Raw genomic sequence first — 114,104 nt, 5'->3', positions numbered from 1 at the left:
GGCGGGCGAGGAAGATCCCGAGATTGCGATCCTGCGCATCGGAAGTCGGCGAGCGCGACAGCAGCTGACCGGGCAGATAAGTCACCAGCCGGACGATGCGCGGTGCCGATCCACCAACACTGGCCGTAAATTGCGCTTCGCCCTCAAGGCTTTTGCGCACCGAGGGAACCGGCAAGGTGGGGTCGACTGCAAGGATGTGGTCGAGCGCCTTGTTCTGGAAGTCGGTGAAGCCGGCCTCTTCCGCCGGATGGGAAACCTTGAGGACGAACTCGCCCTCGCCGTCGGTCTGGATGTGGAAGTTATGGTCGCGTTCGCCAGGCAATGGACGCGCGGTGCCGGTCAGCCCGTAGTGCCGGCGCACGATGGCAAGCGCGTCGGTCGTCGAGACATGGGGCGCGTCCTCGGCGAGCGTTTCGCCGAAAGCATCGGGGACGGCTGCATTCATGGCTTGGCCTCGATAGGTTCGAGGCCGCACCAGTCGGCGATGAACAGCGCGATCGTCTGGGTGACCTTGCGCACCGAGTCGAGATCGACGGCCTCGTCATAGCCGTGCGGCATGCGGCAGATCGGGCCGTAGACGATCGCCGGCGTTTCAGCATAGAGGCCGAAGAAGCGCGCATCAGTGGTCGCCGAGGTGACGTGCTCCGTCAGCGGCTCGCCCCACACGGCGGTGTGGCTGCGGCGCAGCACCGCTTCCATCTCGTCGGCGCCTTCCAGCACATAGCCCTCGGCCATGAAGCCGTTGTAGGTCATCATCGGTGGGCGATTGGCCAGGAACGGATCGGCACGCGCCGCTTCGGCGATACAGGCCTCAAGCTCGGCCCTGGCGTCTTCGAGCCTCTGGCCGGGATAGGTGGCGACGCGCATCTCGAAGACACAGCGCGCCGGAACGCTCGATGTCCATTCGCCCCCTTCGATCTTGCCGAGATTGAAGCGGATCGGGTGCGGGTGATCATGGAAATGCTTGTCGTCGACCTTGCGCGCGTTCCAGACGATTTCGAGCTGCTTCAGCGCCTGGATGATGACAAATGCCTTTTCGATGGCATTGGCCCCGGCAGAAAATGCACCCGACGCATGCTGGGGATCGCCGTCGACCTCGACCCGGAACCAGATCGGCCCGACCTGCGCCCGCATCAGCCTCGGCTCCAGCGGTTCGGGAATGAAGGCGGCGTCGGCGCGGTAGCCGCGCTGCAGACAGGCAAGCGCGCCATTGCCGGTGCATTCTTCCTCGACCACCGACTGGAGATACAAGTTCGCGGCCGGCTGATAGCCAAGGCTGCGCAATGCGGCCAGCGCATAGAGGCAGGCGGACAGGCCGGCCTTCATGTCGCCGGCGCCGCGGCCATGCATCCAGCCGTCCTCGATCACCGGATCGTAGGGATCGCGCACCCAGCGGTCGAGTGGCCCTGTCGGCACGACATCGATATGGCCGTTGAGGATCAGCGAGCGGCCGGTCGCGTTTCGCGGCGTATGCGTGGCAACGACATTGAAGGCGTCGTCATAAGAAACTGCCACGGGTGAAAAACCCGGCAGGTCGCGAATCGCATCGACATCGACGCGCCACATGTCGACGGCATAGCCGTCAGCCTCAAAGGCAGCCGCCATGAACGATTGTGCGGCATGTTCCTCACCACGCTGCGAAGGAAAACGCACGAGGTCTTGCAGAAACGCTACCTGCCGCGCGAAGCCGCCATCGACCGCGCTGAGAATGGCCTCGTCCGCAATCCGCTCAGGCATTATGTTTCACTTTCATCTGAATGGTGTATCATATCTCATATGCCATTTCTGTGAAATGCAAGAGGCATACGCGCCAAACTTTCAGTCCAGGACTTGCCGTTCAATGCTGCCATGGTCTGGGGAGTTGGCATCGGATGCAGCAAGCCGATACTGCTATCTCTGGAAGACATGACGAGGAATGCGTTGATCACCGAAGACACGATGCCGGCCGAAATCACCGATCTCGCCATTGGCTACCATCGCCTGCCGGCGGGCAAGCTTGCCAATGCGGTGACGTGGATGGAGGCGCGCTCGCCGCAGCCCGATCTCGCGCACCCCTTGGCCATGACACGGATCACGCCCCCCGACTGCGCTTCCTACCGGGCGATTTTCCTAGAGATCGGCGCGCCCTGGCTTTGGGACCGTGTTTCCGAAATGTCCGATGCCGAAATCACCGAGCATTTCGCCGACCCGCGCCAGCATCTCTACTACGGCCATGACGAGACCGGCGCGCATCTCGGTATGGTCGAATTCTTCGTCGCCGACAGCAGCGAGATCGAGATCACCTATTTTGGCCTGTTCCCGTCCCTGACCGGCAGGGGTTTCGGCAAACGGCTGATGGCCGGGGCACTGGACCTCGCATGGCGTCTCAACCCGAGCCGCATCTGGCTGCATACAAGCAGCTTCGATCATCACAGTGTCATCGGGTTCTACAGTGCCTGCGGGTTCGTCCCCTTCGCGACCGGATTTGAGATCATCGACGATCCCCGGATCAAGGGAACCTTGCCGCGCGATGCCGCACCGCAGATTCCGCTGATCGAAACGGAGTGGAGCAATGGCAAGGGAGCCGCGCTTTCGCGGAAAAGCGGCAGGTTGCACGGACCTAGATGAGAACAGCTCCGCAATCCGTCAGCCAAGCGTCGCCGCACCATCGCCGATGGGTGCGCCGCGAGACCATCCTGTCGACGCTGGAGCGCCACATCGACACGCGGATCGTGCTGTTCGCCGCGCCCGCCGGCTTCGGCAAATCGACGACAATGGCGCAATGGGCCACGGAGGTCGCGCGCCACGGTCGGCTGACCGCATGGCTATCCTGCGAGGCAACCGACAATGACGAGGGCGCCTTCCTGTCGCATCTGGTGGGCGCGCTCCGCCATCTCGTCCAGAGCCCAGCGGAACTCGACCTTGCCTTCCAGTCCAGCCCGATCCCCCAGCTCGATGTCATGCTCGCGGCACTGGTCACGGGCCTTGCAGCGCGCGAAGCTGACATCACGCTGTTCTTCGACGACTACCACGCTGTCGAGGCGACGGCGGTGAAGCGGTTCATGGAGCGCCTGACCCGGCAGGCGCCGGCAAACGTCGCCTTCGTCATCGGCTCGCGCAGCCTGCCCGATCTGCAACTCGGCAAGCTCAGGGTGCTGGGCGACATCTTCGAAATCGGCCCCGACGATCTGCGTTTCGCCTCGTCCGAGGCCGAGGCTTTCTTCAACGAGAAGCTGGGCCTGAGCGTCAGCAGCGGCACAGTGGAGACCTTGTGCTCGCGTACCGAAGGATGGGCCGCCGGCCTGCAGCTCGCCTCGCTCTCGCTGAGTGCCGCACACGCACCCGAAACCTTCATCGGCAATTTTACCGGCGCCAACCGCAACGTCGCCGACTTCCTGATGGGCGAAGTGTTTCTGGAGCTGCCGCCGGCAATCGCAAAATTCCTGCTCTACAGTTCGATCTTCGAACGCTTCAGCGCCGAAGCCTGCCGGGCGGTGATGCGCGCGGCGGATGCCGAGGCGGCGATTACCGAGATCGAGACGCGCAACCTGTTCCTGGTGCCGCTCGATGAAGAGCGACGCTGGTTCCGCTACCATCATCTGTTCCGCGATTTCCTCAGCCGCGAAATGGAACGGCGCGAACCGGAGATGATCGCGCCGCTGCATCTGGCGGCCGCCGAATGGTTCGGCGAACGCAAGATGCTGACCGAGGCGATCGGGTACGCGCTGGCCGCCGGCGACCAGGCACGCGCGGCGGTATTCGTCGAAAACAACGCGCTCGACCTCATCGCCCAGTGCCAGCTTCTCTACGTGCGCCAGCTGCTCGCGCTGCTGCCTAGGAAACTGATCGACCAGCGCATCCGGCTGCAACTGGTGGTGCTTTGGCTGGCGGTGCACAGCAGCCAACCCGAGATTGCCCAGCAGACGCTGAGCAATGCGCGCAAGCTGGTCGAGACCGGACCGACTGACAGCAATGACCCAGGCACCATGACCGGCACAACGATCGAGGCCGAACTGGTGGTTCTCGCCGCTGCCGTCCACAGCACGCTGGAGCAGTTCGATCAGGCGCGCGACACAGCACTTGCGGCCCTGCGCGTCATCTCACCCGATGCCTGGTTCATGGAAGGCGCGACCGCCAATGTCATCGGCTACAACCTCTATGCGCTGGGTGACCTCGAAGGTGCCCGCGCCGCGATCGATGCGGCGCGACGGGCGCATGAGCGAAGCGGCAGCCTGCTCGGCGTCACCATTGCCAATTGCTACATGGCCGTTGTCGAGCGTTCGGCGGGCCGCTTGCCCGCCGCCGAGCGGCTGCTGCGCAACGCCATCATCGAGGCCAGGGCGCGGATCGGTGCTAATTCCTATGCCGAGGCCTTGGCCGGAACGCTGCTAGCCGAGCTCGCCTACGAGACCAATGCGTCGGGCGAAGCGCTGACCCTGGTCGAGAATCTCGGCCCGCAGATCGAGGGCGCGGCGGTCATCGTCTATCCCCTTGCCAGCGTGCCGACCTATGCCCGTGTGCTGCAGCTGACCGGTCGCACCGAAGCCGCACTGGACATGCTGGAGCGCGTCTATCAACGCGTGCGCGGCACGGTGTATCGCCGCCTGGCATCGATGATCATGCATGACCGCGTACGTGTGCTGCTCGACCAGAACCGCAATGCCGAGGCGCGCGCGCTGCTGGCCGAGCATCGCGGCGAAGAGACCGAGACTTCGACGGTCATCACCACCGCAAACGAGTTCGAGTTCTTTGCCGAGGGCCGTTTGCTGACGGCGGAAAAATCCTATGCCAATGCAGCGGGGGTTTTCGACGCGCTTCTGGAGCGCACGAGAACCAGCGGGCGCATGCGTCGCCATATATTGGCGCTGATCCTGCGAGCCAAAGCGGCCAGCGCTGCCCACGACCAACGCGAGGCAGACCGCAATCTCCTCGATGCGTTGCGTCTCGCCCAACCTTCCGGCTTCATCCGTTCCTTCGTCGACGAGGGAAGGTCTGTCGTCGAAGGGTTGATGCGGCTGCGTGCTGCCCAGGCGAAGACCGACCCCGCGCTGTCAGCCTATGCCACGCGCATCATCGATGCAGCGCAGGCGATGCCCGTGGCGGCGCGCAAGCTGGCCGCACCAGCCGCTGAGAAGGAACAGCTCACCCAGCGCGAGGCCGAACTGCTGCGCTATCTCACTGAGGGCATGTCCAATCGCGATATCGCCTTGGCGCTGTCGGTGAGCGAAACCACGGTGAAATGGCACCTGAAGAACATTTTCGGCAAGCTTGCGGTATCCAACCGGGTGCAGGCGGTGCGCGCCGCGCAAGGGTCAGCAGGCGCCTATACCCCTCCGAAAGGAGGGGCATAGATACAGGCGCAGCCCCTCTTTCGGGTCGGGCCACATGATCGTTAGCCTGCTAGCGTCACCTGGTTTTTAGAGGACGCTGCGAATGGCGACAGGCTACGTTTTTCACGAACAGCTGATGTGGCATGACACCGGCTCCAGCGCCGACATGATGCCTCCCGGCCGTTTCGTGGAACCCGGCCGCCATCTGGAATCCCCTGGCTCGAAGCGGCGGCTGAACAACCTCATCCAGGTCAGCGGCCTGTCGCGCCATCTCGTCCCGATTATCCCCGAGCCGGTCTCGGTCGAGGACCTGTTGCGCGTCCACACGCAACGTCACGTTGACGACATCAGGATGCTCAGCGAGCGCGGCTCCGGTTTCGCCGGGCCGCAGGCGCCAATCGGCCTCAACAGCTTCGACATCGCGCTGCTGTCTGCCGGCACCACCTATGCCGCGATGCGCGCCGTGCTGACCGGACGCGTCGACAATGCCTATGCGCTGGCGCGGCCGCCGGGTCACCATGCCGAGCCTGATCAGGCGATGGGCAACTGCCTGTTCTCCAACATCGGCGTCGCTGTCCGCCGGCTGCAGCATGAAGGCCTGCTTGGCCGCGCCGCAGTGGTCGACTGGGATGTGCACCACGGCAACGGCACCGAGACGGTGTTCTATTCCGACCCGTCGGTGCTGACCATTTCCTTGCATCAGGACAATCTCTACCCGACCGGGCGCGGTGCGCTGGCCGACAACGGCAAAGATGCCGGCGAAGGCTACAACATAAACATACCGCTGCCGGCGGGCAGCGGCACCGGCGCCTATGAAGCGACTTTCGACCGTGTCGTCGCGCCGGCGCTGCGTGCCTACAGACCGGACCTCGTCATCGTCGCGTCCGGCTTCGATGCGTCCGGCTTTGATCCGCTCGGCCGCATGATGCTCAACAGCGAATGCTTCAGGCGGCTCGCCGCGCGCATGGTGGCGCTGGCCGCCGAAACTTCGCAAGGGCGCCTGATGATGACCCATGAGGGCGGCTACTCCGAGGGCTATGTGCCGTTCTGCGGCCATGCCGTCATCGAGACTCTGGCCAACCATCGCACCGAAGTGGTCGACCCGTTGTCGGAGCATATCGACGAATGGGCGGGGCAGGATCTGCAGTCGCATCAGGCCGCGGCGATCGATGCCGCCGAAGGCCTGCTCGCCGGCCTGCGCCAACGTCTCGCCAGTGCGGCCTGACGCGATGGATTTTCTCATCACCACGCTGCTCAATGCGCTGACGCTGATCAGTATCCTGATGCTGGTCGGGCTCGGGCTGGCGATCAGCTTCGGGCTGATGAACGTGACCAATTTGGCGCATGGCGAGTTCGTCACCGTCGGCGCTTTCGCGGTTTATTTCGTCCAGAGCGTGGGCGGCTCGTTCTGGCTGGGCCTGGCGGCGGCGCCCGTTGCCGGCGCGGTGGTCGGCTGTATCCTCGAGTTCGCCATCATCCGCCATCTCTATTCCAGGCCGGTCTCGACCGTGCTTGCCACCTGGGGCGTCAGCCTGATCCTGCAGCAAGGGCTGGAACTGATCTTCGGGCTCGGCGCCAAGCCGGTGACGCCGCCGATCGAGGGCACGCTCGATCTTTTCTTTACCGTCTATCCGGCCTACCGGCTGATCCTGATCGGCATTGCCATGCTGACCTTGCTCGGCGTCATCCTGTTGATCAGCCGGACGCCCTTCGGTCTCGACATCCGCACCGTCATCCAGAACCGCGAGATGGCCGAAGGCGTCGGCATCAATACCCGGCGCACCTACGCCATCGCCTTCACCTTCGGCGCGGCAATCGCCGGCCTTGCCGGCGGACTGGTCGCACCGCTGGCAATCGTGCTGCCGCAGATGGGGGTGAACTATCTCGCCAACGCCTTCTTCGTCGTCATCGTCGGTGGTGTCGGCTCGATCGGCGGCCTTGTCGCCGGCAGCGTCTTCGTCGGCGGACTGACCAGCATCCTCAATTATCAGATTTCGCCGTCGCTGGCGCAGGCGATCGTGCTGCTGGCTGCCATCGTCGCTGTCCGTCTGCGGCCCAACGGCCTGTTCAACGGAGCGTCGCGATGATCGCCCGCGACCGCAACTGGCTGATGATCTTTGCCGTCTGCGTGGCGCTCGCGATCATCTATCCGTTCTTTGCCGGCGGCTATCAGTTGACGGTGATCCGCGACGCGCTGATCTTCGGCCTGTTCGCGGCGAGCCTCGACTTCTTCTGGGGCCGCACCGGAATCCTGTGTTTCGGCCACGCCGCCTTCTTCGGCATCGGCGGCTACATCATGGCGCTGGTTACGCTCAATGATGCCATCCCCTTCGGAAGCCTGCTTGGCATCATCGGTGCGGTGGCGGGTGCGGCCTTCGTCGCCGCCATCATCGGCTACTTCCTGTTCTTCGGCGGCATTCGTGGCAGCTATTTCACCATCGTCACGCTGGCCATGGGCGTCATCTGCCAGCAGGCCGCGGTTTCCTGGAGTTCGGTCACCGGCGGCGACAGCGGCCTGATCGGCATTCCGCCGATCGAGTTCGATCTTGGCGGCCTGCATGTCGATCTGAGCCAGGATCTGCCCTCCTATATCTTCGTCTCGGCTATCGTCGCCGTGACGGTGCTGGCGCTGTGGTCGATCAGCCGCGGCCGCTGGGGCACGGTGCTGACCGCAATCCAGGACAATGAAGTCCGGGCGGCCGCGCTCGGCCACAATGCGCCGTTGCGGCTGCTCGTTACTTTCGTCTTGTCGGCGGCGATCGCCGGACTTGCCGGCGCGCTCTATGTCTGCATGGCAGGACTGGTGGCGCCCGACCTGTCCGGACTGCTCCTGTCGACGGAGGTGATCGTCTGGGTGGCGGTCGGCGGGCGCGGCACGCTGCTTGGGCCAGTACTGGGCGCCATCTTCATTCAGCGCGCGCAGCAGACGATCAGCAGCTTCAACCCGAGCCTGTGGCCCCTTCTGCTCGGCTGTGTCTTCGTCATCATCGTCTTCGTCCTGCCGGATGGCATCCTGTCGATCTACGCGCGGCTGAAAGGCCTGTTCAAGGGCGGGAGGCGCGCGCAATGAGCGACATCCTGCTGCAGGCCGAGAACGTCGGTATCCGCTTTGGCGGGCTGCAGGCGCTGGAGGCTCTGAACCTCACGGTGCGCGACAAGGAACTCTGCTGCATCATCGGGCCGAACGGCGCTGGCAAGAGCACCTTCCTCAACGTGCTGACCGGCACGCTGCGTCCGACCAGCGGCAGCGTGCGCTTCCTCGGCCACGACATAGCCGGCTTGCCGCTGCATCGCATCGCCCGGCTCGGCATTGCCCGCAAGTTCCAGATCCCCTCTGTCTTCCCGAGCCTCTCGGTGGAGGATAATCTCAAGGTCGCGCGCTGGGGGGCGCCTTCGCCTGCGCGCCCGGTTGGCGAACTCTTGGAGCTGGTCGCGCTGACCAACCGCGCCGCCACGTTGGCCGGCGAACTCGCGCATGGCCAGAAGCAATGGCTGGAGATCGGCATGGCGTTGGCGATAGAGCCGCGCCTGCTGTTGCTCGATGAACCCACTGCCGGCATGACGCCGCAGGAGACGCTGGCGACGGCGCAGATGCTGCTGCGACTCAAAGGTGAATTCTCGATCGTTGCCGTCGAGCACGACATCCGCTTCGTGCGGGCGCTGAACTGCGAGACGTTGGTGCTGCATCAGGGACGCCGGCTGCGCAGCGGTCCTTTCCATGACATCGAGACCGACGAGATGGTCCGCGATGTCTATCTGGGGAGGCGCTGATCATGCTGCGAACAATGGCGGTGTCGGCCGGCTACGGTCTGCTCCCCGTGCTGAACGGCATCGACCTCAGCGTCGCGCTGGGCGAAGTCGTGGGCTTGCTCGGCCGTAACGGCGCAGGCAAGACAACGCTGCTGCGCGTCATCTCCGGCGGCTTGCGGGCAAGCGGCGGGGCGGTGGTTCTCGGAGACAAGGATCTCACCAACGCGCCGGCTTTCCGCCGTGCGCGCGCAGGCATCGCGCATGTGCCGCAGGGGCGCGGGATCTTTAACCAGCTGACGGTGCGGCAAAACCTGGAGGTCGGCACCCGCGCTGCCAAGGACCGTGGCGACGGCGGCATTCCGGCCGACATCTTCGGCTATTTTCCAATCCTGCGCGAACGCGAAGCGCAGGTCGCCGGCACGCTTTCGGGCGGCCAGCAGCAAATGCTGGCGATCGGCCGCGCGCTCTGCGGCCTGCCCTCGGTGCTGCTGCTCGACGAGCCCTCGGAAGGCATCCAGCCGAACATCGTGCAGTCGATCGCCGAACTGGTGCCGCGCATCGCCCGCGAGCGCGGCATCGCGATCATTCTTGTCGAGCAGAATCTCGATCTCGTTCTCAAGGCATCGGACCGCTGCCTGGTGATGGAGAAGGGCAGGATCGTCCACGAAGGTGCGCCTGAGACCTTCGCCGACGAGACCCTGCTGAAGGACCTGTTGGCTTTGTAAGGCGTGCATGGGGCGCGCCTGGGACTGGAAGGGAACACAACAATGATAAGCAGAAGAACTGTCTTGAAATCGGGCGGCGCTGCCGCCGCCTTCGCCATAGTCGGCGCGCCGTCGATCCTGCGCGCCGCCGACACCGTCAAGGTCGGCCTGTCGATCCCGATCACCGGACTGCAGGCGATCCTCGGCGAGACGTTGCTCAATTGCTACAAGCTCGCCGCCGCCGAACTCAACGCCGCCAACGGCATTGGCGGGCGCCAGGTCGAACTCATCATCGAGGACAACCAGACCACGACCAAGGGCTCCATCGACAAGGCGCGCAAGCTCATCAACGAAGACAAGGTCGACGTGATCATGGGCACGATCATTTCGCCTGAGCGCAGCGCCACGCTGTCGGTCACCTCGAAGGCCAAGAAGCTGTTCTTCTACCCGACCAATTTCGAAGGCGGCGAATGCAACCGCTACTTCGTCGCCACCGGCCCGATCCCGATGCAGCAGGTCGACCCGATGATGCCATGGGTGGCAGAGAACCTCGGCAAGACGATCTATGTCATGGCTTCGGACTATGCCTGGCCGCAGAAGATGACCGAGGCGATCACGGCGGCCTATGAGAAGGCCGGCGGCAAGATCATCGGCGCCGATTACTATCCGTTCGGGACCACAGATTTCGGCCCGGCCTTCCAGAAGATCAAGTCGCTGAAGCCCGATGTCGTCTGGTCGATGGTGGTCGGCAACGACGCCGTCACCCAGCTCAAGCAGTATCGCAGCTTCGACATCAAGCAGCCGCTGATCGCCCCGCTCGACGAGGTCTTCAACAAGGACGCGCTGCCGCCCGGCGTTGCGGCCGGCACCTATGCGCCGCAGCCCTACTGGATGGCGCTGGACAATCCGGTCAACAAAAAGTTCATCTCCAGCTTCCGTGAGAAATTCGGCCAGGAGAAGATGGTCAACGGCATCGGGGAGGCCGGCTACAACGGCCTGCATCTCTACGCGCTGGCCGCGGAGAAGGCGGGATCGCTGAAGGACGACGATGTATTGGCCGCGCTGCCGTCGATCGAGTTCGACGCACCGCAAGGCAAGATCCGCGTCGACGCCACCAACAACCACACACTCTGCCATTCCTATGTAGGCAAGGCGGCGGCCGACGGCATCGGCTACGAGATCGCTAAGGATTTCGGCACCATCGCGCCGGTAACGCCTTACTGCAAGGTGTAGGGTCTTCCGCCCAAGCAATCCTGACGGCGGCTTTGTCGCTGCCGTCAGGGCGTCTGCGGCGCAGGCAGACGCTCGCGCAATTCGTCGACGAGCACCCTGGTGTTTTCGGAATAGTCGATAGGCACAACGACGAGATGCACGCCGCCGCCGGTGAAGGCCTGTTCCAGCGCCGGCCGCAAGTCGGCGATCTCTGCAACCCTGGTTCCCTTGGCGCCATAAGCCTCGGCATACTTGACGAAATCGGGATTTCCGAAGGTCATGCCGAAATCCGGAAATTCGTCAACCGCCTGCTTCCAGCGGATCATGCCATAGGCATGGTCCTCGAGCAGCAGGACGACGAGGTTGAGCTTGAGCCTGACGGCGGTCTCCAATTCCTGGCTGTTCATCATGAAGCCGCCATCGCCGCAGATGGCCATGACACGGCGCTGCGGATAGAGCAGTGCCGCCATCATCGCCGACGGCAAGCCCGCGCCCATGGTGGCCAGCGCATTGTCGAGCAGGATCGTGTTTGCCATGCGCGTCCGGTAGTTGCGCGCGAACCAGATCTTGTACATGCCGTTGTCGAGGGCGAGGATCCCGTCGGCCGGCATCACGGCGCGCACGTCGTGCACGATGCGCTGCGGCGTGAAGCGATCTTCGGTGGCCCGCGCGGCGATCCGGCTCAGAATGCCTTCCCGCAGCGGCAGCAGGACCTGCGCGTTGGGGATCTTGCCCTCGATGCGGTCGGCCAGCAGCGCCAGCGAAGGGCCGAGGTCGCCGACGATTTCGGCTTGCGGGAAATAGACCTGCTCGACATCGGCTGATTGGTAGCCGACATGAATGACCTTCGGCCCCTTCGCCCCCATGATGAAGGGCGGCTTCTCCACGGTGTCGTGACCGATGGTGATGATCAGATCGGCCTGCTCGATGGCCTCGTGCACGTAGTCGCGCTCCGAAAGGGCTGCCGTTCCCATATAGAGCTCCGTGCCGCCGGGCACGGTGCCCTTGCCCATCTGCGTGGTGAAATAGGGAATTTGCGTCCGCAGCACGAACTGCGCGACGTCGGGGGTCACGCGCGGTCGCGACGCCGCCGCGCCGAACATCAGCAGCGGGCGCCTGGCTTCCAGGATCATACGGGCGGCGCGATCAAGCGCGCCTGGACTGGCCAGCGGCAGTTCGACCGGGTGCGTCGGCACCAGCGCGATCGGTTCGCACTCGGCCGCCGCAATGTCTTCCGGCAGTTCCAGATGTACGGGACCGGGACGCTCTTCCTGGGCGACACGGAAAGCTTCGCGCACCAGCGAGGGGATCATCTTCGGCGAGACGATCTGGCGCGACAGCTTGGTCAGCGGCTTCATCGCCGCGACGATGTCGACGATCTGAAAGCGCGCCTGCCGGGATGACAGGATGCCCTTCTGGCCGGTGATCATGATCATCGGCATCGCGCCGAGCAGCGCATAGGCCGAACCGGTCGAAAGGTTGAGCGCGCCTGGGCCAAGCGTGGTGATACACACACCCGGCTTGCCGGTAAGCCTGCCATAGGTGGCGGCCATGAAAGCGGCTGCCTGCTCGTGACGGGTCAGGATCAACTGGATCGAGGAGCGGCGGATGGATTCGACGATATCGAGATTTTCTTCGCCCGGAATGCCGAAAATCCGTTCGACCCCTTCGTTCTCGAGGGCCGCGACGAACAGATCCGAACCTTTGGTCATAAACTGTCTCTCCCGCAACATTCCGTCGGCCCCCCTTCATATGGCATCGGAATGCGACGCCTCAAAGAGGCATCTTCGGCCGCGGGTCAGAGGCGCGTGTTGCAACTCGCCGCTTTCGGCGAAGCGAAAAGTTCCTTCGGCGCAGACCATTGGCTGACGGTCGCGCCGCGCGTGCCGGTGATCAGCGAGCGCAGTTCCGACAGATAGGTCTGCACGAAGAACGAGGTCTGGCTTTCCAGCGGCGTATAGGGCCCCGGCCGGTAGGCGCGCGACATGATGCCGTCGGCATTGTCTTCGGTGATCTTCTTGTCCTGCACCGTGGTGATGTCCCACATCCAGCTGATCGCATCGGCGTCGACGTCGTTATCGGCATCCTTGTCGACGAGCCAAGTCAGGATGACGTCTGTTTCCATGGCGTTGCGCGGTATCATCTGGAACAGCGTGACATAGTCATTGGCAGCACTTGCAAACGACAGGCGTCCGAGGCGAAAGCCGCTTTCGCCGCCATCATAGGCACGACGACCACCCATCAGGCACGAGACCCCCTCGCCCGTATTGGACAGCGTGTTACGGCCGGAGCCGATCGGCTTGCGGTGCATGGCGAACGGCATCGTGTCCAGGTCGCCAGCCTGCCACGCGCCCTTGTGGAACTCGGCATCGCCGATGACGCTGTGCCAGGCCTCGATTTCGTTCTGCCACTCGACCGCCTTGTCGGCATCGCGGGTCGCGGTCACTTTGACATGACCGTTGACGCGGTAATATTCGGGGTGAGCCGGACGGCAGTGATAGCATTCAAGGAAGTTCTCGAGCACCAGCTTCCAGTTCGCCTTGGTCAGGTAATTCCTGCGCGCAACGATGCGTGCGCGGTCGAGGCCGTTCTCGCGCAAGCCACCGGTCAGCCCGTCCGCGACAGGCTGGATGTCGGGCAACGACTTGGCATCGAGGCCGCAGAATACCAGGCCGCCGAAACTCTTGCAGGGCACCCGGTGCAGGCCGAGCGTTTCCGGATCGGCGCTTGTAGGAAGGTCCTGCCGCGACTGCAATTTGCCGGTCAGCCTGAACGACCAGGCATGATATGGGCAGACCAGAAGCTTGCCGCGACCATCCTTGGCGCAGAGCCGCGAGCCGCGATGGGTGCAGACATTGTAGTAGGCCGCGATGTCCTCCTCGCCATCGCCGAAGCGCACGACGATGATCTCTTCGTCGAACAGCTGGCGCACGATGTAGCGGCCCTTTTCAGGGACCTCGCTGGCATGGGCGACAAGCATCCATTGGCGCGGAAACCACAAGTCACGTTCCAGCGCGAAGATCGTAGGGTCGGCATAAAAGGCCTGTTCCAGCGACCAGTCCGGACGTTGCCGGTCGATCAGCCTGACGGTCTCGCTTCTGTCGATAGGCTGGCTGTTCGGTGTATAGGCCTGCACTGCAACACCTTTCTGCTCGCTGGCGTTAGGATGACGTTTCGATAGGAATGTGCGATGCGGAAAGGCTTGCGGCAAACACAGAAATGATAGACCTTCATATCGAAAAGGCATGAAGGCAGGTTTGGATTGTGAAAACCCTCAAGACATCGCTTCCCCTGCTGAACGCCATGGTCGTCTTCGAGGCTGCCGCCAGGCATGGCGGGCTGACGTTGGCCGCTCAGGAGCTGAACATCGCCCAATCGGCGGTCAGCAGGCACGTCGCCAATCTCGAGCGCCAGCTGTCGGTCGAGCTGTTCGCGCGCAAAGGCAACCGCGTCGCCGTCACCGGGGCCGGCAACACGCTAGCCGAAGCGATCCGCGAGGGTCTCGGCACCATCAGGCAAGCGGTCGAGGATTTGACCGCGCACGACAGCGATACATTCGTGGTCGGCTGCAGCCACGACTTCGCGCAGGCATGGCTGATGCCGCGCTTCGGCCTCATCACATCGCAGGTTGCCGATGGCCGGGTGCTGCTGCAGACATCCACCGACTACAGGGATTTCGACCAGCCTGAAGTGGCGCTGTCGATCCGCTTCGGCGAAGCCGGGCAATGGTCCGAATTCGTGACCGAAAAACTGCTCGACGGTGAATGGTTCCCGGTCTGCGCACCGGCGTTCCTGGCGCGTTATCCGGCGCTCGCCTCGGAAGACCCAGAGGCTTTCATAGCAGTGCCGCTGCTGCATCAGGTGACGCCGCCGGGCGCGATCGACAGCTGGCAATCGTGGATCGGAACCGACCGGAAACTCGATGGACCTCGGTTCACGGGCTACATGTCGATGATCCACGAAACCATCGCCGGGCGCGGCGCCGCGCTCGCCTGGGCCGGGTTTGCCGACGAGCATCTGCGCCGCGGCCAGCTCGTCCGGCTGACGAAGACCTCGCGTCGTCACGCCGGCTCCTTCCACATCGTCACGAGGAAGAATGCCGGCCCGGTGGTCAGGGCGGTGGCGCAGGCGCTGCTCGGCAGCGTCGACGACTGCTGACATCAAGCCTCGCGGCCAAATCGCGACGCCTCATGACGCGCGCCCCAGGCCGGCATGGCGGCCTCGATCTCTGCTTCCGACTTGAAGGCATCGGAGGCGTAGCGATCGACACGGAACCGCTCCGCGGAAACGAATGGGGTCTGCCCGAGGACCAGTTCGCAGGAGAGCCGGCCAAGACCCGGCCCATGGGTGACGCCGCTCTCATTATCGCCGCCGACGACCACGATATTGTCGCTGCCGGGGACCTTGCCGACGATAAGACCGTTGTCGGGCGTGTAGCACGGCACACCTTGCGCCCAACTCGCGATCGTCGAACCGCGCAGCGGCGGGAACACCGTCTGCAGCTCGGCAAGCTCCTGCTCGAATGTCTCCTGCATCAGTTCGAGATTGTGCGGTTGGCCGGGTTCGATTTCGCTGTCATTTGTTTTGTACAGGGGTTTGTAGTGCCGGCCGGTTCCCCACATGACGGCCCCGAATGTCTCGCGCAGCCACAGCCGCAATTCGCGGCACTGGACGGTGGGGATGGTCGACGGCAGCCCGCGATCATCGGTGACGATGCGTGTCGCGACGACCCGCAGCAGCGGCAACTTCCAGCCGAGGCCCGATATGATCTGGTTGTCCCATGCGCCAGCGGCAACGATCACGCCGTCAGCCTCAAGGCTGCCCTGATCGGTCTCGATCGCCACCCGGTCGTCGGCATCATGGACGGCCGTCACGCGTGTGTTGCTGCGGAATACGCCGCCCAGCTCGCTGATCTGGCCGGTCAGCACACCCATTGCCAGCTTGGTGTCGAGCTGGATGCCATGCGGATTGTAGGCCGCCGAATGGACCCGCGCCGGATCGATGAGACCTTGCATCTTCTGGCCGATCTGCGCGGCGTTCAGATCCTGCATTTCCGTCGGGGCATAGGAAGAGTCCAGCACCGGGCGGACAAAACGCTCGCGCCCGTCCTCGGTCAGCGCCATGATCAAGGTGCCGTTCGGCCGATAGCCGATCTCGACGCCGACCTCGTGCAGCCGGCGATAGAAATCGAGGCCATATTGCTGCAGCTGAAGACCCTCTTCGCCAAGCGGAATCATGCCGGCGGACCAATGCGAGACAAATCCCGCGCCGGCGCTGGTGGTCGCGGCACCCGGCTGACCCGCATCGATGACCGTCACCCGGCGCACGCCGGACCGCAGCAGATGGAAAGCCGCGCTGCAGCCGATGATGCCGCCGCCGATTACCGCGATGTGCCTGCTATCGCTCCCGCCATGGCTTCCGTTTGAACTCATCTTTGTTCTCCCTTTTGCCGATGGTCCGATCGGAGCGACATGCAGCGACGGCGACCATACAGGCCCGTTCGGAGCTGTATAGACACATGTGTCTGTGGCCTGATACTTGATGCGTACTGCATCTGGATCACACGTCCGGAACGCCGCTTGATCCGGCCTTCCGTCGTGTTGGCGTTGCCAAGAGAGTGAGAAAAAAGTGAGCGTTTCGACTGCCGCCAAGGCCATTTTCGACAGTGAAATCATATGGGACGCGCATTCCGGCTTCATGCCGGACCCGGCTGCGGACCTGAACAATCTGCAGATCTGGCGCGACGCCGGCATCGACTATCTGTCGATTGATGTCGGCTTCGACCTGTTGCCCTGGGAGCAGACAGTGCGGACGCTCGCAAATTTCCGCCACTGGATCCTTGCCAATCCCGAGCACTACACGCTGGTCTCCTCGGTAGAGGAAATCCGCAAGGCAAAGCTTGAGGGCAAACTGGCAATCACCTTCGACGTCGAGGGCATGAACGCGCTCGACGGCCGCATCGAAATGGTGGAGTTCTATCACCATCTGGGTGTGCGCCAGATCTTGTTTGCCTACAACAGGAACAACCTCGCCGGCGGCGGTTGCCACGATGTCGAGACCAGCCTGACGGCGTTCGGCCGCCAGGTCATCGACGAGATGAACCGTCTCGGCATGTTCGTCGACGTCACCCACACCGGCTATCGCACCTCGATGGAGGTGATGGAATATTCCAACCGGCCGGTGATCTTCTCGCACTCCAACGCCAAGGCCTTGTGCGGCCATGGCCGCAACATCACCGACGAGCAGATAAAGGCCTGCGCGCGCACCGGCGGCATCGTCGCGATCGTCGGGCTCAATCGTTTCCTGGGAGAGGGACGCACGGACTCGGACAGGTTGGCCGACCACATCGAATATCTTGTCGATCTGGCTGGCCCAGATCATGTCGGCATCGGGCTGGACTACGCCTTCCCCGTCGACATCAAAGGCATCGACCGTATCATTTCCGACAACCCGCAATTCTGGCCCAGGAGCGAGTATCCGGAAGGGGCGACGACCTACGCGGCTCCCGGCCAGATGAGCGAACTGACCGATGTGCTTCTGCGCCGCGGCCAGTCCGAGCAGACCGTGCGCAACGTCCTGGGCGGCAATTTCGTGCGCCTGGCGGCCGAAATCTGGAAGTGATCGGCCGCGGAGAGGCGCATGTCCGCTACAGCTCTTGATCCAGGCCCCACCGAATGGCGGGCCAAGCCGCGCCGTGTGGGCGATCACATTTAGCCCGCGTAGGGCCCAAGCCGACGCGCTGGCGCGGTCGGAACAGATGTCGATATTTCCCGCAAGATCGTCCGTATTCAAGATTCGGACATGCCGGCAAAATTTTCGCTAGACATACATGTCTATTATTAGCAGTTTTAGCTGACAGACACATTCGGCCCGGCTTGGAGAATGGCCAACGGCCGGAAACAAGACAACGAAAACAGCAGAGGGGTAGAGCATGTCCATTCTAGCCGACACCAGGGTTTCGCGCCGCAGCCTGCTCGCCGGAGCCGGCGCTTTCGGCCTCGCCTCAATGGTCAATCCAAAAGTTTCCTGGTCGAGCGACGGGCCGATCCTCAAGGTGCGCTCCTACGCCGACATCCAGACGCTCGACCCTTGCTTCCGGCTGGCGGCACCCGAAGGCGACATCACCAGCGTCATCTTCGCCGGCCTCGTCGTCACCACGCCGGGCGACAGCTGGGGCTGGCGGCCGATGGCGGCGGAGACGATCAAGCAGCTCGATCCGCTGACCGTCGCCTTCCAGCTGCGCGACAATATCGGCTTCACCGATGGCTACGGCCAGATGACGGCCGAAGACGTCAAGTTTTCGATCGAACGCATCGCCGATCCCGCCAACAAGAGCCCCTACTCCGGCGACTGGGCGACGCTCAAAGAGGTCGAAGTCAAGGACAAGCTGTCGGGGCTGATCCACCTGAAGCAGGCCTTCGCGCCGCTGTGGACGTCGACCTTGCCGACGCCTTCCGGCACCATCCTGTCGAAGCGCGCCATCACCGAGCTCGGTGGCAAGATGGGTGTCAAGCCGGTGGCCCAGTCGGGGCCCTACATCCTGAAGGAATGGCTGCCCAAGCAGCGCACGGTGCTGGTGCGCAATCCCGACTGGAAGTACGAGCAAGGTGCCTTCGCGGAGATCCACATCCATCCGATCGAGGATGAGAAGACCGCCGAACTCGGCTATGAGGCCGGCGACCTAGATTACACCTGGACCGCGGTCTCCTCGATCTCGCGCCTGAAGCAGACACCGCCGCCAAAGACGACCGTGGTCGAGAAGCCGTCGCTGGCCTTTGTCTGGCTTGGCATGAACCAGGATGTCGCGCCTTTCAACAATCCGAACATGCGCCGCGCGGTTCAGTACGCCGTGGACCGCAAGGCGGTGGTCGATGCCGCCTATTTCGGCGCCGCCGCCACCGCCACCGGCATCATCGCGCCCGGCCTGCCCGGCCATCGCGAGAAGAACCTGTTCGATTTCGATCCGGACCGCGCCCGCGACATGATCGCCAAGGAAGGACTGGCCGGCGCGACGATCACGCTCGACATCCTCAACAAGACCGAGCGCCTGACCGCGGCGCAGGTCGTGCAGTCGAACCTGCAGGATGTCGGCCTCACTGTGGAGATCAAGCAGAACGACAGCGGCACCTTCTGGACGCTGGGCGCCAAGGAAGGCGACTACTACAAAAAGCTGCAGATGATCATCAGCCGCTTCTCCATGCAGCCGGATCCGAGCTGGGCCACTGCCTGGTTTACCCGCGACCAGATCGGTGTCTGGAACTGGGAGCGGTTTTCCAGCGAGGAATTCGACAAGCTCAATGCCGAAGGCATGGTCGAGCTCGACCCGGCAAAACGCGATGTCATCTACAAGAAGCTGCAGGACCTGATGGAGGAGAACGGCAACTACGTTTTCCTGACGCATGAGGTCACCGGCATCATGAATCGAGATACGCTTGTGGCCGGCCTGAAGCCGAACGGCGAACCCGTGTTCACCGACTTCAAACCCGCATGATATCGGCGGGCGGGGCTCGTCCCCGCCAAAGACCGTCCGACAGGTACTGGAAATGATCCGCTACGCCCTCAAGCGTCTGTGGCTTGGCGCCATCATCATCAGCGTGGCCATGATGATGATGTTCGCCATGGTTTACCTCATTCCCGGCGACCCGGCCTCCGTTGCGCTGGGGCCGCGCGCGACGCCGGAGATGATGGAGGCGCTGCGCGTACGCATGGGCCTCGATCAGCCGGTGTGGCGGCAGTTCCTACATTTCTACGGATCGGTCCTGCGCGGCGATCTCGGCACAGAGGTGCTGTCAGATCGGCCAGTTCTGGACGTGGTGATGGAACAGCTTCCGTTCACGCTGGCGCTGGTGGTCGGCGGCATCACGTGGTCGGTGGCGCTCGGCATTCCGCTTGGCTGCATCGCGGCGGTGCGGCGCGGCGGCTTTGTCGATCAGGTGATCGGGGTGCTGTCGGTGGCGATGATCGCCGTGCCGTCCTTCGTCGTCGCCATCTATTCGCTGCTGGTGTTTGCGGTCGCCCTGCAATGGCTGCCGGCGATCGGCGCCGGCGAACCGGGCGACCTCGCCAGCCGGCTCCAGCACCTCATCTTGCCGTCGCTGGCGGTTGGCCTTGGCTGGATCGGCTATATCTCGCGCATGGTGCGCGCCTCGATGCTGGAGACGCTGGAAGCCAGCCATATCCGCACGGCGCGCGCCTTCGGCCTGACCGAGCACAGGATCGTCTACACCTACGCCCTCCGCATCGCCGTGCTGCCGACGATCACCTTGCTCGGCGTCGGCATCGGCCACATGCTGTCGTCTTCCGTCTTCGCCGAAATCGTCTTTGCCCGTCCCGGCATCGGCAAGCTGGTCTATGAGGCGATCTCGGTGCGCAACTATCCCATCGTCTCCGGAGCCGTGCTGGTCACCACGGTCTTCTTCGTTCTCGTCAACGTAGCAGCCGACATCCTCGTCGGTATCTTGGATCCCCGTGTCAGATCAAGTTTCAACTGAGCTGCCATCCCGCAGCTTCCGTCTCGGCATGATATGGCGCACCTTGCGCCGCATCATGCGCGAGCCGCTCGGCGCGATCGGCCTGACGCTGGTGACGGTCGTGGTGCTGTCGGCGGTCTTCGCCAGCCTCCTGACCAGCTATGCGCCGAGCAAGATATCGCCGGCCGAACGCTTCGCTTCGCCGAGCCTCCTGCATCTGCTCGGCACCGACCATCTCGGCCGCGATCTTCTCACCCGGGTGCTCTATGGCGGACGCGTCGCGCTTTTGATCGCGCTGGGCGCGACAGCGGTGTCGCTGGTTGTCGGCGTCGTGCTAGGGCTGATCGCAGGCTATGGGCCGCGCTGGCTCGACAATGTGCTGCTGCTGATCTTCGACGCCGTGAAGAGCTTTCCCACCGTTATGCTGGCGCTGACGCTGGTCACCCTGTTCGGCCCCTCGCTCTACGCGGTGGTGCTGGTGGTGATGCTGGTCAATGTGCCGGGTTATGCGCGCATCATCCGAACCCAGACGCTGGTGCTCAAATCGGCCGAACACGTCATGGCGGCGCGCTCGATGGGGGCAAGCGCCGGCCGCATCCTGCGTGTCCATATCCTGCCCAACATCATCGGCCCGATCCTGATCCTGATCTCGATGGACATTCCCGTGGTGGTGGCGATCGAGGCGGGCATGAGCTTCCTCGGGCTCGGCGTGCGGCCGCCGACGCCGAGCTGGGGTGCGATCCTCAATGACGGCTTCGCCAACATCCGCGATTCCTACTGGATCGTGATTACCGGCGGCCTGCCGATCGTGCTGACCACGCTCGGCTTCACCTTCTTCGGCGAGACGCTACGCGACCTCTTCGATCCCAGGCTGAAGGGACGCTCATGACGGTTCTCGAGGTCAAGGATCTGAGCGTCGCCTTCCACACCGAGGCCGGGCGACTGGAGGCGCTGAAGCAGGTGAGTTTTTGCGTGCCGGCCAACCGCAGCGTCGGCGTGGTCGGCGAATCCGGCTGCGGGAAATCGACGCTCATCAACGCCATTCTCGGCCTGCTCGCCGACAATGGTGAAATCACATCGGGCGAGATCATCTTCGAGGGCGACAAGGACCTTGCCCGGCTCGACCCGACCGCGATGCGCGGCCTGCGTGGCCTCAGGATCGCCACTGTGTTCCAGGATCCGATGGGCGCGCTCAACCCGGTGCTGTCGGTGGGGCGGCAGATGCGCGACATTCAGTATCGCTCGGGTCTGTCGAAGCGGGACAAGGATGCACGCTCCGTCGCCATGCTGCGCAAGGTTCGCATTCCCGATCCGGGAAGCCGGCTGACGCAGTTTCCACACGAGTTCTCCGGCGGCATGAAGCAGCGCATCGCCATTGCGATGGCGCTGATGATGGAGCCGGCGCTGCTGATCGCCGACGAGCCGACGACGGCACTCGATGCGACGCTGGAGGTGGCCACCATCGAACTGCTCAAGGATCTGCAGCGCGACATCGGCTGCTCGGTGCTGTTCATCTCGCATCATCTGGGCGTGATTGCCGAACTCTGCGACGAGATGATCGTGATGTATGCCGGCGAAGTAGTGGAGAGCGGCACGACCCGCGAGATATTCCACGATGCGCGTCATCCCTACACGCAGAAGCTTTTGGCTTGCGATCCCGCCCGGCTGTCGCAGCGGGTTGCTCGCCTGCCGACCATTGCCGGGACCTTGCCGGATTTGCGCCGCCGGCCGAGCGGCTGCGTCTTCCAGCCGCGCTGCGATCGCGCCGACGCCCAATGCCTGACGACGCCTCCCAGCGCAGTCCTCGGTGGGTCTCACATCGCCCACTGCTGGCATGCGGACATTCCCTTGGGAGCGATGAACGCATGAGCTCCGAAGACCTGCTCAGCGTCAATGATTTGCGCGTCGCGTTCCGCGCTGGCGGCCTGTCCGCCAGGCTCGCGGGGCGGGCCACCGAGATCGAAGCGGTCTCCGGCGTCAGCTTCACGCTTCAACGAGGCAGCACCTTCGCGCTGGTCGGCGAATCCGGCTCGGGCAAGACGACGCTGGCGCGCACGCTCAACGGTCTTCAGCCGGTGAAGGCGGGCACGATCCTGTTTGAAGGGCAGGAACTGCAAGGCCTGTCTAACACCGCCATGAAACCGGTGCGGCGGCGCATGCCGATGATGTTCCAGGATCCTGTGGGATCGCTGTCACCACGGCTCAGCGTGCGCTCGCTGCTGTCTGAGCCTTTCGTCATTCACGGCTTGTCCGATCGCGATCTCAACGCCGAAGTCACACGGCTTCTTGCGCTGGTCGGGCTGCCGCGCGATTTCGCCGACCGCTACCCGCACCAGCTTTCCGGCGGCCAAGCGCGCCGCGTCGGTGTGGCGCGGGCGATCGCTCTGGACCCGGTGCTGGTCGTCGCCGACGAGCCGACCGCCGGCCTCGACGTCTCCGTGCAGGGAGAGGTGCTGAACCTGCTCAACGACCTGCGCGACCGAATGGGCCTGTCGATGCTGATCATCACCCACAATCTGCATGTCGTGCGCCAGATCGCCGACCGCATGGCGGTGATGTATCTCGGGCGCTTCGTCGAGCAGGGTGAAACCGAAGCGATCTTCCGCGCGCCGCATCATCCCTATACGGCGGCCCTTCTGTCCGCCAATCCCGAGCCGGACCCAGATCGGGTGCACCAGCGCATCACGCTGCCGGCCGACGTTCCCTCCCTGCTGGCGCGCCCTTCGGGCTGCGAATTTCACACACGCTGTCCGCAGGCCCAGCGCTGCTGCGCGGTGGATGTCCCCATCCCGGTCGCGGTCGGAAACGGCCGCCTGACCTGCCATTTCCCGCTGAACACATAAGGATCGCCACCGGCGCAAGTTGTCGGCCGGGGCGTCGAGAGGAGCCGCCATGCAAGATATCCGCGTCGTCACCGATTTCCCGCGCAAAATCCGCGAGATCGAGAATTTGTGGATTCCGATGCCTGACGGCGTCAAGCTGGCGGCGCGTGTCTGGCTGCCGGAAGACGCGGAGGCCGATCCGGTGCCGGCGATCCTCGAATATTTGCCCTACCGCAAGCGCGACGGAACGGTGGAGCGCGATGCGCTGACGCATCCCTATTTTGCCGGTCACGGCTATGCCGGCGTGCGGGTCGACATGCGCGGCTCAGGCGACAGCGAGGGATTGTGCAAGGGTGAGTATCTGAAGCAGGAGCAGGATGACTGTCTGGCGGTCATCGAATGGCTGGCCCGGCAATCCTGGTGCTCGGGTAGTGTCGGCATGATCGGCATCAGCTGGGGCGGCTTCAACGGGCTTCAGGTCGCCGCGCGGCGACCGCCAGCATTGAAAGCGGTTGTCTCGCTGTGCTCCACGGATGATCGCTACAATGATGACGTGCATTATCTCGGCGGCGCCATGATGTGCGACAATCTGATGTGGGGAACCACCGCCTGGGCCATCGCCATGACCCCGCCCGACCCGTTCATTGTCGGCGATCGCTGGCGCGATCTTTGGGAGCAACGGCTGAACGGCAACGGCATCTGGATGCAGGACTGGTTCGAACACCAGCGCCGCGACGATTTCTACAAGCACGGCTCGATCTGCGAGGACTATTCCGATGTCGAAATCCCGGTCTATGCCGTCGGCGGCTGGGCCGACGGCTATCCCAATCCGATCTTCCGGATGCTGGAAAAACTGAGCGGTCCTCGCAAGGGCCTGATCGGACCCTGGGGCCACAAATATCCGCACTTCGCCATGCCCGGCCCGCGTATCGGCTTCCTGCAGGAGTGCCTGCGCTGGTGGGATCAATATCTCAAGGGCATCGACACCGGCATTGCCGACGAGCCGATGCTGCGCGCCTGGATTCAGGACCCCGCACGGCCGGCGGCGATCTATGACGAGCGGCCCGGCCGCTGGGTCGCCGAGCCGGCGTGGCCGGGGCCGGGTGTCGGCGAAAAAGTGCTAAACCTTGCGCCGCGTGTGCTGAGCGAAGCCAAGGGCGAAGACGCGATCCTGGAGATTTCATCGCCGCAGACGGCCGGCCTGTCGTCCGGCGCCTGGTGCGGTTATGGCGTCATGCCGACCTTGCCGGTCGACCAGCGCACGGAGGAAGGCAATGCCCTGATCTTCGAGACCGCGCCGTTGACCGAAGCCATCGAGATCCTTGGTTTCCCCGAATTCGAGGTCAGGCTCTCCTCTGACAAGCCCGTCGCCCTTCTGTCCGCCACGCTGTCGCAAGTGTTCCCTGAAGGTGCTGCCTCGCGCATCAGCTACGGCATCCTCAACCTGAGCCATCGCAACGATGATCTGGACATCGCACCCATGGTGCCGGGCCAGGCGGAAACGGTGCGCATCAAGCTGCGCTGCTGCGGGCAGCGTTTCGAGGTTGGCGAGCGTATCCGGCTGGCACTGGCGACATCGCATTGGCCGATCGTCTTCCCGACCGCCGAGCAGGCGACGTTGTCGATCCATTGCGGCGACAGCCGGCTGATCCTGCCGGTGCGCCCAACGCAGAAGCTGGACGATACGCTGGGGGCCTTCCTGGCTCCGGAAAGCGCCGCGCCGATGGAGCAGGAGGTTCTGGCCAAGGGCGACGGTTTCCAGCGCTCGGTGTCGACGGACCAGGTCACCGGCGAGACCGTCTACGAGGTCGTCAATGACGGCGGCACGGTGCTGCATCCACATACACAGATGATTGTCGCGGCGAAGCATGCCGACCGGTTCATCATCCACCCCGACGACCCGAACTCGGCGGTCGGCACCTGCACCTGGGACAAGTCCTATGGTCGCGGCGACTGGCAGGCGCGGCTTTCGGTAAAGGCGACGGTAAGGGCGCTGCGCGATGTCTGGCGGATCGAGACCCACATCACTGCCCATGAGGGAGATGAAGTGGTCGTCGACCGCAGTGAGGTCAAGGAGTATCCGCGCGACCTCAACTGAAAGCGGCTGCGATTGGCAATCAGGCCATCGATCTCGGCAAGGCGGCCGCCAGTGCATCGACGGCCAGCCGCACCTTTAGTGGCAGATGCGGTGTCTGCAGCCAAAGGGCGTAGCAGTCGTAGAGATATCGTGGCTGGTCCGGCAACAGCGCCACCAGCGCACCGGCTTCAATGCGCTCGCGCACCAGCCACCAGGGCAGCCAGGCAAGCCCCATGCTCTCAACAGCCGCATCGGCGATGGCATCGAGATCGTCGAGCCGCAGCCGCCCGGTTGGCGTAATCTCCTGTACGGATTGCCCCTCGCGCGCAAACAGCCACGGCTGAACGACCTGGCCGAGCCGGCGGTAGACAATCGCCTGATGATCAGCGAGATCCTCGATACGCTGCGGCTCGTCATGAATTCTGAGATAGGAGGGTGCGGCGCAGACGACCATGTCCTGGCGCGCGACGCGGCGTGCGATCAACCCCGCCTTGTCGCCCAGAGCACCGGTCCGAATGGCGAGATCGTATCCGTCTTCGGCAAGATCGGCGAAGCGGTCGGTGAGCGACAGGTCGAGCTCCAGCATCGGATATTGCCGCGCCAGCCGCAGCAGCACGGGTGCAACGCAATGGCGGCCGAAATGCGCCGGCATGGTGACCCGCAGTTTTCCACGTGGTTCGGAGAACTGGTCGGCGGCGAGCGCATCGGCGGCTTCGGCCTCGGCCAGCACCACCCGGCAGCGTTCATAGTAGGCGCGCCCGAAGTCGGTCAGGCTCTGCCGCCGCGTGGTCCGGTTGAGCAGCCGCACGCCCAGCCGCTCCTCGAGGAACCGCACATGCTTGCCAACCATTGGTCCGGACAGATCGAGTGCGACTGCGGCGGCTGCGAACGAGCCGAGGTCGACGGCCCTGACGAACACGGCCATGCTCTCAAGCCGATCCATATTCAAAACTCCTGGTTTCTACTGTTCTTCCCTTACAGCCATTTATCCCCGGCAAGCCTAGCTGCATAGCTCATTCGGTTCAGATGATTTGGAGTATCCCGAATGACACGCGTAGTTCGCTTTCACCAGCATGGTGGCCCGGAGGTTCTGCGCATCGAGGATGTCGCGCTTCCCCCACCGGGGCCGGGCGAAGTTCAAATCCGGGTCAAGGCACTCGGCCTCAATCGCGCCGAGGCGCTGCTACGCGCGGGCGCCTATATCGAGACGCCGACGCTCCCCTCGGGGCTTGGTCTTGAAGCGGCGGGTGTCGTCGAGACTATTGGCGACGGCGTGAAGGATTTCGCGCCAGGTGACAGCGTCAGTGTCATCCCGCCGCAATCGATGATCCGCTGGCCGGCCTATGGCGATCTTGCCACCTACCCGGCCCGACTTGTCGTCAAGCATCCGCCGTCGCTTGACTGGCAAACGGCAGCGGCGGTCTGGATGCAATACCTCACCGCCTACGGCGCGCTGATCGACATCGCCGGGCTGCACAGCGGAGACGCCGTCGTCATCACAGCAGCATCGAGCAGTGTCGGGCTTGCGGCGATCCAGATCGCCAACAAGGTCGGCGCGACCGCGATCGCGGTGACGCGGACATCGGCGAAGATGCGGGCGCTGCTCGAGGCCGGCGCGGCCGACGTCGTGGCCTCGACGGAGGAGGATCTGGCGGCGCGATTGAACCAGATCGCCGGGCCGCGAGGCGTGCGCGTCGTGTTTGATGCGGTCGGCGGCCCGATCTTCGAGCCGCTGACGGCGGCCATGTCGCATAGCGGCATCCTCATCGAATATGGCGGACTGAGCCACGCGCCGACGCCATTCCCGCTGCCAGCGGTGCTGAGCAAGACGCTGACACTGCGCGGCTACCTCGTGCACCAGATCACCGGTAACCCGGTAAAGCTGGAGGCCGCCAAGGCGTTCATCGTCGAAGGCCTGCAGAGTGGGGCACTAAGACCGATCATCGACCGGACCTTTGCGTTCGACCAGATCGTCGAAGCGCATCGGTATCTGGAATCAAACGAGCAGTTCGGCAAAATCGTGGTGATGATTTGAGCGGAGTTGACAAACAAATCGTTCCTGGGGGCGATATCGCTCTTGAAGGCGCCGAGTTGCATTCCTAACTGTCTCACGCGGGCCGGGCCCCTCTGACTATCGCTTTTGGCGATCGTGATGTCGGACCGCTTTAACGGGCCCGTTTCCATGTTTTCGGTCAAGCGGGCTCAATCTTTTTCGGTTTGGAGCCCCGTATGACATCTTCTCTTCTTGGCATGACTTGCCCCTCCTGCCGCGTTGCGCTCGTGATGAGCGAACGCCAGGGTATCGAAATCGACTACTGTCCGCAGTGCCGCGGCGTCTGGCTTGATCGGGGAGAACTCGACAAAATCATCGAGCGTTCCGGCAGGGAAGCGGCGCCCGCGCCGCAGCCACAGCCGGCAGCATTCTCCCAGCCGCAACACGGCCAGGGCCGCGACGACGATTATTCCCGCTCCCACGGCCACCGCTATCCGAAGCGGAAGAAATCATTTTTCGAAGAGTTGTTCGATTGACCGCATGACGCCGGCACCCGGCGGCGGCTGAAAACTTCCGAAACCGCAGAGACAAAGGTTCATCTCCGATGACTTCCCGTACAAGCCGATTTGCAGCCCTCTTTGCAGGACTGTTCCTGGCGTTTTCGATGGTTGCGATAGACCATGCCGAGGCGCGCCGCGGCGGCAGTTTCGGCAGTCGTGGCATGCGCACGTTCCAATCGGCACCGCCGACCAGGACCGCACCGGCCCCGACCGCTCCAGTCGAGCGTTCGATGACGCCCAACACCGGTGCGAACAACGCGGCCCGGCAGCCGCAGGCCGGCCCGCAGAGGCCCGGCTTCATGAGCGGTTTCGGTGGAACGATGATGCGCAGCCTGCTGCTCGGCGGCCTGCTCGGCCTGCTCGTCGGCCAAGGCTTCGGCGGCCTGGCCGGCGTGTTCGGTTTCCTGCTTCAGGCCCTGCTCATCGGTGGCGCGATCATGCTGGCTATCCGCTTCTTCCGCTCGCAATCGGCGCGTGGTCCTGCGCCAGCGCTCGCCGGTGTCGGCAATGCCCAGGCTTCGAGATTTGAGAACCGCGCAACGGCAGGGCAGCAGACTGCAGGCTCCTTCACAATTCCTGGCTTTGGCGGTGTTTCGGGCGGAAGCTCTCCGGCCATCGGTTCTGATGAGATCACGCTGGCTCAGACCGACCTCGACGCATTCCAGCAGCTGTTGACCGATGTCCAGGAAGCATTCGGGCGCGAAGACCATGCCGCTCTGCGCCGGGCTGTTACCCCCGAAATGGTGTCCTATCTGTCGGAAGAGCTGGCCGACAATGCCCAGAAAGGTCTCAGGAACGAGGTAACGGACGTCACGTTGCTGCAGGCCGACGTCGCTGAAAGCTGGCGTGAGGATGACCGCGACTACGCCACGGCCGCATTGCGCTACGAGTCTCGTGACGTGACGCGCGAACGGGCCAGCGGCAAGGTCGTCGCGGGCGACGATGATCATCCGACAGAGACGACCGAGCTGTGGACATTCGTGCGTGAGAATGGCTCGAACTGGAAGCTCTCGGCAATACAACAGGCTTGAGCCCAGGGCGATTTTGTCCAGGGCTTCACAGTTGTGGGCGTTCAGCGCACGATCTTGATGCACATCGGCGTGCCGATCTCGATGGCGCGCCCGGTGTCGCTGAGCATGCCGGTCTCGGCGTCGCGAGCGAAAATCGAGATGCGGTCGGCATTCTGGTTAGCCGAGAACAGATGGCCGCCTGAAGGCGTCAGCGCCAGGTTGCGCGGCGTCGCACCGCCGCAAGGGACATAGCCGACGAGGGCCAGCGAACCTGTCTGCTGATCGACCGCCATGATGACGACGCTGTCGTGGCCACGGTTGGAGCCGTAGACAAAACGGCCATCCGGCGAAATCTGGATATCGGCGCAATGGTTGCTGTCGCGCGCCTCGGCCGGCACCGCCGGCTTTGCGTCGATGATGGACAGCTTGCCTGATGCCTCGTCCAGCGCCATCGAGACAATGGTCGAATCCAGCTCGTTCATGACAAAGACAAAGCGTCCGTTCGGATGCAACGCAAGATGGCGCGGACCGGCGCCCGGCGGCAGAGCGGATTCAGCGAGCTTGCTGAGCTCGCCATCTCGCCCGATGCGGTAGGACACCAGCCGGTCGATGCCGAGGTCGGCGACGATAGCCATGCCACCACCGGCAATGGTTTCGGTGACGCTGTGGGCATGCGAGCGTTCCTGCCGCGCCGCATTCGGGCCGGTGCCGGAATGCGATACGCTGGCCAGCGGCGCCGACAGCGCGCCGTCCTTTTCGAAACCATAAACCGCCACGGCACAATCCGGACCGCCCTCGCCCATGCCATAGTTGGCGACCAGCAGCCTCGTCCCGTCGCGGGTGATGGTGTTGTGGGCGGTGATGCTGCCGAGCGACGGCTGCTTGTTCAGATAAATGAGCGTACCAGAAGCTCGATCGAAGCTGTAGGCGGAGACGGTGCCCTCGCGCCAGGTGAAGACTTCCGAATTGGCATAGATGTGCGAGCCGTCTGGCGTCACCGACAGGAATGTCGGATTGTCGACATCGTTGGTCTCGGCCAGTTTTCGTGTTTCCAGCGTCGTCTCGTCAAAGCTGTAGACGCCGAGACCGACGCCCCGAGCGCCCTGAAAATACGGCGCCTCGCGGTTCAGGCTGCCGACAAAGACCAGACAATCCTTGCGCATGATTTCCTCCCCTGCCCGCCTGCGCTTCGGCGCGCGGGAGCAACCAAAATTTCGCCTGTTCACGCTTGCAACGCAACCCCATATGTGAAAATACTATTTACAAAAGAAGATTGACGGGAGGAGACGTCTTGCATTTCGACGCCTTGATGCGTTTTCCGACAGCTGAGACGTGCTCCAGGCAGGGCTGGTGGAGCCGACCATGAACGATTTTGCGCCCACCGTCGGCGTCGCCTCGACGCACCCAAAAAATATGCCCGAGGAGCACGCCGCGCTGCCGGTGTGGAACGCCGAAAACTGGTTCTATGAGGATTGGCCGGTCGGGCAGAAGATCCGCTCGTTGCGACGGACCATGGCCGAAGGCGATAGCCATTTGTTCAACACGCTGGTGCTCGACATCCACCCCTATGTGCAGGACCAGATATTTGCCGAGAGCGAAGGCATTTTCGGCAAGCGGCTGATCGCCGGCGCCTTTGTCTTCTCGGCTGGCCTCGGCCTGGTCGCCACCAATTGCGTCAATGCCTTTTCCTATGGCTACGACAAGCTCCGTTTCATAAAGCCTGTCTTCATTGGCGACACGATCTATTCGATCCGCTCCAACCTCGACAAGAAGCCCCGCTACAAGGAGATGGGGCTGATCCGCGCCAGCTATGAGGTTTTCAAGGGCGAAGGCGAGCTCGTTCTCTATTGCGAGCATCTGCAGACGGTGAAGTACCGCAACCCGGCCGACTTCGTCGGCAAGACGGAGAAATAGCATGCCGGCAGCAGCCGAATTGCCGCTCGCCGGTCTCGTCGTCGTCGACATGAGCCAGTTCCTGTCGGGCCCGTACTGCTCACTCAGGCTGCTCGATCTCGGTGCCCGCGTGATCAAGATCGAGCGTCCGGATGGCGGCGACCTGTCGCGCCGGCTCTATCTCAGCGACACCGAGATCGGCGGCGATTCCACCATCTTCCACGCCATCAACCGGGCCAAGGAAAGTCTTGCCATCGACCTCAAGAACGAGGCCGATCTCGAAGCGTTGCGCGGCCTCCTGGCCAGGGCTGACGTGCTGATCCAGAATTTCCGGCCGGGCGTCATCGAACGGCTCGGCCTGGACTATGAAGCGGTCCGCAAGATCAACCCGCGGCTGGTCTATGCTTCGATCAGCGGCTATGGCGAGGATGGGCCATGGGTCAAACGGCCCGGCCAGGATCTCTTGGCGCAGGCGCGTTCCGGCGTGATGTGGCTGAACGGCGACGAGGATCAGGGACCGGTGCCGTTCGGCCTCGCCATCGGCGACATGCTGGCTGGTGCCGCCTGTGCGCAGGGCATTCTGGCCGCACTGGTGCGGCGCGGCATCACCGGTCAGGGCAGCCATATCGAAACCAGCCTGCTGGAAGCGCTGGTCGATTTCCAGTTCGAGGTGCTGACGACGCATCTCAATGACGGCCGCCGGCTGCCCAGGCGCTCCAGCTTCCGCAGCGCGCATGCCTATCTGTCGGCGCCTTACGGTGTCTACCCGGCCAAGGACGGCTACCTCGCCATCGCTATGACGCCGATCCCCAAGCTGGCCGACCTCTTGTCGCTCAGCGAGTTGGCACCCTATCGCGACAAGCCTGCATCGTGGTTCACCGCGCGCGACGACATCAAGGCGATCATCGCGCAGCGGATCGCCACCAAAACCATCGACGAATGGCTTGATATCCTCGAGCCGGCCGACATCTGGTGCGCCAAGGTACTGACCTGGCCCGAGATGCTGGCAAGCGAGGGGTTTCAATCGCTCGATATGCTGCAGACGGTGACGCGCGAGGATGACGTCTCGATCCTCACGACGAGTTCGCCGCTCCGGGTCGATGGCATCAGGGCCAAGGTCGATCGGGCGGCGCCGCGCATCGGCGAGCACAGTGCCGCCATCCGCGCGGAGTTCGGCCTGTGAGCGTGCCCAAGCTCAAGGGCATGACCTGGAGCCATCCGCGTGGCTACGATCCGATGGTCGCCTGCTCGGCGCTGTGGCAGCAGAAGACCGGTATTGCCATCGAATGGGACAAGCGCTCGCTGCAGGATTTCGAATCCTTCCCGGTCGAGGAACTGGCGCGCGCCTATGATCTCATCGTCATCGACCATCCGCATGTCGGCCAGATCACGGCCGAAGGCTGCCTGGAGCCGCTGGATGTCGCCGGACGCGAGGCGGAACGCACGGCCCTTGCGTCGGGCAGCGTCGGCCAGTCCTATCCGAGCTACAACTGGCAAGGACGGCAATGGGCTTTCCCGATCGATGCGGCAACCCAGGTCCAGGCATGGCGGCCGGATGCGATCGAGGCGCCACCGGCGCGCTGGAGCGAGGTGCTCGATCTCGCCCGGCAAGGCCGTGTGCTGCTGCCGCTGCGGCCGCCTCACGTGTTGATGGTGTTTTACACATTCGCAGGCAATCTCGGCCGTCCTTGCACCACCGATCCATCCCACGATCTCATCGATGTTGACGCCGGTAGCGAAGTGTTTGAAGCAATGCGCGAGATTGCAGCGCTCGTTGATCCGGCTTGCTTGGAGATGGATCCGATTGCCGTCTCGGAGCGCATGGCGGAGGCCGGTTCCAGGTTCGTCTGCGCGCCACTGATCTATGGCTATGTTTCCTATGCGACGACTGGCTTTCGGGCGAACCGGCTGGCCTTTGCCGATGTTCCGGTCATCGGTTCCGGCGGCCCGATCGGTTCGGCGCTCGGCGGCACCGGCATAGCCGTATCAGCCTTTTCCAAAGCCAGGGATGCCGCGATCGACTTTGCCTATTGGGTCTCGAGCGGCGATGTCCAGCGCGGCGCCTATGCCGCCGCCGGCGGCCAGCCCGGCCATGCAGCGGCTTGGGAAGATCAGGCCGTCAATGAAGCGACCGGCAATTTCTACCGGGACACGCGCGCGACGCTGGAGGGTGCATGGGTGCGGCCGCGCCATGACGGCTACATGGCGTTCCAGCAGGCCGCGTCCGAACGCATCCTTTCCGGCATGACCTTCCGGCATCAAGCCCGACAGGTCGTTGCCGATCTCAATCGCCTGTTTCGGGAGAGTTCCCCGGTGCAGGTGTCCGGCGCTGCCGGTGGAGGAGCCTGAACCAAACCGAACGGAGGAGAACAAGAATGACAGGAATGATCCGCGGCCTGCTGGCCGCAACGGCGCTTGCCTCGCTTGCAACGGCCGCCTTTGCACAGGATGTGCAAGGCGTCATCGGTGGACTGCCGACCGAACTCAAGGCGCAGTATGACGGAGCGCCCCAGAAGGTATTGCCTTCGGCCTGGGAGAATTTCAACGCGCCGCCAAAGCCGTGGAAATGGTGCCACTCGGAATCCTACCAGGGCAACCCGTGGCGGGTCACGGTGACCAAGGAGTTGAAGCGTCTTGTCGACGGGCTGATCGCCGACGGCACCGTCTCCAGCTTCGAGGTGTCGGATTCCAACAACGACGCCAGCCAGCAGATCAACCAGATCCGCGCCTTCATCGACAAGAAATGCTCTATCATCACGTCGGTGCCGGGCTCGGCGACGGCGCTCGACGATGCAATCGACGCTGCCGCCAAGTCCGGCATTCCGTTCATCACAGCGGCCGGCTCGGTGACGAGCCCCAACGCGATCAATGTCGATTCCAACTATGCGCGCTGGGGCTATGACATGATGACGGCGATCGCCAAGGCGCAGCCGGACGGCGCCAGCATCCTTCTGGTCGAAGGCATCGCCGGACACCCGATCGTGGTGCAGGAGCGCCAGGGCGCGGACAAGGCGCTGGCCGAAAATCCGAAGCTGAAGATTTCGCGCAACGTCAACGGCAACTGGACAGCCAACGTCACCAAGACCGTGGTGCTGCAGGCGATCGCCACCAACCCGGCGCCGATCGATGCGGTGTGGACGACAGGCAGCGAAAGCCGTGTCGTTGCCGAAGCCTTCGCGGAAGCCGGCCGGCCGGCGCCATTGATCACCGGCTCGATCACCGGGGACGCGCTGGGCTACTGGAAGGCCAACCCCGACAAGTACCGCTTCGAAGGCCATGCGGTGCTGCCGCACTGGACCGCGCAAACACTGTTCCGCGTCGGCGAGCGCATGCTCGACGGACAGAAGCCGAAGCTGAACACGCTGCTGATCCCGATCCCGCCTGTCCACACCGCCGATCTCGGTGCCTGGTACAAGGACTGCATGACGACGGATGCCGTGTCGATCTTCCCGATCCCGCCGAAAGATCCGATGCCGGAGGAATGGCTCGACGCCTATTTCTCGAACCCGGCGCCGACCAAGGGCTGGGATTATTCGAAGGTGCCCGATGCCTGTGCAAAGTGACGCCTGCTAGTCTCTCAGCAGGCCGGCTCCTTTCAGGGAGCCGGCCTGCCAGCATCGAAACGCGACATGCTTGAAATCAAAACCATATCCAAACGCTATGGCGAGACGATCGCGCTCGCGGACGCATCGATAGCGTTTCGGGCGGGAACCATCCACACCATCCTGGGCGAGAACGGTTCGGGCAAGAGCACGATGGTCAAGCTGCTGTCCGGCATCGTCCAGCCGGACAATGGCGCGATCCTGCTGCAAGGCAAGCCGTTTTCGGGTGCCAAGCCCTCGGCCTTCCAGGCGCAAGGTTTTGCCACGGTGTTCCAGGAGGTGCTGATCGCGCCGGACTGCAGCGTCATCGATAACATCCTGCTCGGCCTCGACGGGCTGGTCCGGCGCGCTGTTCCCCGCAACGAGCGCCGTGACCGGGCGAAAGCCGCGCTGAAGCGCTTCGCGGTTACCGACGTCCCCCTCGACAAGCCAGCCGGCCTGCTGCCGCTTGCCGCGCAGCAATTGGTCGTTCTCGCCCGCGCGATCGTGCGCAACCCAAAGATCCTGATCCTCGACGAGGTCACCGCCGCGCTCGACTTCGCCGATCGCGAATCCGTCTTTTCCCTGATGCGCGCGCTGGCCGGCGAAGGCTGCCTGATCCTGTTCATCACCCACCGCATGGACGAGGTGATGTCGCTGTCGGATCGCATCTCGATCCTGCGCGGCGGCAGCGTCGTGCGCACCGAGGAGCGCGGCGCTTCGACGCCGGCTGAACTTCTCAAGGCGATGGCGCCACGCACGGCGGCGGAGCTGCAGCATGGCTGATCGCGCCGCCCTCGATTTTGGTGGTCTTGCCGTTCGGGACCTTGTCATCGCGCCCGGCGCCAGCCCGATCACGCAGGCAATCGCTCCGGGTGAGATCGTCGGGCTTGCCGGTCTCGATGGTCATGGCCAGGAGCTGTTTCTCAAGATGCTTGCCGGCCTGGAACCGCCCCATGGCGGCTCGATCGAACTCGGTTCATCGGATGCCTCCCGAAAGATTACCGGGTTTCGCAAGGCTGTCGCCAGCGGCATCGCCTATTTGCCGCGCGACCGACGCGCCAACGGCATTTTCCCGACACAGTCGGTGCTCGACAATTTCGCCGTCTCGACCTTGTCGCGCGACACGCGGCTCGGGCTAATCAGCCCGTCGGCACGCAAGGCGCGCTACGACTTCTATCGCGAAAAACTCTCGATAGTGGCGCCCCGGCCCGATGCGCCGATCACCACTCTTTCGGGCGGCAACCAGCAGAAGGTGCTGTTGGCGCGTGCCTTGGCGCTGGAGCCCGCGATCCTGCTCCTCAACGATCCGACGCGTGGCGTCGACGTGGCGACGCGGCATGTGCTCTACGACGTGTTTCGCGGGCTGGCGTCCGACGGCATGGGGCTCGTCATCCTATCCAGTGAAATCGAGGAGATTCTTTTCCTGTGCCAGCGCGTGCTGGTGTTCCGTGAGAATGAAGTCGCGGCCGAGATCTCTGGCGACGCGCTCACCACCGACAGCGTGATATCAGCCATGTTCGGACGTGCGGCATGAACCCTGTTGCGCGCCTCCTGTCCCTTGGGCGAAATTTCGGCTTCGCGGTGGTGCTGCTGGTCGTGCTGCTTGCGATCAATCTTATCCTCAGCCCCGGGCGGTTCCAGCCGGGTTCCTGGGGCGCGCTGGTCGGATTGGCGGCGCCCTTGATCGGTGCGGCCATTGCGTCCACGCCTGTCATCCTCGCCGGGCGTGGCGGAATCGACATCTCGGTCGGGCCATTGATGGGCTTCGTCAACGCTTTGACGATCCAGGTGCTGTTCCTCGGCACCGGCATCTCATCGCCCCTGGTGCTCGTTCCGGCTGCATTGCTCGTCGGGGCGCTGGTGGGTGCTGCGAACGGCTTTCTGGCGACAATCGTGCGCATTCAGCCGATCGTCGCGACGCTCGGCACCTATCTGATCCTCACCGGCGTGACGTTAACAATCCTGCCGGCGCCGATCGGTCCCGCACCGGCCTGGCTCAAGGCACTGTCCGGTCCGCTGTCGATGCTGCCGCTGGCGGCGATGTTCATCGTCTGGTGGCTGGTGCGGCGCACCCCTTACTACGACCAGCTTATGGCGGTGGGCAGCGACGACCGTGCCGCCTACACCGCCGGCGTCGATGTCACGCGCGTGCGCTTCATCGCCTATATCATGACCGGCATCCTTGGCGGCTGCGCCGGATTGATGCTTACCGCGCTGATCGGCTCCGCCGATCCGAACATCGGGCCAACTTACACACTGATCGCCATCGCCGCGGTAGCGCTCGGCGGCGTCAGCCTTGCAGGCGGCCGTGGTGGGGTGGCGGGTGCCGCCATCGGCGCCATCGACATCTTCCTGCTGCAAAGCGTGCTGACGACGTTCAATGTCTCGACCTTCGTGCTGCAGATCGCCTACGGCGCGATCCTGGTGCTGGCCGTGATGCTGACAGCGCTGCAGGAACGTCTTGCTATGGGGAGACGCTGACATGGTTTTGCGCCAAAACCTCTTCGCCACAACCAACGCTCGCGTCGTCGGCGCCTTCTGCGTCGCCGCCCTTCTGCATCTCGCCGGCACGATCCTCATTCCTGGCTACTCCGCGCCGTTTGCCATACGCGCCATGCTGGTGCTCGCCTCGCTGCTCGCCGTGGCCTCGATCGGGCAGACGCTGGTCGTCATCATGGGCGGCATCGACCTGTCGATCCCTTTCGTCATTGGCTTTGCCAATGTCGTGGCGGCGCAGCTTTATGGCGATGGCTGGCATTTTGTCCTGGTCTGCGGCCTCGTCGGCGTACTGGCGATCATCATCGGCGGGCTGAACGGGCTGATCTCGCGCAGCCTCGACATCCAGCCGCTCATCGTCACGCTCGGCATCGGCATGGTCGTGCAAGGGCTGGTGCTGTTGTGGACGGCGGGTTTCCCGTCAGGCTCCGCACCGCAAGCGGTATCCAGCTTCGTCTCGATCGGCGGATCGGCCGGACCGCTGCCGGTGCCGTGGCTGGTGCCGAGCCTTGTCGTGCTGGCGGCACTCGTCGTCCTGGTGCTGGAGCGAACGCCCTATGGCCGCCGGCTTTACGCGCTGGGCAGCAATCCGGGCGCGGCGCCGCTGGCGCTGATTGACCCGGTTCGCATGTGGGTCGTCACCTATGCGGCAAGCGCTTTCTTCGCCGCCGTGGCAGGAGTGCTGCTGCTCGGCTTCACCGGTTCGGCCTATGGCGATGTCGGCCAGCCCTATCTGTTCCAGACCATCGCAGCCGTTGTCGTAGGAGGTGCAGCACTTGTCGGCGGCCGGGGAAGCTATCTCGGCACGATCGCCGGCGTGCTGGTGCTGACCGAGATCAACACGCTGCTGATCGGCCTCGGCTTCCAGCCCGCAGCGGTGCAGGCCGCGCTCGGCTTCGTCATCGTGCTGCTGGTTTCGCTCTATGGCCGCGAACGGCACGTCTCGACAACCATCTGAAATAACCAGTCAGTCGAGCCGCCACAGCTTGCGGGCATTGTCGGACAACAGCCTGTCGCGCTCGGCAATGCTGCAGCCCGAGAGCAATGCATGGGTCGCCGCCACCCAGGTCGACAGGCCGCCGCCTAGCGTGCAGACCGGCCAGTCGCTGCCCCAGACGACGCGGTCCCAGCCGAATGAACTGATAGTGTGCTCGACGTACGGCCGCAGCGTCTCGACCGTCCAGCTGCCGGCATCGGCATAGGCGACGACGCCGGATATCTTGGCCATGACATTCGGGCGCCGCGCGATCTCGCTCATATGCTCGCGCCATGGATGTTCGGCTCCGCCCTTGATGTCGGGTACGCCGCAGTGATCGAGGACGAACGTCACATCGGGCGCCGGGTCGGCCAGCGCAATCGCCTTGGGGATCTGGTGCGGCAGCACGACGAGATCGAAGGTCAGGCCGGTGCCGCCAAGCCGCTTGATGCTGGCGCGAAACACCGCACCTTCCGAGAGCTCGTCGGGCACGACGTGGAGGACGCGGCGAAAGCCTTTTACGAACGGGTTTGCCCGCTGCCGTTCGAGATAGGCCGCGAAGTCCCCTTCCTCAGGACGGCAGGACGCGATCACCCCGGCCAGCATGCTGCCGGACTGCCGTGACAGTCCTTCCACACGAGCGGTCTCGGCTTCGATGTCGGCCGCATCGACATCGACCTCCATATGCAGCACACGCCCTACGCCGACACGCTGCGCCTCCACGGCGTATTCCTCATAGGAGAAATCGCGGTTGAGCGCCGGCACGCCGGCGAGCCAGGGATAGCGCAGGGCCGAGCGATCGATCAGGTGAAGATGGGTATCGATGATCATGGTGAGGCTCCTCCCTCTGGCTTTTCAAATCATCTCACGGGGGAATTCTTCATTCAAATAAGAATTCACACCGATGAGCCGACTGCTGATCCAGCAAGGTGCGACAGCTTTTCACACGTTGCCAGCAACAGTTCGATCGTCCTGGTGATGTCGGGCGCGGAAGGCGCGTTGACCACCGTGATGTAGGGAATCGACAGCGCGGCGATCGCCTTGCCGTCGGAACTGCGCACCGGGGCGGACAGGTTGAAGACGCCGGCTGTCTGCATCGAGGCCATCATCTCGTAGCCACGGTCGCGGATCTGGTCGAGACGGGTGAAGAACTCGGTCGATTGCGCCGTCTTGTCGGTGCTGCGGACGTGTTCGGAAATCATCATCTGGCGCTCTTCCGGTGAGCGGAAAGCGAGCAGCACATGTCCCGAGCCGGTGTCGAACAGACTGATATGGGAGCCGACCCGGATCGATATGCCCCAGTAGTTCGGTGCTTCTTGCTGGCCGATGACGACGGCAGAACCGCGATCAAAAACAACGAGTTGGTTGGCCTGCTGCGATGTCTCGGCAAGCTCACGCATCAGCGGCGTCGCATAGGAGACCAGCCGCCGAACCGGCGCGTGCAACTGTGCCAGACCGAACAGCTTGAGCGTCAGCGAATAGCGGTCGCCGTCGAGCCTGGTGACATAGCCGCGCCGCACCAGCCGGTCGAGCATACGGTAGAATTCGTTGGGGCTGCGGTCGAGTTTCTTGGCGATTTCTGCCTGGGTCAGGCCGCCGTCGACGCCCGCCAGCAGTTCAAGGATATCGAGCCCCTTGTCGAGCGCCGGCGCGCGATAGCGCTCGTCTTCGCTGTCGTCCATGGGCTCATCCTCCAGTGAATTTCACCCTTCATATACGCAGGAACTTGCGCGGCGGAAACAAATTTCGCCTTGACGTGTCTATGAATGTTTTGTTTGTATATGAATGTAGCACTTCTTGTCATCAGACGAGTTGCGGTCGCCGCGGAGGCGGCACCAAGGGAGGATACCAATGAACAGACTGCTGTCCGGCGTGTGCGCCGGTGCATTGTTGCTCGCGTCAGGTGCGGGCGCTGCCCTTGCCGGCGACCTGCCCGGCAAGTTCGAAGGCGTGACCGTCGACGTGAAGCTGATCGGCGGCCAGCAATATGAAAAGCTCTACGAGCGCATTCCCGAATGGGAGAAGGCGACCGGCGCCAAGGTCAACATCCTGACCAAGAAGAACGGCTTCGACATCGACAAGGAGCTCAAGTCCGACATCGCCTCGGGCAGCACCAACTGGTGCGTCGGCTGGAACCATTCGTCCTTTGCGCCGCAATATACGGGCCTTTACACCGACCTCAGCAAATTGCTGCCCAAGGAAGAGATCGACGCTTTCGTGCCGTCGACGATCACGTCCGCAACCATCGACGGCAAGCTGGAGATGCTGCCGCGTGCGCAGTTCGACGTTTCGGCGCTCTACTACCAGAAGAGCCTGTACGAGAACGCCGACAACAAGACCAAGTTCAAGGCGAAGTACGGCTATGATTTGGTGCCGCCGGACACCTGGAAGGAAGTGACCGACCAGGCCCAGTTCTTCGCCAACCCACCCAATTTCTACGGCACGCAGTTCGCCGGCAAGGAAGAGGCGATCAACGGCCGCTTCTACGAGATGGTTGTCGCTGAAGGCGGCGAGTATCTCGACAAGGACGGCAAGCCGGTCTTCAATTCCGAGGCCGGCATCCGGGCGCTCGACTGGTTCGTCAACCTCTACAAGGCCAAGGCCGTACCGGCCGGAACCACCAACTATCTCTGGGACGATCTCGGCCAGGGCTTTGCGTCCGGCACCGTCGCCATCAACCTGGACTGGCCGGGCTGGGCTGGCTTCTTCAACGATCCGAAGTCGTCGAAGGTCGCCGGCAATGTCGGCGTGAAAGTCGCGCCGAAGGGCTCGTCCGGCAAACGCACCGGCTGGTCAGGTTTCCATGGCTTCTCGGTGACCGAGAATTGCCCCAACAAGGAGGCCGCGGCTTCCCTGGTGTGGTGGCTGACCAACGAAGACAGCCAGAAGCTCGAGGCCGCCGCAGGCCCGCTGCCGACCCGCAGCGCGGTGTGGGACTGGGATTTGAAGCAGGCCGAAAACGATCCTTACAAGAAGGAGGTTCTTACCGCCTTCCAGGAAGAGGCCAAGCACGCGTTTGCCGTGCCGCAGACGCCTGAATGGATCGAGATCTCGAACGCCGTCTATCCCGAATTGCAGGCGGCGATCCTCGGTGACAAGACCTCCAAGCAGGCACTGGACGATGCGGCCGCCAAGGCGACGCAAATCCTCCAGGACGCCGGCAAGCTCTAGAAACGGGCTCCCAAGGCTGCCTCCCCCTTCGGAAATGGGGGAGGCGATCGTGTTTCGCGGCCAGCGATTTACGCTAACCCATCGCCCCCGGCCCACTCACGGCCGTCCAAATGCAAACACCTCAAGGATTCTGATGAAGGGCTTCAAGCCATCCGCGCCATTCCTGCTGCTGCTTCCGGCCATGATCGTGCTGGCGGCGGTTGTCGTTGTGCCGTTGCTGTTGTCCCTTTACTCCAGCTTCACGCCGTTCCGCCTGACGCGGCCCGAAACGTTCTACGTCTTCATCGGCATCCGGAACTATCTTTCGATCCTGTCCAACACTGATTTCTGGTGGGCGTTCGGTCGCACGGTGCTGCTGCTGACCATCGCGCTCAATCTCGAAATGCTGCTTGGCCTTGGGCTTGCCATGCTGGTCGAGAAAGCGACACGCGGCCAGCGCATCCTGCGCACGCTGATGATGTTTCCGATGATGTTTTCGCCGATCCTGGTCGGCTTTCAGTTCAAGTTTATGTTCAACGACAATATCGGACTGGTGAACAATGCGCTGCAGTCGCTCGGCATCACGCAAGACGCCATACCGTGGCTGATCGAGGGCCATCTCGCCTTCATCGCCATCTCGATCGCCGAGATCTGGTCGTCGACGGCGATCTTCGCCATCCTGATCCTCGCCGGCCTGCTCGCCATGCCCAAGGAGCCGATCGAGGCGGCGCGGGTCGACGGCTGCACGCCGTGGCAGACATTCCGCTATGTGACGTGGCCGTTCGTCATGCCTTTCGCGTACATCGCCATGACCATTCGCTCGCTCGACGTCGCGCGCGCCTATGACATCGTCAAGATCATGACCGATGGCGGACCGGCGGGCCGCACCGAACTGCTATGGACCCTGGTGGCCCGCACCGCCTACAGCGACGGGCGCATGGGCATGGCCAACGCCATGGCCTATTTCTCGATCCTGCTGTCGATCGCCTTCACCGTCTACTTCTTCAACAAGCTCGCCGCGGCGCGCACGCAGATCGGTGCGGAGTGGTGATGGACGAGAATTCTTCCGCCCGCCTGAAGCGCCGGCTGCTGGGCGTCGTCTATCGCATCGGCCTGTTCCTGGCGATGCTGACCATCTGCCTGCCGGGCCTGTGGATCGTCATCTCGTCGCTACGGCCGACGGTCGAGATCATGGCCAAGCCACCTGTCTGGATCCCGCAGGAGATTTCATTCGACGCCTATGTCGCCATGTTCTCAGGCATCGGCAAGGGCGGCATCCCTGTCATCGAGTACTTCCGCAACTCACTGATCATCTCGGTGACCTCGACGGTCATTGCGGTGGCCATCGGCATGGCCGGCGGCTATGCGTTCGCCCGCTATCGTTTTCGCGGCAAATCGAGCGTCTTCCTCGGCCTGATGCTGACGCGCACCGTGCCGGGCATTGCGCTCTCGCTGCCACTGTTCTTCCTTTATGTGCGGCTCGGCATCATCGATACGCATTTCGGGCTGATCCTTGCCTATGTCGCCCTCAACGTGCCATTCACGATCTGGCTGATCGACGGCTTCTTCCGCCAGGTGCCCAAGGACCTCGCGGAGGCGGCACAGATCGACGGCTGCACGCGCTGGCAGGCGTTCTGGCAGGTCGAGTTCCCGCTTGCCGGGCCGGGCATCGCGTCGGCCGCGATCTTCGCCTTCCTGACCTGCTGGAACGAGTTCGCGCTGGCCTCGCAGCTGACCCGCTCGGTGAGCGCCAAGACGCTGCCGGTCGGCCTGCTCGATTACACGGCCGAGTTCACCATCGATTGGCGCGGCATGTGCGCGCTGGCCGTGGTGATGATCATCCCGGCGCTCACCCTCACCTACGTCGTCCAGAAACACCTTGTCGGCGGCCTGACCTCCGGCGCGGTGAAAGGCTGATACCATGGCAACCGTTACCCTCACCAAGCTGACCAAGCGCTACGGCAACATCGGGATCGTGCACGGCATCGATCTCGATATCGCCGACCGCGAATTCATCGCGCTGGTCGGCCCGTCCGGCTGCGGCAAGTCGACGACGCTGCGCATGATCGCAGGGCTGGAAGAGATCAGCGCCGGCTCGATCGAGATTGGCGGACGCGTCGTCAACGACCTGCCGCCACGCTCGCGCAACATCTCGATGGTGTTCCAGTCCTACGCGCTCTATCCGCACATGACGGTGCGCGAGAATCTCGGCTTCTCGCTGAAGATCGCCGGTGCCGCCAAGGAAGACATGGACCGCCGTGTCGCCGAAGCCTCGGCCATCCTCGGCCTCGACACGTTGCTTGATCGCCGCCCCTCACAACTGTCCGGCGGCCAGCGCCAGCGCGTCGCCATGGGCCGCGCCATCGTGCGCGATCCTGACGTCTTCCTGTTCGACGAGCCGCTTTCCAATCTCGACGCCAAATTGCGCACGCAGATGCGCACCGAGATCAAGAAGCTGCATGCCAAGGTGCAGTCGACGGTGATCTACGTCACCCACGACCAGGTCGAAGCGATGACGCTGGCCGACCGCATCGTCATCATGCGCGACGGCCATATCGAACAGGTGGGCACGCCCGACGAAGTGTTCCGGCGGCCGGCAACCCGCTTCGTTGCCGGCTTCATCGGCTCACCGCCGATGAACCTGCATGAGGCGACGATCGATGACGGCCAGATGGTTTTTGCCAGCGGCGAGAAGTTGCCCTTGCCCGGCCAGTTCAAGGCCAATGTCGCCACCGGCGACAAGGTGGTGTTCGGGCTGCGGCCGGACGACATTTATCCGACCGGCCATGGCATCAGTTCCGGTAGCGCGGCCGACGTCCACCAGATCGAACTGCCGATCACGGTGACCGAACCGCTCGGCAACGAGACGCTGGTGTTCGTCGAATTCAACGGTACGGACTGGGTGTCGCGCATGCTGAACCCGAGGCCATTGAGGCCGGGCGAGCGGGTCGCCATGAGCCTCGACATGTCGCAGGCGCACCTGTTTGCAACCGAGACCGGAAAGACATTGCGGAGCTGATCGGCATGGCCAAAATTGAGAAAGTCGACCTTCGGATGGTGGACCTTGTGCCCAAGGTCAAGCGCACCGACGCCATCCAGAGCTTCGTCAGCCAGGAAACGCCTATCGTCACCATCACCGATTCCGACGGTGCGGTCGGCACTGGCTACAGCTACACGATCGGCACCGGCGGCTCGTCGGTGATGCGGCTTTTGTCCGACCATCTGGTGCCGCGCCTGATCGGCCGCGACCCCGATATGATCGAGGCGATCTGGCACGATCTCGAATTCGCCACCCATGCCACCACGATCGGAGCGATCACGGCCATCGCGATTGCGGCCATCGATACCGCACTGTGGGATCTGCGGGCCAAGAAGCAGAACCTGCCTTTGTGGAAGCTGGCTGGCGGCGCCAAGGACCGCTGCCCGCTGTACACGACCGAAGGCGGCTGGCTGCACATCGAGACGCAGGCGCTGGTCGACGATGCGCTGGCCGCCAAGGCCAAGGGCTTTCGCGGCTCGAAGGTGAAGATCGGCAGGCCGCACGGCTCGGAAGATCTGGCGCGCCTGTCGGCGGTGCGCAAGGCGGTCGGCGACGGCTACGAGATCATGACCGACGCCAATCAGGGGTTTTCGGTCGACGAGGCGATCCGGCGCGCGGCAAGATTACGCGACCTCGACCTCGCCTGGATCGAGGAGCCACTGCCGGCCGACGACATCGACGGGCATGTGCGGTTGTCGAACGCGACGCCGACGCCGATTGCCATCGGCGAGTCGCTCTACTCCATTCGCCATTTTCGCGAGTACATGCAGAAAGGCGCCTGCTCGATCGTGCAGGTCGATGTCGGCCGCATCGGCGGCATCACGCCCTGGCTCAAGATCGCGCACGCGGCGGAGGCCTTCGACATTCCGGTCTGCCCGCATTTCCTGATGGAACTGCATGTCAGCCTGACCTGCGCTGTTCAGAACGGCCGATATGTCGAGTACATTCCGCAACTCGACCAGTTAACCGGCAAGCGCCTCCGCATCGAGGATGGCCAGGCGCTGGCGCCCGACGAACCGGGCATCGGCATCGATTGGGACTGGGACGCGGTGAAGGCCATGAGCATCGCCGAATTCACCACGGCGATCACGAAATAGGAGACGGACATGCAGCGGATGGGGATGGTTCTGGGGCTGAAGCCGGAAAAGGTCGAGGAGTATGTCCGCCTCCATGCCGCCGTCTGGGCCGACGTGCTGGCCATGATCTCCGCCTGCAACATCAAGAACTACTCGATCTACCTGAAGCGGCCGGAGAACGTGCTGTTCAGCACCTTCGAATACCACGGCAGCGACTACGAAGCCGACATGGCCAAGATGGCGGCCGATCCGAAGACGCAGGAATGGTGGGCGGTCTGCATGCCTTGCCAGGAGCCCCTGGCGACCCGTAAGGAGGGCGAATGGTGGGCCGAGATGGACGAGGTCTTCCATCATGACTGAAGGCGGTTTCGACCCTGCCTTGCTCGTTCAATCCTGGCCCAAACCCTCCAAGCCCCGGCCGATCGTCACCTTCGGCGCCGGATCGATCGTCGGCGACGCGCATTTCCCGGCCTACCGGAAGGCCGGCTTTCCGGTTGCCGGGCTTTATGATCCTGATCATACCAGGGCTGAAAAGCTGGCCAGCCAATGGGGCGTGACGGCCTTTGGGTCGGTCGAAGAAGCTGCTGCCGTCGAGGGCGCGATCTTCGACCTTGCCACCCCGCCGTCGCGTCATGCCGATGTGCTGAAGTCCTTGCCTGATGGCGCGGTGGCGCTGATCCAGAAGCCGATGGGCAGCAATCTTGCCGAGGCGACCGCGATCCTCGAGATCTGCCGCGCCCGGAAGCTGCACGCAGCGGTGAACTTCCAATTGCGCTTCGCGCCGATGATGCTGGCGCTCAAGGATGCCGTCGGCAAGGGCTGGCTCGGCGAGATCGTCGACTTCGATGCCTGGCTGGCGCTGGCGACACCGTGGCAGCTTTGGGAATTCCTGCTCAAGGCGCCGCGCGTCGAGATCGCCATGCATTCGATCCACTATCTCGACCTGATCAGGCAATTGCTCGGCGACCCCAAGGGCGTGCACGCCAAGACGCTCGGCCATCCCAACCATGCCGTGGCGCAGACGCGCACCAGCGCCATTCTCGACTATGGCAACACCGTGCGCTGCGCGCTGTCGATCAACCACGACCACAAGTTCGGCCGCCGGCACCAAGCCTGCGAGTTCCGCATCTGCGGCACCGAGGGAGCAGCCTATCTCAAGTTGGGTCTCAACCTCGATTATCCCACAGGTGAGCCGGATGTGCTGGAAATCTATCCGAAAGGCGGGACGGACTGGATCGCAGTGCCCTTGGCCGGCGAGTGGTTTCCCGACGCCTTCGTCGGCCGCATGGCCAATGTCCAGCGTTTTGCCACCGGAGAAGATGCTACGCTGATCAGCCCGGTCGAGGACGCGTGGAGCACGATGGCGCTGGTCGAGGCGGCGTATCAGTCGAGTGCGGCACCGGCGACGCCGATTGCGGAAAGACCCTGATGGAACGGATTCAGTATTTCGAAGACTATGAGATTGGCGCGTCGCGCCTGACCAGCGGCCGCACCATCACCGAGACCGACTTCATCATCCATGCCGGCCACACCGGCGATTTCTTCCCGCACCACATGGACGCCGAGTTCATGAAGACGACGCCATTCGGCCAGCGCATCGCGCACGGCACGCTGGTGTTCTCGGTCGGCATCGGGCTGACGGCAACCGTCATCAATCCTGTTGCCTTTTCCTATGGCTATGACCGGCTGCGCTTCATCAAGCCGGTGTTCATCGGCGACACGATCCGGACGCGCACGACAATTACGGCCAGGGAAGACGACCCGAAGAGGCCGGGGGCGGGACGGGTGATCGAACGCTGCGAGGTGATCAACCAGCGCGGCGAAGTGGTGCTGGCGGCCGACCACATCTACATCGTCGAACGCAGGCCGGCGCAGGGCTGAAGCCCATCGCATGCCCATGAGCCACGCCGTCAGGATTCTCGCGACAGGCCATCTTCCCTGATCGCGCGGACCAGCGTCTCGCTTCCTTCGCGAAGATGCTGCCTCAGAATGCTTATGGCCCTGTCGCCGTCGCGCCGCCGGCAGGCGGCCAGCAGCTCGCGATGCTCCGTCTGCGAGCGGCTGCGATAGTCCAGGTTCGACAGCAGGATGCGGACGTAGCGATCGGCGGCATTGTGGTGCGCCTCGATCAGGCCGAGCAATCGATGGTTGCCACAGGCATCGTAGAGAGCCAGATGAAAGGCACGGTTCAGCGCACCCCATCGGCCGACATTGCGCTCCGCGTCGATCTGGTCGAGCACCTGTTCGGCCTCGTCGAACTTCGCGCCGGAGAGGCTGGGTACCGAAAGCCGGAGCGCCTCGCTTTCGAGCAGCTCGCGTAGCGCGTAGATTTCACTGATCTCGGCGCCGTCCATCCGGGCGACCTGCGCGCCTTTTGTGGGATGAATGGAAACAATACCTTCGGCTTCCAATTGGCGAAGGGCGTCACGAATTGGCATGCGGCTGAAGCCAAACTGCTCGGCCAATTCATCCTGGCGCAGCGGCGTGCCCGCCCTGATGGTTCCACTGGCAATCGCTTCGCGCAGGACATTGGCGACCTGTTCGGCCACGGTCCGCGGCCCCTGCATCACGCTTTCCGCAAATCCTCGCAATCGATGCTCCCCGTTTTCACACAGCATCGAGCCTAATTGAAAAACCCATGCGGATATAGGTATGCCCGTATACACACTGCCCGCGCCAAGCAGACTTCCTCCGCAAGACGCCACCCGCCTCCGCAAGGCAACGTCCCGATTCGCGCATATGAGACGATCGTCTGAAGCACTGAAGGCGCGGCTCGCCCAGCCCTGCGGGCTTTCAGCCAGTCTGCGGCAGGTCAAGCGCGGAGCGCATCCGCCCGACACCACGCTTGTAGAGCATCGCGCCTTGAGCTGGGGCGAGCAGATCAGCATGCGGCGTGAAGTCGGCAACGCACTTGTTGAAGGCGATCTCGCCACACCCGGGAACCAGGCAGTCGAGCTTTCCCTTCGGACACTGACTGAACTTGCAGAGCCGGCCCAGATATCTGTCGCTGCCGGGTTCGATCAGAAAAACGTCTAGCTGGTGATCGGCAACGCTGATCCCTGTTCCCTTCTCAAACGCCTCACGCAGGGCAAGAGCGGCGGCGCGACGCAGTTCGCCTAGACGAGCCTGCGAGTCAAGCCAAAGCGCCAGGTCGAGATCGCTACATTCATGCCAGACCTCGGTCCGAGCGCGCCGGAATTCGCTGAAGCGCGGCACCTCTTTCCAAAGCGGCTTCGCGACAGAGCCGATAACGGCCACCGCCCCCACCTCTCGAAAACGCGTCCAAGCATCGGTGACGACATCCGCCGCCGCGCGGAACTGCTGCTGGCGTTCCAGCATGTAGCGATTTTGCTCGTCAATCGCCGCGCGCCGCATGTCAGGCCAACAGTTTCATGAAATTGCGCTTGCGGCCGAAGCGGTCTTTCACATCCGCCAGATACGCGGCATGTTCGGACGCGCCGCGCAGGCCGGCCATACGGCCGATCAGGGTTGACGCTTCTGCATAGGCGCCGTTACCGCCAAACTGGGCCAGTTGGTTTACGCGTTCCGCATAGATCTTCAGTGCCTCGCGCGGATGCGTGGCTTCACTGACCTGCGCGAGCTTTTCCTTCAGTCCTTCGGAAGCGCCATGTGCGCGCGTGTTCGCCCACGCCAGATCAAACTGCTTCTCCTCAATCAAGATGCTGATGAGCAGATCGGCCGGATAATGCCAGGCGGACGGCTTCTCGCGCGCTAGCCTGGACTGGAGGCGCTCGATTACTCGATCGCGCGTCGCCGTGCCCGTCTTGCACAGCCGTTGATACAGTCCGAAGCTCGGTGCCTTCTCGAATGCGCGCCACAGATGCGCTTCGGCGTCCGCATCGCGACCGGCCGTGGTCAGCAGGTCGACTACAAAGGAAATGAGCCGCTCGTCGGGTCGATCATCCTCGAACACCCACAGGCCGTCCTCGGCCCTGCGCAAAGCCTCTTCGGCGCGACCGTGCGAGAGGCAGAATTTGGCGACTTGCAGATAGGCTTGCTGTGAGGACAGATGCTTGGCGCGAAGGGCGATGCGTGCCTCGAGGTCGCCATCGCGGTCAGCAAAGAAGTCGAGGATTTCCTGCAGCCTGAAATGGTCGCCGGACAGTCCGTGACCTATCCGATTCTTGCCGGCGGTTGCGGGCAGTTCATTCCAGGCTTCGTTGGCCAGGCGACGGTATTCGGCCAATCCTTCCTCGCCGAGGATATCGCCATAGCGCTCAGCCGCGCCACCGAAGGTGTCGTAGCCACCATTCATCTCGCGCGCGAACAGGTCACGCGCCAGGGACAAGGGTTCGCAAGGCGCCTCCGAGACAGCGTTGCAGTGAATTTCGCATGCCCGGTCGAGAAGTGGGGCGCAATGGCCATCGGAATCGTCCACGACCTCGATGGCAGCCTCGATCCGATCGATGGCTCGCATAGCGAGCCGTATAACGATGCCCGCATGCTTGCTCGAGACCGAGGCGATCACATCGAGCGCCTCGTCCACACCTTGGGCCCAGTCGGGCGCCTCGCGGTAATCTATGAAGCCATTCGTGGCGGTTGCGCCGTCGATCATCTTGCCGAGACGCGCCTCGATGGCCGCCTCGTCGCCGTCTTGCGTAGTCAGCGTGGCCATTTCCAGCCTACGCAACAGGATAGGATCGCGCTCGACGACATCCATGATCATATCGACAAGCGCCGCCTTGTTCTTGCCTTCCAGATGTTCGCGTATACGCGTGAACACATCGATGCTTTGCGCTTCCGTGTCGCTGCCCATCGCGTTTGCCGCCAGCGCCGTCGCCACCAAATGCTTGCAATAGCCCCAGTCGCCGAAGGCGCGGCAGGAACACGAACCGTCGACCGACTCGCCACGCCCCGTCAGTTCAACACGGTAGTCCTCCGTGCCGGCAACCTGCGCCAGCACGCGCTTGGGCCCAACGGTCAGCAGTTGCACCAGCCCGTCACGCCAGTAGGCCTCGCCGCGCGAGTACACCTTGGTGCCGACAAGATCGCGCAGGGCATCGACATCGAAACGGGGTCGGCTGTTCTTGCGGTTCATAGTGGCGGCTGGAGCCTCGAGTCAGCCGAGATGAGACGCAGGGCTTCGTCCAACGTAACGGTCGCATGCAGCCGCCCCCATGCTCCGGTGTGCCTGTGCCACATGAGGTCGAACCGGGTCTCGGCGAGATGCTCCTCCACATGATCGAGCCGGGCGAAGGGAGCGTTGAATTCTTCACCGTCATCCGAACGGTAGCGCGCTGAGAAACCGTATTTGCTTCCTCGCCACTTGCCGAAAATGTCTAGCGGATGGTCGAGCCGATTCGGCTGGCCGTGGATGAACCGAGGCTTCAGAACCTCGGCGATGAAACGCTCGCAAGTGGCAGCCATGGCCAGCTTCTCGTCAGCCGAAGGCTTCTTAACCCACACCATCGCGTTTTCCCGTTTCGCCAGCGCGATCATTTCCCACTATCCGCCGCCAAGAGCGCTGTGGGGCTGCCCTCAGCCATACGGTATCGCCGTTCATGATAATCGACCGATCCGGCGAGGCAATCCTTTTTGAACGCAGAATGCATCTGGCATCATTTGCGAGAATTACCCGATCGAACATGACCGCTGACCTGCACGCCGTCCTCGGCACGCAGGTACAGGAAGCCGGGGACGGACAGCAACGGGATGACCGCGGTCAGCAGGAACACCTGGTGGAAGCGTTCCGCTGTCACGATGTGGGTTTCTCCTGCGACAAGGCCCAGCACCATGGCGGCGATCGAAACGCCCAGGGAAACGCTGAGTTGCTGCAGGACGCCGCCGAGACTGGTGGCGCGGCTGAGCTTGTCGGCCGGCAGGTCGGCGTAGGAAAGCGTGTTGGAGGTCATGAACTGCGCCGACCGGATGACCCCGAAGACAAAGGCGTAAAGGCCGATCATCCAGTGCGGCGTATCGGCTTCGATCAAGGCGAAGCCCCCGACAGCGGCGGAACCAACCACCGCGCTGCCGATCAGCACGACATTGAAACCGAAGCGCCGCAACAGCGGCGACAGCAGCGGCCGAATGAGCAAGGCGCCGAAGCTGCCGACGAATGTCAGCGAGCCCGAGGTGACCGGGCTCATGCCAAAGCCGACCTGCAGCATCAGCGGCAACAGGAAAGGCACGCCATTGAGGCCAACGCGGCACAGGCCGCCTGCGAGCGTACCGACCCAGAACGAGCGAAATCGAAACAGTGTCAGATCGACTGCCGGTGCAACGACGCGGCGCGCATAGCGCCCGAAGGCGAGCAGCAGCAGGATCGCCGCGGCCAACACCAACGCTGTCGCCGAAACGGAGATGATTGGCCTACCGATGCTTTCCAGTCCGAACTGCAGCAGCGCGACTCCGCATCCGACCATCAGGAACCCGGCAAAGTCGAAGCGTTGCACCGCTTCCTCGCGGAAATCGTCGACGAAGCGCAGCGCCGCCAGAATGCCGAGGCAACCGAATGGCACGTTGACATAGAATATCCAGCGCCATGAGGCATAAGTGGTCAACAGGCCGCCGAGCAGCGGCCCGATCACAGGCCCCATGATGGCGGGCAAGGTCGTGTAGGTCATGGCGGTGATCAGCCCGCTGCGTGGGAAGCTGCGCAGCAGGATCAGCCGCCCGACCGGCGTCATCATGGCGCCGCCCAGCCCCTGCAGGGCGCGCATCGCCAGCAGCATGCCGAAACTGTTGGCCATGCCGCACAGCGCCGAGCCGAGGGTGAAGGTGAAAAGCGCCAGCGCGAACACTTTTCGCGCACCGAACCTGTCGGCGAACCAGCCGCTGACGGGAATGAATACGGCCAGCGTCAGAATGTAGGTGGTGATCGCCAGGTTCAGCCTGACGGGCGTCGTGTCGAGACTGCGTGCGATGGCGGGGATCGCGGTGGTGATGATGGTGGAATCGAGCTGCTCCATCAGAAAGGCGATGGCGACGATGATTGGGATGATCAATCTCAGCCTCGGGTCGCGCTCGGTGGCAAATTGAGGCTGTTCCAATTCTATTGCCAATTCCGTCATGCAAGCGGCTGCTCTATTCCAGGTGGGGCGTCCGCGTTCAAAGGCAAGGTCGCCTTCCGTGCGGCAAGCCAGCCGAGGCCCGATCACACGGCCTGTCTTATGGTCCGACAAGCAGGCAAGCGGTAGTCATTTCCTCTTTGATGGAATTCAACAAATTTTAACTGCCGACCCCTTCGAGAGGAGATCGGCAGGACAGCGCATTGGGAGTCCGAACTGCCGTCGCCAGGCACATTTGCGTTTCAGCGGACCCCCGTCCCGATTTCGTGAAGGAACGTGTCAGGTAAGAGGCCGTCTTACCGCCGCCATGAGCGCTTGCGTCTTGACGGCACAGCGAGATTGAGCCACTTGTCGACTAGTATACAAGTGGTGAGGCCATGCTTGAAGTTCTCGTTCGCGCACCGCAGTCGCTGGAAGTCCGGCAGGGCGCCATGCCAGAGCCCGGCACTGGCGAAGTCGTCGTTCATGTCAGCCGTGCCGGCATCTGCGGCTCCGACATTCACATATTGCACGGCTCCAATCCGTTCGCCGTCTATCCGCGCATCATCGGCCATGAATTCGCCGGCACCGTAACAGCGCTCGGACGCAATGTGACCGGCATAGCGGTGGGAGACCGCGTGGTGGTCGATCCCGTGGTGTCGTGCGGCCACTGCTATCCCTGCCGGGTCGGCCGCTCCAATGTCTGCGCCAACCTCGAAGTGATGGGCGTTCACCGCGACGGCGGTTTTCGCGCCTTCGTGGCGGTGCCGGCGGCAAATGTCATACCGGTTCCAAGGGATATGCCGTTTGGGCTGGCGGCACTGGCCGAGCCGTTTTCCATCGCCGCCAATGTGCTTGATCGTACCGGTTGCGGACCCGAGGACACGGCGCTGATCTATGGCGCCGGCACGGTCGGCGTCACTGTCCTGCAGGTCGCCAAGCTCAAGGGCGCACGCTGCATCGTTGCCGATATCGACGAAGCCCGCCTGGAGCGAGCGCTCCGCTTCGGCGCCGACAGGGTGATTCACTCCGTGCGCGATCCCGTGCCGGCCGCGGTGCGCGGTGAAAATGACGGTCTTGGCCCGACGCTGGTCATTGACGGCGCCGGCATTCCCGCACTTCTTGACGAGGCTTGCCGGCTGGCCAGCCCGGCGGGCCGCATCGGCCTGCTCGGCTTTTCGGACGCCCCATCCAACCTCAGCCAGCAGGAAGTGGTGCGCAAGGAACTGACCATCGTCGGCTCGCGCCTGAACCGCCGGCTGTTGCCGCGCGTCGTCGAATGGCTGGCCGACAAGCGGCTCGATCCGCAAGGCATGATCACACAGGTCTTCGCGGCGACGGAGGCGCGCGCCGCCTTCGACCTGATCGAGAAGGAACCTCAGCGCACGCTCAAGGTCCAGCTGGATTTCTCTTGAGCCGGTTTAGCCCTCGACCAGCGCGATGGCGCGCAGCGGTGATCCGGTGCCGCCTTCGATCGCCAGCGGCAAGCTGATCAGGAAGCACCGAGGCGGCAAGTCACCAAGCCGTGCGAAATTCTCGCCGATCAGGATGCCGGCTGAAAGCAACGTATTGTGCGCCGGGAAATCCTCGCTGCCGAAACAATCGATCGACAGGCAGTCCGAACCGACGATGCGCGCACCGCGCTCGACCAGCAATTCGCTTGCTTGCCGCGACAGGCCGGGCCAGTCGGCGAGAAACGCGGCCGGATCGTCCCAGAACCGGTCCCAGCCGAAACGGAAGAACACGGCGTCGCCCTGCCGTACGCAGCCCTGTTCGGCCTCGAAAGCGAAGATAGAATCCGGCTCGACCGCCTGCCGGGGCGCGCAGTCCCGCGCATCGATCGTCACCATGCGGCCGAAGAAACGCTCGACCGGAATGTCCGAGATGGCAGCACCGCCGCGGATGAAATGGACCGGCGCGTCGAAATGCGTGCCGGTGTGCTCGCTCATAGCCAACGCATGGTTGCAGGCGACGTCGCCGCGGTCATAGGATTCCACCATCTCCTGGCAGTAATGCGGGTGCGTCGGCCACACCGGCATGCCGGGCTTCATCGGATGCGTCAGGTCGACGAAGGAAACTGCCTTTGTTTCGAACAGCCCGGCGAGCGTATCGGTGGCGGGTGTCATCTGACGCGAGGCCTCGGCACGAGAGCGACGATCAGGATGATCAGCACGCCGGTCAAAAGGAAGCGCACGCCTGCCTGGATGCCAAAGGTGTTGAGCATGGTGGACATCAGGTTGAAGAACAGCGCAGCCCCCCATATGCCTACCGCGTTGGCCTGTCCACCGGCGACGCTGGTGCCGCCAAGCACCACCACGGCGATCGATTCCATCAGATAGGCGTCACCCATGTTGAGTGCTGCCCCGCCGCTGAAGCCGGCAAGCAGGAAGCCGGCGAGCGCTGCCGCCGTGCCGCACAGCATATAGGCAATCAACCGCACCCGGGCGACGTTGATGCCGGCGAGCCGCGCCGCCGGTTCGCTCTGGCCGGTGGCCAGCAATTGCCGGCCCCAGACCGTGCGTTTGAGGACGACCATGGCGACCAGCGTCAGCACCATCACCGCGATCGGCATGAATTGGACGCCGCCAAGGTTCATCAAGGTAAACCGGGAAAGGCCGGCCGGCGGCTTCAGTGTCGCCTGGCCGCCGAGATTAAAGGCAAGCGACTGGAAGACGAAGCTCCAGGCGAGCGTTGCGATGATCGGCGGCAGCCTGAGCGCGACGATGGCAAGGAAGTTAGCGGCACCCGCGACGGCGCCGACGGCAAGTGCTGCAAGCAGGCCAGGCAGCAGCATGCCGTCGGACCCTTGCATGACCGTTATCGATACATAGGCGGCCAGCGTCAGCACGGATGGCACGGACAGGTCGATATTGCCCGGCCCGGAGGCGACGACGAACATCTGCCCGGTTCCCACCACAACGCTGAAGGCACCGAAGGCGAGCGCCCCCGAGAGCGTGGCGCCGGCGCTGTCGATACCGGAATAGGCTGATGTCACCACCCACATTGCGAGCGCCACGATGAAGCCGTAGGTCCACGGCGCGAGGCTCAATCTTCGGGTCATCGCGCCCGCTCCGACAAAAGCACGCGCCCGGCCAGCACGAGAAACAGGATAACGCCCTGGGCACCGATCTGCCATGTCGGCGGCACCTGCAGGAAAGACAAAAGCGAGCCCGCGAGCGACAGCGTCAGAGCGCCGACCACCGTGCCGACCGGCGAGACGACGCCACCGGTGAAAGCGCCACCGCCGAGGATCACCGCGCCGACGCCGAGCAGCGTATAGGCCGGCGCGACATTGGCGTCGCCCGATGTGGTGAGGCCGGTCAGCGTCAGCCCGGCCAGACAGGCGAGCAGGCCGGCGGCGGCATAGACAGCGACGCGGATGCCGACAACGGACCAGCCGGCGCGCTGGACGGCGCGCGGATTGCCGCCTGCGCCGCGCAACACCACGCCATAGGAGGAGCGTGAGATGACGAGATGGCCGGCAAGCGCCGCCAGTGCCGCCAGCCAGATCGACAGCGGCATCAAAGGCGGCTGCCAGCTCATGAAGGCGGCAAGCCATGCGGGTGCCGAGCCACCCGGTGCCGGCAGTAGGATGACGGCGATGCCGAGCCAGATGAAGGACATGCCCAGCGTCACGATGATCGAGGGCAATTGCCGTGCATGAATAAGCAGGCCGAAGCCGGCATAGGCGGCGATCAGGACCAGGTAGCACAGCGCCGCAATTGCCGGCGCATCCCCGAGATAGAGCGCCGTGATGCAGGTGATCAGCCCGACAAAGGCGCCGTTCGACAGGTCGATGTCGCCCAGCATGATCACCATCATCTGCGCCAGTGCGGCAAAGACCAGCGGCACCGAGAGCTTGAACAGCAGATGGAAGCCGAAATAGCTCATCGCCGCCGGGCGGATGCTGAAGATGATGGCCAGCATGACCAGCAGCGCGATTGCCGGCAGGCCGACCTGCATCGCATTGAGCAAGGCCGAGCGCGGATTGGAAGGAGAACGGGCCGGAACTCGGGCAGGCGCGTCAGACATGGTCGCCTCCGAACGACGCCTGCAGGATACGGCCGGTCTCGATGGCCTCGCCTTCCAACCTGGTCACGGCGCGGCCCTCGCGGAAGACATAGATGCGCTCGCAATTGGTCAGCTCTTCGAGTTCGGTTGTGTACCAGACGAAGGCGCGTCCGTTCTCGGCTTCCGCGCGGATCAGCCGGTAGACCTCCTGCTTGGTGCCGACATCGACGCCGCGCATCGGATCGTCGAGGAAGATCACCTCGGCGTCCGACGACAGCGCGCGGGCGAACAGCACCTTCTGCTGGTTGCCGCCGGACAGCGACAGGATCGGCGTGTCGATCGAAGGCGCCTTGACGTTGAGCCTGTTCGACCAGGTCTCGGCCAGCTTGCGGGCGGCGGCGCCTGAAATCATGCCGCCCCGCGTCAGTGCATTCAGGCTGCGGATGGTCAGATTGTCGGCGATAGACCACAGCGAAAACACGCCTTCCGAGCCGCGGTCGCCGGCGACATAGGCACCCGGCAAGGCCTCGCGTTGCCGGCGCGAGGCATAAAACATCGCGCGCAGCCGCTCGCGCTGGCCGTGGCCGTCGAGCCCGGCGAAGCCGATGACCTCACCCTTGCCGACGTCGATGGTCAGATCTGTGGTGTCGCGACCCGCATGCCGGATAACCGGAGCTTGCACCGAGGCCACCTTGCCGGCCGTGCGCTCACGCGGCCGTTCGATGCTTCCCATCAACTCGACCAGCGCGGCGCGTGACAGGCCGGCGGTGGGCCGCTCGGCGACGACCTTGCCGTCGACCATGACGACGGTGCGGTCGCAGACGGCGAGGATCTCGTTGAGGCGATGGGTGATCAGGATGCAGGCGATGCCACGCCCTGCGGCACGACGAATGTGGGCGAGCAGTTGTTCCGTCGCCTCATGGCCGAGCGCCGAGGTCGGCTCATCGAGAATGACGGCGCGCAATTTGATGCTGGTCTGCGTGAAGGCGCGGGCGATCTCGACCATCTGTCGCTCGCCGATCGGCAGGTCGGCGACCTTCCTGTCGAGATCGATGCCGTGGCCAGGGAAGATCTCGTCCAGCACCGGACCAATCACCTGGCGCGCGCGCCGCCGCCAGCCCAACCCACGCAAGGACCTGTGCACGATGCGGGTGTTTTCCGCCGACGTCAAATTGGCGCAGAGCGACAGTTCCTGGAAGATACAGCGCAGACCGGCCTGCTGGGCACTGGCCGCACTCCAGGCACCGATCTCACGTCCGCCGAGGCGAAAGCTGCCGCTGCTGCGCTCGATGGTGCCGGCCAGCACGTTCATCAGCGTCGACTTGCCGGCGCCGTTGTGACCGACAAGGCCAACGACCTCGCCGGGTTTGAGATGAAAATCCACGCCGCCCAGGGCATGCACGGCATCATAGTGCTTGCGGACATCGCGCACCTCGATGAGGAGGCCGTCGGCATTGACCGTCTCTGCTGCGTCCCTTTTGGGCGACGTGGGATCGTTCATCATTCGGCCATGCTGCTCATTTCGGCGCGGGAACGCCCGGCAGAGGCTCCTTCTTCACGTTGGCGTCGATGATCTTGGCCACCAGCTCCTGCGGGTATTCGGCATTGACCACGCCGCCTGCGGGAACCGTCTTCAGCCAGGCGTCGAGGTCAGGCTGATTGATCTGCAGGAGCGGCACCTCGACGAATTTCGGCACCTGCTTGCCGGCCAGGATCTGCTGCGCGACCCAGAACGCGACCTGCGAGACGCTGGGCGTGGCGCCCAGCGAGAAGGTTTCGTAGCCGCCGGCATCATGCTCCTGCTTCCACAGCGCCAATTCGTCCTGGCGGTTGCCCATGATGATGATCGGCAGCGGCCGGCTGGCGGCCTTGAATGCCTGCGCCGCGCCATAGCCGTCGCCGCCCTGCGTCAGCACCGCATCGACCTGAGGCAACGACGGCAGGATGCCCGACACTTCCTTTTGTGCCACGGTGGCCGTCCACTGACCATAGACCTCGCCGACAGCCTTGTAGCTGGCGTGCGCCTTCATCGCCTTCTCGACGCCCTCATGCAGGCGCTTGTCGAAACCGTCGCCGGCCATACCGCGGATCTCGAGGATGTTGGCCGGCTTGTCGCCGAGCTTGCTGGAGATGAAATCCAGTTCGGCCTTGGCATAGGAATCGAGGTTGTAGTCGACGACATAGGCGCAAGGCTCGGTGACGCCGCTGGCGAAGGCGACGACCGTGATACCGGCATTGCAGGCATCCTTGATGGCGCCATTGAGTGCGGTGTCGGAGCCGGCAAGGACGATGATCGCATCGTAGCCCTGCAGGATCAGGTTCTCGATCTGGCTCGCCTGTTCGGTCACCGAATTGTTCGAGCTGACGACGGCTGTTGCGGCGATCTGCTTGTCGGCCACGGCCTTGGCGCCCATTTCCTCGAAGCTCTTGATCATCACCTGGCGGAAGGAATTGCCGGCGTAGGAATTGCTGAAGGCGATCTTCTTGGCCGAAGTGTCGCCCTTGGCGACGCCTTCATAGGCGCGCGCGTCCAGCGCTGCAAAGCTGGTGCAGCCGAGCATGGCTGCAATGAATAAGGCTGTGGTCTTGCTCATTGTTGTTCTCCTCCGGTTGAAAGTCATAGCGTCCTCCCGACGATCCTTTCGAACGGAAAATGTCAGCCCAGCCCGAGATCAGGCACGGCATCGTTCAAATGGTCGGCGAAATTAGTGTTGGGCAGCAGCGGATACCAGCCCGGACGGCCGGGATCGCGGTCGTAGGCATAGCCGCCCAGCGAGCGATAGAGTTCGGCATAGGTGGCGAGTTTGTCACGATCGAGTTCGACGCCGAGGCCCGGTGCCTCCGGCACCGCGATCGCACCATTCTCGTAGAGCATCTTGCCGCCGACGATGATGTCGTCGGCAAGGTGGTGATAATGCGCGTCGGCGGTGAAGACGAGGTTGGGCAGCACTGCGCCAAGATGCAGCATGGTGGCGAGCTGGATGCCGAGTTCGCCAGAGGAATGCACCGCAATACCGAGACCGAACGTGTCGCAGATCTGCGCCGCGCGCACGCAGGCGCGGATGCCGCCCCAGAAGGTGGTGTCGAGCAGGATCACGTCAACCGCAGGGTCGCGCACATTGGTGGCGAGCTGTTCGAAATCGATGACGATGGTGTTGGTGGCCAGCGGGATGGAGAGCTTCTCGCGCAAGCGGCGCATGCCGGCCAGGCCCCAGGTCGGGTCCTCGAAATAGTCGTTCCTGAGATCGGAGATGGCTTGGCCGAAACGCAGCGCCTCTTCGACTGACAGGGCTGCGTTCGGATCGTAGCGCAGCGTATCGGCAGGAAATTCGGCGGCGAGCGCCCTGAAACATTCCAACTCATAGTCGGGGTGAAACACGCCGGCCTTGAGCTTGTGGGCGTGAAAACCATGTTCGGCCTTGAGCGCGCGGGCATGCTCGAGCAATTGATCGATGGTGCGGACTTCGCCCTTGCCGCTGCGGCGGTCGGCATAACGGAAGAACAGATAGGAGGCGAAGCCGATCCGGTCGCGCACGCGCCCGCCAAGCAATTGGTAGACCGGCACGCCGAGCTTCTTGCCGATGATGTCGAGACAGGCGAATTCCAGCGCTGCGTGCAGCTGCGTGCGGTTGTTGTAGAGCGACGCCGTCGGATTGCAGATGGCGTAGCGCATCCGGTTGAGATCGAAAGGGTCATGGCCGACCAGGTAGGATTTCAGGCCGGCGAAAGCGAGTTCGGCGCCGGCGCCACCACCGCCCATCTCGCCGAGCCCAACAATGCCTTCGTCGGTCTCGACCTCGACCACGGTGCGGACAAAGCGTCCCCAATGCGTACCGTTGCTGTGCCGCAATGCTGCTTCCAGCGGAACGGTGATGGTGGTCGCCTTGATGTCCGTGATCTTCATGCCGGCTCCTCTCCCCTAGCCTGCTGGCGTCATACACACTACCATGGTAGTATGTCAACACAGCTTCAATCCTGCTTGCCGCTTGAGTTGGGACGTGCGCGGTGTCATGACCGGAGCAGTGCAGCGCCATTCACAGCAACGGATTCGTCATGGGGACCAAGCTTTCGGGGGCGACCAGATTTTCAGGCAGTGCTGCCAGGCTGAAAACCGCCGGTCAGCGCGAACCCTCGCGGGTGCTGGAGCCGGTCAACAATCGCATGCCGATCTCACCGCAGATCTACGAGCGCCTGCGCCGCGCCATCACGACGCTGGCGATGTTGCCGTCGGAAGCGCTCAGCGAACAGGACCTAGCCCAGCAGCTCGGTGTCAGCCGGACACCCGTGCGCGAGGCGCTGATCCGGCTTGCCGATGAAGGGCTGATCGACATCCTGCCGCAACGCGGCAGCTTCGTCGCGCCGATCCGGCTAAGTGACGTCGAGGAAGCGCAGTTCATTCGCGAGGCACTCGAGGTCTCCGTCGTGCAGAAGCTGGCCGGACACGGTTCGAGCGCCTTCATCGCGGCAGGCAGGGTGAATCTTGCCCAGCAGGCCAAGGCAGTGGCCGAGGGCGACCGCGAGCTGTTTCTTGAGCTCGACGAGGGCTTCCATCGTAGCCTTTGCGAAGAGGCCGGCCTGCCCAAGAGCTGGCGGGTGATCCAAGTGGTCAAGCTGCAGATGGACCGTGTGCGCTATCTGAGCCTGCCCGAGCCGGGTCACCTCGAAACGCTGCTCGCTCAGCATGTGGCGATCTTCGAGGCCGTGGAGACCGGCGAGGCAAAGCAGGCAGGCGCGCGTATGGCGGCGCATCTGCGCGAAGTGCTGCGCACGGTGCAACGGCTCAACGTGGCTCGCCCGGACCTGTTTGGCCAATGATCCGTTGACCGCTCATTGGGATGCCTGCGCGAAGGCCTGATCCGCGTATGCTACGGGCGCTTCGCTTGTCTGGCGTCAGCTGCCGAAGCGGGGCTCCGCAACGCCTTTGACGCCAAGGCCCGTGATGGCGAACAGGCTGCCGCGCAAAACGCCGTCGCCGGGAAAACGCGGCAACGGCGGCTTGGCCATCGAGGTGACGTAAAGGATATCTAGCTTCGGTCCGCCGAACATGACGCTGGTGATCTTCTTGACCGGCATGTCGATGATGCGATCGATGCTGCCATCGGGCGCATAGCGCACCAGTCTTCCGTCATAGACCAGCGCATTCCACAGATAGCCCTCGGCATCGACGGTCGAGCCGTCCGCCGCACCGCCCCGGCTGGTGTCGACGCGCACGAAGGTACGCCTGTTGGTGGCGGCACCGGTGGCGATGTCGTAGTCGTAGGCCCATATCTCGCCGGTCCAGGTGTCGGCGAAATAGAAGGTGCGGTCGTCGGGGCTCCAGCATGGACCGTTGGAACAGATGATGCCGGAATCGATCCGGGTGACGGAGAAATCCGGATCCAGCCTGTAGAGACCGCCGGACGGCCCCTCTTCCATCGTGTCCATCGAGCCGGCGAAGAAGCGGCCGCGCCGGTCGACCTTGCCGTCGTTGAGCCGGTTCATTGGCCTGTCCGGCTCGGGATCGTGGATCAGCGTCACATCGCCGGAGGCGAAATCGAGCAGATGGAAACCGCGCTGCAGCGACACCACGGCGCCGCTACCGTCCTTGCGTAGCGCCATTGAGCCGATCTTCATCGGCACGTCCCATGACCGGATCTCGCGTCCGTCGGCGGTCGCCCGAAACACGCGCCCGTCGAAGCTGTCGATCCAGTAGAGTCGTTCCTGTTCGACGTCCCACAGCGGTCCTTCGCCCAGTGTGGTCTTCACGTCCACCACGACTTCGATCTTCATGCCGTCCTCCTCGGAATTGGCGCCACGCAACGATTTAGAAAGCGACCTTGTCGCCGCCCTTCAATGACAGGATTTCGCGCGCCTCGTCGGGCGTCGCCACCTCCATGCCGAGCCCCTCGATGATCTTGCGTGCCAGCAAGACCTGTTCGGCGTTCGATTTGGCAAGCTTGCCCTTGCCCGCCCAGAGACTGTCCTCCAGCCCGACGCGGATGTTGCCGCCAAGTGCGGCCGATTGCGCGGCGATGCGCAGCTGGCTGGCGCCGGCGCCGAGGACCGACCAGCGGAACTGGTCGCCGAACAGCCGGTCGGCGGTGCGCTTCATATGGGCGACGTCTTCCGGGTGCGTGCCGATGCCGCCAAGCAGCCCGAACACCGACTGCACGAAGAAAGGCGGCTTCACCAGCCCGCGGTCGGCGAAGTGAGAGAGGTTGTAGAGATGGGCGATGTCGTAGCACTCGAACTCGAAGCGCGTGCCGTTGTCGTAGCAGGTCGCCAGAATGTACTCGATGTCCTTGAACGAGTTGCGAAAGACGAGGTCGCGGGTCGCTTCCAGATGCGGCTTTTCCCAGTCGAACTTTAAGGTCTCGTATTTGTCGGCGAGGTGATAGAGCCCGAAATTGATCGAGCCCATGTTGAGCGAGGCGACTTCCGGTTTGAACTTGGCGGCCGGGCGCACGCGCTCCTCGACCTTCATGTACGGGCTGCCACCGGTGGTGATGTTGATGGCGGCGTTGGTGCCTTGCTTGACGCGCGGCAGGAAGCGAGCGAAGGCCTCCGGCGTCTGGTCGGGCTTGCCGGTTTCCGGATCTCGCGCATGCAGATGCAGGATTGCGGCACCGGCTTCGGCAGCCGCGATCGCCTCAGAAGCGATCTGGTCAGGCGTGATCGGCAGATAGGGCGACATGGTCGGCGTGTGGATGGCGCCCGTCACCGCGCAGGTGATGATGACCTTGCCCCTGGTCTGCGCAGCACTTGGCTTGCGGCTCGTTTCGATCATTGTCCGTACTCCTGGTCCGATTTTTTCTTGTGTGCCGCCAGCGCCATCAGCCGACGATCGCGCCATACCTGCCGTTCGCCGAGGTTTTCGCGTGGCAGGCGCTCGCGGCGGTCGGCTTCGACGGTTTTCATCACCTCGCCCGCCCAGTCGACGCGCCGCAGCATCTGCGGGAAAATGTTCGAATAGATCGACTGATAACGCTCGACATAGTCGCGCACGCCGCCAGGTGCATTGAGATCGATGGTCTCGAACGGACCCATGAACGACCAGCGCAGCGCCAGTCCGTCACGGATACCGATATCGACATCCTCGACGCTGGCGTAGCCGTCGGCGACAAGCCGGAAAGCCTCCTCAAGCAATGCGCCTTGCAGGCGGTTCATGATGAAGCCGTCGAGCTCGCGCTTCATCACCAGGGGCGCATGACCGGCGTCGATGAGGAAGGCGCAGGTTCTCTCGACCGTCTCGGCGGACGTCCATGGCGCCGGCACGATTTCGGCCGCCGGAATGAGATAGGGCGGATTGATCGGGTGCACGACCAGACAGCGATGCCGTCCTTGCAGATGGTCGGTGAATTTCGACGGCAACAGCGCCGAGGTGGAACTGGCGATGACTGTCCGCGGATCGGCAAGCGTGTCGATCAGCGAGAATACCTCCCGCTTCACCTCGAGGTTTTCAGGCGTGTTCTCCTGGATATGGACCGCACCCGCCAGCGCCTTTGCCAGCTCCGCGACAATGGTGATCCGGCCAAGCACAGTGTCGACGGACTGACCGCGCAGCAGGTCGTTTGCGGCAAGGTCACCGAGCACGCCGGCAATGTAGTCGCGGGCGCCGCCGGTCGCAGCGGGCGACTGATCCCACATCCGCACGTCATGGCCGGCACGGGCGAAGCTGATCGCCCAGGCCCGCCCGATGAACCCGCTTCCGACAATTGCGACATTGGCCATGGATCGGCTCCTCAAAGTGTTTCGACATTGCCGTCGACGCCGAGCGACTGGCCGGAAATGTTGATCCCCGCATCGGAGAGCAGGAAGGCGACCATCGATGCGACATCATAGGGGCTGGTCATGCGGCGCAGCGAGATATTCTGCAGATAGCGTCCGGTCATTTCCTCGTGGCTGATACCGACCTGCTTGGCGCGCGCCGAGATAACACCTTCGATGCGCGGCCCTTCGATGATGCCGGGCAGGATGGCGTTGACCCTGATAGCGTGCGGCCCGAGCTCCTTGGCGAGACTCTGCGTGAAACCGATGACACCGAACTTGGCCGCCGAATAGGGTGTGCGGAAGGCGTAGCCATGGCGGCCGGCGGCCGACGACATCGAGACGATCGAGCCGCCGCCCGCCGCCTTGATCAGCGGCACGGCGCGCCGGGCGCACAGGAACTGGCCAGTCAGGCAGATGTCGATGCAGCGCCGCCAGTCGGCCGGGTCGATTTCGTCGACACCGCCGGTCGGCCCGGCAATGCCGGCATTGTTGATCAGCGCGTCGAGCCCGCCGAGTTCTTTCTCGACCGCCTCGAACAGCCGGTCGACGTCATCGTCGCGCGAAACATCCGCCTTCACAGCGGCGACCAGATCGATCTTGCCGGGAGCAGCGGCCAGCGCCTCGTCGGAAACGTCGCAGACGACGATGCGGGCACCGAGGCGTGACAGTGTGTCGGCTATGGCAAAACCGATGCCGCCGGCGCCTGCCGTCACCAGCACGCGCTGGCCTTTCAGCCCGGTCAGAAATTCGTCCGCCGATGCCGGCGCCCTTGTGCTCATGGTCCTGTCCTTTTCATTGCAGCCGCCGTTCGCGCAACGCCATGACGGCGCCCAGAACGACCAGTCCGTAAAGAATTGCCCTCGTGGCATAGGGAAGCGTGGTGCCGGCGAGCAGCATCTGCAGTGCCGTCAGCAACAACACGCCGCCGAGCATGCCGAGATAGTGGCCGCGTCCGCCGGTGATCAGCGCGCCGCCGACCACCACCACGGCGATCGACGGCAACAGATAGTCGTCGCCCATGCCAAGGCTTGCCTGACCCGAAAAGCCGGTCAGCATGATGCCGACAACAGCCGCGCAGACGGCCGAAAGCATATAGACCAGGATCAGCGTGCGCTCGACGCCGATGCCCGACAACCGCGCCGCGCGCAGCCCATTGCCGATGCCGTAGACGCGTCGTCCGAACGGCGTGCGGCCAAGCAGCAGTACCGCCGCGACGACAAAGACGACCATCAGCAGGACGATTGGGGTCAGCAGGCCGGCAAGCTTGGCCGTCATGACCCAGCGCAGCATCGGCGAGGAAAACCCGGCCGGCGTTCCCTGCGAATAGAGCAGCGCACAGCCTTGCAGAATGCCGTTGGTGGCGAGCGTCATGACGATCGGCGAGATGCCGAGATAGACGATGCCGAAACCATTGGCAAAGCCGATGGCGCAGGCCATCACCAGGACGACCGGCAAGGCGTAGACAAGGGCGGCGTCGGAGCCGTTGACCATGCCTGCCAGGATGATGCCGGAGATGCCGATCGTCCACGGCACGGAGAGGTCGAGGCCCCCGGTCAGAATGACGGTTCCCTGCCCGAGCGCCAGGACGGCTAGGAACGACGACAGCACCAGCAGCGAATTCCAGTACCCCGGATTGAGGATGGCGCGGCCGAGCCAGACCTGCGTGACGACCACGATGAGCAGCAGGCAGACATAGGCGGGCAGCGCATAGCGCAGCGTTTCCGCGTTGCGCAGATGGAAGGCAGGGTGCGGCGATGCCGGACTGCGCTGGGCATGGGCTGGTTCGGCGGTCTTGAGACGCCGGTCCACGCGCTCGAGTTGCGAGGGCAGTATGCCGGCGCGCCAGGCGGCGAGCCGGGCACGCGCGGCGCGCAACTGCACGGCAAGCACCGATGCGTGCGAGATGGAGCCGGCAAGTGCTGCCAGCACCAGAATGGTGCCTTCGGCGATGGTCGCATAATAGGCCGATACGTTGAGCACCAGCAGGATGTTCACCACGATCATCAGGATAAAGGCGCCAAAGACAGAGCCCACCGGGCCGCCCTGCCCGCCGCCGAGGCGCGTGCCGCCGACGACGACCGCCGCGAACATCGACAACAGCAGCGGATTGCCGACCAGCGGATCGCCGCTGCCGGTCTGGGCGCTGATGAAGACGCCGGCAAGGCCATAGCAGCCGCCGGCGATGACATAGACGGCAAAGCGCACCAGCACGACATTGATGCCGACGGAAGCGGCCGACTCCGCATCGCTGCCGACCGCATAAAGTGCTGTGCCGAAGCGGGTTCCCTTCAGCCAGAACCAGGCGAGCAGGACGACGCCGATCACCACCAGCGGCATCGGCAGCCAGCCGGCGATCGCGTCGCCAAGATAGAAGGTACCGAGATCGGGCGACACGAAGCCGCCGGGCTTGTCCATCACCAGCAGCGTCACGCCTTGCAGGATGAACATGGTGGACAGCGTCACCACGATGGGCTGCATGCGCAGCACAGCGATGAAGAAGCCGTTGAAGGCGCCCACGGCCATGCCGACGCCGATGCCGACGGCGGTCCACAAGATGATGCTGGCGCCTGGCGCCATTGGGTCCATGCTCGATGCCAGCACGGCATTGACCAGCGATATCACCGCGCCGGCGGACAGGTCGAAGCCGCCCGACAGGATCACGATGGTCTGGCCGATCGCCGCGAGCGCCGAGGTTGTGCCGCCGCTCGACAGGAACGACACATCGAAATAGGTCAGCGGCCCGGCGCTGATCCAGTCGACGATGAAAAGCAGGATGGCCAGGACGACCGCGGCGATCAGAGCGCCGCGATTGCGCATCAGCGCGCGGCGCAGCCCGAAGCCACCGGAAACAGGGGATGAGGCTGCCGTGCTGCTCATGCGGCGGCTTCCCCGGCATCGCCGAGCGCCGGGCGCATGATGGCCGGCTCGGTGATGGCGTCGCCTGCGAGCTCGGCTACGATGCGCCCGTCGTAGAGGACCAGGACCCGGTCGCACTGGTGGACAAGTTCGGGGATCTCCGTCGAGTGCAGCAGGATCGAGCCGCCGGCGGCGACGTAGTTTCGCATCATCACATAGAGCTCGTGCTTGGTGCCGACGTCGATGCCGCGGGTGGGATCGAACAAAAGCAGGATGCGGCTCTGCGCCACCAGCCATTTTGCGATGGCGATCTTCTGCTGATTGCCGCCGGAAAATGCGGCGGCCCGCGTCCACAGCGCACGATCATCGACTTCGACAGTGGCGAACGCCGCCTCGACGGAGCGGGTCTCGGCTTGCGCGTCGACAAGGCCTAGCCGTGTGAAGCGCGATATCACGGGCAGCGTGGCGTTCTGGCTTCCCGACAGTTTCAGGAACAGGCCTTCGGATTTGCGGTCTTCCGGCACCAGGCCGATCGCCATGTTGGGGAGCACGGCATCGGCGGGCGATCCCAGCCAGACCTTGCGGCCATCGACGAGGATGTCGCCGCGGGTGATTTCGGCCATGCCGAAGCAGGCCAGGAACAGATCCTGCTGGCCCATGCCCTGCAGTCCGGCGACGCCGAGGATCTCGCCTTTGCGCAAGTCGAATCCGGCACCGTCGAGCTTGCGCCCGACCTTCAGGTCGCGCACGCCCAGAACCGGCGGGCCGAAGGCCTGGGCACTGTCGGGCTTGGGCGGGAAGGTCTGCTCGATGCTGCGGCCGATGATCTTTTCGATGACGTCGGCGTCAGAGACATCGGCAACCGGCGCGGTGACGATGTGGCGGCCGTTTCTCAGGATCGTCAACGTCTCGCAAAAAGCGCGAACCTCGCGCATGCGGTGGGTGATGAAGACGATGGTGGTGCCCGCCGCCTTCAGCCTGGCGATGATGTCGCCCAGCCAGTCGACGTCGCGGCCGGCGAGCGTCGAGGTCGGTTCGTCGAGCAGCAGGATGCGCGGCTTGCGGTAGACGGCACGCGCGATCTCGATCTTCTGGCGCACCGAAAGCTCGAGTTCGCTCACCTCGGCGTCGAGATCGACGGAAAAACCGAGATCGTCGATGTGGCGGCGGACAGCCTTGCGGGCAGCGCTGCGCCGGATCAGGCCGGAGACGCCGACGGGAGCATAGGGCAGCAGCATGTTGTCGAGGACGGAGAGATCGCGCACCAGGGTCATCTCCTGGAACGCGGTCTGCATGCCGAGCGCATGTGCCGCGCGCGGTGCGCCGTAAGCGATCTCCTTGCCAAAGACGCGGACATGGCCTTGGCTCGGCCGGACCAGCCCGGACAGCAGCTTCACAAGTGTCGACTTGCCGGCTCCGTTTTCACCGAGCAGGGCATGGACGCTGCCGGGCGCGATCCGAAACGACACGCCGTCCAGCGCGACGGTCGGGCCGAACGCCTTGCTGATGCCGTCGATCTCGATGGCGGGAAGCTCGGAATGTTCTGTCATTGTCCTCGATCGCCGGGCTTGGCATGGACCGACGATGCACGGACAGAAAATGTCCGCGCATCGTCAAGATCGCCTTGGGAGGCTTATTCTTCCGGTTGTCCGACGAGGGCAGCCGCGAGGCCGACCTCGGGTGTCTGGTCCGAGAAGATCGAGGCAAACCAGCCCGGATTGGAGACCAGCGACGGCTTGAAGGCGTTGCAGCCGGCCTTCATCTCCGCCCATGTGCCTTCGTCGCACAGCTTGATCGTCTCATTGGTGACGAGCGGCAGCGGCAGGATGGTGGTCTTCGGCACGTCCTTGCCTTCGATCGCCTCGACGGCAAGCTTCAGCGCCAGCGCACCCGAATAAGGCGGCGAGGCGTAGGAAATGCGTTGTGCGCCGGCCGGCGCGTAAGGGGCGGCCGCACCTTCGACTTCGGTGCCCTCCGGCAGCATCTGGATGCGGCCGCCATTGGAACCTTCGCCGGCGCAAGGCAGGAGTTCGCTTGTCTTCTTGCCGGCCTCGAGCTGCATCGAGTTGGCGGTGAAGCAGCCGACCTGCATCCACAGCCCGTTGATGTCGTCCCAATTGCGGGTGGCCAGGATTTTCGAAAGTTCGGTGCGGGCGACCGCCTGGCTCCACATGCCGACAGCCTCGCCGACGATCTTGATATCAGGATATTTGGCGAAGACTTCCTTGGCGGCTTTTGTCCGCTGATCGTCGACGGATGTTCCCGGGACACCCGTGATGGCGATGATGTTGCCCTTGCCGTTGAGCTTCTTGACCAGCCATTCGGCGGTCACCCTGCCGGCTTCCAGCTGGTCGATGTGGACGTTGTAGGCACAAGGCTCGGTGATCTCGGCGTCGTAGGCAAAGACCTTCACGCCCTTGTCGCAGGCATTCTTGACGACCTGGTTGAGCGCGGTCGGCGAGATCGGATATACGACGATGGCCTCGGCGCCGCTTTGCACCATTGCGTTGATCTGCTGAATCTGGCGTTGCGCGTTGGGGCCAGCGACCTGGACCTGCAGGTCGACCTTGTCGGCCAGGCTCTTGTGGGCGGCCATGGCCTTGACCATGTTGGCCGCCTCCGCTTGCCAATCATTGCCTATGTAGCTCATGCTGAGAAAGATCTTGTGCTTCTCGGCTGCCTGCGCGGCGGACAGGCCGAAGGCGCATGCAGCCATGCCGGCCAGCAGCGCGAGCCGCCGGACTTTCGATCCGATACCCATGTGAACTCCTCCCAAACAGAACGATCGAATGCCTCCCAAGGGCACAAAACGTAACCCTTGCCATTCGATGCCGACGACCGTAACATGATTTGATCAAAGATCAATGATGAAATCGCTTAATATCAAAACGGGCGCCCGTGGGCGCTTGACGCGGCACCTTGAACCTTGCATTCCGGATGCAGGTAGCGTCGCCCTTGGGCGGGAAGGTTGACGGGAGATGGCTGGATCGGCGTTCAGAAAGCCGGGGGTCGAGATCGCACCCCTGTCCAGGGAAACCCTGCAGGACAGGGTCTATCGCCATGTCACCGAACTGATCCTCGACGGTAGCATCGTGCCGGGCGAGATGGTCACGGTTCAGAGCCTTGCCGATGCTTTTGGCGTCAGCCCGATGCCGGTCAGGGAAGCGTTGCGGCGCCTGACGGCCGCCAACGCGCTGATGGTGGTTTCAGGTCGGTCGATCGGCATTCCGGCATTAAGCCGCGCACGCCTCGTCGACCTCAGGAATGTCCGGTTCGAGATCGAGGCGATCGCGGCCGCATGGGCTGCGGAGCGTATGGGCGACCAGGCCGTGGCGCAGTTGCGCCAGCATCTGGATGCGCTCGAACAGGCCAATGCCGCCGGCGACGTCAAATCCTACCTGCGCGCCAACTACGCCTTTCATTTCTCGATCTATCGGGCAGCCGGTTCCGAGAACATGCTCAACATCATCGAGAACCTGTGGCTGCAGATCAGCCCCTACTTCAACATGCTGCACGATTCAGGAAACTACTCGACCGCCAACGAACACCATCAGGCGATGTTCGCGGCATTGAGAAACCGGGACGCGGAAGCCGTCAGGGCCGCGGTCCGCGCCGACATCGACGCCGCTTTCGACGTGCTGGTCGATCTTTTGAAGTAGCGCCCGACCCAGTCTCCGACCGCCTATCACATGCCGGCTCATCCCTGGTGATGGCAGAGCGCCAATGCGCATTTAACGGCCAGTGCGGGCTTCTTCGGGCTGATCGTATCCCCTGAGCGCGCCATCCAAGGTTCTGTTCACGGAGCAGTTCGTGGGCGAAACATCATTGTCATCTTCGTGCTGGAGCTTGCTGGGCGGCAGGCGATTACGCCGCAAACGCATGACCCTGCGCGCACGGTCATTATCGATTGCCAAAATCTGGTAGCGTGATTATACCAGTTGATAAGTAGACGACGGGCGATACCGTCGGCTGAGATGGAGTAGTGACCAGATGACAACGATTGCGCTGTTCGGGGCTGGCGGAAAAATGGGCTACCGCCTGTCGACCAATTTTCGCGGGTCGCCCTACACGATACGCCATGTCGAAGTCAGCGATGCCGGCCGCGAACGGCTGAAGACCGGACTGGGTTTCGATACGGTCAGTGCCGACGAGGCGCTCAAGGACGCCGATGTGGTGATCCTGGCCGTCCCAGACACGCATATCGGCAAGGTAGCGGCCAGCATCGAGAGCAAGCTGGTATCAGGCACGATGGTGGTGGTGCTCGACGCGGCAGCACCCTTTGCCGGCCATCTGCCGAAGCGGGCGGACCTCACCTATTTCGTCACCCACCCCTGCCATCCGCCGATCTTCAATGACGAGACGGACATGGCCGCGAAGAAGGATTATTTCGGCGGCGTGAAGGCCAAGCAGCATATGGTCAGCGCCCTGATGCAGGGGCCGGAAGAGGACTACGCCAAGGGCGAGGCGATCGCGAAGATCATATGGGCGCCGGTGATGCGTTCGCACCGCGTCAGCGTCGAACAGATGGCGCTGCTCGAGCCTGGCCTTTCGGAGACGGTGTGCGCCTCGTTGCTGGTGGTCATGAAAGAAGCCGTCGACGAGGTCGTGGCGCGCGGCGTCGACCAGCAGGCGGCACTCGACTTCCTGCTCGGCCATATGAACGTGCTCGGCGCCGTCATTTTCGGCGAGACCAAGGGCGTTTTCTCGGACGCCTGCAACAAGGCGATCGAGTTCGGCAAGCCGGTGCTGATGCGTGACGACTGGAAGCGGGTGTTCGAACCGGAAGAGATCGCCGCCAGCATTCAGCGGATCACCTGAGAGAAGACAGGTGCTTGACGCAGCACCTCGAGGGCCCGGCATGTCATTGCCGACCCTCGGTTTTGGTAGCTCATCAGGTACATGTCACCTGAATTTGTGGTTGACTCATCATACCAGTTGGCTTAGCTGTTCATGGCTCGGATCGACAAGGTTTCGCAGGGAGCAGGATGCCTGGGCGAGTGGAGGAGGGCTGGGGAGCAACGATCCGTCTTGGGTAAGCCGGCAACGGTTTTTTGACCCAAGCGATCCGCGGCCCGCGCTGCCTGACGAATTCGGATGCAGACAAAGCCATTGGCCGATCAAGGCAATTTTTTCAAACGGGAGGACTTCATGAAACTCACACGCAGAATGACGCTTGCGGCTTTCGCCGGCATGCTGGCGCTTGGCACGGCAGTGCCCGCCTACGCGGCGGATCTCATCGCCATTATCACGCCCTCGCACGACAATCCGTTCTTCAAGGCGGAAGCCGTCGGCGCCGAAGCCAAAGCCAAGGAACTCGGCTACGAAGCGCTGGTGCTGGTCCATGACGACGACGCCAACAAGCAGTCCGAGCTGATCGACACCGCGATCGGCCGTGGCGCCAAGGCGATCATCCTCGACAATGCAGGCGCCGACGCCACCGTCGCCGCCGTGCAGAAGGCCAAGGACGCAGGCATTCCGTCCTTCCTGATCGACCGCGAGATCAACGCCACCGGCGTCGCCGTGGCGCAGATCGTGTCCAACAACTACCAGGGTGCCCAGCTCGGCGCGCAGGAGTTCGTCAAGCTGATGGGCGAGAAGGGCAATTTCGTCGAACTGGTCGGCAAGGAATCCGACACCAATGCAGGCATTCGCTCCAAGGGTTATCACGACGTAATCGACGACTATACGGACCTGAAGATGGTCGCCCAGCAGTCGGCCAACTGGAGCCAGACGGAAGCCTATTCCAAGATGGAATCGATCCTTCAGGCCAACCCCGACATCAAGGGTGTGATCTCCGGCAACGACACGATGGCGATGGGCGCCTATGCGGCACTTGCCGCGGCGAACCGCAAGGACGTCATCGTCGTCGGCTTCGACGGATCGAACGACGTACGGGACTCCATCACGTCGGGCGGTATCAAGGCAACCGTGCTGCAGCCGGCCTTCGCGCAGGCGCAGAGGGCGGTCGAGCAGGCCAACGACTTCATCAAGAACAAGAAGTCGCCGGCCAAGGAAAAGCAGTTGATGGACTGCGTTCTGATCAATGGCGACAATGCCGCCAAGCTGGAGACCTTCGCGCTGACGAACTGAGCCAGCGTGATTTCAATAGCGAGGGGCGAAAATCGGTTTTCGCCCCTCGCCGCCATTTTCCGTGGGTCGCCCACGATGCTGAACGACAGGCCGCCATGCTGAACACCAAGCCGAACTGGCCGATCCTTACCGTGATGGTCGGCATCAGCCTGACCGCCTGCAAGATCCTGCCTACGAAATCGGAAGCCGGAGACAACGCTCCCGCCTTCAATCCAGACAAGATGGTCGAAGAGACATGGGCGGCAAAGGTCGTGCCCTATCTCCAGCAGAAAGCCGGACCGTTTGCGCAGGTTCACACCCTGGCGACAACCGATCCATCGGCTGCCGGCGCCAAATACGGCAATCCGAACAAGCAGGCGAATTCGCCTTGGACTTTCGCGGTTCGCCTGGAAGGCAAGATCGTCGCGGCCAACACGCAGTCGCGGGCGGCAACCGTCGACGTCGATGTCGACGGCGACGGCAAGGCCGATGCACGGGTGCAGATCGGACCGGCGGTGCGCGGCACCGCGCTGCGCGACAGCCTGGACTTCATCCAGTTCAACGACTTCACCAACCAGATCGACTTCGCCCAGTTCGGCAAGGCGTTCAACAGCTACACCGACAAGACGGTGCTGTCCAAGCTGCCGCGCGAGGCGCTGGAAGGCCGCAGTGCCAAAGTGCTGGGTGCCTATACGCTGGGCAACGGCCAGGACCTGCCGCTGGTGACGCCGGCGGAGGCAGAGATCGGGCCGAAGCCATGAGCGCGACAGCAGAGCGCGAAATCATCCTGAAGCTCGAGGACGTCTCCAAGGTCTATTCCGGCACCGTTGCGGTCAAGCGCGCCAATTTCGAGGTGCGCAAGGGCGCGGTCAACGTGCTGGTCGGTGAAAACGGCGCCGGCAAGTCGACGCTGATGAAGATCATCGCCGGTGTGGAACGGCCGACCGCCGGCCGCATCCTGCTGGAAGGCGAAGAGGTTTCCTTCTCGTCATCCGGCGATGCGGTGAACCGTGGCATCGGCATGGTGTTCCAGGAGTTGAACCTGTTCGGCAACATGAGCGTCGCCGAGAATATTTTCGCCACCCGGGAGATCACCAACCGCTTCGGCAAGATCGACCGCGAGCAACAGGAAAACCGCGCTGCGGAATTTCTGGAACGCCTGCAAGCCGGCATCCGGCCCGATATGCTGGTCGAGGATCTGCGCATCGGTCAGCAGCAGCTGGTCGAGATCGCCAAGGCGGTCTCGCTCGACGCGCGCATCCTGATCATGGATGAGCCGACCTCGGCGCTGAGCGCGGCGGAGGTCGAAATCCTGTTCAAGGTGATCGCCGACCTCAAGGCGCGCGGCGTCGCCATCGTCTACATCTCGCACCGGCTGGAAGAGCTGATCCGCATCGGCGACTACATCACCGTGCTGCGGGACGGCCGCATCACCGGCCATGAGGAGATGAAGAACGTCGACACGCAGTGGATCGTTCGCCAGATGATCGGCTCCGATGCCAAGGACTTCGCCAAGGCCGACGGCCATCTTCCGGGAGAAGAGATTTTTCGTGCCGAGGAGATCTGCCTGCCCCGCGCCACCGGCGGACTTGCCGTCGACCATGTCTCGTTGTCGCTGCGTGCCGGCGAGATCCTCGGCATCTACGGCCTGATGGGCGCCGGTCGCAGCGAACTGTTCGACTGCATCATGGGCCGCCACGGCCATTCGACGGGTGAGATCTTCATTGGCGGTATAAAGGTCAAGGAGCGCGATACGACGCGGCGCATCCGGCGTGGCCTGGCATTGATCCCCGAAGACCGTCAGCGCGAAGGGCTGGTCTCGATCCTCTCGGTCGCCAGCAATTTGACGCTGGCCAGCCTATCGCGCTTTGCCCGCCTGTTCCATATCCGTGGCGCCGGCGAAAGGCAGGCGGTGACGCAGATGGTGCGGGAGCTGGCGATCAAGGTCGCCGATCCTGCGCAGGAGGTGTCGTCGCTGTCGGGCGGCAACCAGCAGAAAGTGGTGATCGGCAAGGCGCTGCTCACCGAACCCAAGGTGCTGCTGATGGACGAGCCCAGCCGAGGCATCGATGTCGGCGCCAAGGCCGACGTCTTCCGCACCATGCGCAAACTGTCCCGCGACGGTTTGGGGATTTTGTTCGCCACCTCCGACCTCGATGAGGTGATGGCGCTGTCCGACCGCATCGCGGTGATGAGCAACGGAAAACTGACCGGCATGTTCGACCGTGCCGAGGCGACGGAGGCGGCACTCGTGGCTGCATCCGCGCTTGGCCACGGACCGGTCCCACACACGGAGAGCACCGCCCATGACTGACATCCCAGCCAAGGCGGCCGCTCATTCCGCTTCCAGCGGCTCCGTGCTGTTGACGCTGATGAAGCTCAGGACCTTCATCGCGCTTATCGCCGTGCTGATCTTCTTCTCGATCGCGGCGCCGAATTTCCTGTCGACCGCCAATCTGATCCTGATGTCGAAGCACGTGGCGCTGAACGCGTTCCTGGCGATGGGCATGACCTTCGTCATCATCACCGGCGGCATCGACCTTTCGGTCGGCTCGATCGTCGGCCTGTGCGGCATGGTGGCCGGCTATCTCGTGCTCAATGGCATCGACCTGCAGATCGGCTACACCATCTATTTCAACGTCTTCGAGATCGCGCTGATCACGCTTGCCGTCGGCATATTGATCGGCGCCGTCAACGGCTTGCTGATCACCCGGCTGAACGTCGCGCCGTTCATCGCCACGCTTGGCGTGCTCTATGTCGCGCGCGGCCTGGCGCTGCTGTCGTCGGATGGCCGCACCTTTCCCAACCTCGTCGGCAAGCCGGAGCTTGGCACCACCGGTTTCGGTTTCCTCGGTGCAGGCCGGCTGCTTGGCCTGCCGGTGGCGATCTGGATCCTGATCGTCGTTGCACTGGGAGCCGCCTATCTCGCCAAATACACACCGCTCGGCCGCCATATCTTCGCCGTCGGCGGCAATGAACGGGCGTCGCGGATTTCGGGCGTCCGTGTCAACATGGTGAAGATGTTCGTCTATATGTTCTCCGGTTTCTGCGCGGCGATCGTCGGCCTGATCATCTCGTCCGAGCTGATGGCCTCGCATCCGGCAACAGGCGAAAGTTTCGAGCTCAACGCCATTGCGGCGGCGGTGCTCGGCGGTACCTCGATGTCGGGCGGGCGCGGCACGATCGGCGGCACCATCGTCGGCGCCTTCGTCATCGGCATTCTTTCGGACGGGTTGGTGATGATGGGTGTGAGTTCGTTCTGGCAAATGGTGATCAAGGGTCTCGTCATCATCGTCGCCGTTGTCGTCGACCAGGCACAACGCCGGCTTCAACAGCGCGTCACCTTGATGCAGATGGCGAAGGCGGGTTGAGCATGGCGGAGTTGCGTGGAGCGCTGATCGGCTGCGGCTTCTTTGCCGTCAACCAGATGCACGCCTGGCGCGGCATTGCGGGCGCTTCGATCGTTGCTATCTGCGACCGTGACCCGGAACGGCTCAAGATCGTCGGCGACCAGTTCGGCATAGCGAAGCGCTATACCGATGCGGCGGAACTTTTTGCCGGCGAAAGCCTGGACTTCGTCGACATCGCCACCACCGCGCCCAGCCATCGTCCGCTTGTCGAAATGGCGGCCGCTCATCGCGTTCCGGTGATCTGCCAAAAGCCGTTCGCGCCGACGCTCGCCGACGCCAAGGCAATGGTCGGGGCATGCGCGGAAGCCGGCGTGCCGCTGATGGTGCATGAGAATTTTCGCTGGCAGTCGCCGATCCAGGCGGTGCGCGCCGTGCTCGACAGCGGCGAGATCGGCACGTCTTTCTTCGGGCGCATCTCCTTCCGCTCCGGCTATGACGTGTTTTCCGGCCAGCCCTATCTAGCGACGGGAAAGCGCTTCATCATCGAGGACCTCGGCATCCATATCCTCGATATCGCCCGCTTCCTGCTCGGCGACGTCTCGACCATCACGTCGCGAACCGCCCGCGTCAATCCTAGTATCGCGGGCGAGGATGTGGCGACGATGCTTCTGGACCACAAGAGCGGCGCGACCTCCGTGGTCGACTGCAGCTATGCGACGAAGCTTGCCACCGAGCCGTTTCCCGAGACGCTGATCGAGATCGACGGCAGCGACGGAACGATCCGGCTGGCGCAGGGATACCGGCTCACCGTCACCGGCAAGAACGGCACGGTCGTCACCGACGTCTCGCCGCCGCTGCTGCCATGGGCGTCGCGGCCCTGGCATAACATTCAGGAAAGCGTCGTCGCCATCCAGCAGCATTGGGTAGACTGCCTGGCGAAGGGAATCGAACCGGCGACCTCGGGCGCCGACAATCTCAAGACGTTCGCACTGGTCGAGGCGGCTTACACCGGTGCCGCGAGCCGGCAACCGGTGCAGCTCGACGCCTTGCTTAAATGACCGCCGACGCATTCCTGCTCTACGGAACGCATGCCGTCGAGGCCGAACCAATCAGGCTACGCGCAGGCGCGCTCAGCGCCGACTTCGTCAACGGCAATCTGCGCACCATCCGGCATGGCGGCACCGAGGTGCTGCGCGCCATCGCCTATATCGTGCGTGACCGCGACTGGGGCACCTATGAGCCAAATTTGACGGACCTGATCATCAACCAGGCGGCCGACGCTTTTTCGGTCAGCTATTCGGCAAGCTGCCTGGCCCCCGATGGAAGCCGGCTCGGCTTCCGCGCCACCATCAAAGGCTCTGCCGATAGCCATCTGGCCTTCGAGGTCAGCGCCCTTCCCGAAAGCGATTTCGAAACCAACCGCTGCGGCTTCTGCATCCTGCATCCTATCGCCGACCTCGCCGGCAGCCCGGTCAAGGTCGAGCATACGGACGGCAGCGTGGAGGCGACAAAGCTTCCCGAACTGATAGACCCCTGGCAGCCTTTCAAGGATATCCGCGCCATCACCCATCAGGTTCGGCCTGGCGTCACCGCCGAATGCCGGATGGAAGGCGATACTTTCGAAATGGAGGACCAGCGCAACTGGTCTGACGCATCCTACAAGACCTATGTGCGGCCGCTGGCGCTGCCATGGCCGTATGTGCTGCCTGCCGGCCAAACCCTGCGCCAGACGATCAGCCTGCGCATCGCAGGTGAAGGCAAAGCACCGGCTGCCACCGTGACCAGCGAACCGGTCCGCGTTGGACTCGGCGAGGTCGGGCCAAGGCTGCCCGATGTCGGCGTGGTCATCTATCCCGAGGATGTCGAGACGGCGCTGGCGAACCTCTCCACGCTGGCGGCACTCGGCCCACAACAGCTGCTGTTTCACTACGATCCGACGCGTGGCCACGGGCTCGACGCCTTGCGCGCTTTCGCCCGACTGGCAACTGCCTACGCAGCCGAAACGACCCTCGAATGCGTCGTTGCCTGCGCTGGCGATCTCGACGCCGAGATGTCAGGTGTCGCCGGCCTGGTGCGCGAGGCCGGGCTAAAACTCTCGGCCATTGCCGTGTCGCCTTCGGTCGACCGGCAGTCGACACCGCCGGGCAGCACGTGGCCGGACTGTCCGCCGCTCGAGAACGTTTACGCGGCCGCGCGGCGCGCCTTTCCGGACATCCGGCTCGGCGGCGGCATGTTCAGCTATTTCACCGAACTCAACCGCAAGCGCGTGCCGGAGGACCAGCTCGATTTCGTCACCCATTGTACTTGCCCGATCGTTCACGCCGCCGACGATCTCAGCATCATGCAATCGCTGGAGGCGCTGCCTTTCATCACCCAATCGGCGCGGGCGATCTTCGGGGCGAAACCCTATCGGATCGGACCATCGACGATTGCCATGCGGCAGAACCCCTATGGCGGCGCGACCAAGCCCAATCCCGGGGGACAGCGCATCGCCATGGCCGACCGAGACCCGCGCCATGCCGGCCAGTTCGCGGCGGCATGGACGATCGGCTATGCCGCGCGCATCGCGCCCGCTGGGCTGGAACAGCTCACGCTCTCCAGCTTCACCGGACCGTTCGGCGTGCTGGCGTCATTTGGAGAACCCGTCGCGGAAGGAACACCCCGGCCGCTCTTCAGGGCCATCAAGGGGCTTTGCGAACTGGCCGGCCTTGCGCATGTGTCGGCAAGGACGAGCGATGAGACCAAGGTGCTGGCGCTGGCCGGGCGCTCCGCCTCGGGCAAGACAATCGCGTGGCTGGCGAACCTGACGGCGGACGAAGTGCCGGTCGACATTTCGGCTTTTGGCCGCGGCCATCTCGTGATGACGCCTTACGCGATCACCCGGCTCGGCTGAAGTTACTTTTCGGAATTCATCACATAGAGCGCGCGCGAGCGTTCGAGATGCTTGATCATCGCCTTCTCGGCGCCATCCGCATCCTTTTTCTCGATGCGGCCGATGATCTCTTCGTGCTCGGTCAGCGTGAACTTTTCCTTGCCGGTCCAGATCAGCATTTCGGTGTGGTATTCCTTCAGCCAGCCGAGCATCGCCTCACTAACGGCGACATAGATCGGATTGCCTGAGATCGCGGCGATCTGGGTATGGAATTTCATGTCGGCGGAGATGAAGGCTTCGGAATCGCCACGGAAGCCGCGCTGTTCGGCAACGGTGGCCCTGAGGCGCTGCACATCCTCGGCGGTGGCCTTTTCGGCGGCTTCCCTGACCATGCCGCGCTCGAAGAAGATGCGCGCGGTCTTCAGGTGCTCAAGCGCGTCCTTCGATGACGACAGGATGATCTTGGCGGCGCCATCGACCTGCTTGATGATCGACTTTGCCGTGAGCTGCAGCACCTTGGCGCGCTCGCCATGCGAGATCGCGACCAGGCCCATATTGCTCAGCGCCTGCATCGCCTCGCGAATCGCCGGCCTGCCGACCTCGAAGCGCTCCATCAGTTCGCGCTCCGACGGCATGTCGTCACCCGGCATCAATTCGCCGCTGGTGATCAGGCGCTTCAGCCGCAAGAAGACCTCGTCGGAAAGCTTGCGCCGGACAATCGGTTCCGAACGGTTCATCGTCGCGAATCACTCCCTTGAGCCGGCCCTATCTAACACTGCCGCCACATTTCCCGGAAATTGCCGCCTGTCGATCTGCCTAAAACTTCTAGCCGGATATGCCTTGCAATACTTATGTACTCATTATACCAGATTTAGAACACCGGTGAACCTTTTTCGAACGCCTCGGCTTAAGACAGCAGACCATGATCACCCTCACCTATCGCATCGAAACGCCTGGAAGCATCGAAGCGTTGGCCGCCAAGATCGCCAGCGACCAGTCGACCGGCACCTTCGTCGCGCTGCCCGGCGAGACCGAAGAGCTGAAGGCCCGGGTGGCGGCGCGCGTGCTGGCGATCCGGCCTCTGCCCGATGCCGAGCGGCCGTCACTTCCCGATGACGGCAGCGGGCCGTTCAAACGCGCCGATGTCGACATCGCCTTTCCGTTCGATGCCATCGGCACCGACCTTTCGGCGCTGATGACCATCGCCATCGGCGGCACCTATTCGATCAAGGGCCTCACCGGGATCCGCGTCGTCGACATGAAGCTGCCGGAGGATTTTCGCGGCGCGCATCCCGGCCCACAGTTCGGTGTCGCCGGCAGCCGCCGACTGACCGGTGTGACGGACCGCCCGATCATCGGCACCATCGTCAAGCCGGCGCTCGGGCTGCGGCCGCACGAGACGGCGGCAATGGTGGCGGAACTGATCGCCGCCGGCGTCGATTTCATCAAGGATGACGAGAAGCTGATGAGCCCGGCCTATTCGCCGCTGTCGGAGCGGGTGAAGGCAATCATGCCGCTGATCCTCGACCATAAGCAGAAGACCGGCAAGAAAGTGATGTATGCCTTCGGCATTTCGCATGCCGACCCGGATGAGATGATGCGCAACCACGATCTGGTGGCGAAGGCCGGCGGCAATTGCGCTGTTGTCAACATCAATTCGATCGGGCTCAGTGGCATGGCGTTCCTGAGGAAGCGCTCCAGTCTGGTGCTGCATGCTCACCGCAACGGCTGGGACATCCTCACCCGGCACCCCGGGCTAGGTATGGGCTTCAAGGTCTGGCAGCAATTCTGGCGACTGCTCGGCGTCGACCAATTCCAGATCAACGGCATCGCCTCGAAATATTGGGAGCCGGATGACTCCTTCGTCGAGTCGTTCAAGGCGGTGACGACGCCGATCTTCTCACCTGAGGACTGCGCCTTGCCGGTCGCCGGCTCCGGCCAGTGGGGCGGGCAGGCGCCCGAGACATATGCGCGGACCGGCCGGACCGTCGATCTTCTCTATCTCTGCGGCGGTGGCATCGTCAGCCATCCGGACGGGCCGGGCGCCGGCGTGCGTGCCGTGCAGCAAGCCTGGCAGGCGGCGGTCGACGGCATTCCGCTTGCCGACTTCGCCCTGAACCACCCTGAACTGGCGCGGTCGATCGAAAAATTCGGCGACGGCAAGGCAGCCTGAAGCCATGCAGAACCTGCTTCTCAGCTATTATGGCGACGACCTGACCGGCTCGACCGATGTCATGGAGGCGCTTGAGCTCGGCGGCGTGCCGACCGTGCTGTTCATGCGCCAGCCGGACGATGCCTTGCTTTCGCGGTTTGCCCATTGCCGGGCGATCGGCCTCGCCGGCACCAGCCGCAGCGAGACGCCGCAGTGGATGGACATGCATCTGCGCGATGCCTTTGCCTGGCTGAAGACACTCAACGCCGCGATCTGCCACTACAAGGTTTGCTCGACCTTCGATTCCAGCCCAACGGTCGGCAGCATCGGCCGGGCCATCGAGGTCGGCCGCTCGGTGTTCGCGCAGGATAGTGTGCCGCTGCTGGTCGGCGCGCCGCAGCTCAAGCGCTACACCGCCTTCGGCCATCTATTCGCCGCCTATCGCGACCAATATTTCCGCATCGATCGCCACCCTGTGATGAGCCGCCATCCGACGACGCCGATGGATGAGGCCGATCTCCTGATCCATCTGTCGCGGCAGACGGCGCTGAGCTCCGGGCTGATCGACCTTGCAACGCTGCAGTCCGCGTCGCGATCGGCCGCGTTCGATCGCCTGACCGGAAACGGCACCCCCATCGTGCTTCTCGATGTCGACAATCTGGAAACGCAGGCTCTGGCCGGCAAGGAGATCTGGCGCGTTCGCAAGCCAGGCGGTTCTTTTGTCGTCGGCTCGTCCGGGGTCGAGTATGCATTGCTGGCCGAATGGGCGTCGAATGACATTGTCGGCGCTGGACAAGGTTTTACGCCGCCGGGCGCAGCCGAGCGGATAGCCGTCGTGTCGGGCAGTTGTTCGCCGACCACCGAGCGGCAGATCCGGCATGCCCTGACCGACGGTTTCGACGGCATCGAGGTCGATCCCGTCGAGCTGGTTTCGGAGTCTTCGCAGCAGGCGATCGCGCGCGCAACGGCAAGCGGCCGTGCCAGTCTGCAAGCCGGGCGCAGCGTCATCCTCTACACCGCGCTTGGCCCCGATGCCGACAGGGGCGCCGAAATCGACCGGCAGGAAGGCGCCCGCCACAGGCTTGGCCGCGGCCTTGGAGAAATCCTTCGCAGCCTGACGATCGAACAGAATTTGCGGCGCGTGGTCATTGCCGGCGGCGACACGTCGAGCCACGCACTCGGCGAGATGGGTGTCGATGCCCTGACAATTCGCATGCCGCTGCCCGCTTCGCCTGGCTCGCCGCTCTGCGTTGCCCACTCGCGCGTCAAGGCGATCGACGGCTTGGAGGTCGCGCTCAAGGGCGGCCAGGTCGGAACCGATCGCTATTTCTCAGCCATCCGCGACGGCCTCGGCACTTGAACCAGCCGACACCTGGATTTCAGGAGCCGCTGTGCGAGAGCACTTCAACACGCGAAATGCGCCTTGCCGGGTGGAAATCCCGGTAACACCCGGTACTATCTACGAAAATGCCGAAATCGGGAGGACGTCGGGTGCAGACCAAGAAGATCATCAACGATGGCAACCGCGCCGTTGACGAGATGCTGGAAGGCATCCTGGCAGCGCATCCCCGCCATCTCAAAAGCGTGGACGGCAGTCCACGCTCCATCATCGCCCGCGACGGACCGCGCCAGGGCAAGGTGGGCCTCGTGATTGGCGGCGGTTCGGGCCACGAGCCGAGCTTTCTCGGCTTTGTCGGCAAGGGATTGGCTGACGCTGCGGCCATCGGCAATGTCTTTGCCTCGCCGCCGCCGGACCCGATCCTCGAATGCGCCAAGGCAGTCAGCGGCGGCGCCGGCGTGCTCTTCATGTACGGCAATTATGCCGGCGACGTGATGAATTTCGACATGGCGGCCGAGATGGCCGCCATGGACGACATCGAGGTGCGCACGGTGCTGAGCACCGACGACGTCGCCTCGGCACCGCGCGACCAGCGGCACAAGAGGCGCGGCGTCGCCGGCAATTTCTTCATCTTCAAGGCGGCCGGCGCCGCCTGCGACCGGATGTTGTCCTTCGACGAATGCGAGCGCGTCGCCGGCAAGGCCAATGACCATACCTTCACCATGGGCGTGGCGCTGTCGCCCTGTTCGCTGCCGCAGACCCGCCGGCCGAATTTCGAGATCGGCCCGGACGAGATGGAGATCGGCATGGGCATCCACGGCGAGCCCGGCATCGCGCGCGAAAAGTTGAAAACAGCCGACGAGATCACCGACGAGATGCTGGACAGGATTCTCGACGAGATGGCGCCGGCGCGCGGCGACAAGGTCGCGGTGCTCGTCAATTCGCTGGGCTCGACGCCGCTGATGGAACTCTACATCATGAACCGGCGCGTGAAGCAGAGGCTCGATGAGATCGGTGTGTCCATACACGCAAGCTGGGTCGGCAATTACTGCACCTCGCTCGAAATGGCCGGGGCCTCGATCACTCTGCATCGGCTGGACGGCGAGTTGCAGACGATGCTGGACCACCCCTGCGACTGCGCCATGTTTCGCGCCGGCTAAACCCACTTCTGTGGCAAGGACTAAGACATGACGACAATCGACACCGCCCGCCTTGTCGCGATGTTCGCGGCGATCGCAACCGCCATGTCGGCCGACAGGGACCGACTATGCGCGCTTGACGGAGTTATCGGCGACGCCGACCACGGCATCGCGATGGAGCTTGGATTTTCCGCGGCACGCGATGCAGTCGCCGCACTGGACACCGAGGCCACTGATCCGACCACCTTGCTGAACACGGCGGCAAAGTCGTTCCTGAATGCGGTTGGCGCCTCCTCCGGTCCGCTCTATGCGACCGCGTTCATGCGCGCCGCGGCAGCCGTCAAGGGCAAGACGACGCTCGACGACGCGGACGTGGTCACTCTGTTCCAGGCGATGGCCAAAGGCATTCAGGATCGCGGCAAGGCCGAGCCAGGCGAAAAGACGATGATCGATGCATGGGCGCCGGCTGCGCAGGCGGCGGGCGAAGCGCTGACCTCCGGCAAGGATCTGGCGGGCAGTCTCGAAGCTGCTGCACAAGCGGCAAACGCCGGCGCGGAGGCGACCAAGTCGATGGTCGCCACCAAGGGCCGGGCATCGCGCCTCGGCGAACGCTCGCTTGGCCACATGGACCCGGGCGCCGCCTCCGCCGTGACCGTGATCGAGGCGATGCGGGTCGCCTTGACCACCTGATCAGTAACGGGCCTTCCGCGCCTCAGCGCTTGGCGTCGAGCTTGTCGATGGCCTGCACGTTTGTGGCGGAGGGGCCATTCGGATCGAACTCCGAGGCCAACCATGCGTCGGCGATCGATTTCGCCAGTTCGGGACCGATGACGCGGGCGCCCATGGTGATGATCTGGGCGTTATTGGACTTGGCGGCGCGCTCAGCGGAATAGGTGTCGTGGGTCAATGCGGCGCGAATGCCCGGGACCTTGTTGGCGGAGATGCTGACGCCGATGCCGGTGCCGCAAAACAGGATGGCCCGGTCGTAATTGCCGTCGAGAATTTCGTGGCCGACCGAGGCGGCGATATCGGCGTAGAATCCGGCCTGGCTTAGGTCGACGACCTGCAGTTCCGGCTTGGTGGCGAGATGCTTGGCGATGACGTCGAGCAACGGCTTGCCGGCGCTGTCGGCTCCGAGTGCGATCTTCATGATGATGAGCTCCTTTGCTTGGTCTTTTAGCGGTCAGCGCGCGATGGCGGCCGACGCCTTTTTCAGAATGTCGATATAGCCTTCCGCTTGCCACGCCGAGCGGCCGATGAACAGGCCATCGATATGCGGCTGGCCGATGAGTTCGGCCGCGTTGCCGGGATTGACGCTGCCGCCGTAAAGCACAGGCGGGGCAGCCGGCAGCCGGTCGGCGGCAACCTGCTTGATCAGCGCCTGCTGCCTGTCGGCATAGTCGGCGCTGGCGGGAATGCCCTTCTCGCCGATCGCCCAGACGGGCTCGTAGGCAAAGAGGATTTCAGCCTTCAGTTGATCGCCGCTCAGCTCTTGCAGCGCGCCGAGAACCTGTGCCGTCAACACCGCCTCGGCGCGGCCTGATTCACGCTCAGCCAACGTCTCGCCGACGCAAATCAGCGGCACGAACCCGTGCCTGACAGCGGCCGCCGTTTTCAGTCCCACAGTCGCGTCCGTTTCGCCGAAATGCTCGCGACGCTCGCTATGGCCGAGTTCGATCACATCCAGCCCACAGTCTTTCAGCATCACTGGCGAGATCTCTCCCGTCCAGGCACCGGCGTCGGCCCAATGCATGTTCTGGGCGCCGACTTTCACGCGGGTGTTGGCCAGCGCCGCTTTGACCTGGCGCGCGGCGGTGAACGGCGGAATGACGAAAGGCTGTATCGCCTGATCGAAGTCAGGCACGAAGGCCGCCAACGCATCGGCGAACTGCAGCGCCTCGGCAAGCGTCTTGTTCATCTTCCAGCTCGTGCCGACCCAATATGGGGTCATTCTTTTCTCCTTCAACGCGCGTTTTTCCTGGCCACCATCGGTGCCGGCGTCTAGCCAGCATTTCACTCAAGCCCGAGGCTTGAGACTGTCGCGACCGCTGTCGATATGAGGCGCCCAGAAATCCACCGACTCGCGGATCATCTCGATAACCTGATGGTCGACTGGTTCCCTCTCCCTGAAGGAAAGTTCAAGGCAAATTTCATTGTCGGTTCCACCGCCCTGCCGAACCGCGTCCAGCAACTTCTGCGGCACTATGCGGCCATCCTTGTTGTAGGCGGCCGTGAACGGCCAGTGCCCGCCCTTATTCATCGACGACTGCTTGATGTGGATGATCGGCGATTGCAAGGGAAACGCTTTCGCCCAGGCATAGGGATCGGTGTCGGCAGGGTTGGGCGAAGTGACGTCGCCATGGTCGATGTCGACCATCATTTTCATCGGTATGGGCAGCTTCGCCGCGTCGATGGCGCCTTGCAGCGTGGCGCAGCTTTCGATCGTGTGGCCGAACTCGCGGCCGACCGACATCGGCTCCCAGAACAGGTATGTCAGACCCGCCGCCTTGGCGTGTTCGGCCACCTCGCGCCAGCATTCGAGGGCGATATCGAGAAGCACTGCCCGCCGTTGCGGATCGTCAAAGTCCTTGTGGGTGAAGATGGCGAACTGCGTGCCCATGCCCGACGCACCGAGTTCCGCGGAAATATCGGCGAAGGTCTTGAACCAGTCGACATAGTAGCGCCGGACATCCGCGTCCGGATGGCCGAAGTGATTGAGCCGGCCATAAGGTCCGGTCATGCCGGAGGTGATCCGCACGCCGGTCCGCGAAAGCGCCCTGTCGAACAGGCGCAGGAATTTGGCAATCGTTGCCGCCGGCCAGCCCGGATTGACGAATTCATGCGTCAGCTGCACGTCGCGGATACCGATGCCATAGGCAATCGCGTCGATCAAATCGTCCGGATCGGCGAAACGGTTGACCAGCGGATTGGTGTTGAGGGAAAGCGTGAAGGCCATCAGTCTGCCGTCGCCATGATGTTATCGAACCAGTCTTCGAATGCTTTCCGCTCGGCCGCATTGAGATGCAGGCCATGTTTGGTGCGGCGTTCCAGAATATCGGCTGATGTGCCGGCCCATTCGGTCTCGGCCAGGAACCTTGCCTCCCGCTCATACAGGTCGGGACCGAAGCGGCGGCCGAGATCCGCCTCGCGCTGTGCGCCGGCGAGCAATTGCCTGGCACGGGTGCCGTAGCTTCGAGCGTAGTGCTTCACCAGCGACGGGCTGAGCCATAAAAACTCGGAATGCAGATCGCTCAGGAACTGCTCGAAGTCCGCATTGGGCAGGTCGCCTCCCGGCAAGGGGATTTTGGCCGTCCAGGCTTTCTTCATCATCGGAAAAAACGGCTGGATCTTTTCCAGCGCATGTTCCGACAGCTTGCGGAAGGTGGTGATCTTGCCGCCGAACACCGACAGCAGCGGCGCGTTGCCATTGGAGGCGTCGAGTTCGAAAATATAGTCGCGCGTCACCGCGCTTGGATTGTCGGCATTGTCGTCATAGAGCGGACGCACGCCTGAGAAACTATGGACCACGTCCTGTGACGTCAGCTGTCGCTTGAAATAGCGATTGACCACCTTGATCAGGTAATCGACTTCGCTTGCCTCGGCGACCACTTCCTCGGGCCTGCCTTCGTAGGGAATGTCGGTCGTGCCGATCAGCGCCAGATCGTTCTCGTAGGGGTTGACGAAGATCACTCGCTTGTCGTTGTTCTGGATGAGATAGGCCTGCCGCCCCTCCCAGAATTTGGGCACGACGATATGACTGCCTTTCACCAGGCGAACATTGCGGGTGGAGTTCTGCCCGGCGACTCGGCTGACAATGTCGTTGACCCACGGCCCGGCCGCGTTGACCAGCGCCCGCGCCCGGACCTTCGTCACCGCACCCGTGCGACCATCCTGCATGTCGATCGACCATAGTCCGTTTTCGCGGCGGGCCGCGACACAGGCGGTGCGCGTGAGCACTCTGGCACCGCGCTGCCCGGCATCCAGAGCGTTGAGCAGCACCAGGCGCGCATCGTCGACCCAGCAGTCGGAATATTCGAAACCGCGCTTGAATTCGTCCTTGATCGGCGCGCCTTCAGGCGCAGTCCTGAGGTTCAGTGTTCGTGTCCCCGGCAGCCGTTTGCGGCCGCCAAGATGATCGTAGAGAAACAGCCCGAGCCGGACCAGCCATGCCGGCCTGTCTTGCGGGCTGTGCGGAAGAACGAAGCGCATCGGCCAGATGATGTGCGGCGCTGCCTCGAGCAGCACCTCGCGTTCGATCAGTGCTTCGCGAACCAGCCGGAATTCATAATATTCGAGGTAGCGCAGGCCGCCATGCACCAGCTTGCCGGAGCGCGAGCTCGTGCCTTGCGCGAGATCGTCCTTTTCGCACAGGATGACGGACAGCCCGCGACCTGCCGCATCACGCGCTATGCCGGCTCCATTGACGCCGCCGCCGATCACGAAGAGATCGACGACATCTGTTGTATTGCTCAAGATCTTGCTCCTGTGCGGTGCGCCATGCCCTTCCACACCGGCCGAAGCGCCTGACGCGCTGCAACGAAGGAAGGGAAGAGGGCATCGTAGGTATGCGAAAGCGCCTCGTCATAGGCATCGCAGTCGCCGAGAAGCGGCGTCACCCATTCGGCGGCGCAGTCTTCCATCGAGCCATAGACGCCGAGGCCGACGGCCGCCATCATCGCGGCGCCTGCCGCGCCGGCTTCCTGGCGACTGCTGGTGCGCACCTGCGCCCGGGTCGCCGCCGCGATGATGCGGCGTAGGGAGGGGCTGCGCGCGGCGCCGCCCGACAGGCGGATCTCGCTCGGCACGGCGCCCATCGCCTGGTAGCAATCGCGTGCGGCGAAGGCCAGTCCCTCGAGGACGCCGCGTGCCAGATCGCCAAAGCCGTGCTTGACCGAAAGGCCGATGAAGCCGGCGCGTGCGTCAGGATCGACGAACGGTCCTCTTTCACCGGCCAGCGATATATAGGGCTGGTAGATCAGCGAACCAGGCTCCGATGCTTCCACCCAAGCGTCGAGGGCCTTCAGCAACTCGTCATGAGAAGGCTTGCCGCCAGCCGTCGCGAGCACGTCGCGCGCAAGGCCAAGCACCCAGTCTATGTTGAGCGTCGCCGCCATGTTGGATTGCAATTGTGCAAAGGCGCCTGGAATAGGCATGGCGATCGTGTAGCCGGAGCCATCGTCGTTCAGCACGACATCGTCGGGAGTGGCGGCAAAGCGTGTGTGTATGCCGGTCGAGCCGATGACCGTGCAGCCGACATTGCCCGAGGGATCATAGAGGCCGGCTCCGAGCGCCGTCATGACCATATCGACGTAACCCAGCACCACCGGCGTGCCTTCGAGCAGGCCAGTCTCTGCCGCCGCCGATCGCGACAGCGGATGATGGTCGGTGGTGCCTTCGAGCATGGGAGGCAACAGGCGGCGATGCGTCGTCAGATCCAGGATGTCGAGGGCTTCGTCGGAATAGCTGCGCGACCGAAAATCGCCGAAGGTGAAGGTTCCCTCGGAGGGATCCGTGGCGCGTTCGCCCGTCATCTTGAAGTAGAGCCAATCCTTGCAATGCAGTGCGGTCGCCGCCCGCTCCAGCATGTCGGGATGGTTCTTTTTCATGAAGGCAAGCTGGGCGCCTTGCTGGCAGGAATTCAGCCCCGTGCCGGTCAGCTCGAACCGCCTGCGATCCCGGGGATCGGCGCGCATCTCGTCCACCAGATGTCCAGCTCGGGCATCAAGCCACAGCCAGGCGCGCGAGACAGGCAAGCCGTCGCCATCGATCAGCCAGGTTCCGTCGCCCTGCCCGGTGATGGCCACCGCTGCGGTTCGTTGCACGAGGTCGGGAACCCTGGCCGCGAGATCGCGAACGGTCCGCGCCATGTCGCGCCAGGTCTGGTCGAGGTCCTGCTCGGCGCCGCCGCCTTCCAGCGTGACGAAGCTGTTGGGCACCGACGTCATGGCGAGCTGCCGCCCGGACAGGTCGAAAGCGATCGATTTGATCACCGACGTTCCCGCGTCGATGCCGATCAGCAGGTCTTTCATGCCGCAAATTCCGGTTGGTTGCGAAGGCAGTTCACGAGGGCAGTCATTTCGTAGAAGAGGCAGGGGGTGTCCGCGAAACACCCCCTGTACAGGTATTACTCAGACAGCACGAAGGGTGCGGTGTACTTGTCGACATTGTCCTTGGTGATGAGAAGGCAATCGAACAGCTGCTTCTCGGTCGCCGCACCGGTGGCGCCCGTCTTGATGAACGAGTCCGCCTGCTGCACGGCTTTGGCCGAGAAGATGGCGACCGGCTGCAGCACGGTGTACTGCAATTCGCCGGACTTGATCGCCGCAACCGCGTCCGGGGAACCGTCGAAGCCGCCGACCTTGATGCCGGCGAGCTTGCCGGCTTCCTTCAGCGCGGCAACCGCGCCGAGAGCCATCTCGTCATTGCCGCTGATCACGGCGATGATGTCGGGATTGGCCTGCAGCATGCTCTGCATCTTGTCGTGGCCCTGGGTACGATCCCAATTGGCGACCTGCGAAGCAGCCTTTTCGAGATCCGGGTACTGGCTCAGCACAGTCGCGTACCCGTTCGAGCGCGTAGCGGCGTTGTTGTCAGACGGGGCGCCGAGCAGTTCGACATATTTGCCCTTTTCGCCGACGGCCTGCACCCACTGCTGGGCACCGAGAGCAGCACCCTGCGCGTTGTTGGAAACGAGCTGACCCTTGGCGAGGCCTTCTTGGTTGATCTCGGCATTGACGAGGAACACCGGGATGTTGGCTGCAATCGCCTTCTTCACCGCACCGACAGAGCCGTCAGCGTTGGCCGGATCGAGGATGATCGCCACCGACTTGTTGGTGATGGCGGTGTCGATCAAGTTGCTTTCGGTATTGGTATCGCCCTTGTGGGCGCCGACATTGGCCGTATAGCCGAGCTTCTCGGCTTCGGCCTTGGCGACGTTGCCCTCGGTCAGCCAGTAGGGGTTGGCCGGATCATTGACGATGATCGAGATCAGGCCCGCGGCCGACGCGGCCGCCGTAAACCCGACGACCATCGCGGCGGCGAGCAAGCTCTTAAGCATGGTTTTCATGTACATTCCTCCAATGACTACGCGGTGTTGCTGCCAGTTCATCTGGCAGTCTTCCCTTGGGCAGGATTGGCCGCTTCGGCCTTCCCCCGTTTCTGAGAAGTCGGTTGGCCACCTGTCGCGCTTGGGAGCTTGCTGCGGCGGCGATACTGAACGGCATTGAGCAGCACGGCGAGCACGATGACGGCGCCCGTGAATACTGTCTGCCAGTAGGATGAGATGCCGATGATCACCAGACCATCGGACAGGAAGCCGATGACGAAGGCCCCGAGCAGGGTTCCGCGGATGTTGCCGCGCCCGCCGGTCAGCGCCGCGCCGCCGATGACGACGGCCGCGATGGCCGTCAGTTCGTAGGTGGTGCCGGCGGTCGGTCCCGCCGACGTCAGCTGCGAGGACAGGATGAGGCCGGCAATGGCGGCGCAGATGCCCGACAGCACATAGACGGAAATCTGCACGGTCTTGACCGGAACGCCGGACAGTTCCGCCGCGCGCTCATTGCCGCCCGATGCGTAAAGCCAGCGCCCGAAGGCGGTGCGGTTCAAGACGATGCTGCCGATGAGCGCGATGACCACGAGAACCACCACGCCGGTCGGCACGCCGAACAGGCGGTTGAAGCCAAGCGCATCGAAGCCGGTGTTTCCCAGCTCCGGCTTGCCGCCGAGATTGTTGTAGGTCAGGCCGCTGGTCATCAGCAGCGCAAGGCCGCGCGCCATGTACATGACGCCGAGCGTCGCCACGAAGGCTGGAACCTTGAAGCGCGCGATGAGCACGCCGTTGATCAGCCCGACGACGGCGCCGAGCATGCAGGCCAGCACCGCGACCACCCAGACCGGCGGATAGAGAACGACACCCAGCCAGGTCAGCGTCACCCCTTGCATCAGGAAACCGGCAACGACGCCGGCCAAGCCCAGCGTCGACCCCACCGACAGATCGATGCCGCCATTGAGGATGACGAGCAGCATGCCGATCGCGAGGATTCCGAAGATGGCGACATGCGAGGCCATGGTCAGGAAATTCGCCACCGAGAGATAGTAGGGCGACAGGATCGAGAACACGACGATGATGACGATCAGGGCAAAGAAAGCGCGACCCTCAAGCAGCAGCTTGGCGAGATCGAAGCCTTCGCCGCCCGCGCTTGGACTGGACTGTTTTCTGGCCTGGCTGACGTCGGTCATGGGTCTGGGCTCCGAAATTCTGGTGATCAGGCGACCACGGCTTCGCCGGAGGCGGCCATGATCTGCTCTTTGGTGGCGTTGGCGCCGAATTCAGCTGAAATCCTGCCACGCCGCATGACGACGATGCGGTGGGCAATGCTGAGGCATTCGTTGACCTCAGAGGTCGAGAAGACGACGGCAAGCCCTTGAGCGGCGCGTTCGCTCAACAAGCGGAAGACCTCGGCCTTGGCGCCAACATCGATGCCGCGGCTCGGCTCGTCGAGGAGGATGACCTTGGGGTTGGTCGTCAGCATCTTGCCGATGACGACCTTCTGCTGATTACCGCCAGACAGCGATCCGATCATGGCGTTGCCACCAGCGGTCTTGACGGTCACCTTGCGGATCGAGTCTTCGACCAGCTCTCGCTCTCTCGAACGGGACAGAAACAGCCCCTTGGCGAACGCTTCGATGCTGGCGAGCGAGAGATTGCGGCCGACGGTCATCGTTTGCACCAGCCCGTCGCGCTGGCGGTCCTCGGGGACCAGCACAAGCCCTCTGGAGATGCGCTGCGCAATGCTCAGTCCGGAAACGTCCTCGCCTTCCAGAAGCGCGCGTCCGCCCGCCATCGGCACCCGTCCGGCGACGGCCTCCAGCAATTCCGTGCGCCCGGCGCCCATCAGCCCATAGATGCAGACGATTTCGCCTGCCCGGACGTCCAGCGACAGGTGGTCGACGACGGAATAGCCTGAGCCCGAAGTGTCAACGACACTGACATCCTCGATCGAAAGGGCGACCTCACCGAACTCATGACCGGTCGGCGGCGAACCGAGATCGAAGTTCTCGCCGACCATGTTGCGAACGATCCACTCGAGGTCGATGTCCCGGGCTTCTGCAGTCGCCGTGATTGCCCCGTCGCGCAGCACGACCGCATAATCGGTGATCTGCAGCGCCTCTTCGAGGTGATGCGATATGTAGACGATCGAGACGCCGCGGCTGGTCAGATCACGGATCACCTTGAACAGCACCTCCACCTCGGTCGCGCTGAGCGCCGAGGTCGGCTCGTCCATGATCAGGATGCGCGAATCGACCGACAGCGCCCGGGCGATCTCGACGATCTGCTGTTGGCCGAGGCGCAGATCCTCAACCAGGGTCATCGGGTCGATGTCCTCTTCGAGATCAGCCATCAGCGCGCGCGCCTGGCGCGATTCTTCGGCGAAGTCGAGGCCGGTCCTGGTGCGCAGTTCGCGGCCCATGAAGATGTTGTCGCGAACGCTGAGATTGGGCGCCAGGCTGAGTTCCTGGTGGATGATCGAGATGCCGCGATCGCGTGCGTCCGAGGATGAGGAAAAACTGACGAGATTGCCGTCGAGCACGATGTCGCCGGATGTCGGCGTGACCACGCCGGAGAGGATCTTCATCAGCGTCGACTTGCCGGCGCCGTTCTCGCCGAACAGCGTCGTGACCTTACCGCGATGGATGTCGAAATTGACGCCCTTGAGCGCATGAACGCCGCCATACGACATGACGATGTTGCGCGCCGAAAGCACGGCGTCGCCATTCGCGGGTCCGGTGTCGGCAGCCGGTTTCATTTGACCTCCAGCCTCACCGGAGTGACCAGCCAGCTCTTCGGGTTGACCAGCTTGAATGCGCCGACCACCGATATGGTCTTGCCGGTCAAGGTGCTCGTATCGACCTTGGCCAGGACTTCCTTCTTCATCTCGTTGTTCAGCGCCGAACCGGCGTCCTGGTATTCGATCTGGTTGGTGAACTGGCCGAATGTGATCTTGCCGGTGGCGTCGCGAAGCTCGGTGCCGTTGATCGCCGGTCCCGTCTGCACGCGAATCATCAGCGTGTCCGGCACACCTTCGACGGCGACCTTGTAGATGCCCGATTTTCCTTCGCCGACGACGCCGGTGAACTTCACCGAGATGACCGGCCCAACGCCCGCCGGCACGCCGTATTCCTTTTCCGCCGTTGTCCTGTCCTTGGCGATCGCCGTCGCCACCGTCACCGCGTCGGCGGCACGCGCCTCGACATCGGCCTGCACCTTGGGGAACTCCGACTTGCCGTAGTCGGCGGCGGAAAAGACGGCGCTGCGGACATCGCCGGCAGAGCCGATCCTGACCACGTTGGTGTCGAGCGCCATGGCGCCGAGCAGGACGACAACCGCAGCGCCGGCAAGTACCCGACGCAAGCCGGGCGAAGCCGGCCTGGTTGGTGCGGTGGCAGCCTTCGCGCTCATGACGCAACCGCCAGCAAGGCTGATCCGCGCTTGTCACGCATTTGACGATCCTCCGTTCACATGGCGCTTCGCACCATTGGGTTTGTTCTGTTCGACAAGGGCACGGGCGGTGGACTCGTCAGTGATCAGGCCGCTCAGATAGCGGCTTTCGAGCACCGCCTTGATGGCGCGTATTTTCACCTTGCCGCCGGCGACTGCGACGATCCGACGGCCCTTCAACTGGTCCCGCGGAAGCGCCAGGATTCTGTCCGACAGCGCCGTTTCCACCGGGCGTCCCTTGTCGTCGAAGAAGTGGGCGAGCAGCTCGCCGACGCCGCCATCGCGTTTGACCTCATCGATTTCGGAATGTTCGATCATGCCGGTAGCGACTAGCGAAGCTTCCCGCTCGGCAGTCCCTATGCCGACGAACATCAGGTCGGACCGGCTTGCGAGGTCGAAGACATCGCTGATGCCGCGCTGGCCAAGCAGCACTTCACGGTCCTCGGCGGTGTTGGCGACGAAAGGCACCGGCATCACATAGGCCTGCGCGCCGGTCCGCTCGGCCAGCCGATGCATGACATCGTGCGGGTTGGCCGCGAATTTGCGCGTCACGCCGCCAAGCAGCGAGACGAAACGGATATGGGCAGCGGCGGTGCGCGTCAGATACTCGACGCTTGCGGCAAGGGTACGGCCATGGCCGACGCCGATCAGCATGTCCTCGCCGCGATCGATCTCCCGCTTCAGAAACTGAGCGCCGGCGATGCCAAGGGCCTTCAGCGGCAGCTCGTCCTGATCGAGATCAGGAACGACCTCGCAGTAATCCAGCCCGTAAGCATCGATCAGCTGCTGCTCGAGGTCGATGCATTCGCCGACATCGCCGTCGATGATTACCCTGACAAGGCCATCCTGGGTGGCCCGGGTGATGAGCCGATGCGCCTTGAGGCTGGTCAGGCCGAGTCGCTTGGCCACCTGGGCCTGCGTCAGACCCCCGGCATAGTGAAGCCAGGCCGCGCGGGTGGCGAGGCTGGACTCATGATCGCGGTTAGCGGCTCCGCCGGATTTCAAGACATCTCCTCCCTGAGATGATATTATTATCTTTGTGTGCAAAAATTTTCACATCCCTGCTTCGCTGTCAATCCCCCGCCGGATTTGGCGCATGCACATACGGGGAATTCACAGGTCTCGCCCTTCCCGAAACGCCGGTCTGCCGACATTTCGGCGGGCAACATCGATCTATTAGGAGGTGAGCATGTTACTTGATCATACGGCTATGTTAATTTAACGTCAATCTGTGTTATTTCGTGCCTGCGCCAGTAGAATTGCACAGCCATCGGCTATCCAATTTTTTTCTAACTAACTGTTTCTCGGGAATAATATCTAATATCTGCAAAATCCCAATCCGCCTGTGAGTTGAGCGATTGGGGATGCGGCGCATCCTTAGGCAAACCGACCGGATTGCCTTGGGAAAGAGCATCGGCGACGGAATGATCAGCCCAGCCGCATCAGGTTCCGGTCCTCGAGTTCCAGGGCGGCGGCCTCGACTTCCTCTGCGAGGCGCCCGGCGCTCCAGCCCAGCGCCCGTCCGGCAATCGTCGCAATCTCCTGCAGATCCCGGCCCGTCAGTGACCCTGATATCGCCAGGGTGCTGCGGCGCATGACGATATCGGCCAGATGTTCGACGAACTCGGTGCGGACGATGTAGTCGATTTCCGATTTGCTGTAGCTTTCTGAATCCGGCAGCCGACCCTCATCACCCGACCCATGCGTGGCGATCTGCGTGGCTCTGGTGCCATATCGCGACAGCAGCTCATCGAGACGCCGTCCTCCAGCGCCCGTTTCCGAGTGAGCCAGAGCCAGCCAACTTGCTCGCGCTGCGGCATCGGCCGGGAAATCCCTGCCGCCGCCGATCGGCATGGCCTGCGTCGTCACCTTGCGGCTGCGCTGCAGGCGGCCGAGCACGGTGTCGGCGACTTCCTCGGCGAAGCCGCGAAAGGTCGTCCACTTGCCGCCGATCAGCGAGATGACTGCGAAAGGTCTGTTCCCATCCGGCTCGGCGACTGGCGCCGAGTGGTCACGGCTGATCAAGCCGGGCACCGATGCATCCGAGGCCGGCAGCGGCCGGATGCCGCTATAGGCATAGACGATCTGGTCGCGCTCGAACGCCATCCCCGGCAGCAGCGTGCGTACGCTGTCGAGCAGGTACTCCACTTCGTCAGGCTCGCAGCGTACCGCGTCGGGATTGTCGGCCTTGATGTCGGTAGAGCCGACCAGCGCCAGGCCGAGATAGTCGTAGACAAGGCAGATGCGGCCGTCATCGGCCTCGAAATAGAGCATGCGCCCGGCAAGGCTTCTGACCAGTTCGTCATGCTTCAACAGGATGTGCGAGCCCTTGGTGCCGCCGATCATCTTCGACGGCGCGCCAAGCAAACTGTTGACGTCATCGATCCACGGACCGGCGGCATTGACCACCAGCTTCGGCCGCACCGAAAAAGCTCCGCTATTCTCCGGCTGGAAGGTCAGCACGTCATTGGCGGACTTCACCAGCGCCGTGTAGTTCGCGCTGGCCGAGGCCGGGTTTGCCTGCAGCCCATCGAGGATCAGCTCGAGCACCAGCCTTTCGGGATGACTTATCTTGGCGTCGTAATAGGTGCCGGTGGCGACGATCGAGGGGTTGAGCGCCGGCATCTTGCTGAGCGCCTGGCGCCGCCCGACCATGCGGTGACGCGGCATGACCTGGTTTCGCGAGCCGTAGAAATCATAGATCATCAGGCCGATCTTGATCAGGATGGCGCCGCGGCTGCGCGGCGCGCTGGTCGAGCCGAACAGCGTTCGCAGCGCCGCCAGCATGCCCTTGCTCCAGGAAAAGATCGGGATGACGGTCGGCAGCGGGCTGACATAGTGCGGCGCGTTTTTCAAAAGCAAATTGCGCTCGAGCGTCGATTGCGCCACCAGCCCGAATTCGCCAGTTTCTAGATATTTCAGGCCACCGTGAATGAGCCGCGATGGCGCGGCACTGGTGCCGGAGCCGAAATCCGCCTTGTCGACGATCAGGCAGCTGACGCCCTGCGCGCACAGGTCGCGAAACAAGCCCGCCCCGTTGATGCCGGCGCCAAGGATGACGACGTCGACCTCGCCGGTCCCGGCCATGGCGGCCAATCGCCCGGCGGGATTTTCCGTAAATGTTGCTTCGCTTGAGCTCATGGCGCTTTCGTCTTGACGATGCGCAGCTTCACGCCGGCCCGTTCGAGGGCCCGCGCCCGCGCATCGCCCAGGCCTTCGGTCGCCAGCACGACGTCGAAGCTGGTCAGATCGTCGAAGACGTGCAGTGCGATCCTGTCGAACTTGGCATGGTCAATCAAAAGGATGCGCTTGACCGATGCGGCCATCATCGCCTGCTTGACCCGCACGACATTGGGGTCCTGGATGAAGGCGGTGGTTCCAGTGATGGCCGAAGCCGAACAGATCAGCACATTGGCGCGCAGCTGCGCCACGGCGTTCTCGCAGACGATGCCGATATAGGCGTTGTAGGTGCCGTGGTACTGACCGCCGAGACAGATGAAGTCGAGTTCGTCGACATTGGTCAGCAGGGAAGCCGTCGCCACTGAATTGGTGATGACGGTCAGCGGCTTGACGTCGAGCAGCAGCGTGGCGACGGCGTTTGCCGTCGAGGAATCGTCCAGCATCACCACTTGGCCGGCCTCGACAAAATCGAGCGCCGCCCGCGCCAGCGCATCCTTCTCGGCCCGATTGACCGTCACCCGGTAGCGGAAGGCGCTTTCATAGAGGCCGGAAGGCTGAACCGTCACCGCACCGTGCAGCTTGCGCAGCACACCCTGCTGCGCCAGCCGGTCGATGTGCCGGTGGATGGTCATGCGCGATACGCCGAAATGTTCGACCAGATCGTCGATGCGCACCTGGCCGAGCTTGATCACATAGTCGGCGATCTCTTCGCGTCGTTCGTCGGCCTTGATCATGCGGTTCCCCCAGTGTCTTGCCGCGCCAGCTTCTCGATCTCCGGCCACTGCGGTTCGAGCGCACCGGCTATGCGGCCATAGAGGGAAAAGCGCTCGTTGAACACAGCACTTGAGGCCGCCATCGGCTCGTATTGGCGTGCCGTCATGCCGGCTTGCCTGGCGCCTTGTTGCGGCGTCGCGAAGATGCCCACCGCGGCACCCGCGCAAAGGGCCGCGCCAAAGGCCGCGGCCTCGTCGGTCGAGGTGACGGTGACCGGGGCATTCAGCACATCGGCAAACATCTGGACAAAGGCCGGATTGCGTGAACCGCCCCCGGTCAGGCGGATCTCGCTGATAGCAAAGCCCTCGCGCAGGGCTTCGACATGGGTGCGATGATTGAAGGCAATGCCCTCTAGAACCGCCTTGAGCATATCGCCGCGATCGTGCCAGCCGTGAAGGCCGACAAAGCTGGCGCTGGCGACATCGCCAAAGGGGGAGCCGAACAGATAGGGATGAAACAGGATGGTCGACCGCTTTTTCAGCGCCGCGTCGATCTCGCCTGCCAGAAACTCGTGGATCGAGCCACCACCGACCGATGCCCTCTCCTGTTCCGAGCGGCAGAACGTGTCGAGAAACCAATCGTAGTTCGCGGTCGAGGCCGGCGATATCGCCATGTTGTTCCAGCGGCCGGCGTCGATGGCGTTGCGACAGAGCCAACGCGGATCGACGCGCGGTTGCGAAGAGACTACTTCGTTGATGGAATAGGTCCCGGCGACAATGGCGAGCACGCCCTCCTCATGGCCGCCCATGCCAAGTGCGGAGCCAGTTACGTCATGCAGGCCGCTCGCGACCGGTGTCCCCTTGGCAAGGCCGGTCATGTCGGCGGCCTCGGCGGTAACGTGGCCGGCGATCTCGGCCGAATGCGCCATCGGCGGCAGCGCGTCGAAAAGATCGTCCAGTTCGAAGATGCGCATCGCTTCCAGCGCGTAATCCTGCGTGCGGAAATCCGTGAATGAGGTGCTGGCCTCGGTACGGTCGGTGCCGATCGTGCCGGTCAGGCAAAAGCGCAGCCAGTCCTTGCAGGCCAGTATATGCCCGATGCGGCCATAGCGGTCGGGTTGGTTCTTCCTGATCCAGGCCAGCAGCGCCGACGGAGCCGAAACGTGCGGCGCCTGTCCGGTGCGCGCCAACGCATTTTGGAAGACCCCGTCCGCCGACCATTGTTCGACAATCTCGCCGGCGCGGCTGTCAAGCGACAGGATACCGTGGCCTAGCGGCCGGCGATCCTTGTCGAGCAAATAGAGACCATCGCCGTGTGCGGTCGCCGCCACCGCCTTGATATCGTTGGCGGGCCGGCCGCACAATGCGATCGCTTCGCGGATGGCATCGGCGGTGGCTTGCCATAGCCTTGCCATGTCGCGCTCCACCCAGCGCGCATGGGGCATCGACTGCGGAACGCGCCGACGCGCCACCGACAACTGCGTGCCATCGGCATCGAAGATCACTGCCTTGGTGACCGTGAGACCGTTATCGATTCCGAGCAAACTGGGCATGGGCGCCGCCGCTTTCAGCAACTGGTGAAGGGCGCTGCAAGGCTAACCTGCAGGTTGGGATAGGGATGACAGACATGACGACAATCAACGAGCAACGGTGATACAAAAGCGACGCATCCGACGCGGTAAACAGACCATAATAGCATGTTAAGTTAACGTCAACATGTGAGATATTTTTGCGGAAAAGTCTGACGTCATCTGCGACAAAAATTGCCATCCACTCGTACCGCATCCGATGCGGGACGAAGTTCCGGCCAATGCCCAACTGGCCGGATGACCCTCAACCCTGCGCGGCGAGCCAGGGAGCGCGGTACGACTGACGCCGAACGCGCTTCGACTGGCTTTGCAAGTTCCGTGCGCAACGACCGGACAACCCGCGCTTCGGCGCCGTTCAAAGAAAACGCGACGACTCAAGAAGCTCAGCCACCCCGTCCAGTTCCTTGTGCAGGCGATGCCAGCGACGGTCGAGATAAACAAGCGAATGCGCCTCCGGGGGGACCTCGTCCGGCTGCACCTCGCCGTCAAGGAGTTCGGCCGCGACCAGCGTCGCGCCCTCGATCGGCAGGATGCCGAGCCGACGGGCGCGGAACCAGGTCGAAACGCCGGTATAGCGGGGTTCGCCCGTAGGCAGCCGCGCCCAGGCGCCTCCCGGCGGGAAACGTTCCGCGCCGCTCGACGCGCAGAGCTGCGCCAGGTCGATATCAGTGAAGCGCAGCAGGTGGATCACCATGGTCTCGGCCCGTAGCAAGGGCTCGGACGAAGTCGATTTCATGGAGAGCGAGAAAGCGACGACCGGCGGCGCAGCACTTACCGAGATCAGCGAGGATACGGTCATCGCCACCGGCCTGTCGCCGGGATCGGCCGTGATCACGGCAACACCGGCCGGATGGTGGCGAAAGGCTTCGCGGAAGGCGTTGGTCATCGGATGCGGGAAGCTCATCGACGTCTCTCTTCTGCAGCGTGAATAAGGGCCGGACGGCGTCCGCCGTCCGGCCCTTGCGGGCTACTTCTTCTCGATCAGGTCGTAGAACTGCCAGGTGCGATCGCTCCACAGGCCGCCGATGTCGCGACCGGCCGAGGTGACGATCGACGGCGCGATCGTGAAATGGTTGGCCGCCACCATCATCTCGCGGAAGGTGCGCTGGATCACGCCGGCGCGCAGCGACGCGCCGCCGCCGGCGCGGTAGGCGAAGTTGCAGATATCCACGCCAACCTCGTGAATCTCGGATTTGGCCAGATGGACAAGGCTGATCTGCCGCGTCGATACGCTGTTGCCGGCTTCGACCGTCGCCTCGATGTCGCGCCAGACTTCGAAGACAAAGGCGCGGGCAGCGCGATAGCGGGCTTCGGCGCGGCCATAGTCGTGCCAGAACTTCTCGCTTTCGCCGATCAGTCCGGCCCGGCCTGACTTCGAGCGGGCGAACTTGGCGATCTCGTCCAGCATCCGCCGCCCGGTGCCGAGCGCCCAGCCGGTATGACCGATGGCGGCGAGGCCAACGACCCCGAGACTGAAGAACTCCTTCTGGCGCAGCGGTGGTGCGGTCAGGATCGGGAAGACGAGATCGTCGGCGATGAAGACATCCTCGGCCGCATAGTCGATGCTGCCGGTACCGCCGAGGCCCAGAACGTCCCAATTGCCGAGCTGCTTGTGCTGGGAGATCGGGGCATGGGCGCACATGATAATCAAATTGCCCTTGTCGTCCTTGGCGGGCTTGCCGGTGCCGTCGTCGACGAAGGCGGCACTGTGGCTATAGGTGGCGTGGCTGAAGCCGCTGCCATAGCTCCACTTGCCGTTTAGCCGGTAACCACCGTCGACCTTCTTCAGCATGCCGAGCGGCGCGCCCTGCCCCGAGAAACGGTTGTCGGTGCCCGGTGCGAACAGCCGCTCGACCGCGCTATCCGGCAGAAAGGCCGCCGACATCGCACCGATGCAGCAATGCACCATTGAAACCCAGCCGGCCGCCCCGGAGTGCCAGGTGATCGCCGCCAGCAGTTCGAGACCCTGGGTGGGTCGCAGCTGCGCACCGCCGAGGCTCTCCGCGGCGAAGATATGCGACATGCGCAGCGGCTTCAGCAGCTCGAACGTGGCCGCAGTCAGTTCGCCATTCTCCTCATCGGTGGTGGCGTTGGCTTCCAGGGCCGGCCCGATCTCCGCGATCTTGCTGAGCAAGTCGCGATAGTCGGTGGTCGTCCCCCACGAGCCGTGCTTGATGGGTTTGTTCATTGTCTTCTCCTCCTTTTCAAATGCGGTCAGCCGGCGAGGAAATCGCCGATCTTCCTGAGTGTTTCGGGTTTCTCCTGCATGACGAAATGGCCGGCATCCTCGACCAGGATCAGGCGTGCGTCGGGCAGGGCTTCGACGAAGAGCGGCGCCTGGCCAGCTGGCAGCAGACGGTCCCTGGTGCCCCAGACGACCAGCGTCGGATTGGCGATGCGCGCCAGGAAGCGCCGCAGGTTCGGATGGCCCATGCCGAACGGCGCCAGCAACCGGCCGAGCGTCTCTCCTTCGCGGGCGCGATCGGCGCCGAAGGCCTCCGCAAAGGCGGGATCCGAGCCGTCCGGGAAATAGCGCAGCGCCACCGAGACGTCATGCGCCAGATAGGCCGGCAGCTCCTGCGGCGCGACCGCGCCCAGATCGGTGGCCGGATGCGCGGGGTCGTTGAGCCCTGCCGGCGCGATCAGCACCACCTTGTCGAAACGCTCGCGCGCAAGGCCGGCGAGCTCCGTCGCCATCCAGCCGCCCATGGAAAAGCCGATGAGATGAGGCTTCTCCGGCAGGTTCAGAACATCGAGCAGGTTCAGGTAGTGCAGAACCATGTCGGACATCCCGGTCACATGCGGCGCAGCGCCCGAAAAGCCGAAGCCCGGATGGCTCGCGCAAAGCACGCGGAAACGGTCGGCGAGGCCTTCGGCGAAGTCGAAACCTTCAAGCGTCGAGGCGCCGTGCAGGAACAGCACGGGCTTTCCCTCACCAATGGCCTTCACCACCGTTTTGGTGCCAGCGACATCGTATTTGAGCGTTTCGAATTGAACGGCCATTTTATTCCTCCTCAAACAAGGTCCGGCTGGATCAGCACTTTGCATTGCGTTGTGCGGCGGCGAAGGCTCTCGAATATCTGCGGAACCGGCGAGAGGTCGATCCGATCGGTGATCAGCGCCTGCGGTGCGAAAGGTCCGCCGCGCAGCGCATCGAGGGCGACGCCGAATTCGTTGCGCTGATGGAAGAAGACCGAGAAGAGCAGGTTCACTTCCTTCGTCAGCGCGACGAATGGATCCCATTCGTCGCCGCCGATACACAAGCCGACACCGACCACCGTGCCCTGCGGCCGAACCGCCTTGACCGCCGCGTCGATAAGGCCGCGCTTGCCGACGCATTCGAAGACGATATCGGGGGCTCCTCCGCAGAGATCGGCAAGGCTATCCGCCAGCTTGTTTCCGGACAGCGCGAAACCGGTTGCGCCCAGTGTGAGCGCACGGTCACGCTGATGGCTGTGAATATCGGCCACGACCACACAAGACGCTCCCAGCCGCCGCGCCCAGAAAGCGACGAGCAGGCCGATCGGTCCGGCGCCAAGGATGGCGACCCGGTCTCCGGGCTTCATGCCCGAGCGGACGATGCAGTGCAACGCGACCGAGAGCGGTTCGGCCAGCGCGCCATCCTCCAGCGCAACGTCGTCGGGCAAGACATGGCACTGGCGCGCGGCGACGGCCGCGTATTGCGCATAGCCGCCACCAATCAGCACCATGTCGGGACAGCGGCCTGGATCGCCGCGCCTGCAGGCCTGGCAGTGCCCGCAGCCGTGCATCGGCACGACGGCCACACGCTCACCGATCCGAAGGCTCGCCACCCGTGATCCCAGCGCGATGATGTCGCCGGCGAATTCATGGCCAAGAACGAAACCTCCACCGATGCCGAAAGGCACCGGATCCTCGGTGATATGCAGGTCGCTGCCGCAGATGCCGCAGGCTGCGATGCGCAAGACGACCTCATCCGGCGCCGGCGTCGGATCCGGCACCGTGCCGATCCGCAGCGGACTGCCGACCGTATCGAAGATGGCTGCTTTCATAAAAACCCTCCCTCTCAGCGGTTCGGATCGACGAGCCTGCGTCGGATCGGGAACCATGGCGCATCCCACCGTTTCGAGATCAGGCCCCAGATGCCGGTGCGGGCGTAGAGCGCCACCAGCAGCGTCATCAGGCCGAGGACGACGAAATAGCTCGCGCCGTATTCACCGAACCAGCGGTCCGCGATGAAGAAAATCAGGGATCCGATCAGAACGCCCTCGATGGACCCTATCCCGCCGACCATGACGATGAAGATCGCGACGTTCGCCCACATCGGATCAAAGGCCGAACCCGGGGTGATGCGCAGTTGCGCCATGAAATAGATGGCGCCCGCAAGGCCGCAGCCGACCGCCGACGCGACGTAGATCAGGAAGCGCAGCTTGACGACATTCACGCCCTGGCTCGCGGCCGCGACCGGATTGTCGCGCATGGCGATCAGCGCAAGGCCGAAGCGCGAGCGAAGCAGCCAATAGCTGCCGCCCAGCGTGACGAGCAGCATCCCCGCGCAGAGCAGCGACATGGCGACATTCCGCTCGAAGGCCGAATAGTCCTTCATCACGCGAAGCGACATCCCCGCGCCGGAATTGACGAGCGGGAGATTCGAGGCGGCCAGCCGGAATACCTCGGCCACCACCCATGTGCCGATCGAAAAATAGGGGCCATCCAGGCGATGCAGCAGCAGGTAGATCGGCACGGCCAGCGCGGCCGGCGCCAGCAGCGAAAGGAAGACCGCCACAAACGGATTGATGCCGTAAGTCTGCGCCAGCACGAAAAGCGCATAGCCGGCAGCACCCATGAAGGCGTGCTGGCCCACCGAGACGAGGCCGGCATAGCCGGCTAGCAGGTTCCACATCTGCGCGACGGCGATGTAGCAGCACAGCACCAGAATCGACCGGATCGTGCCGGTCGAGGCCCACCACGGCATGGCGGCGACACCGATCAGCGCCAGCACAGCCAGCGTCATCGCGATGCGACCGGACCGGGTCTGGCGCTGGACCAGGACCTCAGGCACCTCGGTTGCCACATAGGGGATCGCACTCATGACAATGCCTTTCCAAACAGGCCCTGCGGGCGGGTCGCCAGCACGATCAGGAAGACGATGTGTCCGGCGAGCACGCCGAAGCCCGGATCGATGCGGAAGCCGACGGCCTGCGAGATGCCGAGGACCATCGAGCCGGCGAAGGCGCCCCATACCGTCCCCATGCCGCCGATGATCACCGCTTCGAAGGCGTAGATCAGTTGGGCAGGTCCGTCGGCCGGCGCGACGGTCGACCGCAACGCCTGGAAGACGGCTGCAAAACCGAGGATGCCGACCGCTGCCGCTGTCGCCATCGCATAGACAGCGCGCGGATTGATGCCGGTCATTGCCGCTGCCTCGACATCCGCCGACGCGGCGCGGAGCGCCCGGCCGAAGCGCGTGCGCTTCAGCGTCAGGTCGAGGCCTCCTGTCAACCCCGTGGCGACGGCCAGCACGATCAGCGGCAGGAGGCCGACATAGATACCGCCGATCTCGATGGATTGACTCTCGATTCCATGACCGGGCAACGATCGGCTGTTCGCGGACCATATCTGCAGCATCAGGTTCTGCAGCGCGATCGACAGTCCGAAGGTCGCGATCAGCGAGGGCAGCGGATCGCTCCCTACCACCCGGTTCAGCACGGCCTTCTGCAGCACCCAGCCCATCAGCACCGCGAGCGGCACCAGTACGATCAGCACAGGCAGCGGCCCCAGACCCCAGGCCGTGGCGATCGAGATGCCGATCAGCGACAAAAGGATCACAAGATCGCCATGGCTGATGTTGACGATCCGCATGACGCCGAACATGAGCGCCATGCCGAGCGCATACTGGGCATACATGCCGCCCAGCAGGACCCCCTGCACCAAGGCGTCAAACCACTCCATGGCCTGCTCCAAAATAGGCTTTGCCGATCTGCTCGCGCGTGATCTCGGCGGACCTGCCGGTCAGGGTCACGCGCCCCTCCAGCATGCAGTAGAGGCGGTCCGTGGCGGTTCGGGCGAGGCCGACATCCTGTTCGACCACAATCATCGCCGTTCCGGTGGCGCGGATTTCGGGCAAGGCGGCATAGATCTCGCGGATCACCTTCGGCGCAAGACCACGGCTCATCTCGTCGCAGAGCAGCACGCGCGGCTGGCAGAGCAGCGCGCGGCCGATCGCCACCATCTGTTGCTGCCCGCCCGAGAGGCTCTGGACCTGCGTGCGGGCCTTCTCCTTGAGGATCGGGAACAGCTGATGCAACCGCGGCAGCGTCCATCCGCCCTTGGCGCCTATGCGCGCGGCCTGGTCGATGGCGACGCGCAGATTGTCCTCGACCGACATGCCGGTGAAGAGCCGGCGGCCCTCCGGCACGATGGCGACACCCTTCTGCACCATGCGGTCGGTGGTGGTGCCGCCAACGGCCTCCCCTTGCAGCAGCACCATCTCGCGCCGGACCGGGAGCAGGCCCATGATCGAACGCAGGAGTGTAGATTTTCCTGCCCCGTTGGCGCCGATCAAGGCCACGGCCTCACCCTGGTGCAGCTCGATGTCGACGCCGTAGAGCGCCTGGAAATCGCCATAGCGGGCCAACAGCCCGTGGGTGGAAAGAACGGCCGTCATGCCTCGATCCCCATGTAGACGCGTTGGACCTCGGGCAGCGCAATCACTTCGGCGGGCACGCCTTCAGCGATCTTCTCGCCGAAGTTCAGCACCAACAACCGGTCGGCCACCGCCAGCAGCGCGTGCAACACATGCTCGATCCACACGATGGTGATGCCACGGTCGCGGATGCGGCGCACCAGCGCTACCAGCGCCTTCGATTCATCGTCGGTCAGCCCACCCGCGATCTCGTCCAGCAGCAGCAGCTTCGGATCCGACGCCAGCGCGCGCGCCAACTCCAGCCGCTTGCGATCGAGCAGAGTGAGAGCGCCGGCCGAGACATTGGCCTTGTCGGAGAGCTCGCAATCGCGCAGGACCTGGGCGCAGAAAGCATAGCTCTGCTTCTCGGACCGGCCGCCGCCGGAAGCCGCCGCGACCACCAAGTTTTAGAAGGTGGTCATGCCGGAATAGGGACGCGGGATCTGATAGGTCCGCCCGATCCCCATCTGGCAACGCCGGAAGGGCGGCTCGCCGCGAAGCGCGGTGTCGCCGAGCTGGATCTCGCCGCCGGACGTCTTCAAATCGCCGCTGATCATGTTGAACAGCGTCGTTTTGCCCGCCCCATTCGGGCCTAGGATGCCCAGGACCTCGCCCCTATGCACGTCGAAACTCACGTCATGCAGGACGCGGACAGCGCCGAAGGACTTCGACACGCCGTGCGCTTTCAGCAGGATTTCCCTACCCATAACTCTGCCCGCGTTCCCGCTCATGTCACCAGGCGATCGGCTGGATAGCCTGCTGCGGCGCGAAGAGCTGATTGACCGTGTTGTCGACGATCTTCAGGTCATAAGGCCATTTCTCACCCTTCACCCACTGGCCGCCGAAGATCGGCGTCTTGCAGATGTTCTTGTGGGGCGAGCCGTCGAACTTGATATGACCGACCAGCGTCTGCAGATCGGTAGCGACCAGAGCGTCACGATTGGCCGCACGGTCGAGCGGATTGGAAGAGCGCTTCAGGATGTCGAGCGCGACCTCCAGCAGCGCGTGCGAATAGCCAAGCGGCTGCGTCCACTGGCGCTTCGTATCGGCTTCCCATTGGCTGGCGATGTCGCTGCTGATCTGCCCGGTCAGCGACGACTTGAACGGGAAGGCCGGGGTCCACCAGACCTCCGAGGACATGCCGTTGCCAAGCGGCCCCATCGCCTCGACACCGCCCGGGAACAGGAGCGCCGCCGCCACCGTGACCGCCTTCGGCTTGAAGCCCTGCTGGTTGCACTGGGTGACGAAGGTCTTCAGATCGTCGGGATAGGTGATGCCGCCGATGATCTCGCAGCCCTGCTTCTTGAACTCGGCGATCTGTGCGGAAAAATCATTGGTGCGGGGCTGGAAATAGCCGGGCACCACGACCTCGTAGCCGGCCTTGCGGGTCGGCGCTGGCAAGCCATATTCGTCGTTGCCCCAGGTCTCGCCGTCGATGTTTTGCGGGAACAGCATCCCGACCTTCTTGTTGGTCTCCAAATGGTTCCAGAGCCCGACGAAGGTGTTCAACGCCTCGTCGAGGCCCCAGAAGAAATGATAGGTCCAGTCGAAGGTCTGCTTGCCGCCGCCGCGCGGCATGATCACCGCTTGCCAGGGAGCGCCCGAGGAAATGCAGGGCGTTTCATAAAGTTCGGCCTGCTCGGCCGCGGGCAGGATCGTGTCGGTGGTCGAGGCCGGCACGAGCAGATGAACCTCGTCGTTCAGGATCAGATTGCCGGCGATTTCCGATGCCTTGTTCGGATTGGACTGGCTGTCGCGGTCGAGGATCTCGATTTCGTAAGTATTGCCGTCGGCGCATTGCAGCTGGCCGCCGAGCAGGGCGCGTATCTGCTGCAAGGTGTAGTCATCCGTTTCACCAAAAAGGGCGAGCGGTCCGGTCGTCGGGCTGAGGTAGCCCAGCTTGATCTTCCCGGCGGTCGCGGCGCGCACATAGGCCGGCATGCCCAGCGTGCTGGCGGCAACGCCGGCTCCAATCCCCTTCAGGACACTTCGGCGGCTGGGCCGCAAGCCCGATTTCACCAGTCTGTTGTAGTAGCTCATCGTCGGTTCCTCCCTGGGTTAAGTTTCTCCGGCCCACGGGACCGGTCTCAGTTCAAAGCGTGTTCAGGTCATCCGCAGCAGCGAGCCGCCATCGATGACGATCAGCGAGCCCGTCACGTAGGAAGCGGCAGGCGACGCCAGATAAAGCGCCAGGCCCTTGATCTCTTCGGGGTCGCCGATCCGACCGAGCAGCGACTGGGCCTCGAAGGCCTCGCGGTCCGCCGGGTTGCGCAGCCGACCGCCGGCGATGTTGGTGATGAACGGTCCGGGCAGGATGGCATTGATGCGGATGTTGTAGGCGCCAAGCTCCATCGCCATGTGGCGAACGAGATGGTTCACCGCGGCCTTGGCGGGCATGTAGGGCGTGCCCACGATGCTCTCGTTGATCAGCGATGCAATGGACGACGTGACGATGATCTGGCCGCCGCCATTCGGCTTCATGTGCCGGACGGCATGTTTGATCGTGGTGTAGACCGAGGTCAGGTTGATCTCGATCACCTTGTCCCAGTGCTCGTCGGGCAGGTTCTCGATGGCGCCCTCGGGGTTCCTTTCGCCCGTCTGGGTGTTGAAGCCCGGCCCGGCATCGATCCCGGCATTGGCGAATACGACATCGATCGAGCCCGCCTTCCCGGCGACCTTGTCGAAGGCTGCGGCCATGGCCGCACGGTCGCCGACGTCGACAACCTGGCCCCAGACATCGCCACCCACCGCCCTGATCGCGGCCACGGTCGTGTCAAGCCCGGCAGGGTTCAGGTCGAAGATGCAGACCTTCGCCCCGTGCTCGGCCATGATCTCGGCATAGGCCTGCCCGATGCCGCTGGCGCCGCCGGTGACGATCACCGACTTGCCTCTGACATCGAACATCTCCTCAAGTGCGGCCATCAGTTTCCTCCTTTGTGCGACAGCACGAAATCGAACTCCACGTCGTAGAACGGGGCCGCAACCTCGACCCTGGCGGCAGCTTCGGCGTTCTCGACCTTGCGGAATTCGGCGAGCAGGCTCTTCTTCACGCCGAAGACGGCATCTGAATCGATGTACGGGTCGTCCGGGTCGAAGATGTGCGTGGTCAGCGCTTCGAAGCCCTCGGCCTCGACGATGTAGTGGAGATGCGCCGGACGATTGGGGTGACGCCCCAGCGCGCCCAGCAGCTTGCCGACCGGACCATCATCCGGGATCGGATAGTATTTGGGCTTCACGCCGCGGAACCAGTAACGTCCGTCGGCGCCGGTGCGAAAGACGCCGCGCAGGTTGAAGTCGGGCTGGATGCCCTTCTGCTGCACGTCGTAGAAGCCCTCGTCATTGGCCTGCCAGACGTCGATCTTGGCGCCTGCGATCGGGTTGCCCTCGGTATCGAGGATGCGGCCATGCACGAACATGGGCTCGCCCTTCTGGTCGAGGCAGATGTTGGAGCCCATCGGCAGTTCGGGGGCGTCGGCGACGTGGAAGGGTCCCAGCACCGTCGATTCCGAGGCGCCCGACGGCTTGCGGTTGTTGATCGCATCGACCAGCATCGAGATACCGAGAACATCCGACAACAGGATGTATTCCTGCCGCCACTCGTTGCAGATCTGGCCCGTCTGCGTCAGGAACATGATCGCGCCGAACCATTCCTCCTGTGTCGGCTCGATCTCCTTCACCGCCTCGTGCAGCTTGCGGGTGATGACCTCCGTCACCTCTTTGAGCCGCTCATCCCCAGCGTTCCGGTTCCGCGCCACGACGACCTCGGCCGAGTTCGCTTCGGTGAAATAGCCGGATTCGTGTTCGTCGATCATGGGATCCTCCTCAGCGCGCCAGAACGGATTTGAAGACCCGGCGTAGTTCGGCCGCCGGATCGGCCGCCAGCGTTTCGCTGCGCCAGGCGACGTGGTGGTCGGGACGAACGATCAGGCAGCCGGTGTCGCGGATCTCCCGTGCGCCGGCCCAGTCGCCGGTATGATCCTCGATCGCGCGGCGTGGGCCGATCACATGGCTGCGGATCGGCAGACCGAGCTCCGCGCCCACCGTCTCCGCCGCGGCGACCCACGCCTCTCCGCCAATGCCGGTCAACAGCGTGAACTCGCCATGCCCGCAAAGATCGAGCGTCGAGACCTTCCTGCCCGAGCGCTCGAAGACCCAGACATGCGGCAAGCGCGCGCCCGGCCAGGTTGTCGGCGCATAGTGCAGCTCGCGATCCTTCTCGAAGGCCGGCTCGCGCTGGCCGTCGGTCACCACCGCGCCCGAGGCATAGCGCTGGTTCATCTCGACGCCATGGGCGTCGAACTCGTACTTCTTGAAGGCGATGGCCTTGCGGAGCGCCTCGCGCTGCGCTTCGGCGACGGGCGTCGCATCGGCGCGAGCCTCCATGTTCCTCTGGATCTTGTCGTGATCCACGCCGCCGTCCATGCCGAGCGCCTCGAAGATCGGTCCGAATTCGGCGATGGACTGGTTCGCCCGTGTCACGATCTGGCGCGCGATCGGTGCGCGCTCGGCCGAGAAGCTGTCCAGAAGCCCGACCCCCGCCTGCCCCTTGATGACCTTGGCAAGCTTCCAGGCGAGGTTGAACCCGTCCTGGATCGATGTGTTCGAGCCGAGCCCGTTCGAGGGCGGATGCCGGTGCGCGGCATCGCCCATGATAAACACCCGCCCCTTCTGCATGTGCGTGGCGAAGCAGTTGTTCACGGTCCAGGTGTTCGCGCCCAGGAGCTCGATCTCGAGCGCGGGATCTCCGACCAGTTGACGCGCGACGCTGGTGGCCAGTTCCGGCGTCACGTCCGGCGGCGGCTGGTTGATGTCGTAGCCCCAGACGATCAGCCACTCGGTCCAGGGCCGCACCATGCGAACGAGGCCCATGCCGATGCCGCCGACGTCGGCGCCGGGCTGCATGACCCAGTAGAGGACGCTTGGCCGGTGGGCGACATACTTCGAGAGATCGGCCCTGAACAGGATGTTCATCGAGCCGCCGACGCCCATCTTGCCTTCGAGCGGCAGGCCCAGATGCTCGGCCACCAGCGAGTTGCCGCCGTCGGCACCGACGAGGAACTTCGACCGCACGGTGAAATCCTTGCCCGACAGCCGATCGTGGCAGGTCGTCGTCACGCCGTCCGCATCCTGGACATGGCTGACATATTCCGTGCTCATGCGTGCCTGCGTCCCGCGGGCGCAGGCCGACTTGAACAGGATCGGCTCCATGAAGGTCTGCGGCAGATCGTTCATGAAGCAGGGAGACGACAGGAGATGTTCGGCCTTCGAGAGCGGGTGGATGCCCCAGCTCTTCATGCGGCCGATCTCCTCGCCGGCCAGGCTTTCGCAGAACACGTTCTCGCCCATCAGCTCCTGCGGCGAGGCGTGCATCATGGCCTCCGCCTCGACATCCGGACCGAGGTCGCGCAGCACTTCCATGGTGCGCTGGTTGGTGATGTGGGCACGCGGCGTGTTCGACAACCAGCGGTAGCGATTGACGATCATGTTGGCCACGCCGTAGCTGGACAGAAGTGCCGCCGTGGCCGAGCCGGCTGGGCCCGTGCCGATGATCAGCACGTCGGTTTCGATATCCGCCATCAAATTCCTCCCTCGATCTTCGGACCGGTCAGCCTGCGGCGAACCGGAAACAGGTGCAGGCCATTGCGGGACGCGATCAGGCCCCACAGCCCCTTTGGTGCAAAAAGCATCACGACGACGGCGATGAGGCCGAGCGTCATCAAGTACCAGCTGCCGTAGTCGGCCAGCGCCGAACGCAGCGCAAAGAAGACCAGCACGCCGAGGATCGGCCCCTCGATGGTGCCGATGCCGCCGATGACGACAATGAAGATGACGTTGGCGGTCCAGTCGGTGACGGCAAAGGCCGCGCTCGGCGAGATGCGGGCCGTCTGCAGGAAGATCAGCGCGCCGGTCAGCCCGGTGGCGGCCGCGGCGATCAGAAAGACCGCCCATCTGAGCCGGCCGGTATCGACGCCCACCGATTGCGCCGCGTCGACATTGTCGCGCACGGCCGCCAGCGCCAGCCCGAGGCGACTGCGCAGCAGCCAATAAATGCCTCCCGTCACGGCCACGAGCAGCGCCAAAGCCAGCCAGTAGGCCATAACATCGCGTGCCGCGGCCTCGCGGACCCCGAACAGCGCCCGGACCGCATCGGTGCCCAGGATACTGCTCGTCGCCTCGCGCGGCAGCGAGGTGCCGGTGCCGCCACCGAGCGCCTTCCACTGCGCGACCAGCAGTCGCGTCACTTCGGCGATCACCCAGGTGCCGATGGCGAAATAGGCGCCCTGCAAACGGAACGCGAAGAAGGCCGTCGGAACCGCCAGCACCAGAGCGGCAAGGCCGCCCAGCGGGATCGCCAGGACCGGATTCCAGCCGAGCAGGATCACGCCGGCGAACATCGCATAGGCGCCGATGCCAACGAAAGCCTGCTGGCCCACCGACACCAGGCCGCCATAGCCCGCCAGCAGGTTCCATATCTGCGCCAGCGTCAGCATGGTGAGGATGAAGAAGAGATCCTGTATGACGCCACGCGAGGCCACGGCAGGCAGCGCGAGCGCGGCGACGATGAAGATCGGCACGATGATCGCGGTCACGGTTCCGGCGCGGGTGCGGGTTGTCAGTCGATACATGCCGCCCTCAATCCACTGCGCGCGGAAAAAGCCCGCGCGGCTTGAGCAGCATCACGGCCAGGAAGGCGATGTGGCCGGCCAGGATCTGCCATTCCGGATTCAGCGCGGCGCCAAACGTCTGCGCCACGCCGATGATGATCCCGCCCGCGAGCGTCCCCCACAGGCTGCCGAGGCCGCCGATGATCACCGCCTCGAAGGCATAGATCAGCCGCGCCGGTCCGATCGAAGGATCGAAGTTCGCCCGCATGCCGAGATAGAGTGCCGCCAGCGTCACGACGACCATGGCGATCCCGGTGGCGATCGCGAAGATCCGCTTCGGCTCTATCCCCATCAGCCCCGCCGTCACGACGTCGTCCGAGGTGGCGCGGAAGGCACGGCCGAGGGCGGTGTGGTAGAAGAGCGCGTTGAGCGCAATGATCATCACGATCGCCGAGGCAAAGGTCATCAGCGGCATGATCCCCACCGTGACCAGCCCGAGATCGAGCGATGCCCCTTCCAACGCGCCCACCGGGATGCGGCGGCTGTCGGCGGAGAAGGCCTCGAGCAGGCCGTTCTGCAGGGCGACCGACAGGCCGAAGGTGACCAAAAGCGGCGGCAGGATGTCCTTGCCCAGCACGCGGTTCAGAACGGCGGTCTGCAGCAGCCAGCCGAGCGCGAACATCACCGGCATGGCGACCAGAGCGGCAATCCAGGGCGACAGGCCGAGCAGCGTGACGCCCATCAAAACCAGATAGGCGGCAAGAATGATGAGGTCGCCATGGGCGAGGTTCACCAGCCGCATGATACCGAAGACGAGGCTCAATCCCGCTGCGAACAAGGCATAGAGCCCGCCCAGCAGAATCCCTTGCACGAGGGTGTCCAGCCAGATCATCGCCGCGCCACCTCGATCAGGCCATAAGAGCGCTGCGCGAGCAGATGACAGAGCCTCGGTTGCCGCGTCATGCCGCCACTCCGAAATAGGCGGAATGGATGTCTTCGCGCGTGACCTCAGCCGCCCTGGCGGCCAGCGTGACGCGACCCTCCATCATGCAGTAGACGCGATCGGCCACCGCCAGCGCCTTGCCGATATCCTGCTCCACCAGCACGATCGCGGCGCCGCCTTCGCGGATCCTGGGAAGGGCTGCGTAGATATCGCGGATGACGACCGGCGCGAGGCCGAGGCTGATCT

Annotated in this window: 103 protein-coding genes and 2 pseudogenes (1 of these 105 running past the window's edge); 49 read left to right on the top strand and 56 right to left on the bottom strand. The window is 63.7% G+C overall.

Annotated elements, in window-relative coordinates; all coding sequences use genetic code 11:
- Together NKH95_RS02440 and NKH95_RS02435 are read right to left on the bottom strand one after the other, a co-directional pair.
- A protein-coding gene (locus tag NKH95_RS02440) for a phosphotransferase (RefSeq protein WP_352890936.1) crosses the window boundary here: on the bottom strand, positions 1–445 show its beginning. Its footprint begins 614 nt before the window's first position; the window shows 445 of its 1,059 coding nt (coding positions 1–445); the start codon lies at positions 443–445; its stop codon lies off the left edge, out of view.
- Entirely contained in the window at positions 442–1,737 is a 1,296-nt protein-coding gene (locus tag NKH95_RS02435; protein WP_164892806.1) for an ArgE/DapE family deacylase, read from the bottom strand. Before NKH95_RS02435 ends, NKH95_RS02440 begins: the two co-directional genes overlap by 4 nt.
- Before the next feature lie 168 nt (positions 1,738–1,905).
- On the opposite strand from NKH95_RS02435, the gene NKH95_RS02430 reads away from it, so the two are divergent.
- The 8 genes from NKH95_RS02430 (at position 1,906) to NKH95_RS02395 (ending at position 10,996) form a co-directional block, all read left to right on the top strand.
- Positions 1,906–2,607: a GNAT family N-acetyltransferase gene (locus NKH95_RS02430; RefSeq protein ID WP_245273050.1), complete on the top strand. Its 702-nt coding sequence runs from the start codon at positions 1,906–1,908 to the stop codon at positions 2,605–2,607.
- A complete protein-coding gene (locus tag NKH95_RS02425) occupies positions 2,604–5,330 on the top strand; it encodes a winged helix-turn-helix domain-containing protein (protein WP_352628492.1) in 2,727 nt (908 codons plus the stop codon). Before NKH95_RS02430 ends, NKH95_RS02425 begins: the two co-directional genes overlap by 4 nt.
- A gap of 82 nt (positions 5,331–5,412) precedes the next feature.
- The gene (locus tag NKH95_RS02420) at positions 5,413–6,534 is read left to right on the top strand and encodes a histone deacetylase-like amidohydrolase (RefSeq protein ID WP_023808834.1); all 1,122 of its coding nucleotides are present in this window, start codon (positions 5,413–5,415) and stop codon (positions 6,532–6,534) included.
- Positions 6,479–7,396, top strand: a complete 918-nt coding sequence (gene urtB / locus NKH95_RS02415; RefSeq protein WP_352628490.1) for an urea ABC transporter permease subunit UrtB — start codon at positions 6,479–6,481, stop codon at positions 7,394–7,396. Before NKH95_RS02420 ends, urtB begins: the two co-directional genes overlap by 56 nt.
- Positions 7,393–8,379 (top strand): branched-chain amino acid ABC transporter permease, encoded by a 987-nt coding sequence (locus NKH95_RS02410; protein WP_023808836.1) that lies wholly within the window; start codon positions 7,393–7,395, stop codon positions 8,377–8,379. The genes urtB and NKH95_RS02410 overlap by 4 nt, the downstream gene beginning before the upstream one ends.
- On the top strand, positions 8,376–9,080 hold the full coding sequence (locus NKH95_RS02405) for an ATP-binding cassette domain-containing protein (RefSeq protein ID WP_023808837.1): 705 nt from the start codon (positions 8,376–8,378) through the stop codon (positions 9,078–9,080). Before NKH95_RS02410 ends, NKH95_RS02405 begins: the two co-directional genes overlap by 4 nt.
- Before the next feature lie 2 nt (positions 9,081–9,082).
- Entirely contained in the window at positions 9,083–9,784 is a 702-nt protein-coding gene (locus NKH95_RS02400; protein WP_023808838.1) for an ABC transporter ATP-binding protein, read from the top strand.
- A 42-nt stretch (positions 9,785–9,826) separates the two neighbouring features.
- Positions 9,827–10,996, top strand: coding sequence for a substrate-binding protein (locus NKH95_RS02395; RefSeq protein ID WP_023808839.1), 1,170 nt, complete (start codon positions 9,827–9,829; stop codon positions 10,994–10,996).
- A gap of 44 nt (positions 10,997–11,040) precedes the next feature.
- On the opposite strand, the gene NKH95_RS02390 is transcribed toward NKH95_RS02395, so the two are convergent.
- Together NKH95_RS02390 and NKH95_RS02385 are read right to left on the bottom strand one after the other, a co-directional pair.
- Positions 11,041–12,687: an acetolactate synthase large subunit gene (locus NKH95_RS02390; RefSeq protein WP_128302363.1), complete on the bottom strand. Its 1,647-nt coding sequence runs from the start codon at positions 12,685–12,687 to the stop codon at positions 11,041–11,043.
- A gap of 86 nt (positions 12,688–12,773) precedes the next feature.
- A complete protein-coding gene (locus tag NKH95_RS02385; RefSeq protein ID WP_023808841.1) occupies positions 12,774–14,111 on the bottom strand; it encodes an aromatic ring-hydroxylating oxygenase subunit alpha in 1,338 nt (445 codons plus the stop codon).
- A gap of 128 nt (positions 14,112–14,239) precedes the next feature.
- Between NKH95_RS02385 and NKH95_RS02380 the strand changes: the two genes are divergently transcribed.
- The gene (locus NKH95_RS02380; RefSeq protein WP_352440074.1) at positions 14,240–15,133 is read left to right on the top strand and encodes a LysR family transcriptional regulator; all 894 of its coding nucleotides are present in this window, start codon (positions 14,240–14,242) and stop codon (positions 15,131–15,133) included.
- 2 nt (positions 15,134–15,135) lie between these two features.
- Here the strand turns inward: NKH95_RS02380 and NKH95_RS02375 are convergent, their stop codons facing one another.
- Positions 15,136–16,407, bottom strand: a complete 1,272-nt coding sequence (locus tag NKH95_RS02375) for an NAD(P)/FAD-dependent oxidoreductase (RefSeq protein ID WP_023808843.1) — start codon at positions 16,405–16,407, stop codon at positions 15,136–15,138.
- 196 nt (positions 16,408–16,603) lie between these two features.
- Here NKH95_RS02375 and NKH95_RS02370 point away from each other — a divergent pair, with 196 nt between their 5' ends.
- The 7 genes from NKH95_RS02370 to NKH95_RS02340 all read left to right on the top strand — a co-directional run bounded on the left by NKH95_RS02370 (position 16,604) and on the right by NKH95_RS02340 (position 25,365).
- On the top strand, positions 16,604–17,596 hold the full coding sequence (locus NKH95_RS02370) for a dipeptidase (protein WP_023808844.1): 993 nt from the start codon (positions 16,604–16,606) through the stop codon (positions 17,594–17,596).
- 310 nt (positions 17,597–17,906) lie between these two features.
- On the top strand, positions 17,907–19,466 hold the full coding sequence (locus NKH95_RS02365; protein WP_023808845.1) for an ABC transporter substrate-binding protein: 1,560 nt from the start codon (positions 17,907–17,909) through the stop codon (positions 19,464–19,466).
- A gap of 52 nt (positions 19,467–19,518) precedes the next feature.
- Positions 19,519–20,466, top strand: a complete 948-nt coding sequence (locus tag NKH95_RS02360) for an ABC transporter permease (RefSeq protein WP_023808846.1) — start codon at positions 19,519–19,521, stop codon at positions 20,464–20,466.
- Positions 20,467–20,494: 28 nt separating this feature from the next.
- Positions 20,495–21,334 (top strand): ABC transporter permease, encoded by an 840-nt coding sequence (locus tag NKH95_RS02355; RefSeq protein ID WP_352890933.1) that lies wholly within the window; start codon positions 20,495–20,497, stop codon positions 21,332–21,334.
- Entirely contained in the window at positions 21,331–22,314 is a 984-nt protein-coding gene (locus NKH95_RS02350; RefSeq protein WP_023808848.1) for an ABC transporter ATP-binding protein, read from the top strand. Before NKH95_RS02355 ends, NKH95_RS02350 begins: the two co-directional genes overlap by 4 nt.
- Entirely contained in the window at positions 22,311–23,288 is a 978-nt protein-coding gene (locus NKH95_RS02345; protein ID WP_023808849.1) for an ABC transporter ATP-binding protein, read from the top strand. Before NKH95_RS02350 ends, NKH95_RS02345 begins: the two co-directional genes overlap by 4 nt.
- A gap of 49 nt (positions 23,289–23,337) precedes the next feature.
- Complete coding sequence (locus NKH95_RS02340) at positions 23,338–25,365, top strand: CocE/NonD family hydrolase (protein WP_352890931.1); 2,028 nt, start codon at positions 23,338–23,340, stop codon at positions 25,363–25,365.
- A gap of 19 nt (positions 25,366–25,384) precedes the next feature.
- On the opposite strand, the gene NKH95_RS02335 is transcribed toward NKH95_RS02340, so the two are convergent.
- The gene (locus tag NKH95_RS02335; RefSeq protein ID WP_352673958.1) at positions 25,385–26,287 is read right to left on the bottom strand and encodes a LysR family transcriptional regulator; all 903 of its coding nucleotides are present in this window, start codon (positions 26,285–26,287) and stop codon (positions 25,385–25,387) included.
- A gap of 102 nt (positions 26,288–26,389) precedes the next feature.
- Between NKH95_RS02335 and NKH95_RS02330 the strand changes: the two genes are divergently transcribed.
- The 3 genes from NKH95_RS02330 to NKH95_RS02320 all read left to right on the top strand — a co-directional run bounded on the left by NKH95_RS02330 (position 26,390) and on the right by NKH95_RS02320 (position 28,928).
- Entirely contained in the window at positions 26,390–27,379 is a 990-nt protein-coding gene (locus NKH95_RS02330) for a zinc-dependent alcohol dehydrogenase family protein (protein WP_352890928.1), read from the top strand.
- Between the two features lie 194 nt (positions 27,380–27,573).
- On the top strand, positions 27,574–27,873 hold the full coding sequence (locus NKH95_RS02325; RefSeq protein WP_023808853.1) for a TFIIB-type zinc ribbon-containing protein: 300 nt from the start codon (positions 27,574–27,576) through the stop codon (positions 27,871–27,873).
- A 68-nt stretch (positions 27,874–27,941) separates the two neighbouring features.
- Positions 27,942–28,928, top strand: a complete 987-nt coding sequence (locus NKH95_RS02320; RefSeq protein WP_352890926.1) for a Tim44 domain-containing protein — start codon at positions 27,942–27,944, stop codon at positions 28,926–28,928.
- Positions 28,929–28,969: 41 nt separating this feature from the next.
- On the opposite strand, the gene NKH95_RS02315 is transcribed toward NKH95_RS02320, so the two are convergent.
- Positions 28,970–30,070, bottom strand: coding sequence for a lactonase family protein (locus tag NKH95_RS02315; protein ID WP_352722187.1), 1,101 nt, complete (start codon positions 30,068–30,070; stop codon positions 28,970–28,972).
- A 199-nt stretch (positions 30,071–30,269) separates the two neighbouring features.
- Between NKH95_RS02315 and NKH95_RS02310 the strand changes: the two genes are divergently transcribed.
- From NKH95_RS02310 to NKH95_RS02275, 8 genes are all read left to right on the top strand, one after another.
- Positions 30,270–30,821, top strand: coding sequence for a MaoC family dehydratase (locus NKH95_RS02310; RefSeq protein WP_352440082.1), 552 nt, complete (start codon positions 30,270–30,272; stop codon positions 30,819–30,821).
- A gap of 1 nt (position 30,822) precedes the next feature.
- Positions 30,823–31,983, top strand: coding sequence for a CaiB/BaiF CoA transferase family protein (locus tag NKH95_RS02305; RefSeq protein WP_023808856.1), 1,161 nt, complete (start codon positions 30,823–30,825; stop codon positions 31,981–31,983).
- Complete coding sequence (locus tag NKH95_RS02300) at positions 31,980–33,149, top strand: extracellular solute-binding protein (RefSeq protein WP_352890924.1); 1,170 nt, start codon at positions 31,980–31,982, stop codon at positions 33,147–33,149. The genes NKH95_RS02305 and NKH95_RS02300 overlap by 4 nt, the downstream gene beginning before the upstream one ends.
- A gap of 26 nt (positions 33,150–33,175) precedes the next feature.
- The gene (locus tag NKH95_RS02295) at positions 33,176–34,363 is read left to right on the top strand and encodes an ABC transporter substrate-binding protein (protein ID WP_352673948.1); all 1,188 of its coding nucleotides are present in this window, start codon (positions 33,176–33,178) and stop codon (positions 34,361–34,363) included.
- A gap of 66 nt (positions 34,364–34,429) precedes the next feature.
- A complete protein-coding gene (locus NKH95_RS02290) occupies positions 34,430–35,167 on the top strand; it encodes an ATP-binding cassette domain-containing protein (protein ID WP_352554897.1) in 738 nt (245 codons plus the stop codon).
- A complete protein-coding gene (locus NKH95_RS02285) occupies positions 35,160–35,918 on the top strand; it encodes an ATP-binding cassette domain-containing protein (RefSeq protein ID WP_352890921.1) in 759 nt (252 codons plus the stop codon). Before NKH95_RS02290 ends, NKH95_RS02285 begins: the two co-directional genes overlap by 8 nt.
- Positions 35,915–36,865, top strand: a complete 951-nt coding sequence (locus NKH95_RS02280; RefSeq protein ID WP_352440085.1) for an ABC transporter permease — start codon at positions 35,915–35,917, stop codon at positions 36,863–36,865. The genes NKH95_RS02285 and NKH95_RS02280 overlap by 4 nt, the downstream gene beginning before the upstream one ends.
- A gap of 1 nt (position 36,866) precedes the next feature.
- On the top strand, positions 36,867–37,838 hold the full coding sequence (locus NKH95_RS02275) for an ABC transporter permease (protein WP_352440086.1): 972 nt from the start codon (positions 36,867–36,869) through the stop codon (positions 37,836–37,838).
- Positions 37,839–37,847: 9 nt separating this feature from the next.
- Here NKH95_RS02275 and NKH95_RS02270 read toward each other — a convergent pair whose 3' ends face one another.
- Together NKH95_RS02270 and NKH95_RS02265 are read right to left on the bottom strand one after the other, a co-directional pair.
- Positions 37,848–38,687 carry an amidohydrolase family protein gene (locus NKH95_RS02270; RefSeq protein ID WP_352890918.1) on the bottom strand — a complete coding sequence of 280 codons (840 nt, stop codon included), beginning with the start codon at positions 38,685–38,687 and terminating at the stop codon, positions 37,848–37,850.
- A gap of 65 nt (positions 38,688–38,752) precedes the next feature.
- Complete coding sequence (locus NKH95_RS02265; protein WP_023808863.1) at positions 38,753–39,538, bottom strand: IclR family transcriptional regulator; 786 nt, start codon at positions 39,536–39,538, stop codon at positions 38,753–38,755.
- 169 nt (positions 39,539–39,707) lie between these two features.
- Between NKH95_RS02265 and NKH95_RS02260 the strand changes: the two genes are divergently transcribed.
- From NKH95_RS02260 to NKH95_RS02225, 8 genes are all read left to right on the top strand, one after another.
- Complete coding sequence (locus NKH95_RS02260) at positions 39,708–41,027, top strand: ABC transporter substrate-binding protein (protein ID WP_352440088.1); 1,320 nt, start codon at positions 39,708–39,710, stop codon at positions 41,025–41,027.
- Positions 41,028–41,160: 133 nt separating this feature from the next.
- Positions 41,161–42,057, top strand: a complete 897-nt coding sequence (locus tag NKH95_RS02255; RefSeq protein WP_023808865.1) for a carbohydrate ABC transporter permease — start codon at positions 41,161–41,163, stop codon at positions 42,055–42,057.
- On the top strand, positions 42,057–42,923 hold the full coding sequence (locus NKH95_RS02250; RefSeq protein ID WP_352673941.1) for a carbohydrate ABC transporter permease: 867 nt from the start codon (positions 42,057–42,059) through the stop codon (positions 42,921–42,923). Before NKH95_RS02255 ends, NKH95_RS02250 begins: the two co-directional genes overlap by 1 nt.
- A gap of 4 nt (positions 42,924–42,927) precedes the next feature.
- On the top strand, positions 42,928–44,025 hold the full coding sequence (locus tag NKH95_RS02245; protein WP_352890915.1) for an ABC transporter ATP-binding protein: 1,098 nt from the start codon (positions 42,928–42,930) through the stop codon (positions 44,023–44,025).
- A 5-nt stretch (positions 44,026–44,030) separates the two neighbouring features.
- Positions 44,031–45,143: a mandelate racemase/muconate lactonizing enzyme family protein gene (locus NKH95_RS02240; protein WP_352890913.1), complete on the top strand. Its 1,113-nt coding sequence runs from the start codon at positions 44,031–44,033 to the stop codon at positions 45,141–45,143.
- A 9-nt stretch (positions 45,144–45,152) separates the two neighbouring features.
- Positions 45,153–45,482: an L-rhamnose mutarotase gene (locus NKH95_RS02235; RefSeq protein WP_352890911.1), complete on the top strand. Its 330-nt coding sequence runs from the start codon at positions 45,153–45,155 to the stop codon at positions 45,480–45,482.
- Positions 45,475–46,551, top strand: a complete 1,077-nt coding sequence (locus tag NKH95_RS02230) for a Gfo/Idh/MocA family protein (protein WP_352890909.1) — start codon at positions 45,475–45,477, stop codon at positions 46,549–46,551. The genes NKH95_RS02235 and NKH95_RS02230 overlap by 8 nt, the downstream gene beginning before the upstream one ends.
- Complete coding sequence (locus NKH95_RS02225; RefSeq protein WP_502895156.1) at positions 46,551–47,003, top strand: MaoC/PaaZ C-terminal domain-containing protein; 453 nt, start codon at positions 46,551–46,553, stop codon at positions 47,001–47,003. Before NKH95_RS02230 ends, NKH95_RS02225 begins: the two co-directional genes overlap by 1 nt.
- 29 nt (positions 47,004–47,032) lie before the next feature.
- On the opposite strand, the gene NKH95_RS02220 is transcribed toward NKH95_RS02225, so the two are convergent.
- The 5 genes from NKH95_RS02220 to NKH95_RS02200 form a co-directional block, all read right to left on the bottom strand.
- Positions 47,033–47,671, bottom strand: coding sequence for a GntR family transcriptional regulator (locus NKH95_RS02220; protein WP_502895155.1), 639 nt, complete (start codon positions 47,669–47,671; stop codon positions 47,033–47,035).
- A gap of 244 nt (positions 47,672–47,915) precedes the next feature.
- Entirely contained in the window at positions 47,916–48,497 is a 582-nt protein-coding gene (locus NKH95_RS02215; protein WP_352890907.1) for a hypothetical protein, read from the bottom strand.
- A 1-nt stretch (position 48,498) separates the two neighbouring features.
- The gene (locus NKH95_RS02210; protein WP_023808874.1) at positions 48,499–50,181 is read right to left on the bottom strand and encodes an SWIM zinc finger family protein; all 1,683 of its coding nucleotides are present in this window, start codon (positions 50,179–50,181) and stop codon (positions 48,499–48,501) included.
- The gene (locus NKH95_RS02205; RefSeq protein ID WP_245490483.1) at positions 50,178–50,582 is read right to left on the bottom strand and encodes a DUF3024 domain-containing protein; all 405 of its coding nucleotides are present in this window, start codon (positions 50,580–50,582) and stop codon (positions 50,178–50,180) included. The genes NKH95_RS02210 and NKH95_RS02205 overlap by 4 nt, the downstream gene beginning before the upstream one ends.
- 119 nt (positions 50,583–50,701) lie before the next feature.
- Entirely contained in the window at positions 50,702–52,153 is a 1,452-nt protein-coding gene (locus NKH95_RS02200; protein WP_128302347.1) for a DHA2 family efflux MFS transporter permease subunit, read from the bottom strand.
- Positions 52,154–52,527: 374 nt separating this feature from the next.
- On the opposite strand from NKH95_RS02200, the gene NKH95_RS02195 reads away from it, so the two are divergent.
- The gene (locus NKH95_RS02195) at positions 52,528–53,544 is read left to right on the top strand and encodes a Zn-dependent oxidoreductase (RefSeq protein ID WP_128302346.1); all 1,017 of its coding nucleotides are present in this window, start codon (positions 52,528–52,530) and stop codon (positions 53,542–53,544) included.
- A gap of 6 nt (positions 53,545–53,550) precedes the next feature.
- On the opposite strand, the gene NKH95_RS02190 is transcribed toward NKH95_RS02195, so the two are convergent.
- The 6 genes from NKH95_RS02190 to NKH95_RS02165 all read right to left on the bottom strand — a co-directional run bounded on the left by NKH95_RS02190 (position 53,551) and on the right by NKH95_RS02165 (position 60,044).
- Positions 53,551–54,255 (bottom strand): cyclase family protein, encoded by a 705-nt coding sequence (locus tag NKH95_RS02190; RefSeq protein WP_023808878.1) that lies wholly within the window; start codon positions 54,253–54,255, stop codon positions 53,551–53,553.
- Complete coding sequence (locus NKH95_RS02185; protein ID WP_023808879.1) at positions 54,252–55,190, bottom strand: ABC transporter permease; 939 nt, start codon at positions 55,188–55,190, stop codon at positions 54,252–54,254. The genes NKH95_RS02190 and NKH95_RS02185 overlap by 4 nt, the downstream gene beginning before the upstream one ends.
- Positions 55,187–56,092 (bottom strand): ABC transporter permease, encoded by a 906-nt coding sequence (locus tag NKH95_RS02180; RefSeq protein WP_352440117.1) that lies wholly within the window; start codon positions 56,090–56,092, stop codon positions 55,187–55,189. The genes NKH95_RS02185 and NKH95_RS02180 overlap by 4 nt, the downstream gene beginning before the upstream one ends.
- Before the next feature lie 61 nt (positions 56,093–56,153).
- Positions 56,154–57,644: a sugar ABC transporter ATP-binding protein gene (locus tag NKH95_RS02175; RefSeq protein ID WP_023808881.1), complete on the bottom strand. Its 1,491-nt coding sequence runs from the start codon at positions 57,642–57,644 to the stop codon at positions 56,154–56,156.
- A 13-nt stretch (positions 57,645–57,657) separates the two neighbouring features.
- Positions 57,658–58,734 carry an ABC transporter substrate-binding protein gene (locus NKH95_RS02170; protein WP_023808882.1) on the bottom strand — a complete coding sequence of 359 codons (1,077 nt, stop codon included), beginning with the start codon at positions 58,732–58,734 and terminating at the stop codon, positions 57,658–57,660.
- 62 nt (positions 58,735–58,796) lie between these two features.
- Positions 58,797–60,044: an enolase C-terminal domain-like protein gene (locus NKH95_RS02165; protein WP_023808883.1), complete on the bottom strand. Its 1,248-nt coding sequence runs from the start codon at positions 60,042–60,044 to the stop codon at positions 58,797–58,799.
- A gap of 149 nt (positions 60,045–60,193) precedes the next feature.
- Between NKH95_RS02165 and NKH95_RS02160 the strand changes: the two genes are divergently transcribed.
- Complete coding sequence (locus NKH95_RS02160) at positions 60,194–60,955, top strand: GntR family transcriptional regulator (protein WP_128302340.1); 762 nt, start codon at positions 60,194–60,196, stop codon at positions 60,953–60,955.
- Between the two features lie 75 nt (positions 60,956–61,030).
- Here NKH95_RS02160 and NKH95_RS02155 read toward each other — a convergent pair whose 3' ends face one another.
- From NKH95_RS02155 to NKH95_RS02125, 7 genes are all read right to left on the bottom strand, one after another.
- Entirely contained in the window at positions 61,031–61,909 is an 879-nt protein-coding gene (locus tag NKH95_RS02155) for an SMP-30/gluconolactonase/LRE family protein (protein WP_023808885.1), read from the bottom strand.
- 34 nt (positions 61,910–61,943) lie between these two features.
- Entirely contained in the window at positions 61,944–62,906 is a 963-nt protein-coding gene (gene kce, locus NKH95_RS02150) for a 3,5-dioxohexanoate:acetyl-CoA acetone transferase (RefSeq protein WP_352890904.1), read from the bottom strand.
- On the bottom strand, positions 62,903–63,850 hold the full coding sequence (locus NKH95_RS02145) for a 3-hydroxyacyl-CoA dehydrogenase (RefSeq protein WP_023808887.1): 948 nt from the start codon (positions 63,848–63,850) through the stop codon (positions 62,903–62,905). The genes kce and NKH95_RS02145 overlap by 4 nt, the downstream gene beginning before the upstream one ends.
- An 11-nt stretch (positions 63,851–63,861) precedes the next feature.
- Positions 63,862–64,668 (bottom strand): SDR family oxidoreductase, encoded by an 807-nt coding sequence (locus NKH95_RS02140; protein ID WP_023808888.1) that lies wholly within the window; start codon positions 64,666–64,668, stop codon positions 63,862–63,864.
- A 13-nt stretch (positions 64,669–64,681) separates the two neighbouring features.
- Positions 64,682–66,766: an ABC transporter permease gene (locus NKH95_RS02135; protein ID WP_352795286.1), complete on the bottom strand. Its 2,085-nt coding sequence runs from the start codon at positions 66,764–66,766 to the stop codon at positions 64,682–64,684.
- The gene (locus tag NKH95_RS02130; protein ID WP_352792719.1) at positions 66,763–68,295 is read right to left on the bottom strand and encodes a sugar ABC transporter ATP-binding protein; all 1,533 of its coding nucleotides are present in this window, start codon (positions 68,293–68,295) and stop codon (positions 66,763–66,765) included. Before NKH95_RS02130 ends, NKH95_RS02135 begins: the two co-directional genes overlap by 4 nt.
- Positions 68,296–68,378: 83 nt before the next feature.
- On the bottom strand, positions 68,379–69,506 hold the full coding sequence (locus NKH95_RS02125; protein ID WP_128302335.1) for a sugar ABC transporter substrate-binding protein: 1,128 nt from the start codon (positions 69,504–69,506) through the stop codon (positions 68,379–68,381).
- A 217-nt stretch (positions 69,507–69,723) separates the two neighbouring features.
- Between NKH95_RS02125 and NKH95_RS02120 the strand changes: the two genes are divergently transcribed.
- The 8 genes from NKH95_RS02120 to apnL all read left to right on the top strand — a co-directional run bounded on the left by NKH95_RS02120 (position 69,724) and on the right by apnL (position 79,057).
- Positions 69,724–70,404 carry a GntR family transcriptional regulator gene (locus NKH95_RS02120; RefSeq protein WP_128302334.1) on the top strand — a complete coding sequence of 227 codons (681 nt, stop codon included), beginning with the start codon at positions 69,724–69,726 and terminating at the stop codon, positions 70,402–70,404.
- Positions 70,405–70,735: 331 nt separating this feature from the next.
- Positions 70,736–71,563, top strand: coding sequence for a phosphogluconate dehydrogenase C-terminal domain-containing protein (locus tag NKH95_RS02115; protein ID WP_352890901.1), 828 nt, complete (start codon positions 70,736–70,738; stop codon positions 71,561–71,563).
- Between the two features lie 330 nt (positions 71,564–71,893).
- Positions 71,894–72,835 carry a D-ribose ABC transporter substrate-binding protein gene (locus NKH95_RS02110; protein ID WP_352890899.1) on the top strand — a complete coding sequence of 314 codons (942 nt, stop codon included), beginning with the start codon at positions 71,894–71,896 and terminating at the stop codon, positions 72,833–72,835.
- Positions 72,836–72,930: 95 nt separating this feature from the next.
- On the top strand, positions 72,931–73,575 hold the full coding sequence (locus tag NKH95_RS02105; protein WP_128302331.1) for a DUF2291 family protein: 645 nt from the start codon (positions 72,931–72,933) through the stop codon (positions 73,573–73,575).
- Positions 73,572–75,128: a sugar ABC transporter ATP-binding protein gene (locus NKH95_RS02100; RefSeq protein WP_352890897.1), complete on the top strand. Its 1,557-nt coding sequence runs from the start codon at positions 73,572–73,574 to the stop codon at positions 75,126–75,128. Before NKH95_RS02105 ends, NKH95_RS02100 begins: the two co-directional genes overlap by 4 nt.
- Positions 75,121–76,185: an ABC transporter permease gene (locus tag NKH95_RS02095; protein ID WP_023808896.1), complete on the top strand. Its 1,065-nt coding sequence runs from the start codon at positions 75,121–75,123 to the stop codon at positions 76,183–76,185. Before NKH95_RS02100 ends, NKH95_RS02095 begins: the two co-directional genes overlap by 8 nt.
- 2 nt (positions 76,186–76,187) lie before the next feature.
- Complete coding sequence (locus NKH95_RS02090) at positions 76,188–77,222, top strand: Gfo/Idh/MocA family protein (RefSeq protein WP_352609306.1); 1,035 nt, start codon at positions 76,188–76,190, stop codon at positions 77,220–77,222.
- The gene (gene apnL, locus NKH95_RS02085; protein ID WP_352609305.1) at positions 77,219–79,057 is read left to right on the top strand and encodes a D-apionate lactonase; all 1,839 of its coding nucleotides are present in this window, start codon (positions 77,219–77,221) and stop codon (positions 79,055–79,057) included. Before NKH95_RS02090 ends, apnL begins: the two co-directional genes overlap by 4 nt.
- A 2-nt stretch (positions 79,058–79,059) precedes the next feature.
- Here apnL and NKH95_RS02080 read toward each other — a convergent pair whose 3' ends face one another.
- Positions 79,060–79,773: a transcriptional regulator NanR gene (locus NKH95_RS02080; RefSeq protein ID WP_352772162.1), complete on the bottom strand. Its 714-nt coding sequence runs from the start codon at positions 79,771–79,773 to the stop codon at positions 79,060–79,062.
- A 185-nt stretch (positions 79,774–79,958) separates the two neighbouring features.
- On the opposite strand from NKH95_RS02080, the gene oiaX reads away from it, so the two are divergent.
- From oiaX to dhaL, 4 genes are all read left to right on the top strand, one after another.
- A complete protein-coding gene (gene oiaX, locus NKH95_RS02075; protein ID WP_023808900.1) occupies positions 79,959–81,209 on the top strand; it encodes a 3-oxo-isoapionate-4-phosphate decarboxylase OiaX in 1,251 nt (416 codons plus the stop codon).
- A 4-nt stretch (positions 81,210–81,213) separates the two neighbouring features.
- Positions 81,214–82,548 carry a four-carbon acid sugar kinase family protein gene (locus tag NKH95_RS02070; protein ID WP_023808901.1) on the top strand — a complete coding sequence of 445 codons (1,335 nt, stop codon included), beginning with the start codon at positions 81,214–81,216 and terminating at the stop codon, positions 82,546–82,548.
- A gap of 131 nt (positions 82,549–82,679) precedes the next feature.
- Complete coding sequence (locus NKH95_RS02065; RefSeq protein ID WP_023808902.1) at positions 82,680–83,687, top strand: dihydroxyacetone kinase subunit DhaK; 1,008 nt, start codon at positions 82,680–82,682, stop codon at positions 83,685–83,687.
- 27 nt (positions 83,688–83,714) lie between these two features.
- Positions 83,715–84,356: a dihydroxyacetone kinase subunit DhaL gene (dhaL, locus tag NKH95_RS02060; RefSeq protein WP_023808903.1), complete on the top strand. Its 642-nt coding sequence runs from the start codon at positions 83,715–83,717 to the stop codon at positions 84,354–84,356.
- A 22-nt stretch (positions 84,357–84,378) separates the two neighbouring features.
- Here the strand turns inward: dhaL and derI are convergent, their stop codons facing one another.
- The 28 genes and pseudogenes from derI to NKH95_RS01920 all read right to left on the bottom strand — a co-directional run.
- Positions 84,379–84,816: a D-erythrulose-4-phosphate isomerase gene (gene derI / locus NKH95_RS02055; RefSeq protein ID WP_013533067.1), complete on the bottom strand. Its 438-nt coding sequence runs from the start codon at positions 84,814–84,816 to the stop codon at positions 84,379–84,381.
- Positions 84,817–84,849: 33 nt separating this feature from the next.
- On the bottom strand, positions 84,850–85,617 hold the full coding sequence (locus tag NKH95_RS02050) for a triose-phosphate isomerase (protein ID WP_023808904.1): 768 nt from the start codon (positions 85,615–85,617) through the stop codon (positions 84,850–84,852).
- A 66-nt stretch (positions 85,618–85,683) separates the two neighbouring features.
- Positions 85,684–86,622, bottom strand: a complete 939-nt coding sequence (locus tag NKH95_RS02045; RefSeq protein ID WP_023808905.1) for a sugar phosphate isomerase/epimerase family protein — start codon at positions 86,620–86,622, stop codon at positions 85,684–85,686.
- Entirely contained in the window at positions 86,622–88,139 is a 1,518-nt protein-coding gene (locus tag NKH95_RS02040; RefSeq protein WP_352890894.1) for a glycerol-3-phosphate dehydrogenase, read from the bottom strand. The genes NKH95_RS02045 and NKH95_RS02040 overlap by 1 nt, the downstream gene beginning before the upstream one ends.
- Entirely contained in the window at positions 88,136–89,695 is a 1,560-nt protein-coding gene (locus NKH95_RS02035; RefSeq protein ID WP_352890892.1) for an FGGY-family carbohydrate kinase, read from the bottom strand. Before NKH95_RS02035 ends, NKH95_RS02040 begins: the two co-directional genes overlap by 4 nt.
- A 95-nt stretch (positions 89,696–89,790) precedes the next feature.
- Positions 89,791–90,732, bottom strand: coding sequence for a D-ribose ABC transporter substrate-binding protein (locus NKH95_RS02030; protein ID WP_013533072.1), 942 nt, complete (start codon positions 90,730–90,732; stop codon positions 89,791–89,793).
- 38 nt (positions 90,733–90,770) lie between these two features.
- The gene (locus NKH95_RS02025) at positions 90,771–91,904 is read right to left on the bottom strand and encodes an ABC transporter permease (RefSeq protein WP_352731550.1); all 1,134 of its coding nucleotides are present in this window, start codon (positions 91,902–91,904) and stop codon (positions 90,771–90,773) included.
- A 26-nt stretch (positions 91,905–91,930) separates the two neighbouring features.
- A complete protein-coding gene (locus NKH95_RS02020) occupies positions 91,931–93,472 on the bottom strand; it encodes a sugar ABC transporter ATP-binding protein (RefSeq protein ID WP_352890889.1) in 1,542 nt (513 codons plus the stop codon).
- Complete coding sequence (locus NKH95_RS02015) at positions 93,469–94,125, bottom strand: DUF2291 family protein (RefSeq protein ID WP_023808911.1); 657 nt, start codon at positions 94,123–94,125, stop codon at positions 93,469–93,471. The genes NKH95_RS02020 and NKH95_RS02015 overlap by 4 nt, the downstream gene beginning before the upstream one ends.
- Before the next feature lie 33 nt (positions 94,126–94,158).
- Entirely contained in the window at positions 94,159–95,169 is a 1,011-nt protein-coding gene (locus NKH95_RS02010) for a sugar-binding transcriptional regulator (protein WP_023808912.1), read from the bottom strand.
- 423 nt (positions 95,170–95,592) lie between these two features.
- A complete protein-coding gene (locus tag NKH95_RS02005; protein ID WP_502895154.1) occupies positions 95,593–97,305 on the bottom strand; it encodes a glycerol-3-phosphate dehydrogenase/oxidase in 1,713 nt (570 codons plus the stop codon).
- Entirely contained in the window at positions 97,302–98,078 is a 777-nt protein-coding gene (locus tag NKH95_RS02000; RefSeq protein WP_031212333.1) for a DeoR/GlpR family DNA-binding transcription regulator, read from the bottom strand. The genes NKH95_RS02005 and NKH95_RS02000 overlap by 4 nt, the downstream gene beginning before the upstream one ends.
- Positions 98,075–99,610: an FGGY-family carbohydrate kinase gene (locus NKH95_RS01995; RefSeq protein WP_352890886.1), complete on the bottom strand. Its 1,536-nt coding sequence runs from the start codon at positions 99,608–99,610 to the stop codon at positions 98,075–98,077. Before NKH95_RS01995 ends, NKH95_RS02000 begins: the two co-directional genes overlap by 4 nt.
- Positions 99,611–100,001: 391 nt before the next feature.
- The gene (locus NKH95_RS01990) at positions 100,002–100,550 is read right to left on the bottom strand and encodes a flavin reductase family protein (protein ID WP_127255083.1); all 549 of its coding nucleotides are present in this window, start codon (positions 100,548–100,550) and stop codon (positions 100,002–100,004) included.
- A 63-nt stretch (positions 100,551–100,613) separates the two neighbouring features.
- Positions 100,614–101,834 (bottom strand): acyl-CoA dehydrogenase family protein, encoded by a 1,221-nt coding sequence (locus NKH95_RS01985; RefSeq protein WP_023808917.1) that lies wholly within the window; start codon positions 101,832–101,834, stop codon positions 100,614–100,616.
- Positions 101,835–101,860: 26 nt separating this feature from the next.
- Complete coding sequence (locus NKH95_RS01980) at positions 101,861–102,649, bottom strand: alpha/beta fold hydrolase (protein ID WP_023808918.1); 789 nt, start codon at positions 102,647–102,649, stop codon at positions 101,861–101,863.
- Positions 102,650–102,660: 11 nt separating this feature from the next.
- Positions 102,661–103,677, bottom strand: a complete 1,017-nt coding sequence (locus tag NKH95_RS01975; protein WP_352890883.1) for a zinc-dependent alcohol dehydrogenase — start codon at positions 103,675–103,677, stop codon at positions 102,661–102,663.
- A gap of 14 nt (positions 103,678–103,691) precedes the next feature.
- The gene (locus tag NKH95_RS01970; protein WP_352440104.1) at positions 103,692–104,717 is read right to left on the bottom strand and encodes a branched-chain amino acid ABC transporter permease; all 1,026 of its coding nucleotides are present in this window, start codon (positions 104,715–104,717) and stop codon (positions 103,692–103,694) included.
- On the bottom strand, positions 104,714–105,577 hold the full coding sequence (locus NKH95_RS01965; protein ID WP_352440105.1) for a branched-chain amino acid ABC transporter permease: 864 nt from the start codon (positions 105,575–105,577) through the stop codon (positions 104,714–104,716). Before NKH95_RS01965 ends, NKH95_RS01970 begins: the two co-directional genes overlap by 4 nt.
- Positions 105,564–106,292 (bottom strand): ABC transporter ATP-binding protein, encoded by a 729-nt coding sequence (locus NKH95_RS01960; RefSeq protein WP_352890881.1) that lies wholly within the window; start codon positions 106,290–106,292, stop codon positions 105,564–105,566. The genes NKH95_RS01965 and NKH95_RS01960 overlap by 14 nt, the downstream gene beginning before the upstream one ends.
- A pseudogene (locus NKH95_RS01955) lies at positions 106,289–107,017 on the bottom strand (ABC transporter ATP-binding protein). The gene NKH95_RS01960 and the pseudogene NKH95_RS01955 overlap by 4 nt, the downstream one beginning before the upstream one ends.
- A gap of 25 nt (positions 107,018–107,042) precedes the next feature.
- Positions 107,043–108,350, bottom strand: a complete 1,308-nt coding sequence (locus tag NKH95_RS01950) for an ABC transporter substrate-binding protein (RefSeq protein WP_352440107.1) — start codon at positions 108,348–108,350, stop codon at positions 107,043–107,045.
- Between the two features lie 63 nt (positions 108,351–108,413).
- Positions 108,414–109,232, bottom strand: a complete 819-nt coding sequence (locus NKH95_RS01945) for an SDR family NAD(P)-dependent oxidoreductase (RefSeq protein ID WP_352440108.1) — start codon at positions 109,230–109,232, stop codon at positions 108,414–108,416.
- The gene (locus NKH95_RS01940; protein WP_352722229.1) at positions 109,232–110,122 is read right to left on the bottom strand and encodes an intradiol ring-cleavage dioxygenase; all 891 of its coding nucleotides are present in this window, start codon (positions 110,120–110,122) and stop codon (positions 109,232–109,234) included. Before NKH95_RS01940 ends, NKH95_RS01945 begins: the two co-directional genes overlap by 1 nt.
- A gap of 10 nt (positions 110,123–110,132) precedes the next feature.
- Positions 110,133–111,887, bottom strand: coding sequence for an FAD-dependent oxidoreductase (locus tag NKH95_RS01935; RefSeq protein ID WP_352722231.1), 1,755 nt, complete (start codon positions 111,885–111,887; stop codon positions 110,133–110,135).
- Positions 111,887–112,936: a branched-chain amino acid ABC transporter permease gene (locus NKH95_RS01930; protein ID WP_352440111.1), complete on the bottom strand. Its 1,050-nt coding sequence runs from the start codon at positions 112,934–112,936 to the stop codon at positions 111,887–111,889. Before NKH95_RS01930 ends, NKH95_RS01935 begins: the two co-directional genes overlap by 1 nt.
- A 7-nt stretch (positions 112,937–112,943) precedes the next feature.
- Positions 112,944–113,807 (bottom strand): branched-chain amino acid ABC transporter permease, encoded by an 864-nt coding sequence (locus tag NKH95_RS01925; protein WP_023808929.1) that lies wholly within the window; start codon positions 113,805–113,807, stop codon positions 112,944–112,946.
- Positions 113,808–113,874: 67 nt separating this feature from the next.
- Positions 113,875–114,104 (bottom strand): annotated as a pseudogene (locus tag NKH95_RS01920) (ABC transporter ATP-binding protein); the annotation flags it as partial.

The organism is Mesorhizobium sp. M0848 (assembly GCF_040319805.1).
Classification (GTDB): domain Bacteria; phylum Pseudomonadota; class Alphaproteobacteria; order Rhizobiales; family Rhizobiaceae; genus Mesorhizobium.
This window is presented reverse-complemented; position numbering and strand designations above follow the sequence as displayed.

Coding starts and splice junctions, on each gene's coding strand:
- NKH95_RS02435 (WP_164892806.1), bottom strand. CDS start 1,737: ATGCCTGAGCGGATTGCGGACGAGGCCATTCTCAGCGCGGTCGATGGC.
- NKH95_RS02430 (WP_245273050.1), top strand. CDS start 1,906: ATGACGAGGAATGCGTTGATCACCGAAGACACGATGCCGGCCGAAATC.
- NKH95_RS02425 (WP_352628492.1), top strand. CDS start 2,604: ATGAGAACAGCTCCGCAATCCGTCAGCCAAGCGTCGCCGCACCATCGC.
- NKH95_RS02420 (WP_023808834.1), top strand. CDS start 5,413: ATGGCGACAGGCTACGTTTTTCACGAACAGCTGATGTGGCATGACACC.
- urtB (WP_352628490.1), top strand. CDS start 6,479: ATGCCGCCGAAGGCCTGCTCGCCGGCCTGCGCCAACGTCTCGCCAGTG.
- NKH95_RS02410 (WP_023808836.1), top strand. CDS start 7,393: ATGATCGCCCGCGACCGCAACTGGCTGATGATCTTTGCCGTCTGCGTG.
- NKH95_RS02405 (WP_023808837.1), top strand. CDS start 8,376: ATGAGCGACATCCTGCTGCAGGCCGAGAACGTCGGTATCCGCTTTGGC.
- NKH95_RS02400 (WP_023808838.1), top strand. CDS start 9,083: ATGCTGCGAACAATGGCGGTGTCGGCCGGCTACGGTCTGCTCCCCGTG.
- NKH95_RS02395 (WP_023808839.1), top strand. CDS start 9,827: ATGATAAGCAGAAGAACTGTCTTGAAATCGGGCGGCGCTGCCGCCGCC.
- NKH95_RS02390 (WP_128302363.1), bottom strand. CDS start 12,687: ATGACCAAAGGTTCGGATCTGTTCGTCGCGGCCCTCGAGAACGAAGGG.
- NKH95_RS02375 (WP_023808843.1), bottom strand. CDS start 16,407: ATGAGTTCAAACGGAAGCCATGGCGGGAGCGATAGCAGGCACATCGCG.
- NKH95_RS02365 (WP_023808845.1), top strand. CDS start 17,907: ATGTCCATTCTAGCCGACACCAGGGTTTCGCGCCGCAGCCTGCTCGCC.
- NKH95_RS02360 (WP_023808846.1), top strand. CDS start 19,519: ATGATCCGCTACGCCCTCAAGCGTCTGTGGCTTGGCGCCATCATCATC.
- NKH95_RS02355 (WP_352890933.1), top strand. CDS start 20,495: ATGATATGGCGCACCTTGCGCCGCATCATGCGCGAGCCGCTCGGCGCG.
- NKH95_RS02350 (WP_023808848.1), top strand. CDS start 21,331: ATGACGGTTCTCGAGGTCAAGGATCTGAGCGTCGCCTTCCACACCGAG.
- NKH95_RS02345 (WP_023808849.1), top strand. CDS start 22,311: ATGAGCTCCGAAGACCTGCTCAGCGTCAATGATTTGCGCGTCGCGTTC.
- NKH95_RS02340 (WP_352890931.1), top strand. CDS start 23,338: ATGCAAGATATCCGCGTCGTCACCGATTTCCCGCGCAAAATCCGCGAG.
- NKH95_RS02335 (WP_352673958.1), bottom strand. CDS start 26,287: ATGGATCGGCTTGAGAGCATGGCCGTGTTCGTCAGGGCCGTCGACCTC.
- NKH95_RS02330 (WP_352890928.1), top strand. CDS start 26,390: ATGACACGCGTAGTTCGCTTTCACCAGCATGGTGGCCCGGAGGTTCTG.
- NKH95_RS02325 (WP_023808853.1), top strand. CDS start 27,574: ATGACATCTTCTCTTCTTGGCATGACTTGCCCCTCCTGCCGCGTTGCG.
- NKH95_RS02320 (WP_352890926.1), top strand. CDS start 27,942: ATGACTTCCCGTACAAGCCGATTTGCAGCCCTCTTTGCAGGACTGTTC.
- NKH95_RS02315 (WP_352722187.1), bottom strand. CDS start 30,070: ATGCGCAAGGATTGTCTGGTCTTTGTCGGCAGCCTGAACCGCGAGGCG.
- NKH95_RS02310 (WP_352440082.1), top strand. CDS start 30,270: ATGAACGATTTTGCGCCCACCGTCGGCGTCGCCTCGACGCACCCAAAA.
- NKH95_RS02305 (WP_023808856.1), top strand. CDS start 30,823: ATGCCGGCAGCAGCCGAATTGCCGCTCGCCGGTCTCGTCGTCGTCGAC.
- NKH95_RS02295 (WP_352673948.1), top strand. CDS start 33,176: ATGACAGGAATGATCCGCGGCCTGCTGGCCGCAACGGCGCTTGCCTCG.
- NKH95_RS02290 (WP_352554897.1), top strand. CDS start 34,430: ATGCTTGAAATCAAAACCATATCCAAACGCTATGGCGAGACGATCGCG.
- NKH95_RS02285 (WP_352890921.1), top strand. CDS start 35,160: ATGGCTGATCGCGCCGCCCTCGATTTTGGTGGTCTTGCCGTTCGGGAC.
- NKH95_RS02280 (WP_352440085.1), top strand. CDS start 35,915: ATGAACCCTGTTGCGCGCCTCCTGTCCCTTGGGCGAAATTTCGGCTTC.
- NKH95_RS02275 (WP_352440086.1), top strand. CDS start 36,867: ATGGTTTTGCGCCAAAACCTCTTCGCCACAACCAACGCTCGCGTCGTC.
- NKH95_RS02270 (WP_352890918.1), bottom strand. CDS start 38,687: ATGATCATCGATACCCATCTTCACCTGATCGATCGCTCGGCCCTGCGC.
- NKH95_RS02265 (WP_023808863.1), bottom strand. CDS start 39,538: ATGGACGACAGCGAAGACGAGCGCTATCGCGCGCCGGCGCTCGACAAG.
- NKH95_RS02260 (WP_352440088.1), top strand. CDS start 39,708: ATGAACAGACTGCTGTCCGGCGTGTGCGCCGGTGCATTGTTGCTCGCG.
- NKH95_RS02255 (WP_023808865.1), top strand. CDS start 41,161: ATGAAGGGCTTCAAGCCATCCGCGCCATTCCTGCTGCTGCTTCCGGCC.
- NKH95_RS02250 (WP_352673941.1), top strand. CDS start 42,057: ATGGACGAGAATTCTTCCGCCCGCCTGAAGCGCCGGCTGCTGGGCGTC.
- NKH95_RS02245 (WP_352890915.1), top strand. CDS start 42,928: ATGGCAACCGTTACCCTCACCAAGCTGACCAAGCGCTACGGCAACATC.
- NKH95_RS02240 (WP_352890913.1), top strand. CDS start 44,031: ATGGCCAAAATTGAGAAAGTCGACCTTCGGATGGTGGACCTTGTGCCC.
- NKH95_RS02235 (WP_352890911.1), top strand. CDS start 45,153: ATGCAGCGGATGGGGATGGTTCTGGGGCTGAAGCCGGAAAAGGTCGAG.
- NKH95_RS02230 (WP_352890909.1), top strand. CDS start 45,475: ATGACTGAAGGCGGTTTCGACCCTGCCTTGCTCGTTCAATCCTGGCCC.
- NKH95_RS02225 (WP_502895156.1), top strand. CDS start 46,551: ATGGAACGGATTCAGTATTTCGAAGACTATGAGATTGGCGCGTCGCGC.
- NKH95_RS02215 (WP_352890907.1), bottom strand. CDS start 48,497: ATGCGGCGCGCGGCGATTGACGAGCAAAATCGCTACATGCTGGAACGC.
- NKH95_RS02210 (WP_023808874.1), bottom strand. CDS start 50,181: ATGAACCGCAAGAACAGCCGACCCCGTTTCGATGTCGATGCCCTGCGC.
- NKH95_RS02205 (WP_245490483.1), bottom strand. CDS start 50,582: ATGATCGCGCTGGCGAAACGGGAAAACGCGATGGTGTGGGTTAAGAAG.
- NKH95_RS02200 (WP_128302347.1), bottom strand. CDS start 52,153: ATGACGGAATTGGCAATAGAATTGGAACAGCCTCAATTTGCCACCGAG.
- NKH95_RS02195 (WP_128302346.1), top strand. CDS start 52,528: ATGCTTGAAGTTCTCGTTCGCGCACCGCAGTCGCTGGAAGTCCGGCAG.
- NKH95_RS02190 (WP_023808878.1), bottom strand. CDS start 54,255: ATGACACCCGCCACCGATACGCTCGCCGGGCTGTTCGAAACAAAGGCA.
- NKH95_RS02185 (WP_023808879.1), bottom strand. CDS start 55,190: ATGACCCGAAGATTGAGCCTCGCGCCGTGGACCTACGGCTTCATCGTG.
- NKH95_RS02180 (WP_352440117.1), bottom strand. CDS start 56,092: ATGCAGGTCGGCCTGCCGGCAATCGCGCTGCTGGTCATGCTGGCCATC.
- NKH95_RS02175 (WP_023808881.1), bottom strand. CDS start 57,644: ATGATGAACGATCCCACGTCGCCCAAAAGGGACGCAGCAGAGACGGTC.
- NKH95_RS02170 (WP_023808882.1), bottom strand. CDS start 58,734: ATGAGCAAGACCACAGCCTTATTCATTGCAGCCATGCTCGGCTGCACC.
- NKH95_RS02165 (WP_023808883.1), bottom strand. CDS start 60,044: ATGAAGATCACGGACATCAAGGCGACCACCATCACCGTTCCGCTGGAA.
- NKH95_RS02160 (WP_128302340.1), top strand. CDS start 60,194: ATGGGGACCAAGCTTTCGGGGGCGACCAGATTTTCAGGCAGTGCTGCC.
- NKH95_RS02155 (WP_023808885.1), bottom strand. CDS start 61,909: ATGAAGATCGAAGTCGTGGTGGACGTGAAGACCACACTGGGCGAAGGA.
- kce (WP_352890904.1), bottom strand. CDS start 62,906: ATGATCGAAACGAGCCGCAAGCCAAGTGCTGCGCAGACCAGGGGCAAG.
- NKH95_RS02145 (WP_023808887.1), bottom strand. CDS start 63,850: ATGGCCAATGTCGCAATTGTCGGAAGCGGGTTCATCGGGCGGGCCTGG.
- NKH95_RS02140 (WP_023808888.1), bottom strand. CDS start 64,668: ATGAGCACAAGGGCGCCGGCATCGGCGGACGAATTTCTGACCGGGCTG.
- NKH95_RS02135 (WP_352795286.1), bottom strand. CDS start 66,766: ATGAGCAGCACGGCAGCCTCATCCCCTGTTTCCGGTGGCTTCGGGCTG.
- NKH95_RS02130 (WP_352792719.1), bottom strand. CDS start 68,295: ATGACAGAACATTCCGAGCTTCCCGCCATCGAGATCGACGGCATCAGC.
- NKH95_RS02125 (WP_128302335.1), bottom strand. CDS start 69,506: ATGGGTATCGGATCGAAAGTCCGGCGGCTCGCGCTGCTGGCCGGCATG.
- NKH95_RS02120 (WP_128302334.1), top strand. CDS start 69,724: ATGGCTGGATCGGCGTTCAGAAAGCCGGGGGTCGAGATCGCACCCCTG.
- NKH95_RS02115 (WP_352890901.1), top strand. CDS start 70,736: ATGACAACGATTGCGCTGTTCGGGGCTGGCGGAAAAATGGGCTACCGC.
- NKH95_RS02110 (WP_352890899.1), top strand. CDS start 71,894: ATGAAACTCACACGCAGAATGACGCTTGCGGCTTTCGCCGGCATGCTG.
- NKH95_RS02105 (WP_128302331.1), top strand. CDS start 72,931: ATGCTGAACACCAAGCCGAACTGGCCGATCCTTACCGTGATGGTCGGC.
- NKH95_RS02100 (WP_352890897.1), top strand. CDS start 73,572: ATGAGCGCGACAGCAGAGCGCGAAATCATCCTGAAGCTCGAGGACGTC.
- NKH95_RS02095 (WP_023808896.1), top strand. CDS start 75,121: ATGACTGACATCCCAGCCAAGGCGGCCGCTCATTCCGCTTCCAGCGGC.
- NKH95_RS02090 (WP_352609306.1), top strand. CDS start 76,188: ATGGCGGAGTTGCGTGGAGCGCTGATCGGCTGCGGCTTCTTTGCCGTC.
- apnL (WP_352609305.1), top strand. CDS start 77,219: ATGACCGCCGACGCATTCCTGCTCTACGGAACGCATGCCGTCGAGGCC.
- NKH95_RS02080 (WP_352772162.1), bottom strand. CDS start 79,773: ATGAACCGTTCGGAACCGATTGTCCGGCGCAAGCTTTCCGACGAGGTC.
- oiaX (WP_023808900.1), top strand. CDS start 79,959: ATGATCACCCTCACCTATCGCATCGAAACGCCTGGAAGCATCGAAGCG.
- NKH95_RS02070 (WP_023808901.1), top strand. CDS start 81,214: ATGCAGAACCTGCTTCTCAGCTATTATGGCGACGACCTGACCGGCTCG.
- dhaL (WP_023808903.1), top strand. CDS start 83,715: ATGACGACAATCGACACCGCCCGCCTTGTCGCGATGTTCGCGGCGATC.
- derI (WP_013533067.1), bottom strand. CDS start 84,816: ATGAAGATCGCACTCGGAGCCGACAGCGCCGGCAAGCCGTTGCTCGAC.
- NKH95_RS02050 (WP_023808904.1), bottom strand. CDS start 85,617: ATGACCCCATATTGGGTCGGCACGAGCTGGAAGATGAACAAGACGCTT.
- NKH95_RS02045 (WP_023808905.1), bottom strand. CDS start 86,622: ATGGCCTTCACGCTTTCCCTCAACACCAATCCGCTGGTCAACCGTTTC.
- NKH95_RS02035 (WP_352890892.1), bottom strand. CDS start 89,695: ATGAAAGACCTGCTGATCGGCATCGACGCGGGAACGTCGGTGATCAAA.
- NKH95_RS02030 (WP_013533072.1), bottom strand. CDS start 90,732: ATGAAAACCATGCTTAAGAGCTTGCTCGCCGCCGCGATGGTCGTCGGG.
- NKH95_RS02025 (WP_352731550.1), bottom strand. CDS start 91,904: ATGACCGACGTCAGCCAGGCCAGAAAACAGTCCAGTCCAAGCGCGGGC.
- NKH95_RS02020 (WP_352890889.1), bottom strand. CDS start 93,472: ATGAAACCGGCTGCCGACACCGGACCCGCGAATGGCGACGCCGTGCTT.
- NKH95_RS02015 (WP_023808911.1), bottom strand. CDS start 94,125: ATGAGCGCGAAGGCTGCCACCGCACCAACCAGGCCGGCTTCGCCCGGC.
- NKH95_RS02005 (WP_502895154.1), bottom strand. CDS start 97,305: ATGAGCTCAAGCGAAGCAACATTTACGGAAAATCCCGCCGGGCGATTG.
- NKH95_RS02000 (WP_031212333.1), bottom strand. CDS start 98,078: ATGATCAAGGCCGACGAACGACGCGAAGAGATCGCCGACTATGTGATC.
- NKH95_RS01995 (WP_352890886.1), bottom strand. CDS start 99,610: ATGCCCAGTTTGCTCGGAATCGATAACGGTCTCACGGTCACCAAGGCA.
- NKH95_RS01990 (WP_127255083.1), bottom strand. CDS start 100,550: ATGAGCTTCCCGCATCCGATGACCAACGCCTTCCGCGAAGCCTTTCGC.
- NKH95_RS01985 (WP_023808917.1), bottom strand. CDS start 101,834: ATGAACAAACCCATCAAGCACGGCTCGTGGGGGACGACCACCGACTAT.
- NKH95_RS01980 (WP_023808918.1), bottom strand. CDS start 102,649: ATGGCCGTTCAATTCGAAACGCTCAAATACGATGTCGCTGGCACCAAA.
- NKH95_RS01975 (WP_352890883.1), bottom strand. CDS start 103,677: ATGAAAGCAGCCATCTTCGATACGGTCGGCAGTCCGCTGCGGATCGGC.
- NKH95_RS01970 (WP_352440104.1), bottom strand. CDS start 104,717: ATGAGTGCGATCCCCTATGTGGCAACCGAGGTGCCTGAGGTCCTGGTC.
- NKH95_RS01965 (WP_352440105.1), bottom strand. CDS start 105,577: ATGGAGTGGTTTGACGCCTTGGTGCAGGGGGTCCTGCTGGGCGGCATG.
- NKH95_RS01960 (WP_352890881.1), bottom strand. CDS start 106,292: ATGACGGCCGTTCTTTCCACCCACGGGCTGTTGGCCCGCTATGGCGAT.
- NKH95_RS01950 (WP_352440107.1), bottom strand. CDS start 108,350: ATGAGCTACTACAACAGACTGGTGAAATCGGGCTTGCGGCCCAGCCGC.
- NKH95_RS01945 (WP_352440108.1), bottom strand. CDS start 109,232: ATGGCCGCACTTGAGGAGATGTTCGATGTCAGAGGCAAGTCGGTGATC.
- NKH95_RS01940 (WP_352722229.1), bottom strand. CDS start 110,122: ATGATCGACGAACACGAATCCGGCTATTTCACCGAAGCGAACTCGGCC.
- NKH95_RS01935 (WP_352722231.1), bottom strand. CDS start 111,887: ATGGCGGATATCGAAACCGACGTGCTGATCATCGGCACGGGCCCAGCC.
- NKH95_RS01930 (WP_352440111.1), bottom strand. CDS start 112,936: ATGTATCGACTGACAACCCGCACCCGCGCCGGAACCGTGACCGCGATC.
- NKH95_RS01925 (WP_023808929.1), bottom strand. CDS start 113,807: ATGATCTGGCTGGACACCCTCGTGCAAGGGATTCTGCTGGGCGGGCTC.